98 protein-coding genes, 1 pseudogene and 2 riboswitches (1 of these 101 running past the window's edge) are annotated in these 115,343 nt (G+C 49.0%); of the genes and pseudogenes, 67 read left to right on the top strand and 32 right to left on the bottom strand.

What is annotated here, in order from left to right; all coding sequences use genetic code 11:
* A protein-coding gene (locus Q4E64_RS06425) for a type II toxin-antitoxin system VapC family toxin (RefSeq protein ID WP_303166926.1) crosses the window boundary here: on the top strand, window positions 1-44 show its end. Its footprint begins 361 nt before the window's first position; only the last 44 of its 405 coding nucleotides appear in the window; its start codon lies beyond the left edge, outside the window; it ends in the stop codon at window positions 42-44.
* A 258-nt stretch (window positions 45-302) separates the two neighbouring features.
* On the opposite strand, the gene Q4E64_RS06420 is transcribed toward Q4E64_RS06425, so the two are convergent.
* From Q4E64_RS06420 to Q4E64_RS06355, 14 genes and pseudogenes are all read right to left on the bottom strand, one after another.
* Window positions 303-977 carry an energy-coupling factor transporter transmembrane component T gene (locus Q4E64_RS06420; RefSeq protein ID WP_303166925.1) on the bottom strand — a complete coding sequence of 225 codons (675 nt, stop codon included), beginning with the start codon at window positions 975-977 and terminating at the stop codon, window positions 303-305.
* Window position 978: 1 nt separating this feature from the next.
* A complete protein-coding gene (locus Q4E64_RS06415) occupies window positions 979-1,779 on the bottom strand; it encodes an energy-coupling factor ABC transporter ATP-binding protein (protein ID WP_303166924.1) in 801 nt (266 codons plus the stop codon).
* Window positions 1,779-2,651 (bottom strand): energy-coupling factor ABC transporter ATP-binding protein, encoded by an 873-nt coding sequence (locus Q4E64_RS06410; RefSeq protein WP_303166923.1) that lies wholly within the window; start codon window positions 2,649-2,651, stop codon window positions 1,779-1,781. Before Q4E64_RS06410 ends, Q4E64_RS06415 begins: the two co-directional genes overlap by 1 nt.
* Window positions 2,652-3,224, bottom strand: coding sequence for a tryptophan transporter (locus Q4E64_RS06405; RefSeq protein ID WP_303166922.1), 573 nt, complete (start codon window positions 3,222-3,224; stop codon window positions 2,652-2,654).
* A 186-nt stretch (window positions 3,225-3,410) separates the two neighbouring features.
* A pseudogene (gene hisI, locus Q4E64_RS06400) lies at window positions 3,411-3,716 on the bottom strand (phosphoribosyl-AMP cyclohydrolase); the annotation flags it as partial.
* A gap of 33 nt (window positions 3,717-3,749) precedes the next feature.
* A complete protein-coding gene (gene hisF / locus Q4E64_RS06395) occupies window positions 3,750-4,508 on the bottom strand; it encodes an imidazole glycerol phosphate synthase subunit HisF (protein WP_303166920.1) in 759 nt (252 codons plus the stop codon).
* Between the two features lies 1 nt (window position 4,509).
* On the bottom strand, window positions 4,510-5,238 hold the full coding sequence (gene hisA, locus Q4E64_RS06390; RefSeq protein ID WP_303166919.1) for a 1-(5-phosphoribosyl)-5-[(5-phosphoribosylamino)methylideneamino]imidazole-4-carboxamide isomerase: 729 nt from the start codon (window positions 5,236-5,238) through the stop codon (window positions 4,510-4,512).
* The gene (gene hisH, locus Q4E64_RS06385) at window positions 5,235-5,846 is read right to left on the bottom strand and encodes an imidazole glycerol phosphate synthase subunit HisH (protein ID WP_303166918.1); all 612 of its coding nucleotides are present in this window, start codon (window positions 5,844-5,846) and stop codon (window positions 5,235-5,237) included. Before hisH ends, hisA begins: the two co-directional genes overlap by 4 nt.
* A 31-nt stretch (window positions 5,847-5,877) precedes the next feature.
* Window positions 5,878-6,462, bottom strand: a complete 585-nt coding sequence (gene hisB, locus Q4E64_RS06380; RefSeq protein WP_303166917.1) for an imidazoleglycerol-phosphate dehydratase HisB — start codon at window positions 6,460-6,462, stop codon at window positions 5,878-5,880.
* Complete coding sequence (locus Q4E64_RS06375; RefSeq protein ID WP_303166916.1) at window positions 6,459-7,664, bottom strand: histidinol-phosphate transaminase; 1,206 nt, start codon at window positions 7,662-7,664, stop codon at window positions 6,459-6,461. The genes hisB and Q4E64_RS06375 overlap by 4 nt, the downstream gene beginning before the upstream one ends.
* Window position 7,665: 1 nt before the next feature.
* On the bottom strand, window positions 7,666-9,015 hold the full coding sequence (hisD, locus tag Q4E64_RS06370) for a histidinol dehydrogenase (RefSeq protein ID WP_303166915.1): 1,350 nt from the start codon (window positions 9,013-9,015) through the stop codon (window positions 7,666-7,668).
* A 2-nt stretch (window positions 9,016-9,017) separates the two neighbouring features.
* The gene (gene hisG, locus Q4E64_RS06365) at window positions 9,018-9,668 is read right to left on the bottom strand and encodes an ATP phosphoribosyltransferase (RefSeq protein ID WP_303166914.1); all 651 of its coding nucleotides are present in this window, start codon (window positions 9,666-9,668) and stop codon (window positions 9,018-9,020) included.
* Between the two features lie 18 nt (window positions 9,669-9,686).
* Window positions 9,687-10,856 (bottom strand): ATP phosphoribosyltransferase regulatory subunit, encoded by a 1,170-nt coding sequence (gene hisZ, locus Q4E64_RS06360; RefSeq protein WP_303166913.1) that lies wholly within the window; start codon window positions 10,854-10,856, stop codon window positions 9,687-9,689.
* Entirely contained in the window at window positions 10,846-11,151 is a 306-nt protein-coding gene (locus Q4E64_RS06355; RefSeq protein ID WP_303166912.1) for a YerC/YecD family TrpR-related protein, read from the bottom strand. The genes hisZ and Q4E64_RS06355 overlap by 11 nt, the downstream gene beginning before the upstream one ends.
* A gap of 161 nt (window positions 11,152-11,312) precedes the next feature.
* Window positions 11,313-11,412, top strand: a riboswitch (SAM riboswitch).
* 88 nt (window positions 11,413-11,500) lie between these two features.
* On the opposite strand from Q4E64_RS06355, the gene Q4E64_RS06350 reads away from it, so the two are divergent.
* From Q4E64_RS06350 to Q4E64_RS06340, 3 genes are all read left to right on the top strand, one after another.
* A complete protein-coding gene (locus Q4E64_RS06350; RefSeq protein ID WP_303166911.1) occupies window positions 11,501-12,538 on the top strand; it encodes a methionine ABC transporter ATP-binding protein in 1,038 nt (345 codons plus the stop codon).
* Window positions 12,528-13,187, top strand: coding sequence for a methionine ABC transporter permease (locus tag Q4E64_RS06345; protein WP_303166910.1), 660 nt, complete (start codon window positions 12,528-12,530; stop codon window positions 13,185-13,187). The genes Q4E64_RS06350 and Q4E64_RS06345 overlap by 11 nt, the downstream gene beginning before the upstream one ends.
* A gap of 84 nt (window positions 13,188-13,271) precedes the next feature.
* Window positions 13,272-14,099: a MetQ/NlpA family ABC transporter substrate-binding protein gene (locus tag Q4E64_RS06340; RefSeq protein WP_303166909.1), complete on the top strand. Its 828-nt coding sequence runs from the start codon at window positions 13,272-13,274 to the stop codon at window positions 14,097-14,099.
* Window positions 14,100-14,240: 141 nt separating this feature from the next.
* Here the strand turns inward: Q4E64_RS06340 and Q4E64_RS06335 are convergent, their stop codons facing one another.
* From Q4E64_RS06335 to Q4E64_RS06315, 5 genes are all read right to left on the bottom strand, one after another.
* Complete coding sequence (locus tag Q4E64_RS06335; protein ID WP_303166908.1) at window positions 14,241-14,663, bottom strand: DUF2000 domain-containing protein; 423 nt, start codon at window positions 14,661-14,663, stop codon at window positions 14,241-14,243.
* Window positions 14,664-14,682: 19 nt separating this feature from the next.
* Entirely contained in the window at window positions 14,683-15,558 is an 876-nt protein-coding gene (locus Q4E64_RS06330; protein ID WP_303166907.1) for a DMT family transporter, read from the bottom strand.
* Window positions 15,551-16,381: an AraC family transcriptional regulator gene (locus Q4E64_RS06325; RefSeq protein ID WP_303166906.1), complete on the bottom strand. Its 831-nt coding sequence runs from the start codon at window positions 16,379-16,381 to the stop codon at window positions 15,551-15,553. Before Q4E64_RS06325 ends, Q4E64_RS06330 begins: the two co-directional genes overlap by 8 nt.
* Window positions 16,382-16,946: 565 nt before the next feature.
* Window positions 16,947-17,840, bottom strand: coding sequence for a LysR family transcriptional regulator (locus Q4E64_RS06320; protein ID WP_303166905.1), 894 nt, complete (start codon window positions 17,838-17,840; stop codon window positions 16,947-16,949).
* 135 nt (window positions 17,841-17,975) lie between these two features.
* The gene (locus Q4E64_RS06315) at window positions 17,976-19,037 is read right to left on the bottom strand and encodes an alpha/beta hydrolase (protein ID WP_303166904.1); all 1,062 of its coding nucleotides are present in this window, start codon (window positions 19,035-19,037) and stop codon (window positions 17,976-17,978) included.
* Window positions 19,038-19,465: 428 nt separating this feature from the next.
* On the opposite strand from Q4E64_RS06315, the gene thiS reads away from it, so the two are divergent.
* The 5 genes from thiS to Q4E64_RS06290 are packed head-to-tail and all read left to right on the top strand — an operon-like array spanning window position 19,466 to window position 22,850.
* Window positions 19,466-19,660: a sulfur carrier protein ThiS gene (thiS, locus tag Q4E64_RS06310; protein ID WP_303166903.1), complete on the top strand. Its 195-nt coding sequence runs from the start codon at window positions 19,466-19,468 to the stop codon at window positions 19,658-19,660.
* Between the two features lies 1 nt (window position 19,661).
* Window positions 19,662-20,291, top strand: coding sequence for a sulfur carrier protein ThiS adenylyltransferase ThiF (thiF, locus tag Q4E64_RS06305; RefSeq protein ID WP_303166902.1), 630 nt, complete (start codon window positions 19,662-19,664; stop codon window positions 20,289-20,291).
* Entirely contained in the window at window positions 20,292-21,056 is a 765-nt protein-coding gene (locus tag Q4E64_RS06300) for a thiazole synthase (protein ID WP_303166901.1), read from the top strand.
* An 8-nt stretch (window positions 21,057-21,064) separates the two neighbouring features.
* Window positions 21,065-22,288, top strand: a complete 1,224-nt coding sequence (gene thiH / locus Q4E64_RS06295) for a 2-iminoacetate synthase ThiH (protein WP_303166900.1) — start codon at window positions 21,065-21,067, stop codon at window positions 22,286-22,288.
* Window positions 22,281-22,850 (top strand): thiamine phosphate synthase, encoded by a 570-nt coding sequence (locus Q4E64_RS06290; RefSeq protein WP_303166899.1) that lies wholly within the window; start codon window positions 22,281-22,283, stop codon window positions 22,848-22,850. The genes thiH and Q4E64_RS06290 overlap by 8 nt, the downstream gene beginning before the upstream one ends.
* A 204-nt stretch (window positions 22,851-23,054) precedes the next feature.
* Here the strand turns inward: Q4E64_RS06290 and alr are convergent, their stop codons facing one another.
* The 6 genes from alr to terL form a co-directional block, all read right to left on the bottom strand.
* Window positions 23,055-24,173: an alanine racemase gene (gene alr / locus Q4E64_RS06285; protein ID WP_303166898.1), complete on the bottom strand. Its 1,119-nt coding sequence runs from the start codon at window positions 24,171-24,173 to the stop codon at window positions 23,055-23,057.
* 158 nt (window positions 24,174-24,331) lie between these two features.
* Complete coding sequence (locus Q4E64_RS06280; RefSeq protein WP_303166897.1) at window positions 24,332-24,481, bottom strand: hypothetical protein; 150 nt, start codon at window positions 24,479-24,481, stop codon at window positions 24,332-24,334.
* Window positions 24,482-24,499: 18 nt separating this feature from the next.
* Complete coding sequence (gene nifJ, locus Q4E64_RS06275; protein ID WP_303166896.1) at window positions 24,500-28,012, bottom strand: pyruvate:ferredoxin (flavodoxin) oxidoreductase; 3,513 nt, start codon at window positions 28,010-28,012, stop codon at window positions 24,500-24,502.
* 245 nt (window positions 28,013-28,257) lie between these two features.
* The gene (locus tag Q4E64_RS11460) at window positions 28,258-28,482 is read right to left on the bottom strand and encodes a helix-turn-helix domain-containing protein (RefSeq protein WP_368501529.1); all 225 of its coding nucleotides are present in this window, start codon (window positions 28,480-28,482) and stop codon (window positions 28,258-28,260) included.
* A 19-nt stretch (window positions 28,483-28,501) separates the two neighbouring features.
* Window positions 28,502-29,029: a hypothetical protein gene (locus Q4E64_RS06270; protein WP_303166895.1), complete on the bottom strand. Its 528-nt coding sequence runs from the start codon at window positions 29,027-29,029 to the stop codon at window positions 28,502-28,504.
* Window positions 29,030-29,346: 317 nt separating this feature from the next.
* The gene (gene terL / locus Q4E64_RS06265; RefSeq protein WP_303166894.1) at window positions 29,347-31,104 is read right to left on the bottom strand and encodes a phage terminase large subunit; all 1,758 of its coding nucleotides are present in this window, start codon (window positions 31,102-31,104) and stop codon (window positions 29,347-29,349) included.
* 209 nt (window positions 31,105-31,313) lie between these two features.
* On the opposite strand from terL, the gene Q4E64_RS06260 reads away from it, so the two are divergent.
* From Q4E64_RS06260 to Q4E64_RS06210, 11 genes are all read left to right on the top strand, one after another.
* Window positions 31,314-32,366 carry an IS30 family transposase gene (locus tag Q4E64_RS06260; protein ID WP_303166893.1) on the top strand — a complete coding sequence of 351 codons (1,053 nt, stop codon included), beginning with the start codon at window positions 31,314-31,316 and terminating at the stop codon, window positions 32,364-32,366.
* Between the two features lie 141 nt (window positions 32,367-32,507).
* Complete coding sequence (locus tag Q4E64_RS06255; RefSeq protein WP_303166892.1) at window positions 32,508-32,780, top strand: hypothetical protein; 273 nt, start codon at window positions 32,508-32,510, stop codon at window positions 32,778-32,780.
* Between the two features lie 121 nt (window positions 32,781-32,901).
* Complete coding sequence (locus Q4E64_RS06250; RefSeq protein WP_303166891.1) at window positions 32,902-34,005, top strand: glycosyltransferase; 1,104 nt, start codon at window positions 32,902-32,904, stop codon at window positions 34,003-34,005.
* A complete protein-coding gene (locus Q4E64_RS06245; RefSeq protein WP_303166890.1) occupies window positions 33,986-35,206 on the top strand; it encodes a glycosyltransferase in 1,221 nt (406 codons plus the stop codon). Before Q4E64_RS06250 ends, Q4E64_RS06245 begins: the two co-directional genes overlap by 20 nt.
* Window positions 35,207-35,830: an acyltransferase gene (locus Q4E64_RS06240; protein ID WP_303166889.1), complete on the top strand. Its 624-nt coding sequence runs from the start codon at window positions 35,207-35,209 to the stop codon at window positions 35,828-35,830.
* Between the two features lie 398 nt (window positions 35,831-36,228).
* Window positions 36,229-37,242 carry a polysaccharide biosynthesis protein gene (locus Q4E64_RS06235; protein WP_303166888.1) on the top strand — a complete coding sequence of 338 codons (1,014 nt, stop codon included), beginning with the start codon at window positions 36,229-36,231 and terminating at the stop codon, window positions 37,240-37,242.
* Between the two features lie 15 nt (window positions 37,243-37,257).
* Window positions 37,258-38,115, top strand: a complete 858-nt coding sequence (locus tag Q4E64_RS06230) for a sugar nucleotide-binding protein (RefSeq protein WP_303166887.1) — start codon at window positions 37,258-37,260, stop codon at window positions 38,113-38,115.
* Between the two features lie 9 nt (window positions 38,116-38,124).
* Window positions 38,125-39,249, top strand: a complete 1,125-nt coding sequence (gene wecB / locus Q4E64_RS06225) for a non-hydrolyzing UDP-N-acetylglucosamine 2-epimerase (RefSeq protein ID WP_368501528.1) — start codon at window positions 38,125-38,127, stop codon at window positions 39,247-39,249.
* A gap of 45 nt (window positions 39,250-39,294) precedes the next feature.
* Window positions 39,295-39,594: a hypothetical protein gene (locus Q4E64_RS06220; RefSeq protein WP_303166885.1), complete on the top strand. Its 300-nt coding sequence runs from the start codon at window positions 39,295-39,297 to the stop codon at window positions 39,592-39,594.
* A 17-nt stretch (window positions 39,595-39,611) separates the two neighbouring features.
* On the top strand, window positions 39,612-41,255 hold the full coding sequence (locus Q4E64_RS06215) for an HD domain-containing protein (RefSeq protein WP_303166884.1): 1,644 nt from the start codon (window positions 39,612-39,614) through the stop codon (window positions 41,253-41,255).
* A gap of 97 nt (window positions 41,256-41,352) precedes the next feature.
* Window positions 41,353-42,303, top strand: coding sequence for a bacteriophage abortive infection AbiH family protein (locus tag Q4E64_RS06210; protein WP_303166883.1), 951 nt, complete (start codon window positions 41,353-41,355; stop codon window positions 42,301-42,303).
* Window positions 42,304-42,426: 123 nt separating this feature from the next.
* Here Q4E64_RS06210 and Q4E64_RS06205 read toward each other — a convergent pair whose 3' ends face one another.
* From Q4E64_RS06205 to Q4E64_RS06195, 3 genes are all read right to left on the bottom strand, one after another.
* On the bottom strand, window positions 42,427-42,741 hold the full coding sequence (locus Q4E64_RS06205; RefSeq protein WP_303166882.1) for a type II toxin-antitoxin system RelE/ParE family toxin: 315 nt from the start codon (window positions 42,739-42,741) through the stop codon (window positions 42,427-42,429).
* Window positions 42,731-42,991 (bottom strand): type II toxin-antitoxin system prevent-host-death family antitoxin, encoded by a 261-nt coding sequence (locus tag Q4E64_RS06200; protein ID WP_303166881.1) that lies wholly within the window; start codon window positions 42,989-42,991, stop codon window positions 42,731-42,733. Before Q4E64_RS06200 ends, Q4E64_RS06205 begins: the two co-directional genes overlap by 11 nt.
* Before the next feature lie 151 nt (window positions 42,992-43,142).
* Window positions 43,143-44,462, bottom strand: a complete 1,320-nt coding sequence (locus Q4E64_RS06195) for an ATP-binding protein (protein ID WP_303166880.1) — start codon at window positions 44,460-44,462, stop codon at window positions 43,143-43,145.
* Between the two features lie 211 nt (window positions 44,463-44,673).
* Here Q4E64_RS06195 and Q4E64_RS06190 point away from each other — a divergent pair, with 211 nt between their 5' ends.
* The 9 genes from Q4E64_RS06190 to Q4E64_RS06150 all read left to right on the top strand — a co-directional run bounded on the left by Q4E64_RS06190 (window position 44,674) and on the right by Q4E64_RS06150 (window position 54,166).
* Window positions 44,674-45,831 (top strand): DUF4143 domain-containing protein, encoded by a 1,158-nt coding sequence (locus Q4E64_RS06190; protein WP_303166879.1) that lies wholly within the window; start codon window positions 44,674-44,676, stop codon window positions 45,829-45,831.
* A 186-nt stretch (window positions 45,832-46,017) separates the two neighbouring features.
* Complete coding sequence (locus Q4E64_RS06185) at window positions 46,018-47,244, top strand: NADP-dependent malic enzyme (RefSeq protein ID WP_368501531.1); 1,227 nt, start codon at window positions 46,018-46,020, stop codon at window positions 47,242-47,244.
* A gap of 10 nt (window positions 47,245-47,254) precedes the next feature.
* Window positions 47,255-48,100: a fumarate hydratase gene (locus tag Q4E64_RS06180; RefSeq protein ID WP_303166877.1), complete on the top strand. Its 846-nt coding sequence runs from the start codon at window positions 47,255-47,257 to the stop codon at window positions 48,098-48,100.
* Between the two features lie 13 nt (window positions 48,101-48,113).
* Window positions 48,114-48,680: a Fe-S-containing hydro-lyase gene (locus Q4E64_RS06175; RefSeq protein WP_303166876.1), complete on the top strand. Its 567-nt coding sequence runs from the start codon at window positions 48,114-48,116 to the stop codon at window positions 48,678-48,680.
* A gap of 123 nt (window positions 48,681-48,803) precedes the next feature.
* Window positions 48,804-49,625 (top strand): MetQ/NlpA family ABC transporter substrate-binding protein, encoded by an 822-nt coding sequence (locus tag Q4E64_RS06170; protein ID WP_303166875.1) that lies wholly within the window; start codon window positions 48,804-48,806, stop codon window positions 49,623-49,625.
* A gap of 145 nt (window positions 49,626-49,770) precedes the next feature.
* Window positions 49,771-50,325, top strand: a complete 555-nt coding sequence (locus Q4E64_RS06165; RefSeq protein WP_303166874.1) for an L-2-amino-thiazoline-4-carboxylic acid hydrolase — start codon at window positions 49,771-49,773, stop codon at window positions 50,323-50,325.
* A 24-nt stretch (window positions 50,326-50,349) separates the two neighbouring features.
* The gene (nhaC, locus tag Q4E64_RS06160) at window positions 50,350-51,753 is read left to right on the top strand and encodes a Na+/H+ antiporter NhaC (protein ID WP_303166873.1); all 1,404 of its coding nucleotides are present in this window, start codon (window positions 50,350-50,352) and stop codon (window positions 51,751-51,753) included.
* 34 nt (window positions 51,754-51,787) lie between these two features.
* Window positions 51,788-53,011, top strand: coding sequence for a class I SAM-dependent rRNA methyltransferase (locus tag Q4E64_RS06155; RefSeq protein WP_303166872.1), 1,224 nt, complete (start codon window positions 51,788-51,790; stop codon window positions 53,009-53,011).
* An 18-nt stretch (window positions 53,012-53,029) separates the two neighbouring features.
* A complete protein-coding gene (locus tag Q4E64_RS06150; RefSeq protein WP_303166871.1) occupies window positions 53,030-54,166 on the top strand; it encodes a CaiB/BaiF CoA-transferase family protein in 1,137 nt (378 codons plus the stop codon).
* 106 nt (window positions 54,167-54,272) lie between these two features.
* Here Q4E64_RS06150 and Q4E64_RS06145 read toward each other — a convergent pair whose 3' ends face one another.
* Window positions 54,273-54,770 (bottom strand): PepSY domain-containing protein, encoded by a 498-nt coding sequence (locus Q4E64_RS06145; protein WP_303166870.1) that lies wholly within the window; start codon window positions 54,768-54,770, stop codon window positions 54,273-54,275.
* Between the two features lie 368 nt (window positions 54,771-55,138).
* On the opposite strand from Q4E64_RS06145, the gene Q4E64_RS06140 reads away from it, so the two are divergent.
* The 11 genes from Q4E64_RS06140 (at window position 55,139) to Q4E64_RS06090 (ending at window position 73,194) form a co-directional block, all read left to right on the top strand.
* Window positions 55,139-56,788, top strand: coding sequence for a ShlB/FhaC/HecB family hemolysin secretion/activation protein (locus Q4E64_RS06140; protein ID WP_303166869.1), 1,650 nt, complete (start codon window positions 55,139-55,141; stop codon window positions 56,786-56,788).
* A gap of 12 nt (window positions 56,789-56,800) precedes the next feature.
* Entirely contained in the window at window positions 56,801-64,153 is a 7,353-nt protein-coding gene (locus Q4E64_RS06135; RefSeq protein ID WP_303166868.1) for a filamentous hemagglutinin N-terminal domain-containing protein, read from the top strand.
* 125 nt (window positions 64,154-64,278) lie between these two features.
* Window positions 64,279-64,394: riboswitch (FMN riboswitch) on the top strand.
* 86 nt (window positions 64,395-64,480) lie between these two features.
* Window positions 64,481-65,581, top strand: a complete 1,101-nt coding sequence (ribD, locus tag Q4E64_RS06130; protein ID WP_303166867.1) for a bifunctional diaminohydroxyphosphoribosylaminopyrimidine deaminase/5-amino-6-(5-phosphoribosylamino)uracil reductase RibD — start codon at window positions 64,481-64,483, stop codon at window positions 65,579-65,581.
* Window positions 65,581-66,231 carry a riboflavin synthase gene (locus tag Q4E64_RS06125; RefSeq protein ID WP_303166866.1) on the top strand — a complete coding sequence of 217 codons (651 nt, stop codon included), beginning with the start codon at window positions 65,581-65,583 and terminating at the stop codon, window positions 66,229-66,231. Before ribD ends, Q4E64_RS06125 begins: the two co-directional genes overlap by 1 nt.
* Before the next feature lie 10 nt (window positions 66,232-66,241).
* A complete protein-coding gene (locus Q4E64_RS06120) occupies window positions 66,242-67,471 on the top strand; it encodes a bifunctional 3,4-dihydroxy-2-butanone-4-phosphate synthase/GTP cyclohydrolase II (RefSeq protein WP_303166865.1) in 1,230 nt (409 codons plus the stop codon).
* A gap of 176 nt (window positions 67,472-67,647) precedes the next feature.
* Entirely contained in the window at window positions 67,648-68,109 is a 462-nt protein-coding gene (gene ribE, locus Q4E64_RS06115; protein ID WP_293728821.1) for a 6,7-dimethyl-8-ribityllumazine synthase, read from the top strand.
* Window positions 68,110-68,375: 266 nt separating this feature from the next.
* Window positions 68,376-69,236 carry an Hsp33 family molecular chaperone HslO gene (gene hslO, locus Q4E64_RS06110; protein WP_303166864.1) on the top strand — a complete coding sequence of 287 codons (861 nt, stop codon included), beginning with the start codon at window positions 68,376-68,378 and terminating at the stop codon, window positions 69,234-69,236.
* A 74-nt stretch (window positions 69,237-69,310) separates the two neighbouring features.
* On the top strand, window positions 69,311-70,378 hold the full coding sequence (gene recA / locus Q4E64_RS06105) for a recombinase RecA (RefSeq protein ID WP_303166863.1): 1,068 nt from the start codon (window positions 69,311-69,313) through the stop codon (window positions 70,376-70,378).
* Entirely contained in the window at window positions 70,368-70,874 is a 507-nt protein-coding gene (locus Q4E64_RS06100; RefSeq protein WP_303166862.1) for a regulatory protein RecX, read from the top strand. The genes recA and Q4E64_RS06100 overlap by 11 nt, the downstream gene beginning before the upstream one ends.
* A gap of 249 nt (window positions 70,875-71,123) precedes the next feature.
* Window positions 71,124-72,668, top strand: a complete 1,545-nt coding sequence (rny, locus tag Q4E64_RS06095) for a ribonuclease Y (protein WP_368501530.1) — start codon at window positions 71,124-71,126, stop codon at window positions 72,666-72,668.
* Between the two features lie 124 nt (window positions 72,669-72,792).
* Window positions 72,793-73,194 (top strand): hypothetical protein, encoded by a 402-nt coding sequence (locus Q4E64_RS06090; protein ID WP_303166860.1) that lies wholly within the window; start codon window positions 72,793-72,795, stop codon window positions 73,192-73,194.
* Between the two features lie 60 nt (window positions 73,195-73,254).
* Here the strand turns inward: Q4E64_RS06090 and rpmB are convergent, their stop codons facing one another.
* Window positions 73,255-73,446 carry a 50S ribosomal protein L28 gene (gene rpmB / locus Q4E64_RS06085; protein ID WP_293728811.1) on the bottom strand — a complete coding sequence of 64 codons (192 nt, stop codon included), beginning with the start codon at window positions 73,444-73,446 and terminating at the stop codon, window positions 73,255-73,257.
* 117 nt (window positions 73,447-73,563) lie between these two features.
* Here rpmB and recG point away from each other — a divergent pair, with 117 nt between their 5' ends.
* Together recG and Q4E64_RS06075 are read left to right on the top strand one after the other, a co-directional pair.
* A complete protein-coding gene (gene recG, locus Q4E64_RS06080) occupies window positions 73,564-75,624 on the top strand; it encodes an ATP-dependent DNA helicase RecG (protein WP_303166859.1) in 2,061 nt (686 codons plus the stop codon).
* Window positions 75,625-75,657: 33 nt separating this feature from the next.
* Entirely contained in the window at window positions 75,658-76,353 is a 696-nt protein-coding gene (locus tag Q4E64_RS06075; protein WP_303166858.1) for a TVP38/TMEM64 family protein, read from the top strand.
* Window positions 76,354-76,439: 86 nt separating this feature from the next.
* On the opposite strand, the gene Q4E64_RS06070 is transcribed toward Q4E64_RS06075, so the two are convergent.
* Together Q4E64_RS06070 and Q4E64_RS06065 are read right to left on the bottom strand one after the other, a co-directional pair.
* The gene (locus Q4E64_RS06070) at window positions 76,440-77,438 is read right to left on the bottom strand and encodes a bile acid:sodium symporter family protein (protein WP_303166857.1); all 999 of its coding nucleotides are present in this window, start codon (window positions 77,436-77,438) and stop codon (window positions 76,440-76,442) included.
* A 187-nt stretch (window positions 77,439-77,625) separates the two neighbouring features.
* Complete coding sequence (locus tag Q4E64_RS06065; RefSeq protein ID WP_303166856.1) at window positions 77,626-78,657, bottom strand: DUF2939 domain-containing protein; 1,032 nt, start codon at window positions 78,655-78,657, stop codon at window positions 77,626-77,628.
* Between the two features lie 187 nt (window positions 78,658-78,844).
* On the opposite strand from Q4E64_RS06065, the gene miaB reads away from it, so the two are divergent.
* From miaB to Q4E64_RS05940, 25 genes are all read left to right on the top strand, one after another.
* Entirely contained in the window at window positions 78,845-80,173 is a 1,329-nt protein-coding gene (miaB, locus tag Q4E64_RS06060; RefSeq protein ID WP_303166855.1) for a tRNA (N6-isopentenyl adenosine(37)-C2)-methylthiotransferase MiaB, read from the top strand.
* Complete coding sequence (mutS, locus tag Q4E64_RS06055; RefSeq protein ID WP_303166854.1) at window positions 80,173-82,746, top strand: DNA mismatch repair protein MutS; 2,574 nt, start codon at window positions 80,173-80,175, stop codon at window positions 82,744-82,746. Before miaB ends, mutS begins: the two co-directional genes overlap by 1 nt.
* Window positions 82,746-84,770 carry a DNA mismatch repair endonuclease MutL gene (mutL, locus tag Q4E64_RS06050; protein ID WP_303166853.1) on the top strand — a complete coding sequence of 675 codons (2,025 nt, stop codon included), beginning with the start codon at window positions 82,746-82,748 and terminating at the stop codon, window positions 84,768-84,770. The genes mutS and mutL overlap by 1 nt, the downstream gene beginning before the upstream one ends.
* Window positions 84,770-85,555, top strand: a complete 786-nt coding sequence (locus Q4E64_RS06045) for a class I SAM-dependent methyltransferase (RefSeq protein ID WP_303166852.1) — start codon at window positions 84,770-84,772, stop codon at window positions 85,553-85,555. The genes mutL and Q4E64_RS06045 overlap by 1 nt, the downstream gene beginning before the upstream one ends.
* 4 nt (window positions 85,556-85,559) lie before the next feature.
* The gene (gene miaA, locus Q4E64_RS06040; RefSeq protein WP_303166851.1) at window positions 85,560-86,504 is read left to right on the top strand and encodes a tRNA (adenosine(37)-N6)-dimethylallyltransferase MiaA; all 945 of its coding nucleotides are present in this window, start codon (window positions 85,560-85,562) and stop codon (window positions 86,502-86,504) included.
* A 23-nt stretch (window positions 86,505-86,527) separates the two neighbouring features.
* Complete coding sequence (gene hfq / locus Q4E64_RS06035; RefSeq protein ID WP_293729750.1) at window positions 86,528-86,776, top strand: RNA chaperone Hfq; 249 nt, start codon at window positions 86,528-86,530, stop codon at window positions 86,774-86,776.
* 101 nt (window positions 86,777-86,877) lie between these two features.
* The gene (xerD, locus tag Q4E64_RS06030; RefSeq protein WP_303166850.1) at window positions 86,878-87,771 is read left to right on the top strand and encodes a site-specific tyrosine recombinase XerD; all 894 of its coding nucleotides are present in this window, start codon (window positions 86,878-86,880) and stop codon (window positions 87,769-87,771) included.
* A 22-nt stretch (window positions 87,772-87,793) separates the two neighbouring features.
* A complete protein-coding gene (locus tag Q4E64_RS06025; RefSeq protein ID WP_303166849.1) occupies window positions 87,794-89,068 on the top strand; it encodes a divergent polysaccharide deacetylase family protein in 1,275 nt (424 codons plus the stop codon).
* A gap of 53 nt (window positions 89,069-89,121) precedes the next feature.
* Complete coding sequence (locus tag Q4E64_RS06020) at window positions 89,122-90,363, top strand: aspartate aminotransferase family protein (protein ID WP_303166848.1); 1,242 nt, start codon at window positions 89,122-89,124, stop codon at window positions 90,361-90,363.
* Window positions 90,364-90,597: 234 nt separating this feature from the next.
* Window positions 90,598-93,594, top strand: coding sequence for an Eco57I restriction-modification methylase domain-containing protein (locus Q4E64_RS06015; protein ID WP_303166847.1), 2,997 nt, complete (start codon window positions 90,598-90,600; stop codon window positions 93,592-93,594).
* 14 nt (window positions 93,595-93,608) lie between these two features.
* A complete protein-coding gene (locus Q4E64_RS06010) occupies window positions 93,609-95,255 on the top strand; it encodes a class I SAM-dependent methyltransferase (RefSeq protein WP_303166846.1) in 1,647 nt (548 codons plus the stop codon).
* Window positions 95,256-95,280: 25 nt separating this feature from the next.
* Window positions 95,281-96,279, top strand: coding sequence for an SIR2 family protein (locus Q4E64_RS06005; protein ID WP_303166845.1), 999 nt, complete (start codon window positions 95,281-95,283; stop codon window positions 96,277-96,279).
* 11 nt (window positions 96,280-96,290) lie between these two features.
* Complete coding sequence (locus Q4E64_RS06000) at window positions 96,291-97,994, top strand: ATP-binding protein (RefSeq protein WP_303166844.1); 1,704 nt, start codon at window positions 96,291-96,293, stop codon at window positions 97,992-97,994.
* 399 nt (window positions 97,995-98,393) lie between these two features.
* Window positions 98,394-99,806 carry a Wadjet anti-phage system protein JetA family protein gene (locus tag Q4E64_RS05995; protein WP_303166843.1) on the top strand — a complete coding sequence of 471 codons (1,413 nt, stop codon included), beginning with the start codon at window positions 98,394-98,396 and terminating at the stop codon, window positions 99,804-99,806.
* Complete coding sequence (locus tag Q4E64_RS05990) at window positions 99,803-100,423, top strand: DUF4194 domain-containing protein (RefSeq protein WP_303166842.1); 621 nt, start codon at window positions 99,803-99,805, stop codon at window positions 100,421-100,423. Before Q4E64_RS05995 ends, Q4E64_RS05990 begins: the two co-directional genes overlap by 4 nt.
* A complete protein-coding gene (locus Q4E64_RS05985; protein WP_303166841.1) occupies window positions 100,420-103,722 on the top strand; it encodes an SbcC/MukB-like Walker B domain-containing protein in 3,303 nt (1,100 codons plus the stop codon). Before Q4E64_RS05990 ends, Q4E64_RS05985 begins: the two co-directional genes overlap by 4 nt.
* Window positions 103,709-104,923 carry a Wadjet anti-phage system protein JetD domain-containing protein gene (locus Q4E64_RS05980; protein WP_303166840.1) on the top strand — a complete coding sequence of 405 codons (1,215 nt, stop codon included), beginning with the start codon at window positions 103,709-103,711 and terminating at the stop codon, window positions 104,921-104,923. Before Q4E64_RS05985 ends, Q4E64_RS05980 begins: the two co-directional genes overlap by 14 nt.
* Before the next feature lie 102 nt (window positions 104,924-105,025).
* Window positions 105,026-105,547: a hypothetical protein gene (locus Q4E64_RS05975; protein WP_303166839.1), complete on the top strand. Its 522-nt coding sequence runs from the start codon at window positions 105,026-105,028 to the stop codon at window positions 105,545-105,547.
* A gap of 422 nt (window positions 105,548-105,969) precedes the next feature.
* A complete protein-coding gene (locus tag Q4E64_RS05970) occupies window positions 105,970-108,456 on the top strand; it encodes a dynamin family protein (RefSeq protein ID WP_303166838.1) in 2,487 nt (828 codons plus the stop codon).
* Between the two features lie 27 nt (window positions 108,457-108,483).
* Window positions 108,484-109,041 carry a hypothetical protein gene (locus Q4E64_RS05965; protein WP_303166837.1) on the top strand — a complete coding sequence of 186 codons (558 nt, stop codon included), beginning with the start codon at window positions 108,484-108,486 and terminating at the stop codon, window positions 109,039-109,041.
* A 77-nt stretch (window positions 109,042-109,118) separates the two neighbouring features.
* A complete protein-coding gene (locus Q4E64_RS05960; protein ID WP_303166836.1) occupies window positions 109,119-110,936 on the top strand; it encodes a dynamin family protein in 1,818 nt (605 codons plus the stop codon).
* A complete protein-coding gene (locus Q4E64_RS05955; RefSeq protein ID WP_303166835.1) occupies window positions 110,933-112,735 on the top strand; it encodes a dynamin family protein in 1,803 nt (600 codons plus the stop codon). The genes Q4E64_RS05960 and Q4E64_RS05955 overlap by 4 nt, the downstream gene beginning before the upstream one ends.
* Window positions 112,735-113,133 carry a hypothetical protein gene (locus Q4E64_RS05950; protein ID WP_303166834.1) on the top strand — a complete coding sequence of 133 codons (399 nt, stop codon included), beginning with the start codon at window positions 112,735-112,737 and terminating at the stop codon, window positions 113,131-113,133. The genes Q4E64_RS05955 and Q4E64_RS05950 overlap by 1 nt, the downstream gene beginning before the upstream one ends.
* Window positions 113,134-113,153: 20 nt before the next feature.
* Window positions 113,154-113,567 carry a hypothetical protein gene (locus Q4E64_RS05945; protein WP_303166833.1) on the top strand — a complete coding sequence of 138 codons (414 nt, stop codon included), beginning with the start codon at window positions 113,154-113,156 and terminating at the stop codon, window positions 113,565-113,567.
* A 397-nt stretch (window positions 113,568-113,964) separates the two neighbouring features.
* Entirely contained in the window at window positions 113,965-114,783 is an 819-nt protein-coding gene (locus tag Q4E64_RS05940) for an Rpn family recombination-promoting nuclease/putative transposase (protein ID WP_303166832.1), read from the top strand.
* Window positions 114,784-115,343: the final 560 nt, after the last annotated feature.

Here is a 115,343-nt window from a genome sequence, read left to right as displayed (position 1 = left end):
ATCTTTTAAACGATTATGACGTAGCTAACGTAGTAAGCGTATAAGTATAGATTTTTATTACCCGTAAGCTACAAGTCTACCAACAAGCGATAAGCAAATTTTTCTTTATTTCCTAAGAAGGAAAACTCTCGACTAACAAAAAAACTGCCGTCTGCGAGCGCCGCGCACTTTACTGCGAAGCGTTCCAGACGACAGTTTTTTTATTTTTTCAGCAGCATTTATTCCACGAGAAAATATTTTGCTACTTTAAGAGTTATCCCGCTCTGGTGTAACAAAACATTATGCAAAGCGCGCTACCTTTTTTACGCCGCCAGCATCTGCTTCCAGAACGGATAGGCGCTCAAAACGATTACCAGCAGCAGCACGAGAAAATCGCCGAAACCGAGCGGCTCGCGCGGCATATTTTTATATGTATTGCTGCCGAAGCCCTTGAGTTCCATGGACAGCGCCAGCGTTTCCGACTTGGCGACCGCGCGCATAACGAGCGGTCGGATTACGACAAGATACGCTAAAAAGCGCTTCACGACGTTGCCACGGTTGGAATAGCCGCGGCAGCTCTGGGCGTCCAGCGTAATTTCGCTGTCCGTCAAAAAGTTGGGCACAAAGCGCAGCGCCGTCGTCAGCATAAAGGCGTACTCGCACGGCATATGGAAACGATCGACTAAAGATTTAGCGATATCCTGAATGCGCGTGCTGGCCAACAAACATAAAAAAGCGATGGTCATAACCAGCATACGCAGGCCGCCGGTCAGCGACACGTCCAACGGCGAACCGAAAAGCAGCTGCAGCAGCACCATCATGCCCGTGAACACCGCCAAACCGCCCAGCGCCGCCATGGTCATGCGGTCGTGCTTGATGTACAGCAGCAGCGCCAGCTCCAAAACCAAAATCGTCGCCACTGCTTCCACCGGCAGGATAAAAACCCAGGCGGTGATAGCCAGCGTCACAATAATTTTTGTAAAGGCAGTCAGCTTCATCTCATTCCGCCTCCTTCCCAACGGCGTCGATAAATTCTTCGGGCGCAGCGGCGTCCACGCCCAGGGCCGCCGCCAGCGACGCCACCGTCGGACGGCGCAGGCCCCAGCCTTCTACCGGCTGGCTGCCGTCGAAAAGTTTTTTCGGCGTGCCGTCGAACACCTTGCAGCCGTTGTGCAGCACAATGGCGCGCTTAGCGTAACGCCGTACAATATCCATATCGTGCGAAATCAAAACGATAGTAATGCCGCGTTTTTCATTGATGGCCTGCAAATAGCGCATCATGCCTTCTTTTTCCAGCGCGTCCTGACCGTTGGTAATCTCGTCTAAAATCAAAGTACGCGGGTTCAGCGCCAAGGCCGCGGCCACGCCCAAACGGCGCTTTTGCCCGAAGGAAAGCAGGCGTGGATATTCTTTTTGCAGCTCCGTCAGGCCCATAGCGTCCAGTGCCTCCAGTGTCTGCCGCTTAATGGTTTCTTCCGTCAGCTTTTTGGCGCGGGGTCCGTAAGCCACCTCGTCGAAAACCGTGTCCTCCAAAATCTGCAAATCGGGATTTTGGAATACATAGCCGATTTTATCGGCCAAATCGGCGGGCTCGCACTTCACAATATCCTCCCCGTCCACCAGCACCTGCCCGCTGCGCGGATGGCACAGCGCCATAAACAAACGGCTCAGCGTCGTTTTGCCGCTGCCGTTATGCCCCAGCAGCGCCACAAATTCGCCGTCGTTAATCAGGCAGTCCATATCGTTAATTACAGGCTGCCCACGCAGGTAAGCAAAATTCACGTCCTTAGCCTCCAGCATCAGTCAGCCCTCCCTTCTTTCGCAACAATGCCATAGGTTTTAAAATCTGCCAGCGCGTCCCGCTCGCTGCGCCAATCGCCCAAATCCAACGACAGCTTTTCCTCCAGCCCCAGCTTAATCTGCCACAAAGCCGGCAGCAGCGGGCGCAGCGCCTTATCCTCGTACATTTTGGGTGCGGCGGCCTCAAAAGCGTCGGCAGCCGCCACCTCGCCCTCCTTGAGCGCAATCATATCGGTAACGTAGGGCAGCAAATAATCCATGCGGTGCTCCACCGCTACGATAGTCGTGCCGTAGCGCTTATGAATATCGTAAACCAATTTATACAGCGACTGCGCGCCGTCCGGGTCCATGGCCGAAACAGGCTCGTCCAGCACGATAATTTCCGGATGCACGGCCAGCGTCGCCGCCAACAGCAAACGCTGCCGCTGCCCGCCGCTCAACTCGTCGAGCTGATAACTTTCGCGTCCCGGCAAACCCACGTCCTCCAAAGCGCGGCTGGTGCGCTCGGCAATTTCCTCCGGCGCAAAGCCGTGGTTCAGCAGCGCAAAGGCCACCTCCTCGCCCGCAGTCAGCGATACCAGCTGGCTTTCGTAATCTTCCATAATAAAGCCCACGCGCATAGCCAAATCGGATACGCGCTTGCCCTTCGTGCTTGCGCCCAGCACCTCTACCTCGCCGCTGTAGCGCCCGCCCATGTAATAGGGCACGATGCCAGTAATCGCCTTGCACAGCGTGGTCTTGCCCGCGCCGCTGGGCCCGGTAATTACGGTAAAGCTTCCCTTTTTGATTTCCAAATTTATATCCCGAAGCGCCAGGACGGCGGAGGATTTATAAGCGAAATAAAAATTTTGCAGCTTGATGACGCTTTCCATTTACTTGCCTCCCTCCTGCACATAAAACAGCTTACGCACCGGCGCGTACAGGAAAAAGGTTATCAGCCCGTTGAGCAGACCGACGACGGCGACAACTGGCAGCATAACGAAAATCCACACGTGCAGCGGCAGCCCCAGCACTAACTTCAAAATAAAAGTAAAAAGGCCGCCGCTTGTCATTGTCGCCAAAAAGCCCGTAACAAACGGGCGCAGCTTCCATTCGCCCAAGCCGGCGCTGAACATGGCCCGCACCAGCAGGCAGCAAACCGTCGCGCCCGCCAGCTCGCTGGCCACATTTCCCAGGGGAAAGGCAGATTTGGACGAGGGCACCAGCGTCAGCCCCGCAATAAAGCCGATGCCGATAGCCTGGGTCAGCTTGGGCCGCGTCAGATTGATAACGATGGAATACATAGCGATAGTCCAGTTAGGAGTCACGCCGCCCACATTGGGGCTCACCGTATGCAGAATAATGCCGATGGCCAGCAGCATAGCGGTAATCGCCACCCAGCGGTAGCCCTCCTGCATGGGCTCCACCTCGATAAGCTGCGGCACGGGCTTGTTTTTTTCATTCATAAATAACGCCTCTCTTTGCCAAAATGGATTGCATTTTATAATCGCGAAAAATTATAGACGTTTTAATTATACTATAAGACTGGCGTTTTGTATCGCAAAAAATAAAAATAGACGCCGCAGGCAACGGCAAGCGTCTATTTTTGTTACATAAATACAAATTTATTTGCTTTTCCACAATTCATTATGGAAGCAGGAATATGCCCCCGTGTGACAGGCTACGCCGCTTTGCTCCGCTTTCACCAAAATGGCGTCGCCGTCGCAATCGTAAAGCAGCTCCACCACCTTCTGTAAATTGCCGCTGGTCGCGCCCTTGTTCCACAGCTCCTGACGGCTGCGGCTCCAAAACCAGGTATACCCTGTCGCCATAGTTTTGCGCAGCGACTCCGCGTTCATATACGCCAGCATCACCACGGCGTTGGTTTTCACATCCTGCACCACGGCCGGCACCAAACCCTTAGCGTCAAACTTAATCTGTGAAATATCTATCTCCATCAGCATATCCTCCTTGCTAAACGGCAGCGCGTTTTATAACCGGACCTCGACGCCGCGGCTGCGCAAATATTCCTTAACCTGACGGATGGTAAAGGTTTTATAATGGAAGACCGAAGCTGCCAGCACGGCGTCCGCGCCCCCCTCGGCCAGCACGTCGTAAAAGTCCTCCAGCCGTCCCGCGCCGCCGCTGGCGATAACGGGCACGTTGACCGCGCTGCTCACGGCCTTCGTCAGCGGAATATCGTAGCCGTTTTTCGTACCGTCGGCGTCCATACTGGTCAGCAAAATTTCGCCTGCGCCCAGGGCTACGCCCCGCTTGGCCCACTCCACCGCGTCGATACCCGTAGGCTTGCGGCCGCCCTGCACGTAAACCTCCCATTTATTTTCGCCGCAGCGGCGGGCGTCGATAGCCAGCACAATGCACTGATTGCCAAAAATGCGCGCGCCCTCGGCAATCAGCTGGGGATTTTTTACCGCCGCCGAATTCAGCGAGGTCTTATCGGCCCCGGCCAGCAAAGCGTTGCGGATATCCTGCACGCTGCCGATGCCGCCGCCTACGGTCAGGGGCATGAACACCTGCCCCGCAGTTTTGCGGATCACGTCCAGCATGGCCTTGCGCTCCTCAAAGGTAGCCGTAATATCCAAAAACACCAGCTCGTCGGCTCCCTCCGCGTCGTAAGCCGCAGCCCGCTCCACCGGGTCGCCGGCGTCGCGCAGTCCCACAAAATTGGTGCCCTTCACCACGCGCCCTTCCTTCACGTCCAGGCAAGGAATAATTCTTTTCGTCAGCATGCTATTCCTCCTTCGCCAAAGCCAAAGCTTCCCGCAAATCCACAGCGCCGGTGTAAATGGCCTTGCCGATAATACAGCCCGTTACGCCGTCTGCTTCCACCGCCTTCACCCGGCGGATATCCTCCAGCGAGGCCACGCCGCCGCTGGCGATAATTTCTATGCCGCAGGCGCGGGCCAAAGCCGCCGTCGCCTCCGCATTAACGCCGCTCAACATGCCGTCGCGGCTGATATCCGTAAAAATAATCTTATCCACGCCGTAAGCCGCCATCTGCTTGGCCAGCTCCACAGCGGGCACGCCGCTGCCCCGGCCCCAGCCCTCGATGGCTACGTCGCCGTTTTTCGCGTCGATGCCCACGGCAATATGGCCGGGGTATTGGCGGCAGGCTTCGGCCACCAGCTCTGGGTTTTTCACCGCCGCGCTGCCTAAAATAACACGCTGCACGCCCAGTGTCAGCAGCTTGTCGATGGCCTGCATATTGCGGATGCCGCCGCCAAGCTGCACCGGCAGCTTAACGCTTTGCAGAATGCGCTCAATGACAGGCAAATTTTTGCCCTCGCCGGCCAAAGCGCCGTCCAAATCCACCAAATGCAGCCACTGCGCGCCGCAAGCGGCCCATTTAAGAGCCATCTCCGCCGGGTCGTCGGCAAAAACAGTTTCGGCGTCGAAGCGCCCTTCGGTCAAACGCACGCAGCGTCCGCCGCGAATATCGATAGCAGGATAAATAATCATAAATTCCACTCCTTAAAAGCCCGCAGCAGGCTCATGCCTGCCCGGCTGGATTTTTCCGGATGAAATTGAAAGGCCTGCACATTGCCCCGTCCAACGGAAGCCGTAACCTCCATGCCGTAATCGCAGACCGCCGTAACCAGCGACGCGTCCTCCGGCACGCAGTGAAAGCTGTGGACGAAATACACGTACTGCCCCTCCGCACCTGTCATTAACGGCGACGGGCTGCGCAAGGCCAGCCGGTTCCAGCCCATGTGCGGAATTTTATAAGCGGTACTCAAATATTTTACCTGACCTTTAAAAAAGCCTAACCCTGCCACTCCGGGAGCTTCGTCGCTGCCCTCGAACAGCACCTGCATCCCCAGGCAAATGCCTAAAAAGGGCTTGCCGCCGTGCAAAGCGTCCATAATAACGGGAATCAGCCCGGATTTTTGCAGATTGGCCATGCAGTCGCCAAAAGCGCCCACACCCGGCAGAATAATTTTTTCGGCAGCGGCGATAACGTCCCTGTCCTGGGTTACCACCGGCTCGCCGCCCACCGCGGCAACGGCGTTGCTGACGCTGTACAGATTGCCCATGCCGTAATCGATAATCGTAATTTTATTGCTCATTAAGCTGTTCTCCTTAAACAGTTTATTTCTCCTACAGGCTGCCCTTGCTGCTCATAACGCCGTGGACGCGGCTGTCCAGAGCCACGGCCTCGGCTAAAGCTCTAGCGAAGCCCTTAAAAATAGCTTCAATTATATGGTGGGTATTTTTGCCGTAAAGCACGCGGATGTGCAGCGTCAGCCCGGCGTTAACGGCCACGGCCCGGAAAAATTCCTCGGTCATTTCCGCGTCGTAAATGCCCAGCTGCACCTTGGGAATATCGGCGTCAAAAACTAAATAGGGGCGGCCGCTGAAATCAAGGCACACCTGCACCAGCGCCTCATCCATGGGCAGAAAGCAGTTGCCGTAGCGGTGGATGCCCGCCTTATCGCCCACGGCTTCCTTTAAGGCCTGCCCCAGCACGATGCCGCAGTCCTCCACCGTATGGTGGCTGTCCACGTCCAGATCGCCCGCGGCCTGCACCATTAAATCGCTGAAGCTGTGCTTGGCCAGCAGGGTCAGCATGTGGTCAAAAAAGCCGATGCCCGTATTGACGTCGCAGCTGCCGCTGCCGTCCAGGCACCATTCCGCGCTGACGCCGGTTTCCAAAGTTTTGCGTTCTACCGTACCGCTTCTCATAGCTTACCTCCCTCCGCGTCGATGCACAGTTCCGTCAGGCAGGCCAGAATCCGTTTATTTTCCTCCGGCAGGCCCACGGTAATGCGCAGGCAGCCCGTCAGCACTGGATGGCCGGTAAAATCGCGCACTAAAATACTGTTTTGCAGCAAATATTTAAAAAGCATTTTGCCGCTGGCAGCCTGCTCGCTTAGTCCGTCGCCGTATCTAGCGGCATACAGCTGCGCCAGCTGCTGCATCAGCCGACCTTCGGCCCGCAACAGCACGAAATTCGTCGCCGTGGGCCACACCCGCAGCCCCAGCTTTTGCATATAAGCCGCCATTTTGTCGCGCTCCTCGCGGATCAGCTTAATGCGCGATTTGTACAGCTCTTTATTTTCGTAAACGGTTTTCGCCGCCATCAGGCTGTAAGCGTTGACGTGGTAAGGCAGCAGCGCCTTGCCCAGCTGGCGCATCAAACCCGCCGCGCCCACGGCGTAGCCGCAGCGCAGCCCCGCCAGACCGTAAGCCTTGGAAAAGGTGCGAAAGACCATAAGATTACCGTAGCGCCCCACAAGGCTCATGGTGGAACCGGCCACCAGCCACAGCTTGTTCAGCGGCCGCATATCGTTGGGCGGCAGCTCCTTGCCGTCGGCAAATTCCATATAGGCCTCGTCCATAATTACGGGGCAGTCCACGTTGGCGATAATTTTTTCCATCGCGGCCAGGCTGTTGTAATTGCCCGTAGGGTTGTTGGGATTGCAGACGATGAGCAGCGACGGCTGCTGCTCCTTACACAAAGCGATGACCGCGTCCGCGTCCACATAGCCTTCCTCGGTCAGCGGATAGCGCAGCGTTTCGCTTTCGCTGAGGTCGGCGTATTCACCGTACATGGAAAAAGAGGGCCAGGGCACGGCGATTTTTTTGCCGGGCCCGCCGAAAACGTAGCAGGCTTTTTCCAGCAGCTCGCTGGAGCCGTTGCCGACTTTGACGCAATCGGCGTCCACTCCCAGCTCGTCGGCAATAGTCTGGCATAAATTTTCGCCCTTAATCGGCGGATAGCGGTTAAAGGGAAAGTGAGCCGTGCGCGCCGTTATGGCGGCGGCCACCTCCTCCGGCAGCGGGTAATTGCTTTCGTTGGCGTTGACGATGATGTCGGCGGCTACGCTTTCTACGGCGTATTCCTCCATTGACTCGATGCTTTTGCGTACAGAAAACTCTTGCATTTTATTTCTCCTTGCCTACGCGCTTGCGGATAGCGTTGGCGTGAGCCTCGAGGCCCTCGGCCTCCGCTAAAGTAATGATATCGTCGGCGGCGGCGAAAAGAGCCTCCGCCGTATAAGCGATAATGCTGGTTTTTTTCATAAAGGTTTCCACGTTGAGCACGGAATAGAATTTAGCCGTGCCGCCGGTGGGCAGCACATGGTTGGGTCCCGCGTAATAATCGCCCAAGGGCTCCGGCGAATAAGCGCCCATGAAGATAGCTCCGGCGTTGCGGATGTAAGGCATAACCTCGAAGGGAGCCTTGGTCATAATTTCCAAATGCTCCGGCGCGGATAAATTAGCCATTTCGATTACCGTGGCCAAATCCTTGGCCAAAATAATTTTTCCGGCCTGGGCCAGCGACGTTCCGGCGATTTCCTTACGGGGCAGCTTGTCCAGCTGCACTTCAATTTCCTCGGCTACGGCATTGGCCACCCGCTCGCTGTCCGTTACTAAAATAGCGCAAGCCAGCGGGTCGTGCTCCGCCTGGCTTAATAAATCGGCGGCCAGATAAACCGGGTCGGCGCTGTCGTCGGCCACGATTAAAATTTCGCTGGGTCCGGCCAACATATCGATATCCACATGGCCGATGACGGTTTTTTTCGCCAGCGTGACGAAAATATTGCCGGGGCCGGTGATTTTTTCCACCTTCGGTACGGTTTCCGTGCCGAAGGCCAGCGCAGCCACCGCCTGAGCGCCGCCCATTTTATAAATTTCGGTCACGCCGATAAGCTTGGCCGTAACCAGTACGTTAGCGTTGACCTTGCCATCCCTTCCGGGCGGTACGGCCATGACGATACGTGGCACGCCGGCCACCTTCGCCGGGCAGGCGTTCATCATCACGGACGAAGGGTAAGCGGCGGTGCCGCCGGGAACGTAAATGCCCACGGAATCCACCGGCGTCACCTTCTGCCCCAGCAACGAGCCGTAAGGACGGTTGGTCAGCCAGGTTTTGGGCATTTGCTCCTCGTGGAATTTCATGACGTTGGCGACGGCCCGCTGCAGCGCGGCCTTCACCTCCGGCTTCACAATGGCTTCGGCTTCGGCAAATTCCGCTTCGGTGACGCGGATATTTTCCGGCGTCAGCTCCGCCTTATCGATCAGCCGGGTGTAATAAAATAATTTAGCGTCGCCTTCGGCGCGCACATCGGCCACAATCTGCTCCACCACCTGGGCGGCGGTCATGTGCCGACCGAACATAGCGTCCGTGCCCGCCTGAATCCGCGGGGACAGCTCCACCTCGTCGAAAGATTTTTTCTTCATCAAAGCGGCGATTTCTGCCGCAGTCATTTTTCTGGCGTCGGTAACCTGCATTTTTATTTGTCCTCCTCATTTAAAACAGTGCGCAAATCTTCCACCAGCTTATGCAGTCTGGCAAATTTCAGCTTAAAGCTGGCGCGGTTGGCGATCAGCCGGGCCGTAGCGATAAAAATGGAATCCACCTCGGCCAATTTATTTTCTTTCAGGGTGCGCCCTGTTTCTACAATATCCACAATCATTTCGCTGAGTCCCACGATAGGCCCTAATTCGATGGAGCCGTTCAGCTTGACGATTTCCGTTTGAATGCCCAATTTATTAAAATAAGCCTTGGCGCAGTTGGGATACTTCGTCGCCACCCGCAGATGCGCGTAATCCTTCAGCGACGGGCGCAGCTTGGCCTCCGGCACGGCCATCATCAGGCGGCAGCGGCCGAAGCCCAAATCCAGCAGCTCCACTACGTCCTTATCCTGCTCCAGCAGTACGTCCTTGCCGATAATGCCGATATCGGCGGCGCCGTATTCCACATAGGTGGGTACGTCCACCGTTTTGGCGATGATGAAGCGCACCTTGGTTTCTTCGTTGCTGATGACCAGCTTGCGGGAATCCTCCGTAACATTTTCCGCGCTGTAGCCAACCTTGGCCAGCAGGCGCACAGCCTTATCAAACAGCTTGCCCTTGGGCAAGGCTATAGTAATATATTCGTCCATGGCAGTTCCTACCTTTCCTCAGGATACATAAACCAAACTGCTGCAGCAGTATTCTTTTACGGCGGCGGCAGCGGCGGCCAAATCCATGGCTTCGGTACACAGCTTCACGCTTCGCCCTTCGCCCCGCAAGGCCACGGCCTTGGCGATAGCCTCCGGCAGCTTGCCCTCGCTCCAGGCCACCAGAACGTCCCAGCTGCGCACGGCACTGACTAAACCGCTGCGCTCCAAAGCCAGCGCCACGCGGTCCACGCCCAGGGCGAAGCCCGTCGCCGGACAGCTCAGGCCAAAATCTTCCATCATTTTATCGTAACGGCCGCCGCCGGCGATGGGGTAGCCCATTTCCGGCAGATAAGCTTCAAACAACATTCCCGTATAATAATCCAGCGAACGGTACAGACCTAAATCGAAGCTCAGATAGCGAGCCGCGCCGTAGGCTTCCACCAATTCGTAAATGCGCTGCAAATCCTGCAAAGCGCTCAAACATTGAGGATTGGTAACGAGGCCGCGCACCCGCTCCAGCAGCTCCGCGCCGCCCTGCAAAAAAAGCAAATCGGCCAGCAGCCGCTTAATTTCCGGACGGATATTACCCATGGCCTCCGCCATCTGCTGCATCCCCACGGCGTCGTGACGGCGCAGGCAAGTTTTTAATCGATTGACTTGCCCCGCGTCAAAGCCGGCCTCCTGCGCCAAGCCGTTAATAAAATCCACGTGGCCCAGGCTGATGGCAAACTGCTGCACGCCGGCGGCCTGCAAGGCTTCCGCCGCCAGCACGATAATTTCCGCGTCGGCAGCGGGGCCGCTGGCTCCCAAAAGCTCCACGCCGGCCTGCTCGAATTCGCACTGCCGCCCGGCCTGGATTTCTTCGTAACGATACAAATTAGCCAAATAACACAAACGCTTAATAGGCTCGCCGCCCTGCAGGCGCGTGGCCGTCAGGCGGGCGATGGGCGCTGTCATATCGCTGCGCAGCGCCAGCAAATTATTATCGCGGTCGAAAAAGCGAAAATCGCCTTTCGTGCCCACTTTGCCCAAAGTGTCCGCATATTCAAAATCCGGAGTTTTCACCTCGTCGTAGCCCCACTTATCAAAAACGCGGATGATGGCATCCTCAATGCGCCGCCGCGCTTTCATTTCGCCCGGCAAAATATCCTTCGTACCGTAAGGCACCTGATAGACCTTATTCGTCATCCTTCTTCTCTCCTTCTAAAACCTTCATCACCGAATTATAACCGTCGGCGCCGTAGACCAGGCAGCGCTTGACCCGCGAAATAGTAGCCGTACTGGCGCCGGTCTTTTCCACAATAGCTTCGTAAATGCAGCCCTCGTTCAGCATGCGCGCTACCTCCAAACGCTGGGCCATCGCCTTCAGCTCGCTGATAGTGCAGATATCCTCAAAAAATTTATAGCATTGCTCTTCATCTTTTAAACTTAAAATCGCTTTGAATAATTGATCCGTCAAATGATCGTGAATATTAGCAGCCATATTCGTCCTCCTGTCCGCTTGCGCGCTTTGAACTTTAATATACAACTCGTAAAAATACTTTAATACTTTATCTTGTGAAAGTCAAGAAAAATTTTATTTTTGATATTTTTGTTGACAAACCTAGCAAATAGATGTATTATTAACTCACTAACTTCACAGAGATTTCATCAAGAGTAGCTGAGGGACTGGCCCGATGAAGCTACGGCAACCACACCCCGGTGAACGGTGCCAATTCCAACGGAGTTTTCCGGCAGATGAAGCTATACAAACGCAAGCTGTATCCTTCACCGTGCCGGTGAAGGATTTTTCTGTATCATACCCCAATTCTGCCCAAGAAAGGATCAGCAAGATGATAGAATTAGTTAACGTAGAAAAAACCTACTTTAGTAAAGCGGGCGATATCCACGCCCTGCACAAGACCAATCTCAGCATCAAGGCCGGCGAAATTTTCGGCATCATCGGCTTGTCCGGCGCAGGCAAATCCACGCTGGTACGCTGCATCAATATGTTGGAAAAGCCCACCGCAGGCAAGGTTTTCGTCGACGGCGCGGAGCTGACCGCCATGAACGACGCGCAGCTGCGCAAGGCTCGCCAAAGCATCGGCATGATCTTCCAGCATTTCAATTTGCTGACCAGCCGCACCGTTTACGATAATATCGCCTTCCCGCTGGAAATTCAGGGACTCGGCAAAGCGGAAATCGACAAACGCATCCGCCCGCTGCTGGAGCTGGTGCAGCTGGAAACCCGCGCCGATTATTATCCCAGCCAGCTTTCCGGCGGCCAAAAGCAGCGCGTCGGCATCGCCCGCGCTCTGGCCAGCAACCCCAAGGTGCTGCTCTGCGACGAAGCCACCTCCGCCCTGGACCCGCAGACCACCAAATCCATTTTGGAGCTGCTGCAGGATATCAATAAAAAATTAAATCTGACCATCGTGCTCATCACGCACCAGATGGAGGTTGTAAAAACTATCTGCGACCGCGTAGCCGTAATTGAAAACGGCGATATCATCGAGGAAGGCTCCATGGTCGACGTCTTTACCAATCCCCAGCATCCCACCACCAAGGAATTTACCAAAAGCGTTATCAACGCCGAAATTCCCGAAATGGTTAAGAATAAAAATCTCAGCGCTACTTATAAGGAAGGCAGCAAGCTGATCGTGCGCCTTTCCTTCATCGGCGATTCCGCAGGCGAGCCCATCGTTTCCGGTATGGTTAAGCGCTTCGACGTAGATGTCAGCATTTTGTACGGCAACATCGATCAGCTCAAGGACGTTCCCTTCGGCACTTTGATTATTGAAATTAACGGCACCGAGGGCGGCATCAAAAACGCTTTGGAATATCTGCACCAGCAAAATCTGAAAACGGAGGTAATCGGCTATGAGTCCTGATATGCTGAATCTTTTATTAAAATCCTTTTGGGAAACCTGCTACATGGTAATTTCTTCCACTATCTTATCCACGCTGATCGGCATTCCCTTAGGCGTAATTTTAACCGTCACCCGCAAGGAGCACATCCTGCCCAATCAGGCGGTCAATAGTATTTTAGGCGCAGTGGTCAACGCTACGCGCTCCACGCCCTTCATTATTTTAATGGTAGCCATCATTCCCCTGACCCGCATGATCGTGAGCTCCTCCATCGGCACCACCGCGGCCATCGTCCCGCTGACGATTTCGGCGGCTCCGTTTATTGCCCGTATCATCGAATCCTCGCTGTTGGAAATCAACCCCGGCATTATTGAAGCGGCGCAGGCTATGGGCGCCAGCCCCATGCAGATCATCACCAAAGTGCTGTTGCCAGAATCGCTGCATTCCATCGTTTTGGGCGTAACGCTGGCGATTATCAGCTTAATCGGCTATTCCGCCATGGCGGGTACGCTTGGCGGCGGCGGCTTGGGCGACCTTGCTATCCGCTACGGCTACCAGCGTTTCCAGATGGACGTTATGCTGGCCACAGTCGTAGTCCTGATCGTTATGGTACAGGCTATGCAATCCCTGGGCGATTACGCTTCCAAGAAGCTGAACAAAAACAAATTATAATTTTAATCCAACGATTGCCAGGTCGGGAAAGCGCGCTTCCCGCCCAGCTATAAATTTAACAACACATTACGAGGAGGCATAACAATGAATAAATTAAGCAAAATTTTAATCACCGTCGCTCTTTGCGCCCTGACTTTACTTGCTGCAGGCTGCGGCGACGACAGCAAAGAAGCCAAAAAAGCTGACCCCAGCGCGCCGGTAAAAATCGGCGTAACCGCAGGACCCCACGCGGAAATTATGGACAATGTTAAAAAGCTGGCCGAAAAGGACGGTCTGAAAATCGAAGTCGTGGAATTTTCCGATTTCGTTTCTCCCAACGTGGCTCTGAGCCAGAACGAGCTATTTGCCAACAGCATGCAGCACGCTCCCTATCTGGCCGCTACCTTAAAGAAGGAACCTAAATTTGAATTGGTTGAAGTTTTCAAAACCGTAAACTTCCCCATGGCTATTTATTCCAGCAAATACAAAAAGGTTGAGGATATCCCGGCCGGCGCTATTATCGGCATCCCCAACGACCCGTCCAACGGCGCGCGCGCTCTGCTGATGCTGGCCGATAAGAGCTTCATCGAGCTGAAGGATAAAAATTCCGTCACCGCCACCGTGGCCGATATTACGAAGAACGAAAAGAATTACCAAATCCGCGAGCTGGACGCGGCTTCCATTCCCAAGGCTATGCCCGATCTGGATATCGCCGTTATCAACGCCAACTACGCTTTGGTAGCGAACCTGAATCCCACGAAGGATTCGCTGCTCATCGAGCGCCCCGACAACCCGTTCCTGAATATTTTCGTTACGACTAAAGCCAACGCAGGCGACCCGCGCATCGCGCAGCTGAAAAAAATCTATCAATCCGCAGAAAACAAAAAATTTATCGAGGACCATTTCAAGGGAACTATCACCACCGGCTTTTAATTGAAGCGACAAAAATCCGCAGCTTATCCGGCTGCGGATTTTTTATTTCGCTTACGTTTTTAATTTACAACAGACGTTCCAAAAATTGCTGCAGCAGGCTGAAGCAGCAAAAGAAAATCACCGCGCTTTGCAAAATAACGCTTAGCGCAACAGCGGCAGATTGCCGGTCAGCCTGGCGATTTGCTTTTTGCCGCCGCATAACATCAAGCCAAAATAATTCAGCGCGTTGCCGTCGGCAGCGCGCATTTTGTTTATAAACTCGTCGTAGGTTTTGCAACCCTGCGCCAAATCCGAAAAATCCACTGCGATAACTCCGGCAAATTCTTCTTCGTTAAGCCTCCTGCGTAATTCCGCCAACAGCAGTTTATTTCCGGCCAGCACGGGCACGGGTATGGTCACAATGCCCAAATGCTTCTGCCCCTCGCCGTCGTAAACGTCCGACCCTACAATCTCCGGCAATTTGCTGCCCAAGGTTACGCCTAAAATAGCCGCCGTATTAGCTAATAAGCCCAACGGCAGCTCCGCGTCTAAAACTAAAACGCATTTCTCATTTTTATTATCCATCGACTTTTTACATCTCCTATCAGCTTTTCCAGCCCGATATAAACAAGCCCGTCATAGCCAGCGCCGTCCCCGCCGCTGTAGTCAAGGTAAAAGGCTCGCGCAAAATTACCGCCGCAGCCGTCACCGTAATAACCGGCACCAAATAAATATACACACTGGTCCGCAGCGGCCCTAAAATTTTTACCGCATAATTCCAGGTTACAAAGCACAGCGCCGAAGCCCCCAGCCCCAAAAAAAGCAGATTGCCCAGGTACAAAGGCTGCCGCAGCGCCGCCCAATTCCAGGCAGTATCTGACAAGGCCGCGCAGGGCAGCATAAACAGCAGGCCGTAAGCAAAAATTCGCCGCGTCGCCAAAATGGTGGGATAGCCATAGGCGGCGATTTTTTGCATCAGCAGGGAATAGCAGGCCCACACCAGCGCCGCCGCCAAGGCCAGACCGTCGCCCAAGGGATTGAACGCCAGCCGCGTCCCGTGAAAGCTCAGCAGGCAAACGCCAACCATAGCCGTAATAAAGCCGACGAAAAACCACCGCGTCAGACCGCGGCGGTTTTTGGCCGCCGCGCACTCCAGCAGCGCCGTTAAAAAGGGAGCCGCCGAAATAATCACGCCCACGTTGGAAGCCAGCGTATAGGTCAAGGCGATATTTTCCAAAAGATAGTACAGGCAAATGCCGCAGAGCCCTGCCACCGCCAACGTCAGCTCCTGCTTAGAGTTTTGCGTCCGCAAAAACTTCGGTCGCGCCAGCCACAACGCCGCAAAGCCTAAAACGAAACGCAAAAATAAAATTTCCACCGGCGTCAGCGTCGTCAACAAAATTTTGGTAGCGATAAAGGTTGTACCCCAAATCAAAATAGTGAACAGCGCGGCCAAATGCCCGCTCCCGCAATTATTCATATTCCCGCCCCGCTTTCAGAAACATTTCCCGGTAGCTGCCCGGCGTCAGCCCGATAAAATTGGTAAAGGTATTGGTAAAATGGCTTTGGTCGGCAAAGCCCGTCAGCAGCGCGGCCGTCGCAGGCGTTTCTCCGCTCTCCAAAAGCTTCTGCGCCCGGCTTACGCGCACGGTCTGCAAATAACGGTAGGGCGTAACGCCCTTGGCCCGCGTAAAGCTGCGCAGCAGCGAGGATTTGCTGAGCCCGGCCGCCCGGCAGATATTTTCCAGCGTCAGACGTTGGGCAAACTGCTCCTGCATATACGCGCAGGCCTTTTCCACCGCCGTATCGCTGGCCGCGGCCGCAGGGCAGGACGCCGCGCCGTAACGCTCCAGGAGCAGCGACGCCAACAGCAGCAGCGCCTCCTCTTTGGCAAAAGCCTGCGCTCCGTTCATAATCAAAGCGTGCAGCGAGCGCAGATAATAGGCGGCCTCCCTGTCGCTGACTACCGCAGGCGCAAAACGCGGCAGCTGTTCCGAGCCGGTAAGCTCCTGCGCCAGCCGCGCCATAGTTTCCGGCGGCACGTTCAGCGCCAAATAATGCAGTGCCGCCTCCGAGCTTTGCACGCAGCCGTGATCGTCCCCCGGATTAAATAAAACCGTCTCCCCCGCCGCCAGCGTCAGCTGCTTGCCGCAGCAGGTCAGCAGCCGCTCGCCCTGCGCCGCATAGCCCCACACATAGTAAGCGTGGAAATGCTGAGGAAAGCTCTGGGCCACGCCCTCAAAGCTGTAAGCCTCCAAATGCAGCTGTTCGTCGTAACGTATCGTGCGGCTGCCTTGCTTCACGGCCCCGCCTCCCTTCTTTAATAATCTAAATGCAGTCTGTAAAATCTTCGCCAGGCGATATCTGCATATTTTTTATTGTATACCTTACTACCCGCAGGCATCTTGTAAAATATCGTCAAAATTTGCGCGCAGCTTTATTTTTATAGCGAACTTTCTTTTCCCCTCGCGTTGCGCGATAGGAAAGCTAAAAAGAGCGCTTCTGCAAAATTTGACTTTTTTAAAGATTATAGCTATAATAATAAATGAAAGAGGTACTACCGATAGACGGTTGTCCCCAAAATTTTAGTTACAAAAAATAACCGCTAGTTTTGGTCGACGTGGCGGTTATTTTTTTGCATTTCTTCCAATCATATAACCCAAGCTAATGCAAGCGATTACTAAACTAAGTAACGCTAATATCTCAAGTATATTCATGGTATCACCCTCTTTCCGCATTGATTTCCCGTAGCAAAGGCTATGGGATTTCTTTGTTTAGAGGGCTGCACCCTCTTAATAAGAGGGACACCGCCTACCGTTCAGTAGTACCTGTACAATATTATAACATTCTCCACCCAAGCGCGCAATATTATACGGACACAAGTTCGCACAACGCGCGCGTTTCTTTTAAAAACGCAGCCGCCGCTTTGCTTAAAGGCTGGTAACGCCGCCAAGCCAAATCGATGTCCATTTCTACTTGCGGCGACAGCGGTACAAAACGCAGCTTGTCGCTGACGCCCACCAGTAATTTATCCAGGCATACGGCGCAGCCGAAGCCTTCCTCCACGAGCAGCGCCGCGTTAAATAATAAATTATATGTTCCTACTATGCGCAGTTTATCTGGCTGCAGCTGAAACCATTGCTGCAAATTGTGCAGCACAGTTTCCTGACTGCTGACTAAAAGCGGCAGGCCCTGCAAATCCTGCGCCGTCAAATTTTCCCGCTTCGCCAAAATGGAATCGCGGCGCACCAGCACCCCCCAGCGGTCGGTAACAGGAAGCCGCAGCGTTTCGTACTTCTGCAAATTGGTCGGCTGAATGAACAAGCCAAAATCCAGCAGTCCCTTGTCCAGGCGTTCTTTAACATTTTCCGCGTTACCGCTGTACAAATCTACTTTAATATCGGGATATTTTAAGCGCAGCCGTTGCGCTGCCTGCGCCAGCAAACGCATACCGTCGCTTTCGCCGCAGCCTATCTGCACCGTCCCGCTGATTTCGCTTTCGTCCTCTTGCAGCTCCTGCCAGGCTTTATCAGCCAAGGCCAGCAAATCCTCCGCCCGGTTGCGCAAAAGCTGTCCCTTATCCGTCAAGACTATCTTCTGCGTTTTATTGCCGCGAATAAAAAGCTGCGCGCCTACTTCCTCTTCTAATTCTTTCAGCTGGCGCGACAGGGTGGGCTGCGTCAGATGCAGCGTTTCCGCGGCAGCTACGATGCCCCCCTCCCGCACAACTGTTAAAAAATAGCGCAATACCCGTAATTCCATGGCTGCACCTCCAGTGCTTTTATTATAGCACATTGGCAGCATAGTTTAAAATCGCCCCGCTTTCTTCCAATAAAAATACCGCCGACAGCGCACGTCGGCGGCAGTGATTTTTTAGCGTTTGCTTATCCCTCGCCTTTAGTCCAGATATTTATGGAAGAAAGAACCCAGCTTGGCGAAGGGAATGAGGTTTACGCGGTCGTATAAATCGACGTGGCCCGCGCCCTTCACTAAATACAATTCCTTCGGTTCGGCCGCGCGGCGATAGGCGTCCTCGCTGAACTCCAAGGAATGCGCCTTGTCCCCGGCGATAAAGAGCAGCGGTCGCGGCGCAATAGTTTCAATATCGTTGAAGGGATAGAAATTCATAAAGCTTACGAAGCTGGTCAACGTCGGATGGGTAGTAGTTTGCGGATTTGCGCCCGGCGGCGTTACCTCTCCGCGCTCAGTACGGTAAAAATCAAAAAATTCCTTTTCAATAGCCGACGATTTATCGGTAATTTCGTGAACAGTACCGCTGGTATATTCCTTCTCGCCGCCCAAAAATTCCTTATAGCGCTGCTCCGCCGCCGCTGCCGCAAGCTGCTTGCGCTGCTCCAGGGTGGTGCTGTGACGCAGACCGTCGCGCACAGCCGCGCCCATATCGTACATGCTAACGGTAGCCAAAGCTTTAATGCGCGGGTCAATCTTAGCGGCGCTGATAGCAAAGCTGCCGCTGCCGCAAATACCGATAACGCCAATCTTCTCCCGGTCAATAAAACTGCGCGTGCCTAAATAATCCACGGCGGAGCTGAAAGCGTCGGCATAAGCCGCCGTATTCACAGAATTGCGCGGCGTCCCCTCGCTGCCGCCCCAATACGGCAGGTCGATGGACAGAGTGACAAAGCCGCGCTCCGCCAGCTTCTGCGCGTACAAATCGGCGCTTTGTTCTTTGACTGCGCCCATGGGGTGCCCTACGATAATCGCGCTGTATTTTTTGTCGGCCTGCATTTGCTTAGGCAGGTATAAATTCCCGGCGATTTTCAAATCGTACAGGCTCTTAAAGCTGACGCTGCGTTTTTCCAGCTCGGCGCTTTGATAAAAATTAGCGGCGTCCGCAGGCTTTTGCGGCTCATAAGCTGCTCCCGCAGCGCCGCACACAGCTAACGTCAACCCTAACGCCAGCAAGCCCGCCAGTTTTTTCATTCTGCTCATCTTCATAATCAATCTACCTCCTCAAAATATTTTTCATCTGCAAAATATATCTCTCGAACTATCTTCATTATAATGGCAGTCGCACTCTATATCAAATACTTATTCTTTACGCTATAATATGCTTTCAAGGCATATATTTTTTTGTTTTCCACCGCCGTTTTCCCAAAAAGAAAGCTTCGGCACACGGAAAGGGCAGTACGCCGAAGCTTTATTTTATAGCGAATATGTTTTTCCCCTCGCGTTTTGCGAGGGGAAGCTTAAAAACTATCTTTGCAACACAACGTCCCGCCGTCTTGACGCGCACGACAATATCGCCTATAATAAAAATATAATTGCATATTATTTTGAGAGTGAGCCAGAAGCTCATGAAGGGGTACACCACCGCGGGTGTAGCTGCTTCATGAGCTTTTTTGTTTTGCGAAAGGAGATGTGCCATGGTACTTAACGGACAAAATATTTTTTTGCCCCAGCCCGTAACGCTGCTGGAATTATTGCAGGAACAAGGCTACAGGCCCCAGCTGGTAGCGGTGGAACGCGGCGGCGTTATCGTCAAGCGCAGCGACTACGCCGGTACGATTATTACCGACGCCGACCGTTTGGAAATCGTCAGCTTTGTGGGAGGAGGTTAAAATGCTGACGCCAACAGAACTACAGGACGCGCTGCAAAAGGGCTTAACCGCATCCCAACGGCGCAGGCTGCAGCAGGCCGTGGTTGCCGTGGCCGGCTGCGGCGGCTTAGGCAGCAATGCGGCGGCGTGGCTGGCCCGCTTAGGCGTGGGCCATTTGCTGTTCATCGACTTTGACAAGGTGGAGCCAGGTAATTTAAACCGCCAGTATTATTTTTGGGAGGATATCGGCCGCTATAAGGCGGAAGCTTTGCGCGAGCGTCTGCTGCGCATCAACCCCTGGGGCGATTATCAGTCCTGCAACGTTAAGCTAACGGAGGAAAATATTCCCCGGCTGTTAGCCAAGGCCGATATCGTCTGCGAAGCGTTGGATAACGCGGCCAGCAAAGCCATGCTGGTCAACGGCGTTATCGATTCTCTGCCAGATACGAAAATCGTAGCCGCTTCCGGCATCGCCGGTTTTGGCAGCGGCAACGAAATTCGGACGCGGCGCATAACCCGGCGTTTGTATCTTTGCGGCGACGGCAGCAGCTCCATAGACGCTTTGCCCCTGTGCGGCGCTCGCGTGGGACTTGCCGCCGCGCACCAGGCGCTTACTGTCGCCCGTTTACTTTTAGATTTGGAGGATGAATAAATGGAAGACAAGCTGATTTTGGGAGGCCGCGCCTTTTCCTCCCGTTTTATTTTAGGCTCCGGCAAATATTCTTTGGAGCTCATCAAAGCCGCCGTGGAACAGGCCGACGCAGAACTGCTGACGCTGGCTCTGCGCCGAGCCAACGGCGGCGAGCTGGCCAATATTTTAGATTACGTGCCGCCCCACGTTACGCTGCTGCCCAACACTTCGGGCGCGCGCAACGCCGACGAAGCCGTGCGCATTGCCCGTTTGGCGCGAGAGCTGTGCCAAACGGATTTCGTGAAGGTCGAAGTCGTCAGCGACAGCAAATATCTGCTACCGGATAATTACGAAACAGTAAAGGCCACGGAAGCCTTGGCTAAGGAAGGCTTCATCGTCATGCCCTATATGTATCCCGATTTGACGACGGCTCGGCAGCTGCGCGACGCGGGCGCCGCCTGCATCATGCCCCTGGGCGCGCCCATCGGTTCCAACCAGGGACTTTGCACGAAGGATTTTCTTAAAATTTTGCTGGCCGAAATAGATTTGCCTTTAATCGTGGACGCAGGCATCGGCCGCCCCTCCCAGGCCTGCGAAGCCATGGAAATGGGAGCCGCCGCCATCATGGCCAACACGGCTATCGCCAGCGCGGGCGATATCGCGTTGATGGCCGCCGCCTTTAAGCAGGCCGTCGCAGCCGGACGGCAGGCCTATCTGGCAGGCTTGGGCGAGGTGCGCGGCAGCGCCAAAGCCTCCTCGCCCTTGACCGGCTTCTTGCGGGATTGAGGTGCGCTATGAAAAATATTACGGACGATAAATTTTTTAACGACAGTATTTACAGCGATGCTGCCGCCCGGTTCAGCGCTCGCGATCTGCCCGACCACATGGCGTATCAGGAGGGCATGGAGGTTTTAGAATCCGCTATGCTGGAGCAGGTCTGCCGCCAACGCAGGGAGTACGCTTATCAAAAATATACCGCCGCCGACGTGCGGCGAGCCTTAGCGCACGACCGGCGCACGCCGGAGGATTTCGCCGCGCTGCTGTCCCCCGCCGCCCTGCCGCTGCTGGAGGAAATAGCGCAGAAGGCTCAAGCCGAGCGCAGGCGTTACTTCGGCAACTCCGTGCATTTCTTTACGCCGCTGTACATCGCCAATTACTGCGAAAATTACTGCGTTTACTGCGGCTTTAACAGCCATAACGCTATTTGCCGCGCGCGGCTCGACGAGGAACAAATAAAGCGCGAAATGGCCGCCATCGCCGCCACCGGTATGCAGGAAATTTTAATTTTAACCGGCGAAAGCCGCAAAATGTCCGGCGTAGAATATATAGGCCGCGCCTGCCAGCTGGCCCGCAAATATTTCAAAGTCGTCGGCTTGGAAATTTATCCCGTCAACAGCGACGAGTACGCTTATCTGCACCAATGCGGCGCCGATTACGTCACGGTTTTTCAGGAAACGTATAATAGCGACAAATACGCGCAGCTGCATCTGGCGGGGCACAAGCGCGTTTTCCCCTACCGCTTTTACACACAGGAGCGCGCGCTGCACGGCGGTATGCGCGGCGTGGGCTTCGCCGCCCTGCTGGGGCTGGACGATTTCCGCCGCGACGCCTACGCCGCCGGGCTCCACGCTTATCTGGTGCAGAGGCAGTACCCTCACGCCGAAATCGCGCTGTCCTGTCCGCGCCTGCGTCCCATCGTCAACAACGAGCAGATTAAGCCGCTGGACGTCCACGAGCGCCAGCTTCTGCAAGTGGTCTGCGCCTACCGCCTGTTCCTGCCCTTCGCCTCCATCACCGTGTCCAGCAGGGAATGCGCCCGCGTCCGCGATAATTTAATGCTCATCGCCGCCAATAAAATTTCCGCCGGCGTCAATACGGGCATCGGCGGCCACAGCGTCGCGCAGGAATTAGGCGACGAACAATTCGCCATCGACGACGGGCGCAGCCTGGAGGAAATTTTCGCGGCCATGGAAAAGCTGGGCCTGCAGCCCGTGATGTCGGAGTACGTTTATGTTTAAGCTCGTCGCAGTTAGCGACGCCGCCTGCTGCCCGCGTCCGCTCCCGGAGCAGTTAACGCGCCTGCTAAGCTGCCAAAGTCCGCCCGACGCCGTAATACTGCGCGCCAAAAATTTATCCGCCGCCGAATATGAAACATTGGCGCAACAAGCCCTGCGCATTTTTCAGGATACGCCGGCGCAAATTTTTCTCCACGGGCATTGGCGGCTGGCGCAGCGGCTGGGCGTGACCCGTCTGCACCTGCCGCTGAAAAATTTACTTGCGCTGCCGCCATACGACCGCAGCTGTTTCAGCGATATCGGCGTTTCCGTCCACAGTTTGGAGGAAGCGCGGCAAGCCGTGCAATGCGGCGCGACCCGGCTGGTGGCCGGGCACGTTTACGCCACCGGCTGCAAGCCCGGCCTGCCGCCGCGGGGGCTGGACTTTCTGCGCCAAATCTGCCGCAGCAGCCCCGTGCCGGTTTACGCTATCGGCGGCGTAGGGCTTAACGCCGCGCAATGGCAGGATTTGCAGGCCTGCGGCGCGGCAGGAGCCTGCATTATGTCGGCTTATATGCAAATATAAAAAACGCAGAGAGCTTTGTAGCGGCCTCCCAGCGTCAGATTTTTAAGTCTGACTTTGCGGGGGCCGGTACATTTTTCTCTGCGTTTTGGCTTGCGTAAATTCATTTTAAAAAAAGAAAAAAGGACTGCCTTTGGAAAAATCCTCCGGCAGCCATAAAATAAGGGAAAGCGTAAGAAATAAAAACGCCGTCTGCGTGAAGCGTTTTTAATTGCCGCGCACATATTCCCGCGGCACTCGCGGACTTACATTGCAAACTATTTCATAGCAAATAGTATCCGCCCATTCAGCGACCAGCTCCATCGGCAGCTCGCGGCCGCCGAAAACGACTACCTCGCTGCCCAGCTGCACGCCGGGTATATCCGTAACGTCCAGCATGACCTGATCCATGCAGACCTTGCCCACAATGGGCGCCCGCATACCGTTAATCATCATATAGCCCTTATTGGACAAGCGGCGGCTCACGCCGTCGGCATAGCCGATGGGCACCGTGGCGATAACGCTCGTGCGGGGCGTAGTATAGGTGCGGCCATAACCGATGGTATTACCGGCAGGCAGCGTTTTTACAAAGCTGACCTGGGTTTTAACCGTCATGACCGGCTCAAAATTCTTATAGCAATCTATCATATGCGCAGGATGCAGACCGTACAGGGTAATGCCCTGCCGCACCATATCCAGCTGATATTCCTGCAGCTCCGTCAGCGCCGCGCTGTTGGCAATGTGGCGGATAGGAACATGCACGCCCTCGGCTTCGATTAAAGCCAAAGCCTCCTGAAAGCGGGCAAACTGATACGCGGCATACTGCTTATCGTCGGCGTCGGCCGTAGCGAAATGAGAAAAAACGCCTTCGATATAAATTCCCGGCAGCGAAGCGGCCAGCTTCGCAAAGCGTCCGGCGTCGCGCACATGCACGCCAATGCGGTGCATACCGGTATCCACGGCAATGTGAATTTTCGCCCTGCTATGCAGTCTGACAGCCGCCTCATTTAAAGCGTACAGCCTTTCCTCGTCAAAAACCGCATGACTGATATCGTAGCGCACGCAAATATCGGCTACCTCCGGCAGCAACGAGCCCAGCACCAGAATGGGCTGGTCAATCCCCGCGTCGCGCAGCTTAATAGCCTCCTGCAATAAAGCGACGGCAAAAAAATCTGCTCCGTTGCGCGCCGCCTCCTGAGCCACGCGCACCGCGCCATGACCGTAAGCGTCCGCCTTAACCACGGCGCAAAGCCTGGTGGTCGGCTTGAGATTGGCCTTGGCTGTCTGCACATTATGAGCTATAGCGTCAAGATTAATTTCTGCCCACGCGCCGCGCTGAATATGCATGTAATCGCCTCCCGCCTGAAGATTCTCAAAAAATAAGCCGCAGACAAAGCTTTTGCTGCGGCGTTGGTTCACACTACAGTTCTTGACTGGCGCCAGTAAACAAACTGTATTATAAGAATATATCTTATGGCTGATTTTGTCAATGATATAATGATATTTTATTTTTTATTGGAGGCACAGCCCTTGGCATAGGGACAGCCCTGACAGCCGCCGCAGCGCCGCGAACCGCCGTACTTTCTGCCAAAGTAACGGCGCGCCGCCAGCACCAGCAGCAGGACTACTGCAGCCCCTGCGATATAATATGCCATAGCCGTGCCTCCTTAATTTTATTCCTTACCCGCCAGCTTTTTATAGCCGTCCAGGCGTTCCTTAGCGTCCTTTTCCGTCTTTTCAAACAAAGCCTCGGCGGTGTCTGGGAACATCTTCTGCAAGGAGCTGAAGCGAACCTCGCCCATGAGGAACTCGCGGAAGTTTTGCGTCGGCTCTTTGGAATCCAGAATGAACGGATTCTTGCCTGCGTTCTTCAGCTCCGGATTGTAACGATAGGTTGCCCAATAGCCGCAGTCCACAGCGCGTTTTTCCTCCAGCTGGCTGCAGCCCATGCCTACCTTCAAGCCGTGGTTGATGCAGGGCGCGTAAGCGATAATCAGGGACGGGCCTTCATAAGCCTCGGCCTCGGCGATAGCCTTCAGCGTTTGGTTCTTATCCGCGCCCATCGCTACCTGCGCTACGTAAACGTAGCCGTAGCTCATAGCCATCATGCCCAAATCTTTTTTCTTAGTCTTTTTGCCGCTGGCAGCGAATTTGGCGATAGCGGCAGTCGGAGTGGATTTGGAGGATTGGCCGCCGGTATTGGAATAAACCTCGGTATCGAAGACCATGACGTTAACGTTCTCGCCGGAAGCCAAAACGTGGTCCAAACCGCCGTAGCCGATATCGTAGGCCCAGCCGTCGCCGCCGAAAATCCAGTGGCTGCGTTTTACGAAGAATTGCTTTTCAGCGTACAAAGCGGCGCATTTATCGCAGCCGTCCTTGTATTTTGCCAAAGCTGCGGTCAAAGCGTCGGCGCGCTCGCGAGTGCCTTCGCTCTCGTTCATATGCTCCAGCCAGGCGGTAGCGGCCTCGCGCAGGTCTGCGGGAGCCTGCTCCAGGGGCATAGTCTTAATCATTGCGGCTACGCGCTCGCGGGATTGCTTAACGCCCAGGAACATACCCAAGCCGTATTCGGCGTTATCCTCAAAGAGGGAGTTAGCCCAGCTGGGACCGTGCCCGTTGCAGTTTTTAGTATACGGCATGGAAGGAGCGGACGCGCCCCAAATAGAGGTGCAGCCCGTAGCGTTGGCAATCATCATCCGGTCGCCTACCAGCTGAGTTACCAGCTTAGCGTAAGGAGTTTCGCCGCAGCCTGCGCAGGCGCCGCTGAACTCCAGCAAGGGCTTTTCAAACTGAATGCCCTTCATGGTCTTTTTATTTAAAGGATTAGCCTTGGGCGCAACGGTGTGCTGGCTGTATTCCCAAGCCTCGGTCTTAGACAGCTGGCTTTCCAGCGGCTTCATAACCAAAGCCTTAGCCTTGGGAGCCGGGCAAACCTGAGCGCAGTTGCCGCAGCCGGTGCAGTCCAAAGGCGAAATAGTAATGGCAAAGTTCATGCCCTTAACGCCCATAGCAGGCTTGGACGGCAAAGTTGCCGGAGCCTTGGCAGCCTCTTCCTCGGTCATCAGTACGGGACGAATGGCTGCGTGGGGGCAAACAAAGGCGCACTGGTTGCATTGAATGCAGCTGTCGATCTGCCATTCGGGCACGTCGATAGCGATGCCGCGTTTTTCATAAGCGGAGGTGCCACTGGGGAAGGTGCCGTCGGCATAATCCTTAAAGGCGCTGACGGGCAGCTTGTCGCCCTCCAGGCGATTCATGGGAACCAGCAGCTTATCCACAAAGTCGTTGCCGGTAGCGGCGGCGACGGGAGTATCGGCAGCCTCGGCCCAGGAAGCGGGAACCTCCACGGGGACGATAGCGTTAATACCCTGATCAATAGCGGCGTTATTCATATCGACAACATTCTGGCCCTTCTTGCCATAGGAATGCTCTACGGCGTCCTTCAGGTACTTCACAGCGTCGTCCAAAGGAATGATATCGGCCAGCTTGAAGAAAGCGGATTGCATAATCATATTGATGCGGCCGCCCAGACCGATCTCCTGCGCAATCTTCACAGCGTCGATAATATAGAATTTAATGTCGTTCTCGGCAATATAGCGTTTCAGCTGACCGGGAAGCTGTTCATCCAGCTCTGCGGCAGTCCAGGTGCAGTTGAGCAGGAAGGTGCCGCCCTTTTTCAGGCCGGAGGTAACGTCATAGCCGTTAACGTAAGACTGATTATGCACGGCTACAAAATCGGCTCTGTCGATCAGATACGGAGCCATGATCGGCGTATGCCCGAAACGCAGATGGGAAACGGTTACGCCGCCGGACTTTTTGCTATCGTAGGAGAAATAGCCCTGAGCGTACATATCCGTATGGTCGCCGATGATTTTAATAGCGCTCTTATTAGCGCCGACAGTACCGTCGCTGCCCAAGCCCCAGAACTTGCAGGCTTTAGTGCCGGCAGCGGTTACGTCCACGCCCTCGACTCTGGGCAGGGAGGTATGGGACAAATCGTCGGTAATGGAAATGGTGAAGTTGTTTTTCGGCTCGGCAGCAGCCAGATTATCAAATACGGCCATGATGTCGCCGGGCAGCAGATCCTTGGAGCCTAAGCCGTAACGACCGCCGATAATCAACGGCTGGCGGTCGCTGGTGTAGAAGGCTGCGCGCACGTCCAAATACAGCGGTTCGCCAAAGGAGCCGGGCTCTTTAGTGCGGTCCAGAACGGCAATGCGCTTTACAGTCTGCGGAATAGCGTCCATAAAATGCTTTACGCTGAAAGGACGGTACAGATGCACGCACAGCACGCCGACCTTCTGGCCCTGCGCGTTGAGCGCTTCCACAACGGTGCGCGCGGTTTCCGTGCTGGAGCCCATGGTAATGATGATATTTTCAGCGTCGGCAGCGCCGTAATAATTAAACAGATGATATTCGCGGCCGGTCAGCTCTTTTATTTTGCCCATGTACTCTTCTACGATTTCCGGCAGCTTTTCATAATAGCTGTTGACAGCCTCGCGAGTTTGGAAATAAATATCCGGGTTCTGCGCCGTGCCGCGGATAACAGGATTATCCGGGTTCAGGCCGCGTTTACGGAACGCTGCGACGGCGTCCTTATCCAGCAGCTTAGCCAGATCGTCGTAATCCAGCACCTCGATTTTTTGAATCTCGTGGGAGGTGCGGAAGCCGTCAAAGAAATTGAGGAAGGGCACGCGGCCTTTAATAGCGGATAAGTGCGCTACGCCGGCCAAATCCATAACCTCCTGCACACTGCCTTCAGCCAACAGGGCAAAGCCCGTCTGACGGGCGGCCATAACGTCCTGATGGTCGCCGAAGATGGACAGAGAGCTGGTAGCCAGCGCACGGGCAGATACATGGAAGACTGCCGGCAACAGTTCGCCAGCCATTTTATACATATTAGGAATCATCAGCAGCAAGCCTTGGGAGGCAGTATAGGTAGTCGTCAGTGCGCCGGACTGCAGAGAACCGTGCACTGCGCCGGAGGCGCCGGCCTCGGACTGCATTTCCAACAGCTTAACCGATTGACCAAAAATATTCTTTTTGCCTTGAGCAGACCATTCGTCTACTACCTCCGCCATGGGAGAGGACGGCGTAATGGGATAAATTGCGGCAACATCGGTAAAAGCGTAAGAAATATACGCAGCGGCTGTGTTGCCATCCATAGTTTTCATTTTGACCATTAAATCCCCTTCTTTCCAAAATACTTCTAAAATAAAAAATTAACTGCTTGACCTTATTCAGAGCCGGTACTTATGTGACCGACACATTTAGTATACACTATTCGCCGTGTTTTGTAAAACCAAAAGCCGCAGTAAACGGCTTTGTATACATAATTTTTACAAGTATGGCTTGAATGTAGCATAAATTGGGCATCTCTAACATCTCGTGTCACAATCTTTGTCACAATGAAGGGATATTAACAGAGTTAAAAAGTAAACGAATATTTTGGAGATGAAGAAGCCACAAGCTGTTCATTCAGCCACTCATGGAATTGCTCTTTTGGTATCAACCAGTTCCTACCCAGCTGAAAGGAAGGTATTACCCTGCTGTGACACAGGGCGTATACTTGGTCTGCTTTCTTAAACCTAAGAATAGCAGCCACTTCCTTCGGTGTGTAGAAAGCTGGTGTCTTATCTAAAGACGTATCCATCTTTCACACCTGCCTTTCATTAGAATAACCACTTGTGCAAGACACTCCCACCTTTTACATTTCCGTGGGTGTCCGCATTGATTATCACTTCGACTGCCTTGTCGTGTTTGTAGTTCCGCTGTACAGACACACAGGGCAGTATTTTCTTATCACTAATATCGGTATCTCTGTTATAAGACACCCCTATCCCGACCTCCCATTTTGGTGTCATCTGTTTGACCAATGGGGTGAGGTCTACGGTGGTCTTGATGGTAGCCGTGGTGTCGTCCTTAGAGGTCTCTACGGGAGCTGCTATCTTTTCGCCATTAACAACAGCAACATAGCTATTCTCAACAACAACATCAGGGTCACTTTCAGAGGTCTTAGGTGTCACTGATAAGACGGTCTCTGTGTTGGCTTGGAGAGGACTACTTGTTTTCTGATTGTGGACATATGTGTCTCCAGTGCGACTGAGCGGGGCATACGAATATCCTATAAATCCGCCAATCAGAAGCCCTACGAGTGAACAGCATGATACCAGTACGAGGGTCTTTTTATCAATACTCATATATCTTTTATATCCTTTTCTTCAGCCATACATTTTCTGTACGTTCTTCTATTTATAATTATAGAAGAATAACCATAAGAGATAAGACCTTCGGACTGACCTTACAGTTATTCTTCTCTTATTAAATTATAATTAAATAAATTTAGAGAAACAGGGAAGCATATGTCGGCATATGTCATCACTGTGGAATCATTTAATTTTTTATCTAAATCGCCACACAGTGATACTATATATAACCTTTAGCCACCTTTCTTCGATAAGTGTGTCAGTTAGAGTTTTGTACATATATGTGTCAGTTAGGCTATCACGGCCAAAGGTTAGCCATGTCTAACCGCATAATATTTTCCGAGAACATTGTACTTTGAGAAGTCATTTTGCTTTTTCTTCTGCAATAGCTTATTATCCTGTATGCTATTTTCATCTTTATAGAATATACCATAGTCAGGGTCAAGCCACTTCTCAAGCTGTTCCTCGTTGAGTTCGTCTAAGCCCTGCTGCTCGGACATACTGACCATCTCCAAGAAATATGCAACTGCGCCCTCGACGGCATCAAGGCGGTCATCATGGGCAAGCGCACCACGGTCTCGTGAAAGCCTTGTCATCTGATAAATAAGGCTGTATTGTGGGTCGCGCTCATACACCTTATAGTCATTCTCAATGACCTGCTGGTTGACTATCAGCTTGTGCCGCATCATCACAGGTTCAAGGGTATCTATGATACGCGCTTCTTTCTGCACAGAAGCCGTCTTGCTATCCTCTACGGCGCACCCCGGATAAATCTTGTTCACAAAAGGTATTAACAGCTTTGCGAACATACCATTACCAAAGTTAGGCTCTACGAGAATGGTGTTGACGTTAAAAGCTTTCGCACGGGTAGCGATATTGCGCAGAACGTCATCAGAATAACCATCTTGGAAGCCATCGACATCAAGCAGGAATAGATAACCATTCAGGAAAGCAACAATAGCGTAAGCCGTCTCGTCTCGCCCACGACCGGACGGGTCTACGAACATGATAACCGTCTGATACTTCGCCGTTTCATTAGACCTGCTCAAAGGTGCATAGAAATAGTCGCCTTTCAGAGCGACGCAAGGTAGGTCTGTGTGCCGCTGTTGATTACCGCTTGCCCACGCCCATATCAATGAGCTTTCACGCATATCCAGCGCGGTGACAATAAGGTCAGCAACTTTGAGCGGATACTTCTCTGCGTCGGACAGGTTGGTATTCAGCAGGAATTGCAGGGCAAAACCAGCTTTACCATAAGACAACCGCCGCGCATCAATTTCTTCCTCATTGAAGCGTTGGGGGTCTGTCGGATACCCTGCATATGCCATAGGGTTACTGTCGTATTTATCCGCAATAATTTTAGCAAGACGTTCTCCATAAAATTCACGAATAGTGTTGTCTTCGGGATATACTACCGGATAGATGATACAATCATAACCACGGTTTTGCAGTTCGTTGTACAAAGACATCTCATTCTGCGGCGTACCAAGGTAAATGATACGGCCTTTAGGTTTGATGATACTATCAAATTCTTTAACAGCTTCGGACAGTTTGTCGCGCTGTACCTGCGTACCGCTGTTGTTAGGAATCTCCACATCATCGGCGATTAAGACATCAGCACGGGAACCAGTGATTTGTCCAGTGATACCCACAGACTTAACACTGGGAGAGATGTCGGGCACAGCAGGTGCTACGTCAAAGATGTTCTGTGTATCGCGCTGGTCTTTACGTGGTCTAAGGAACGTCAGAAATTCTAGCGCAAAAATAATCCTTTTGATAAATATTGCGTTAGCGTCTGCCCTGTCTTTAGAAGCAGATACAATCAGTACCTTCTTCTGTGGGTCATTCCACAACGTCCATACAGCAAAGGCGCACGTAATGAAGCTCTTAGCAACACCACGGAAGCCCTCCAAGATAAAGCGGTCATTCGGTGGGTATTGCAAGGTGTGCGCCATATCAATCTGAATAGGCGTAGGATTAGGAAGACCTATCTCTTTCCAAACGATAAAAAGGAAGACCCGGAAGTCTCCCTTTGCACGTTTAACCTGTTCGTCGTCCCAGTAAATCACTGTACGACAACCCCATCGACTTCCCTATCGAAGCACGGTATTTCCATCGTAGCCTTTTTTATGTTCGCAACACCGGGAGTTTCCGGGGTAGTCAACATTTTGTTGGTTGATTGTAAAATGAAGTTGAACATGTAGAAAAAAGAAAATCCATAGAGCATTTCTCTGGTAGAATATATGTGACCAAACATAATTCAAAGGAGATGAACTCTATGGATCAAGTATATTCTACCACAAATGAACATAAAAAGGGACAACATCTTTCAAAAGATGAACGCATTCTTATCGAAATCCGCCTCAAAGACGGCTGGACCCCTAACCGGATTGCTAAAGAAATAGGTTGTGCTCCAAATACCATTCGCAATGAAATCAAGCGCGGAACTGTCTCTTCGCCCAAGGGGAAGTCTCATCGTTACAAAGCCAATGCCGGGCAAGCTGCTTACGAACAAAACCGCCAAGCTTCTCGCCGTAATTATGATCGCCTTGAAAAAGATGCTTTTATCCAGTATGTTGAACAGCATTTTTTTGAGGATAAATGGTCTTTAGATTCCTGCGTAGGCCGTGCCTTACAAGATGGCTCTTTCTCTAGAGAACAGATCGTATGCGTCAAAACTTTGTATAATTACATTGGGCTTGGATTATTAGGCATAAAGAATATTGATCTCCCGGAAAAATTGAAGCGTAGCCCTAAGAAAGCCAGGGAGCGCGAAGCCAAGCGTGTCCTTGGGCGCAGCATTGAGGAACGGGACAAAGAAATCGAAGCTCGTAAAGAGTTTGGGCATTGGGAATGTGATCTAGTAATTGGTTCTAAGTCTGATGAAGATGATGCTTTGCTGACAATGCTAGAACGAATGAGCAGAGAGTTTTTGGTAATACGACTACCAGGGAAAGATGCTCAATCTGTAATGCAAGCACTGGAAGAAATCCGTTCCCAATACAGTGAACATTGGAACGAAATCTTTAAGACGATAACTACAGATAACGGCTCTGAGTTTGCTAAGCTTAGCGATCTAGAGGGGATAAGCAAGACGCTAGTTTACTTTGCACACCCATATACCTCATGCGAAAAAGGCTCTATTGAAAGACACAATGGGCTTCTGAGGAGATTTATTCCTAAAGGCAAGCGCATAGATAGCTATAGCAATGAACAGCTCTGCCAGATAGAAATCTGGTGTAACAGCCTGCCCAGAAGGATTCTAGGCTACAAGACATCGGATGAAGTTTTTGAAGCTGAGTTAGATAAAATTTATGGTTTTGCAGCATAAGCAAGTATCGCGTAACAGGTATATAGCGCATATAAGCTACCTTTTGACGTTATGGATTGTTCAGCAAAAATGTTCAACTTGTTATTGCAATTTACGATAAAAATTTTTACAATAAATTAACACCTGATGAAAGGCACTCTTATGAATGAAGTTGAGTTTACTAAGTTATTATATGATATAAGTTATGCATATGAACATAAAATAGCAGAATTAAACAGTGAAAACAAAAGACTAGAGCATTTGTTAAATGATAGTGTTCTTTATAAAACAGAAATAACACTAAAAAAAATCTTAAAAACTGTGATTAAATGTGCACTTAATATTATAAAGTATATCGTTATTCGAGTTGGTCTGAAAGAATACGTCAAAAATTTAAAATTATATAAGAAATATAAGAACAAAGGAAGTTTTTAAAATGCACATATTGTTACTAACAGATATACCCCCTTGTACCAACTATACTGCAGGCCTAGTACAAAAGCAATTATGTGAATTCTTATTTGAAGAGGGGCATCAGGTCAGTTGTGTAAGTATTGTGGATCCTTCTTTGACACCGTGTATTCCTGATAGTATTAGAGAAAAATTTTCTGTTTTTCTTTCGTTTGATAAACCTAATGAAGGTTATGGAAGACGAAAATTTGGTGCTTTAAATTCACTGATTTTTAATAATTATAATAGAAAAATTTTCTTACCATTTCTGGCCAATAAAATATCCAATGAAATAAGGAATAGTAACAATACTTTTGATTTAATATGGAGTGTCATACAGGGACAGACTATGATCTGTTTAGTACCAAAAGTAGCGAATAAGTTAAATTTAGAATATGTGGTTGAAATATGGGATCCTCCTGAATGGTGGTTGGATGAGAACCATTTTGATTCTTATTCTTATCATAAGGTAATGAAAGCTTTTAAAAGGCTTCTTTTGAATGCAAAGTGTTGTCTTGCTGCTTCTCATAATATGGCAAAAGAGTATAAAGAGAAATATAGTGCTGTATGTGTACCTGTAATACCGAGTTTGAAAGCCTATTCTCCTTTCATAAAAAAAAGTGATAATAGTGAGTTTCATATAGGGTATTCTGGACAAATATATTCTAAAAATGAATTCTCTGCTTTTATTGATTCATTAGATAGTATTAAGTGGACCTATCAAGGAAAAAGAATAATACTTTATGTATTCACCGACTATATTGATACTGTTATTCTAAAGCAACATCCTAACATTAAAAGTAGTGGTTGGATACCTCAGGAAGAACTGTTAAAAAGGTTGAGTTGTATGGACTTATGTTATTGTCCTTACAGATTTGATAAGAAATTTGAGGTTATAGCTAGATTATCATTTCCATCAAAATTAACAAGTTACTTAAAATCTGGGGTACCAGTTTTGGTACATGCACCTGTATATTCTTCCATAAGTAACTTTATTAAAGATGGTATTACGGGATACGTGTGCAATACCACAAATATTGATGATATAGCCGAGAAAGTAAAACTAATAATTAATGATGGAAATCGTGAAAGCATAGGTATGAATGGATATCAATTGTTTCTTAAATTTTTAACAAATGAAACTATGAAAAAATCATTTTATAAGTCATTAGGGATGCGTGATACTAATTATGAACATTGTACAGATTAATAATACAGATTTACCTGGTGCAAGGTTTAATGGGTATAATTTACAAAAGAATTTTAACTCAAGAGGAATTAGTACAAAGCAATTAGTATATGAAAAGCTTAGTAATGATGAAAATGTTATTACATTTTCGGATAGTGTCAATACATCTGTGATATATAGAGAATTTGAAAATGAACATTCTATTAAAAGTATAGTTTTTCCATATGCACATAAAATAATGAAAATGAAGGAGTTTGTTGATGCAGATATAGTGCACTATCATTTAATTCACAATTATATATTGTCAATATTAGATTTTCCTAAGCTAGTATCGTTGAAGAAATCTGTTTGGACAATTCATGATCCATGGGTTTTTACTGGACATTGTATTTATCCGATGGATTGTCGAAAATATCTTTCAGGATGTGAATGCTGCGAAAATTTAGATAGAAATTTTAGTATGTTAAGAGATAATGCTGCTTATATGTGGGATCTTAAGAAGAGAATATTTAATAGTTTGGATATTGACATTGTTGTAGCGTCTAAGTGGATGAAGAATTTAATCGATGAGAGTCCTATTACAAAATCCCTCAAAAGAATACATATTATTCCTTTTGGTATTAATTTAGAGAAGTATAAAGTAGATGATAATAGAAAAAATAGAATAAGGAAAAAACTAGGAATCACTCAAGATGAAATAGTGTTATTTTTTAGAGCTGATAGAAGTGTATATAAGGGATTAGATTTGATAAAGGATATGCTTGATAAACTTGATGTAAGGAATCATATTACTTTGCTCACAGTTGGCGAAGCAGGATTACTTAATAGGTTTAGGCTTAGATATAAGGTTAAAGATTTTGGTTGGCTTAATAATGAAGACGGTATTTCTGATTTATATGCTAGTGCCGATATTTTTTTGATGCCTTCAACAGCTGAGGCATTTGGTGTAATGGCTATAGAAGCTATGGCATCTAGCGTTCCTGTTATTGTTATGGAAGGAACTGCATTACCAGATGTCGTAGATGCCCCGCGGTGTGGAATGGCATTCCATAAAAATGATATTAATGATTTTGTTTATAAAGTGGAATTGTTGATAAATAATGAGAACGAGAGGATAAAGCGGGGAAAGTTATGCAGAGAGTTAGCTGAAAGCAAGTATGATGAGAACACTTATTTTGATACCATGTTAGACTTATATCAAAATATTATAAAGAGGAAATAAATGAGAGAAAAGTATATTGATTTTTTGAGAATTATAAGCGCATATGGTGTAGTGTTATTACATTCCACTGCTTATGCAATATATGATTATAATGGTAAATTCTTTAATGAATTTGTATTTTTAAATACATTTACAAGATTAGCTGTCCCAATTTTTTTTATGTGCAGTGGAGCTAGCGTATTGAAAGCTGATTTTAAAATTGACAGTTTGTATAAAAGAGTCAAAAGAATATTATATCCTCTGCTTTTTTGGTCTTTTTTTTATGAATTTTATTTAATACGCTGTGGAGTTAATAAAACATTTTTAAGTATTTTAAGCGATATTTTACATGATAAGGTAATGTATCATATGTGGTTCTTGTACGCATTGCTAGGAGTATATTTATTGATACCTTTTTTATGTAAAATGCTTTATGGTATGAGTTTTCAGGATTGGAAATGGTTTTGGACTTTGTCAACTTCAATAATATTGTGCAAAACGATATTTACATATCATTCTTCGTATTTACCTATTAGCTTCACTATTATACCTACTTGCGTAATATATGTGATTGCTGGATATTATTTGGCTAATTTTGAATTTATCAACAAGAGAACGTTTGTTCAAGCTGGGGGGGGTTATTAGTAGTGTTTTAATTATTGCTAAGTTGACTATTGATGCAAGTAAGGTGTCAGGGATGTATAATGAAAGTTTTATAACTATGGATAATTTTTTCGTTTTTTGTGGCAGTTGCTTATTTTTTGTACTAATTAAATCTTCTCATAGACTGCTCTCTAATAAGTATGTATCTTCTATCTTAGTATCTATGAGTAAAATAACATTTTTTTGCTATTTATCCCATGTATTGGTTTTGGATATTTTATACAGTAAACTTTATTCGCATAATTTTTATTCTGCTAATCATCCCATATTATCTTCTATATTTTTAAGTGTATTAACTTTTTTGTTTTGTGTAATTTTAGGGTTGATTATAAAAAGGTTTTCATTTATTAATAAGTTTATTTAATTGGAGGTTGTATGATATGTTTAAAGGCAAGACTTTATTAATTACTGGCGGTACTGGTTCTTTTGGCAATGCAGTATTGAAGAGATTTTTAAATACTGATATTGGCGAAATTCGCATTTTTTCTCGTGATGAAAAAAAGCAGGATGATATGCGTAAACTGTATCAAAATGATAAGATTAAATTTCATATTGGCGATGTTCGTGATATTCAGAGCGTTAAAAATGTGATGCATGGCGTTGATTATATTTTTCATGCAGCTGCATTGAAGCAAGTTCCGTCTTGTGAGTTTTTCCCGTTAGAAGCAGTTAAGACTAATGTTTTGGGAACCGAAAATGTATTAACAGCTGCTATTGAAGCAGGGGTAAAGAGAGTGGTTTGTTTGTCTACTGATAAAGCGGCCTATCCAATCAATGCTATGGGTATATCTAAAGCAATGATGGAAAAGGTAATTATAGCTAAATCTAGAACAGTAGATCCACAAAAAACAGTAATTTGCTGTACCAGATATGGCAATGTAATGGCGTCTAGAGGTTCTGTAATTCCGCTGTTTGTCGATCAAATTAAGGCAGGCAAGCAATTAACTGTTACCGACCCTAATATGACGCGCTTTTTAATGAGCTTAGATGAAGCCGTTGACCTTGTGCTGTACGCTTTCAAGCATGCAGAACCTGGCGATTTATTTATTCAAAAAGCTCCTGCTAGCACAATTAAGGATTTAGCAGAAGCCATCTCTGAATTATTTAACTACGAGAAACCTGTAAGAATTATTGGTACTCGTCATGGTGAAAAATTATACGAAACGCTTCTAACTAAAGAAGAGAAGCTGAAAAGTGAAGATCATGGTGAATATTTTAGAGTTTCTGCAGACAAAAGAGATTTGAATTATGATAAATATTTTGTTAAAGGAACGCCGGATTTTGAAAAAATTGAAGCGTATACATCGCATAACACTACTAGATTAGATGTTAATGGGGTAAAAGAAAAACTTTTATCTTTACCATTTATTCGGGAAGAATTGGGTTTGGAGTAAAGCGAGGTATTCCAAATGAAATTTTTAGTTTTAGGCGCTACCGGTATGTCTGGGCATACCATAAGTATTTATTTGCTAGAACAAGGATATGAAGTTGATACCTTGTCTAGGAAACCCTTTTCTTATGGGAATAATATTGTTTGTGATGTAACTGAATTGGGTATGCTGGAGAATGTAATTGCACAAGGTAATTACGATTACATTATTAATTGCATAGGTTCTTTAAATCAGTTTGCTGATAATGATAAAGCTAATGCAGTATTTTTAAACAGCTTTCTCCCACATTGGTTGGTGAAGGTTACGAGCGCCTTAAAAACAAGAATTATTCATATGAGTACGGATTGTGTTTTTTCAGGGCGGAAAGGCAATTATGCGGAGAATTCATTTCCTGATGGAAGTACCTTTTATGATAGAAGTAAAGCTTTAGGGGAGATAAACGATTTAAAGAATCTTACCTTTAGAAATTCCATCGTTGGACCAGATATTAGTGAAAATGGTATAGGCTTGTTTAATTGGTTTATGAAACAGAAAGGTCCAATTAACGGATATAAAAAATCTATCTGGTCAGGTGTTACTACATTAACGCTTGCAAAAGCGATGGAAAAGGCAGCAAAAGATGGGTTGGTTGGAGTATATCATTTAACTAATAATGAAAATATTTGCAAATACGATTTATTGTGCCTTTTTAATAAGTATTTTAAAAATAATAAATTAGAAATTAGCTGCGTGGATGGAGTTAATCTTAACAAATCTATTATCAATACACGAAATGATTTTGATTTTATTGTACCGGTGTATGAAGATATGATAAAAGAGATGGTTGAATGGGTAAAGACTCATAAAAAACTTTATCCACATTATTTTGCTGAATAGGGTGATATTATGCGAAAATTAAGAGTTATGACTATAGTTGGTACTCGACCAGAAATAATTAAGCTTTCAGAAGTAATAAAAAAATGCGATAAGTATTTTGAACATATTTTGGTTCATACTGGACAAAATTATGACTATACTTTGAATAAGATTTTTTTTGATGAACTTGGTTTACGTGAGCCTGATTATTATCTAGGTATTGTCGGTGATAATTTAGGGCAGACAATCGGTAATGCAATTGCCAAATCATATGAATTGATGGAAGAAGTGAAACCGGAGGCTTTATTAGTATTAGGCGATACCAATTCTTGTTTATCAGTCATTGCTGCCAAAAGGTTAAAGATACCGGTGTTTCATATGGAAGCGGGCAATAGGTGTTTTGATGAAAACCTACCAGAGGAAGTTAATCGCAGAATTGTAGATGTTACCAGCGATGTAAATTTGTGTTATACAGAGCATGCACGAAGATATTTGAATGCTTCTGGGGTTGCTAAAGAACGTACATATGTTGTTGGTTCGCCTATGGCAGAAGTATTGCAAAAAAATATAGAAAGTATAAACGCTAGTAAAGTTTTGGAGGAACTTGAATTGCAAGATGGTAGGTATATCTTGCTTTCTGCTCATAGAGAAGAAAATATTGATATTGAAGAGAACTTTTTTTCGTTAATGAATTCTGTAAATTATATGGCAGAAACATATCATATGCCTGTTATATATAGCACACATCCGCGTAGTAAAAAGTTTATTGAGAAGAGAAATTTTAAATTTCATCCATTAGTGAGAACTTTGCAACCGTTTGGTTTTTTTGATTATAACTGTTTACAGCAACATGCGTTTTGCGTAGTGAGTGATTCTGGAACACTACCTGAGGAAGCAAGTTATTTTAAGTTTCCGGCTGTATCTATAAGAACAAGCACAGAACGGCCTGAAGCTATTGATAAGGGAGTATTTATTATTGGTAGCATTGGGAAAGAGCAGGTTGTGCAAGCGGTTGAATTAGCTGTAGCTATGCATATGAATAATGATAATGGTATTACCGTACCAGATTATGCAGATGAAAATGTTTCCACTAAAGTTATTAAAATAATTCAAAGCTATACCAGCATTGTGAATAAGATGGTTTGGAGAAAATAGAGATTATATAAATAAATTTTGATGCATTATTGTTAGGAGGACAAAATGGTACTTTCAAATTTAATTGGTAGTCTTTTATTATTTCAGCGTACTGGTATAGGTGAAAATGAAATTAGAATAATAGCCAAAAATTTCAATAATATATTGAGTGTTTCGCTAGATAAAAATATTACACAAATCTATCGTGAATTAAATGATTTTAACGATTGCTTTGATTTTCAAGATAATAAAATAGTCAAAACAGAGTATTATTATAGTAATACTCAAATGTTAAAAAAACGTTTCTTTGACAGATTATCTGACGATGATAAAAATAAAATTTATACTATTGTTAATATGCTTTAGAAAGTGTAGTGATTAGAGTGGCTAAAATTTTCAAAAAGGTTTTCAAAGATCCTTTGTATGATTATATTAAAATTGACAATAATATATGTGAAAAAATCATTGATAGCAAATATTTTCAAAGATTACGCAGGATAGAACAAACCAGCATGAGGTGTTTGTATCCTTCTGCAAGGCATGATAGATTTATACATTCGATTGGTGTATACCATTTAGCAAGAGTGGCAATAAATGCTTTAAAGAAAAATGGCTTTGTTACAATTAGTGATAATAATGTTGATAATGAAGAAAAATATAATTTGCCAGAAGCACGAGAAATAGAAACTATATATTTTTCTTTTGAAATGGCTGCTCTTTTGCACGATGTGGGACATTCTCCTTTTTCTCATACTTTAGAAGGTTATTTTAAGGAAATTGCTAAACGTGACGAGAATGGCAAATTATATTCTCGAGATATATTAGAAGAATTTTATGAGGTGGCAGGCAAGATAAATTCTTCTGTCGAAGAAGAAAACTTTGAAGAATTTAAAGCTGATTGCAATGCTTCGGGGGCTGCACCACATGAAATAGCTAGTTGTATTTTGATATTTAAATGTTATAAGGATATATTAGCTAAAATTGCTGAAGAACGGAATGAAGATACTGGAAAAACTAGTGAAAATGGTATTAAAACTTTATATTTATTTTTAGCAAGATGTATTTTAGGGGCACTTTACAGTAATGACACCGATATCAATAGGTTTAAAAACTGTATCATCAAATTATTAAATTCGTCAATTGATGTTGATAAGTTAGATTACATTACTAGAGATTCTGCTGTTTCCGGATTTGCTAATACCATGGTTGATACCAAAAGATTGCTTGGTTCATTGGTATTTGCTATTTATAGTGATACAGATAAACGACAAAAGATTTGTTTAGCGTTTCAAAAGACAGCCGTGGGGGTTATACAAAATGTCGTAAATTCTAGAAATGCTTTACATACTTGGATATATGCACATCATAAAGTTGCGTATGAAGGATATTTGATAGAGACTGCTGTAAAGATGATAGCTGAAAAAGCTGAAAAAAAGGAAACGCCTCAAGAGTTTATAACGAAATATTTTTCTACTGATAGCATAGAAAAATGTTTAATTAGTGATGATGCAATATGGAATCTTTTTATGGATAATCGAAATATTCCTGAAGTAGAAGTCGTTATTAGTAGAAATAAACGAAAGAAAGCTATTTGGAAAAGTTTTGCAGAATTTCAAGCATATTTTAGCGCTTCTGATAATATTACACCAATAGGCAGTTTTTCTACAGAACAGATGGAAGCTTTTTTAAAAAGAGATGGCAACGATAATGACTTAGACGACTTTAAAAAATATATAAATGATTTTAGCCCGGAAGGTGAATATAAATTTAATTTTGATATTGTGGTGAATAAAACCAAGTTAACGCATATAGAACACAACTCAATCATGATTTATATCAACAATAAATTATATTCATTTGATACGATATTTAGCGATCTATATAAGAAAGCAGAAGTGCCTCCGTTTTTTTATTTGTATTGTAGTAAAGAAGATAAAATCAAGTTAAGTGAAAATAATTATAAATATAAAAATAAGTTAATTGAATATATCAAGCAGTATCCGCAATTTAGATTAACTCCATGTTGAGTAATTTTTTGAAAGAATCAATATAAAAATTCTAGCTAAAATATTTATCATATTTCGCCTGAGGATTGTGATATAAAAATAAACGAGGTGAGGTAATATGGGAAGATTGTTTATTATTGGTAATGGATTTGACATAGCCAATGGATTACCGACGAAGTATTGTGATTTTAAAAAATACATGTTTGAAGAATATGCTAGAGAATACGAACATTGTATGCTTCCGGATATTGGAATAGATAACCATGGAGAAATAAGAATTGACAAAGAACGAACTGGACGTTATTTGTATCAACTTTTAGATTTCAGCAATTATTGCTGCGATGATATAGAGTGGAATTATTTTGAAAGTAATCTTGGAAAACTACAATTTGATTATGCTTTTTCAGAATCGGATTTTAACGAAGTGTATGATAAAGAAGGAGACATTGATGAGTGGAGGACTGCATATAATCGTCAAAATATAGGGGAGAGAATTAACGTTACTTGCAGGCATCTATCGGATTATTTTTCGGATTGGATAAGTACTGTTGATGTTAATAAAGCAGTTGCTATAGATGGATTAAAGTTATTAATGACAGAAGAAACTCTTTTCTTAAATTTTAATTATACGAAGACGTTGGAAGAAGTATACAATATAAAAAGTGAAAACATTTGTTATTTACATGGAACTGTTGGGGAAGAATTGATTATTGGACATGGATTAAGTGACGAGGAAATTGAGTTAAAAACTGAATTATTTGAAGGAAAGTTTACTGGTGCAGAACAAGAACTGAAAGATACTATGGAAATACTTAAAAAAGATACAAATCAAGTACTAGACACTCATTCTGAGTTTTTTGATTTGCTTGAGGAAAATAATATAACCGAAATATATTCTTATGGATTTAGTTTTTCTAAAGTAGATTTGCCTTATATACAAGAAATATGTGAAAGAATTAATACTGAAAATGCAGTATGGTATATGAATGATTACGCTCATAACGATTATTCTGATGAAATAAGATCATGTGGTTTTGAGGGAACTATAGGCTGGTTTAGTTCAAAGTAAGAATTTATAATATGAAAGCATCATTTGATTATCAAAACAACATACATAAGGGAAACATCAAAACAGGACGGTCTGCGCCGTCCTGTTGAATACAATATTAAATTATGGCGAGAAATCTGATAACTAACGCTCCAATAAAATACTTAAATAATTTCTTTTGCTGTATAGTATACGGTCTATGAATATATTATTATTGCTTTCACGATAAAATACAATATGTTTGTTGCTTATTAGAAAACGATAGTCGCTTACTAGCTCAGTTATAGATGATAAGGGAGCGCCTAATTTGGGATTAACAGCTAATAAATCAATATCCTTGAGAATAGCAGTTAATATTTTCATGGCGGACTGCTGATTGCATAAATTAAGGGAAATATAATCGCCGATATCGTTTAGATCCTGTAGGGCTTCGGGAGAATAATTTATTTTATTTTTCATGGAAGCGTTCTCTAAGGCGGGACTTTACCTCGTCAGCAGAAAGCCAGCCGTTTTCCTCTCCCGATTTTTTCCCTTGGGCCAAGTCGTTTGCTAGGCGCAGAGTAGCTTTAGCTTTTTCGTAATCTATAATATCGACAATAGCGTATCTACCACGACCGTTTTTCGTTAAAAACACGGGGGAGCCAATGGTAACGTCACGCAGAACTTCGTTATAATTCCTTAAATCAGAAATAGGTTTAATGTTAGGCATAAAATCACTCCTTTGAATAATTTTATTATACATTAGCTTGCTGTAATATTCAACGTAAAATTTACATGAGTAATTTGCAGCAAGAAAACAGGACAGCCTGCGCCGTCCTGTCGGATGCAATATGGATACTTTTATCCTAAAAGCTTTACCATTATTCTGCAATTAACCAATCTATAAGATTAATAGATTTTATTCCATCATAGGATGTATCCATACTTGGATTAATGGAAAGAACAATCTTTTCATAATTATCGCTAATTTTTTGTAGAGGAGTTAGTTCCCTTTTGCGCACATCTTCACTGGTCATTGCTTCAGTTACTTGAATATATACTTTTTCATCCGCTTTTGTACCAATAAAATCCACTTCGGCATTATCAACTTTGCCGATGGATACGTCGTAGCCGCGGCGGAGCAGCTCAAAGTATACGACATTTTCCAAGGCATGCCCAGTGTCGCGGTTTCTGAAACCAAGAAGATAGTTCCTGATACCGATATCAACGATATAGTATTTTCCTAAAGTTCGCAGAAATTCTTTGCCTTTGATATCAAACCTTTTTATGTCGTAAAAGAAATATGCTTCCAGTAATGCGTTGACATAGGCTTGGACAGTATGGGCGCTTGGTATTCCTTTGCGCTTGCCGTCTTCAAGCAATCCTTCGTTTACAAGTGTGTTGCCAATAGAAGATATAGATATATTGCTGCCGATATTATCGGCAAGAAACATAATTATTTTTTTCAAGAGAATAGGGTCTGAAATTCGTTTTTGTCCTCTGCGGTTTTCTCGTTCAAGGATATCCCTCATAACTACAGTTGAGTAGATGCCTTCCAAAAGCATTAATGCTTTTTCCTGCTCCAATCCTACGTCGGCAATACCTGGCATACCGCCGAATCGCATGTAGGCATCAAAGACTTCGCGGATTTCATAATGCTCGCCGTTTTTATCAAAGGCTTGCTTTCGTATGCCTCCTAAGGCGCTTTTAGTCTCTCTAACTTCGAAACCATGAAATAATAAAAACTCAGAAAAGGACAGCGGCAGCATTTTTATCTCTACGCATCTTCCTGATAAATAAGTAGCATATTCTGAGGAGAGCATATAGGCATTTGAACCTGTTACATAGATATCGCAGTTAAAATCAACACGAAAAGAATTAATGGCATCCTCCCAATTGGGAACACGCTGAACCTCATCAAAGAAAAGATAAGCTCTTTTATTCGGCGATATGTGCTGTCTGACATATTCATATAAATCATCACTGTTCATATTTTTGAAAGCGTGAGATTCAAAATTCATCTCAAGAATTTGATCAGCTGTGATACCGTTTGTTTTCAGATGGTAAACCATTAATTTGAGTAAGCTGGATTTTCCGCATCTGCGAATACCTGTGACTACTTTTACAGGCTCTGTGGCCTTAAATGCTATAAGCTTATTTAAATATAAATCTCTTTTTTTGAGAGTATGTGTGTCAATCATCTTGGAACCCTCCTTTTTATGAAAATTATAGCATAAACTTCTAAAAAAATAAAGTTTGTGCACTTCAGTGCAGAAATTTTTAAAATTAGGATTTTTGTGCAGTTTAAAGGTGCCTTATTACATTGATAAAAACTTTGCGGATTATCAGCCTGATATCATCTTATAACGGGATATGCTCTTGATCAGCAGCATATTTTAAAGGAAGAAATTTATGACGCATTTGCAAGAAGCGATTCGCAAATTACAACTGAATAATAAATTGGTTATTCTGCATGCCTGTGCCGATAGTCAGCAGAAGGAGCTGCTGGATACTTTAACTAGAGGTTATAATTTGGTGGACTTGTCCCTAGCCGGCGTGCGTATGCAGGCTAAGCAGGATGCCGCGGCGTTCGTCCGCAGCTTGCCTCTGCCCGCGTATGTGGCTAATCTGCATTATATGCCGTCGCTGCTGCCGCATTTATTGGCTGGGGCGCTGCCCTGTACCGAACTTATTGCCGGCTGCTGTCAAAATTATTATTTGCAGGAGGCGGCTGCGCAGGCTGGCGGCAAGCTGGCTTTTGTGGAATTGCCTTGGTCGGCAGGCGCTGCTGTCAGAAGCTTTGTGCCGCCGGAGGAAGCGTTAGCGCGTTTGACTGCTGCTGATAAGCATACGGAGGTTTTAGCCGCTATTGTGCGCGGGGATTTGGCTGGCGGCAGCGCGGCTAAGGCTGCGTTTATCAGTCGCGTTTTGCAGCAGAATATTATGGAACAAACGACGGTCAGCGACGAGCTGCGCTTCTTTAATTTTTTATGCGCCGCTGCCGGAATGGTCGGCAGTGTGGTGAACTATACGACCTTGGCTAATGTGGTTGGCGTCAGCGCACCCACGGCTAAGCAATGGCTGCAATTTTTGGCCGGCGCCGGGTTGATATATTTTTTACATCCTGTGGAAGAATTGGCCGGCAAGCGCTTGCTGAAAGCGCCTAAGCTGTATTTTAAGGATACGGGCCTTGCGGCGCATTTGCTGCAGCTGCAGGATACAGGCAGCTTGATTGCCAGTTTATATTTTAAAGCGCTGTATGAAAATTATGTGGTGAATATCGTTCGCGAAGGCTATTTGCAGCAGGGAATACCGCCGGAAATTTTGTTTTACCGTGATTCCAATAATAAAGAAATAAGTATGCTGCTGTTTGGTGACGGCAAGCTCTATCCTGTGTTTATCAGTAAAGACGGCATAAGCGTGCGGAAGCTGGCGAAGCTTTTCGCTTTGCTGGCGCCTTATGCGGAAAAAGTCGGCGCGGTTTTAGGCCCCGGCTGTATGGTAACCTTGGGCGGTACGAGTCAGCGCTTGGGCGATAATTTATGGCAGATTAATGCGGAATTACTGTGAGGAAATATTAAGCTTATGGGACTTAGTATTTTCTCCTTTTTACTTAATTGACACATTAGTTACAATTATTTGAAAAATTATGGATATCGGGCTACTTCACAAGTATTTTTCTTGTATTATCAGAGTGCTTCATATATAATGTAGTGTATACTAAATAATTTTTTATTGGAGGAGCATGATATGACAATGACTTTACGCGAAGAAGCGCTGAAAATGCATTTGGAGAATAACGGTAAAATTTCTGTTGTGAGCAAGGTGCCGATTGCCAACCGCCACGACCTGTCCGTCGCCTACACCCCCGGCGTGGCAGAGCCCTGCAAGGATATCAAGGAAAATAAGGATTTGTCCTTTGAATATACCTGTCGCGGTAATATGGTAGCGGTTATCAGCGACGGCACTCGCGTGCTGGGACTGGGCGACATCGGTCCGGAGGCTGCTATACCCGTTATGGAGGGCAAGGCCGCGCTGTTTAAAACCTTCAGCGACGTGGACGCCGTGCCCATCTGCCTGGGCACTAAAGACCCGGAGGAGTTTATCCGCACTGTCAAGCTGCTGGAGCCCAATTATGCAGGCATCAATCTGGAGGATATTTCTTCTCCCAAGTGCTATGATATCGAATGCCGTCTGAAGGAGATCTGCGACATTCCCGTTTTCCACGACGATCAGCATGGTACGGCCATCGCCTGCCTGAGCGCGGTTATCGGCGCGCTGCGTTATGTGAAGAAGGATTTTCGCACCGCCCGTTTCGTAGTCAACGGCTGCGGCGCGGCAGGCAGCGCTATCGGTCGCCTGCTGGTAAGCATGGGCGCACAGAACGTCATTATGGTTGACCGTTTCGGCGCTTTGTATGAAGGCATCGACGCTAAGCTGGACCGTATTCAAAGCTATCTGGCTTCCGTAACCAATAAAGAACGCCGCCAGGGAAGCCTGGCCGACGTGGCTAAGGGCGCCGACGTTTTAATCGGCGTTTCCGCTCCCCACGTATTTACTAAAGAAATTATGCAGAGCATGGCGAAGGACAGCGTGGTTTTCGCGCTGGCTAACCCCGTGCCGGAAACAAGCTACGACGAAGCTAAGGCGGCGGGCGTTGCCGTTGCCGGTACCGGCCGCAGCGACCGTCCTAACCAGGTAAATAATGTCACCGTTTTCCCCGGAGTGTTCCGCGGCGCTATCGATGTGCGCGCCCGCGCTATTACCGAGGAAATGAAGGTGGCGGCAGTTTTCGCTATTTCCGAGCTGATCGACGAAAAGGATCTGCGCGAGGATTATGTTGTTCCCGACGCTTTCGATCCCCGCGTCGCTCCCGCTGTAGCCGCTGCCGTAGCCAAAACGGCTATTGAATTGGGGCTGGCGCGTAAAATCGTCGACCCGGAGATTGTAAAAGCCAATACCATGAAGCGCGTTGGACGCTAAGGAGGTCAAAATGAGAGAGATTAACGTCAGCGAAGTAACGGCTGCGATTGCGAAATTGTGCATGGATTCCTGCTATTATCTGCCGGAGGCCGTAAAGAATAAAATTAAGGCGGCCATCAAAACAGAGGAATCGCCTTTGGGCAGGGAGATTTTAACTACGCTGGTAGAAAATTTCGAGCTGGCGCAGCAAAAGGCTGTGCCGCTGTGCCAGGATACCGGCCTGACTGTAGTTTTCCTGGAAATTGGTCAGGAGGTGCATTTTGTGGGCGGCGATTTGTATACCGCCATTCACGCAGGCGTAGCCAAAGGCTATACCGACGGCTATCTGCGCAAATCCTCCGTGGGCGACCCGGTATTTGACCGCAAAAACAGCGGCGATAATACTCCCGCTATCATTCATACGAAAATTGTTCCCGGCGACAAGGTGAAGATGATTGTTTGCCCTAAAGGCTGCGGCAGCGAAAATATGGGCGCGTTGAAAATGCTCAAGCCAGCCGACGGCGTGGAGGGCATCAAAAAGTTCGTTGTGGATACGGTGCGCGCGGCGGGGCCTAACCCTTGCCCTCCCGTTACCGTAGGCGTAGGCATCGGCGGCAATATGGAGCAGGCGGCGCTGCTGGCTAAATACGCTCTGACCCGTACCGCAGGCGAGCATAATGCGGACGAGCGCTACGCACAGCTGGAAGACGAGCTGCTGGAGCTGGTGAACAAAACCGGCGTCGGCCCGTCAGGTTTGGGCGGCAGCACCACGGCTTTGGCTGTCAATGTGGAATTTACCCACACGCATATCGGCGGTCTGCCCTGCGCCGTAAACCTTAACTGCCATCAGGCGCGCCGTGCGGAAGCAGAGCTGTAAGGAGGGGTGGACGATGAGTGAACAGGCTGTAATCAAATACATTCAGGCGCCTTTGACCGCCGAAACTATTAAGGATCTGCATGCTGGCGACGTTGTGCGCATCAGCGGTTATATTTATACCGCCCGCGACGCCGCTCACAAGCGTTTATACGAGGCTTTGGGCCGCGGCGAGCAGCTGCCGCTGGATCTGACCAATAATATTATTTATTACGTTGGCCCCACTCCCGCCAAGCCGGGCGAGGTAGTGGGCAGCGCCGGGCCTACCACCAGCGGGCGCATGGATAAATACACGCCGACCATGATCGAGCAGGGTATGCGCGGTATGATTGGCAAGGGCCTGCGCAGCCAGGAGGTTATCGACGCCTGCGTAAAATACGGCGCGGTTTATTTCGTAGCCGTAGGCGGCGCTGCCGCCGTTATTGCTCAATCCATCAAGGGTGAGGAGATGATAGCTTACGAGGATTTAGGCCCCGAGGCTATCCGCCGTTACGAGGTGAAGGACTTCCCGGCCATCGTCTGCATCGACAGCGAGGGCAATGATTTTTATAAAGTAGGCATCGCTAAATACAGCAAAGAGTAACAAGGTTTACAAAGTCGAGGTGAGTAAAATCCGCCTCGGCTTTTTTTCGCTTAAATATTGACAAAAAGGGTAGGATAAGCTATCTTAATAATATTCTTGAAGTTGCATTAAGGAGTGAGAAAGATGAAAAAATTATTGATCGCGCTGCTGGCGTTGGTAAGCCTGGCTGTTGTAGCGGCAGGCTGCGGCGGCAGCGACAAAAAGGCCGACCCCGCCGCCGACAAAAAGGTTGTGCTGAAGGTGGGCGCTACGGCTGTGCCGCACGCAGAAATTCTTAACGATATCAAGCCCGCTTTGGCTAAAGAAGGCGTTGATCTGCAAATCATTGAATTCAGCGATTATGTAAAGCCCAATATGGCGCTGAACGACAAGGAGCTGGACGCTAATTTCTTCCAGCACGAGCCGTATTTGGATACTTTCGCTAAAGAGCGCAATATGCCGCTGATTTCCGCAGGCAAGGTGCATATCGAGCCCATGGGCATTTATTCCAAAAAGATTAAGGATTTGAAAGATATCCCTAACGGCGCGAAAATCGCTATCCCGAACGACCCGTCTAACGCAGGCCGCGCGCTGGCTTTGCTGGAAAGCGCCAAGCTGCTGAAGCTGAAGGACGGCGTAGGCGTTAAGGCTACCGTAGGCGATATTACCGGCAACGATAAAAAGCTGCAAATCATTGAAATCGAAGCCGCTTTGCTGCCGCGTTCCATGGACGATACCGATTTGTCCGTTATCAATTCCAACTTTGCTATGGAAGCCAAGCTGAACCCCGTAAAGGATTCTCTGTTCACCGAGCCCAAGGAATCTCCCTATGCTAATATCGTAGCAGTACGCAAGGGCGACGAAAGCCGTCCGGAAATTCAAAAGCTGATGAAGGCTCTGCAATCTCCTGAGGTAAAGAAATTTATCGAAGAAAAATATAAGGGTGCCGTAGTTCCGGCATTTTGATTTCCAGCTTAAAAGTCCGGCTGTGCGGCCGGACTTTTTTGCATATTTGAATTTGTTGGCTTAGCTTTATATTAGTTGCGCGTTTAGTATGTTATAATAAAGTTATAGCATCTGCCTGCGCGGCAGAATAATTTTGGAGGAAAATATGAGTCAGGAAGAAATTAAAAAATTTATAGCTGAAGCTAAGATTGATCAGCCTGCGACGGTGGAGGAATTTCATCAGGCTGTGAAGGACGCCTATAAGGACAGAACTAGGCAGGTTTATTTTATTTGGCGCAAGCTGAAGGAATTGTATCCGGAGGTAGACGCTAACCGCGTTATTCGTGAAGGCAGTTATGATTTCGGTTTATATCAGGGAGAAAAGATTGCCGCTAAGTATGGCGGCGGCGATAATGTGGGGCCTAAAGAAGCGCTGCTGGGGCAAACATCCCGCGGCGGCTTGCTGGTCTTTGAGCAGGAAATCAAGCAGCTGGACAACGATAAGGCGGTAAAAATATTTAATTGCTGTCCTCATGTGGAAGCATTAACGGAGCTGGGACTGAGCAAAGCGGAAATTAAAATGTTCTGCCGCGATATGCTGGGGCACTGCGATTATGCTATCTGTAAGCCGTTTAATAATGTGGATATCGATTTCCCGACGACAATTGCTGACGGCGAGGGCCATGGCTGCGCTATGACTATTACGCGCAAGCCAAAATAGGCAGGCAGTATTTTAAGGAGGAAAATGATGATTAGAAAACCTACTTTTACGGAAGCCTTGATACCTTTAGTGGGCATGGTATTATTATTGGGCATTGGGTATGGCAAATACGGGCTGCCCATTCAGTTTTTGCTGATTGTAGCCGCTTTTATTGCTTCAATTATCGCTTGGCGCTGCGGCTATAAATGGCCTGACATGATTAACGGCATTGCGGAAAAAATTCAAAGCAGCCTGCCGTCCCTGCTGGTTATGGTTTGCGTGGGCGCTATGATCGCCAGCTGGATGGTATCCGGCACGATTCCTATGATGATTTATTATGGCATTAAAATTATTGACCCGCAGTTTTTATTTGTGACCGCCTTCTTTGTAACGGCTGTTATTTCAACCTTTACCGGCACTTCTTTTGGTTCTGCCGGTACTGCCGGTGTGGCTATTATGGGCATTGCCATCGCTTTGGGCGTGCCGCTGGAAATTGCCGCGGGCGCAGTTATTTCCGGCGCTGTATTTGGCGATAAGCTGTCGCCTTTGTCCGACACGACGATGCTGGCGCCGATTGCCGCCGGCAGCGAGCTTTATGACCATATTAAGCATATGCTTTATACTACGGGCAGCGCTACTATTTTGTGCATTATCGTTTATACCGGTATCGGCTTGAGCATGGATACGGCGCAGATGACCAATCCTGAAACGGTAACGGCAATTTTAAATAATTTAGAGCAGCTGTATACCTTTAATCCGCTGCTGCTGCTGCCACCGGTGTTGATTTTCTGGGGCGCTTATACCAAAAAGCCTACGATTCCCATGCTGCTTTTGGCTTCCGTATTAGCCATCGTAATGGGTATGTGCTTCCAGGGCTTTGGGCTGAAAACTGCGCTGCAGGCTTTTGTCAACGGCTTCAAAGTAACGATGATTCCCGGCGCTGCCAATGTTCAGGTAGTGAAGCCGATTATTTCTTTGCTGAACCGCGGCGGCCTGATGGGCATGATGAGCACCGTGCTGCTGGTATTCTGCGCTTTCGCTTTTGCCGGTATTTTCAGCAAAGCGGGCTGCATCGAGGTAGTGCTGGAGCGCATTATCGAATCGATTAAATCCGTAGGGCAGCTGGTGACGGCGACGGTAGGCTCCACTTTGTTCATGAGCATTGTAACCGGCAGCTCCTATTTGGCCATTTTAATTCCCGGCGAAATGTTCCGCGATTTGTATAAAAAGTTTAATTTGGAGCCTAAAAATCTTTCCCGTACTCTGGAGGATGCCGGTACCTGCGCTGTGCCTTTAGTACCCTGGTCCGTAGCCGGTACTTACATGGCCACTACTCTGGGCGTACCTACCTTGAGTTATCTGCCTTGGACGGTTTTGTGCTACAGCAGTTTTGTGTTCGCGATCATTTTTGGCTTTACCGGCTTTGGCATTGCGAAGATGAAAAAATAATATGGCTCCATTTTGAAAAAGTGAGAGGTAGATCATGCGCAAATATGCGAAATTTTATCTTACGCCCAAGGGAGAGCGCGCAGCCCGCGGCGGCCATCCCTGGGTGTTCGGCGAGGAAGTAACCCATGTGGAGGGCGGCTATGCCAATGGTGATTTGGTAGACGTAGTTACGCCTAAGGGGAAGTATTTGGGAACGGGCTTTGTGAACGATACGTCGAAAATCAGAGTGCGTATCATTTCCACAAATACGAATGATAAATTTGACGAGGCTTTTTGGGAGCGGCGTTTGCGCTACGCTTTGGATTACCGCCGCACGGTGATGGGCGAGCAGGATTTTAAATGCTGCCGCTTGATTTTTGGCGAAGCGGATATGTTTCCCGGCTTGACCGTGGACCGCTTTAACGATTTGCTGGTGACGCAGACTTTGTCCCTGGGCATCGAGCTGCGCAAGCAAATGCTGTTTGAGCTGCTGCTGAAAATTTTGCGGGAAATGGGGCAGGAGATCCGCGGTATTTTTGAGCGCAACGATGTGAAGATTCGCCTGCTGGAAGGCATGGAAGAAAACAAGCAGTGGTTTGCCACGCCGTTGCTGCCGCAGCCGGGCTTGCCTGCAACCGAGATTATAGAAAACGGTATTCGCTATACGGTGGACGTGGAGAACGGGCAAAAGACGGGCTTCTTTTTGGACCAGAAGTACAACCGTCAGGCCATCGCTAAAATTGCCAGGGGCAAACACGTTTTGGATTGCTTTACGCACACCGGGTCTTTCGCTTTGAACGCGGCGCAGGGCGGCGCTGCTTCCGTTACGGCGGTGGATATCAGCGCGGAGGCCGTGCAGATGGCCGACCATAACGCCGCGATTAACGGCTACGGCCATGTGATGCGAGGCTTGCAGGCCAATGTTTTTGATCTGCTTAGCGAGCTGGTTAATAAGCATTCGCGGGAGTACGATTTTATTATTCTCGACCCGCCGGCCTTTACTAAATCCGGCAGCACGGTGAAAAATGCAATCCGCGGCTATAAAGAAATCAATTTGAAGGCTATGAAGCTGCTACCCCGCGGCGGTTATTTGGCAACCTGCTCCTGCTCGCATTTTATGAAGGAAGAATATTTTGTGGAAATGCTCAGGGAAGCTGCCAAGGACGCCAATGTGTCCCTGCGGCAGATTGAAGCGCGGCAGCAGGCTCCGGATCATCCTATTCTGTGGTCCGTGCCGGAAACAAATTATCTTAAATTTTATATTTTCCAGGTCGTTTAAGCGAAGGAGGGTATGCTTATGCTGGCGTTAGAGGGTATTCGGGTACTGGATATGTCGCGGCTGCTGCCGGGGCCGTACTGCACCATGCTGCTGGCCGATTTCGGCGCGGAGGTCATTAAGATTGAAGAGCCCGGCAAGGGCGATTATTCCCGCAGCTTTCCGCCGTTTTTAAAGGATTTCGGGTACTGGCATTTGCAGCTGAACCGCAATAAAAAAAGCGTAACGCTGGATTTGAAGAGCGAGACCGGCAAGCAAGCCTTTTTGGAGCTGGTAAAGACTGCCGACGTGGTGGTGGAAAGCTACCGTCCCGGAGTGCTGCAAAAGCTGGGCGTGGATTACGCCGCTGCCAGCAAGGTCAACCCTAAAATTATTTATTGCTCGCTGACCGGCTATGGCAAGAAAGGGCCGTTGGCTAAGCAGGCCGACCATGATATCGGCTATGTGAGCCTGGCCGGCATTACGGCTATGAGCGGCGAACCCGGCGGCAAGCCCGCTATTCCCGGCGTGCTGATGGCGGATATGAACGCCGCCCTTGCCGCGGGCATGAGTATTATGATTGCTTTGCGCCATGCGCAGGCCACGGGCGAGGGGCAGGAAATAGATATTTCGCTGTACAATGTGGCGATGACGCTGATGCCCGGCGCGGCCAGCCTGTATTTTGGCAGCGGCTTTGTGGCGCAGCGGGGCAATAACTGGCTGACAGGAGCTAACGCTAATTATAATATTTATGAAACGAAGGACCGTCGTTATCTTGCCGTAGGCTGTTTGGAAAAGAAATTCTGGCGCAATTTATGTTTGGCGCTGGAGCGGGAGGATATGGTCGATTTAGTGGACGATAACGCTAAGCATCCGTATTTGATGCAGCAGCTGCGGCAGGAATTTGCCAAGCGTACTTTGCGGGAATGGACGGAGCTTTTGGCCGGACGGGATACCTGCGTGACGCCGGTGCTGGATTTTGCCGAAGCCGTGGCGGCGGAGCAGACCAAAGCCAACGAAATGGTGCTGACGGTGCAGGATGAGGAGCTGGGCGAATACCGACAGCTGGGCTTCGCCATGAAGCTGAGCAAGACGCCTGCCAGCCTGCGCAAAAGAGCGCCGCGCTTAGGCGAAGATACGGAAGCGATATTAAATTTTTTGCCCAAAAATAAATCTTGAGCGCCAGCTTTTAGGACGCGCTTCAAGATTGGTTTGAAAATTGCAAAGCTGATGGACGCATAAAAAAATCCGCTGCGCGTTGCAGCGGATTTTTTGCGATATTAGTTTAGAATTGGTATTTCAGTTCTTTTTCCATCACTACGCCGGTTTCCGGATTGATTTTCATTTCGCCGCGTAGTTCGGGAGTTTGGAATTTTACTTCATATTCGTAAAGTCCGTCGTCGTTGTCCAGTTCTAAGTTATAGATTCTAGCGTTAGGATATTCTTTCGCAACGATGCTTTGCACGTCGTTGGCGGATAAAACAATTTTGGCGCTGCCAATCTGCGTTTTGTTATCCATGGAAAATTCTTTGATAGCGCCGTTCGCTTGCAGCACTTCAATCTCATATTCGGTATGGGTAGCGTTGTCGTAGAATTTCACTTCGTAATATGGTCTGAATTTTGCGTTTTCAGCTTTAGTTACGATATGGGTGCTGGTTGCAGGCACTTCTTTTTTGGCGATAGCAAGAGCTTCGTCCGCGCTAATCAAGGTAGCAGCCAATGCGGTAGCGGAAATAGCGAGAGTCGCCAAAGCGGCGGTAACTATAGCGGTTAATTTTTTCATAAGTGCATCCTCCTTTGGGGGTGTTGTGGTTTATTTACAAGGGCTAAGCCTTATTTTGCTTAATTAAATTTTACTAAAACAGTATGAATTCGTCAAGTGAAAAAACTGTGAAGCGCAGGCAGCAGTTAGCGCTGCTGTGACGCTGTCCCCCTAAATAAAAAGTAGGCTGTTTAATAACTAGCGCAGAGGCAAGCTACAGACATAATATTTATGCAAACAAAAAACTTGCCGGGGGGGACAAGTACTGTATAATATAAAATGAGAAAGAAATAATGCATACTAATAAAGGAAATACAGAGAGATAAGTAGACATTAGCAAAAAAATATTGTCTTAGGAATTGCTATAATGTTGGACATAAGGAGTTGAAATGATGAAAAAGTTTACTACTATGGCAACGGCGTTACTGTGTACCGCCATCAGTACGGCGGCTCTTGCCGCTTCGCCCATTCCCAGCTTTGACAAGGAGGCGGTCACTACTCATCCTTACAACCGTACTGGACAACAGCAGGCGGAGGTCAAGAACGAGCAGCCCGCATACCGGACGGGCAACACAGGTACGGAGGAGCGCCCGGCTTTTTACGTTCAAGAAATCATTCTTACCGGGTTTGAGCTTCCGGATGAATTAGGCGAGCTGCAAAATATTCTTGCAGGCTACAGCCGCCGCAGCGTAGGTATGGACGAATTACAAAATTTGACTTCCGCAGTTACTGACTACGCCCGCCGCCGCGGCTACACAGTGGCGCAGGCCGTCGTCCCGCCGCAGCAAATTGAGGACGGAAAATTAGAAGTCAAAGTCTATGTCGCCAGCTTTGACACGGTGAAGATTACGCGCAACGACAGCGCGGTGGTTGACAAAGTATTGCAGGGCTTTGCTGAACCTTTGCGCAGCGGCGAAGTAATTACAGATAAAAAGTTGGAAAGAGTTTTGAATAATTTGAACGACCTACCGGGAGTAACGGCTCGCGGCGTGCTGCGTCCCGGCAGCAAGCCTGTGACTACGGCTTTGGAGATAGAAGCCATCGAGCGCAGGGTGTGGAACAATTATCTGTTCGTAGATAATGGAGGCAGCCGGAGCAGCGGACGTTATCGCTACGGTTTCCACACGGAAATCAACAATCCCGGACGCAACGGCGATAAAATCGGCGTGACGGGATACATCAGCAATAAGCATACGAAAAATTACGGCGTGAACTATGAGCTGCCCATTGGCAGCAGGGGCACGCGTTGGGGCGTGGGCTACAGCCGCAGCAGCTACGATTTGGGAACCGTGGATTTTTGGAACCCGACGGGCGAATCCGAAGGCTTCAGCTTTTACGGCCTGACGACGGTGTACCGCGATATGAGCAAGCGGGCGACGGCGATTTACGGTTACGACCACCGCAAGATTACCGACGATTTGAAGTTGGACTTTGCGGGCCTGGGCTTGCGCTTGAGTACGGAAAAAACAGCTGACGTGCTGCACGTGGGCATTGCCGCCAGCGAATACCTGCCCAACCGTTTTACCAGCGGCAATATAATCTATTGGTACGGCGATATCGACACCAAGGACGGAGACGCGTATTACGACGGCGCGTACCATAAGCTGACGGCGGACTTTAACCATGTGCGCTATTGGAAACTGTGGAATTTGCGCTTTGAGGCGCATGCGCAGCTGGCTAACCGCGGGTTGGACGGCAGCGAACGCTTCTACTTAGGCGGGTTAAGCGGTGTGCGCGCCTACCCGGCCAGCGAGACCAGCGGCGATACCGGTTACACGGCGACGATGGAACTGCGGCGCGCGACCGACATCGAAGGGTTGGAAGTTGCGGCCTTTGTAGACGTGGGCGAGGTAAAACGCTTTAAGGATTACGGCGACCACCGCAAGCTGGCGGGCTGGGGCCTGGGCCTGCGCTACGCCAAACCTAACGACTGGTACGCGCAGTTCGATTACGCCTGGAAGATAGACGGCGAGGATTACACGAGCGAGGACCACAACCACGACGGGCGTATGTGGTTCCAAATTTATAAGATGTTTTAAGGGAGGCGCGGCATGAAAAGAAGTAAAAAGATAAATTACTTGATTCGCACCACTTGCCTGGTAGGCGCGTTATTCTGTTACAGCGCCGCAGGGTACGCGGCCGTTATGGCCAATACGGCGTTGCCTTCGGGTTGGGACGTCGTTGCTGGCAAAGGTACTATAAGTACATCTGGTAATACTATGGATATTACCAATTTGACCAATACCGTAATTAAATGGCAGGACTTCAATATCGGCAGCGTGGCGACGGTCAACTTTTCCGGCGATAAAAATTTTAACGTTTTGAACTATGTCAACGGCGGCAATATGTCGCAAATCCACGGCACGCTGAACGCGCAGGGCGGCAACGTCTACTTGGTGAACCCGGCGGGCGTGTTCATCGGCAAGTCGGCGCAAATCGACGTGGGCAGTTTGTACGTGTCCAATAAAAGGATAGACGGTTTAGAAGGCAATGGTGAGCTTGATTTTGACGCTGCTAAAGATGCTTTGACCAGCGCCGCTCCATCCGGCGCCGAGCTGATGAGCCTGGGGCATATCAACGCTATGCAGGTTACCTTCGACGGTAATCGCATTGTGTTGGATACGGAATATGTGACCAACGGTATCGATACGCCGATTGGCGAGGACAATATCAATATCATTGCGCCTGATAAAAACGACGTCGTTTTAGGTTATGAAGCGTATGACGAAACTGTAGATTCTACTACAGGCAAGGCGATTGGCTATAAAGAAGCAAATTCTGTTTCTGTAAAACTAGCTAACTATAAAGCTAATAGTTCAGATAGTTATGCAAGCTTCACCAAAGCCGACGGCTATATGTGGATTGAGGACGTCGAGCAGCTGCAGGCGATGAACACCAATTTAACGGGCAATTACGCTTTGCGTAACGGCATTGACGCCACCAATACGGCGGAAAAACCTTTTGCAGCGATTGCTGGTTTTGAAGGCAAGTTGGACGGTTTAGCGGGGCGCGTCGAGGGCGTGGACTTCGGCATTTTCGATTTGCACGTGGGCGACGAAGATAATTTGAGCGATAACGTCGGCTTATTTGCTTCGACCGAAGGCGCGACGCTGAAAAATTTGCTTTTCGTATCCGGCAGCGCGACGGGTAAGGACAACGTTGGCATACTGGTGGGCAGCGCTAATAATACGACGATTGAAAATATTACCACCAGCGCGGACGTCAGCGGTACGGATAATGTGGGCGGCGTTGTCGGCAGCATGACGGACGGTTCGATAACGGGCTTGTCGGCGGACGACCCGCTGCTGAACACCGGCGCGGTTACCGGGCATAAAAACGTGGGCGGCATCGTGGGCAGCTTGGACGGCGGCACGCTGGCGAACGCGCGCAATTTGGGACAAATCAGCGGCGTGTTTGTTAAAACGACAGCTAATACAAATACAGAAAATTCCTCCCATAATATTGGCGGTCTTGCAGGCTCTGCCAGCAATAATGCAACTTTGAGCGGGCTGCAAAATGATATGACGGTTACCGGCTCCTATAACGTAGGCGGTATTCTTGGCAGCGGCGCTAGTATTACGCTTAATGACGCCGTTAATACTGCGGATATTACGGCGGATGGTGTTGGTTATCGTGCGGAACACTATTATTATCTTAGATATACTTCTGATAACCCCAATAAAAAAATTGAAGGACAATGGACTCGCTTAGCGAATACGGGGGGCATCGCAGGTAGCATCACAGGAACGTCTGCTTTAACGAATGTAACTAACGACGGCGGCAATGTACAAAGTTCTAAGGCAGTATTTAATGATGAAATAAAAGATTATTACAATGCGGGTAATATCGGCGGCATCGTAGGCTATGTCAAAGGCGATGTTGGCGGCGTAAACGTCACTATTACCAACGCCGTTAATAAGGAAAATACGGTTTATGGTTCGCATAATGTGGGCGGTATTGCCGGTTATTTGGAAAACGGCAGCGTAAGCAACGCCTTGAATAACGGCGGCGAAATTATGGCGACCGGCGCATATGGCGTAATAGGTACAGAATATTTTGCTGATGAATGGTTAGGGGGGCGCAACACGTCGACTACCTATATCGGCAATATGGGTGGTATCGTGGGCTATATGTACGGCGAAAACGCCTACATCAGCCAGAGCGGCAATCGCGGCAGCGTTCATTCTATGTATATTGTAGACCACGGTAATATTCCGAAAGCAGCCCAAGCTGCCAATGTCGGCGGCATCGTTGGTAAGATTGCGCGCGCTACTACGGAAGATTTAAATGTTAGAATAGCTGCTATAAAAGAAGTCCCGACAAAAGCCGCCATAAGCGAGTGCTATAATACCGGCGATGTGCAAGGCTTTACCAGTGTGGGCGGTATTGCCGGGCAAATGTTTAACGGCGAAGTTACCGGTTCCTATAATTTGGGGCATATCCAAACGACTCGCAGAGACGCTAACGGTACTGTACCTGTAAATATGGGCGGTATCGTGGGCGAATCCTCGGAAAAGACCGACGCGAGAGTTATTGTCTACGACGTGTATAACAGCGGCGTTATCGGCTCGGAGAATTTCGATTATTATGCGCGCCACGTGGGCGGCGTAGTTGGCCGTCTTGCCGGTTATGTGGAAAAGGCGTACAATACCGGCGCAATTTACAACGGCAGCAACGTTGTCGGCGGCGTCGTGGGTTATGTGGATTATGGCAGTATTAAGGACTGCTTCAATACAGGTAATGTCACGGTACTTAATCATAACCATTATGCCAGCACGGTGGGAGGCGTCGTAGGCGGTTACGATGTGCGTGGCTTTGAATTGAGCATTGAAAATGTTTATAATTTGGGAACTGTAAGATCTTTTAAATACAATAGCAATTCCGGAGATAATTATGTGGGCGGTATTATCGGCAGAATTCTTGACCATGATCATGATCTCCATCCTGATGATACTTCATTCAAGCTGACTATCAAGAACGCATATACCTTGGGCAATATATATGCTGGAATTCCTGATGGCAATAATGGCTATAAGCTTGATGAAAACGCATATGTAGGAGCTATGTACGGCGGCTTTAATGAACTTAACAAAAGCCATGTGACTGTCAACCAAGCTTACTATATTACTCCGGAAGACGAAACTGTATTTGGCAATTTGAGCGACGCTAATAAGAATGAGTATAAAAATTCCAATTTAGATAGAACCACGGTTATTGAGTTCGCTGATAGAATGAATGCGAACAGCTACATTGATAGTAGCGAATCGACAAATAATTTTGTTTTTAGCGAAATTAAAAACAATGGTGCAGTTGTAGAGAATAAAGAAGCTCCTTGGCGCATTTACGAAGACTTTACTACACCCATCCTCAACGCGTTCCTGCCCGACGCGGAAGCATATTTTTCGGCGAATAAAGATAATCTTAGCAGCTTAGGTATCGACAGTTTGCAATACGGCACGGCCTACAACCCCACGCTGACCATCATCAACGCTAATAACAACGCTAATATTGAACTTGATTGGGGCGCCATGGGCGTAGCCAAGAACGCTTCCTTCGCTGTGTACAACGGTTCTTTGACTATCAGCAATTTCTACAACAACGGCAATTATTTCGGCGGCACGCTTTACGCCGACGATGCGTTGACGATAGAGAATGCTATAATTAAGGATGCTGACGGTAACATTACTAACAGCGGCGATATTCTGCTGGGCAGCGGCTCCCTGCTGTACGGCAGTAGCATCGATATTAAAAGCGCTGGGCAGCTGACAAGCTATGGTAGCATTGCTTCGACCGGACAAAGCGGCAGCGCCGATATTACCTTAGACGGCTACGAGGGCGTAGAAATTATCGGCACGGTTAAGTCTGCGGCTACGGGCGAAAAAGTTATTGTAGAGGGCGTCGACAGCACGCCGACGGTAGATGATGAAACAAAAGCCATATTAAAGAATCAGTTGCAAAATGTAAACGACATTTATGCCGCAATGCCGGATGTGGCGGATTACTATGGCAGAATAGTTGAAAGCGGCGCAAACGGCAATGTTGCTATTACTTCTACTGGCGACGTGGACGTGCTCTTCGGCGTGGCGCAAAACGGTTACGTGCAGAGCGCGGGCAGCATTACCTTGAACGGCGCCAGCGTTTACGTGGACAGCGATTTGAGCTTCGGCGATAAGTTGACTTTCAACGCCGACGAAGCCGTGCTGGATATCAGCAACATCGGCAAGGTGCAGACGGCGCAGGATAATAGCAAAACTAACGTCGAATATCTGCATGATTTCTTATCGCAAGCAACAGACGATAAGCTTAGTTTCGTAGGTCAAAGCACAGACGCAGATGGCAAGGCTATTACTCCGGACGCGATTATCGCTATCGATATGTCGAGCGCACAGGACGAAGGCAAGCTTGATTTACAGCAATATAATATTGTTGGCGAAACATTTAGTAAGGCGACTGAGAAATTAGGCGCTAACCAAAATAAAATCCATATTTGGCTGGAGAACGCCGAACAGCTGCAGGGCATCAACAATTATTACAAAAATAATAATAGCAGCAAAATTTTTAGCTATCAATTCGCTTTGAAAAACGACATCGACGCCAACAATTTGCAAAATTTCCATGGTATCGGTTACGGCGTTGCGGGAGGCAACGGCGGCGGTAATACCGACGATTTTAATATGGCCTTTACCGGTTCGCTGGACGGACGCGGCTACAGCATTATCGGACTGAGCGTTACGCCGGACGCAACTACGCATAGCAATTTTGATTACGCGGGCTTGTTCAGCCATATCGGCACGGCTGGCAGCGTGAAAGATTTGAACATCATCTCGTCCAATTTTACGGGCGGCAGCGTGGGCGCGGTCGCCGGTGTGAACGATGGCACAATCTCTAATGTTACGACCTTCGGCAACAGGGTGGAGAGCAATGGCAACGTCCATACGACTAACGTTTTTAGCGACGGTGAGCATCATCACGTCAGCGCGGCGGGTGGTATCGCGGGCATCAACGCGGGCGCGATTAGCAATGTTACGACCAGCGACGCGGTGATTGCTGGTGACGCTGGCATTCAAAATGACGGCGCGGGCGTTACGCGCTTAGATTCCACTGCGGGCGGTATTGCGGGCGTCAATATTAAGGAGATTAGCGGCAGCACAACTAATTCCGCTATTACCAGCAACAGCGGTGACGCGCAGGCCTTGGGCGGCGTGGTTGGTATTAACTACGGCGAGAACGCTGAACTCAATACCATTGAAAGCTGGGGCGTCCTCAACGGCAAGTACAAGGGCGTTGATGGTTCTGGTAATACAGAAATCCGCAGTACGGACAACGTCGGCGGCATCGCGGGCGTCAACTACAACGGCGCGAGCATCGTCAACGCTTACAACGAAGCGCATCTTATCGGCGGCAACGGAGTGGGCGGCGTAGTCGGCTACAGCGGCAGCGATAACAGCGCAAAAAATACGATAACCAACGCCGTCAACGCGGGCAATATTACCAGTAACTCCGACGGTTTGGACGTTGACAAAAAAGCGCAAAACGCCGGCGGCGTAGTCGGCAATAACCAGAATACGACGATTACCAACGCGCGCAACACCGGCTTTATTCACGGCGTCAACAATGTCGGCGGCATGGTCGGCACGAACGGAGAAAGCTCCGCGCTGAATCATGTGACGAACGACGGCAGCGCGACCATCGTGGGCACGACTAACGTCGGCGGCATCGCGGGCGTCAACCAGGGCAGCATCGACGCCGAGGGCAGCGACTTAATCAATAACGGCTCTATCCACGGCCATACTAATGTAGGCGGCGTAGCTGGCTTTAACGAAGAAAGCGGCACTATCAGGTATATGAACAGCAATCTTACCTTGTATGTAGATGGTAGTAACGCTCAGTATTTCGGCGGCGTGGCCGGTTATAACGATGGCCTGATTATTAACGCTACCAATACTGGTTCAGTTAATGTCGCAGGAGCAAAATATGTAGGCGGTATTACCGGCATCAATACCGAAAAGGGCAGAATTACCGGCGCAGGCAACGCCAACAGCGGCAAGGTTGTCGGCGATAATTACGTAGGCGGTATTGCCGGCTTGAATAAAGGTATGGTCAGCGGCACGACTGATGATCCTACGAAAGTGCGCAACGACGGCTATGTATATGCTATAAAGGGCGGCGCAGGCGGTATCTTTGGCGTTAATGAAAGCAATATGCAGCATGTAACGCTGATTAACGGCGGTATTGTCTATGGTCAAGGTACCAGCGGCACAGGCGGCTTGATTGGCGTAAACTACGGAGATATCAATCAATCCAATCTTATTGGCGAAGTTGACGGCGTGGTAATCGGCAGCGCTAACGTAGGCGGCTTACTTGGTATCAACTACGGTACGGTAGCAGGCGGACGCGACAGTCAGAATAACTATTATGCACATCAAGTTTACAACAATGGTACGGTAGTAGGCGGCGAGTATAGCGAAAGTGATAGCGCTGACGCTGTAGCAGTGAAGGACGCGGCTGGCAATGTAATTGGCTATTATACCGTAGATACTAGCAGCTCGAATATCGGAGGTGTGGTTGGCAATAATGCCGCAGATACTTTAAAAGGCACAGGCGCTTTAACTGCGGCGTACAACACCGGTAAAGTTTTAGGCGGCACGAGCGTAGGCGGCGTAGTTGGCAATAACGAAAGCGCTGTTGACCAGGTGTTTAACGCCGGAGCGGTAAATGACGGTACAAATCAACAAGTTATTGGCAATAAAGGTGCTAATAGCAGCGCTTTCGATTATTACGACCTCAATGGAGAAGATTATAGCGTTGATAACGATACCGTTTGGAAGTCCTACGATGGCGGTAATAAGTACGGTTATAATAAGCTGCTGAAAGTGTTCCTGACGAAAATTAAATTCGTGCAGACTGCCGACGTGCAACTTATTGCTGCTGGGCAGCAGAGCATCGTGGTAAGAGCGGTGGGCGATACTGTCAATGTTTATACGCAGAACGCTGCGGGCAAGGAAGTCCAGATAGGTTATATTCAGGCTGCCGATCCTAACGGCGCGCATAGCATGGCAGATTATCTAAGCAGCATGAATCAAGACGGCTTGAACGGCTTGCTGTCGGGCAAAGCGGTCGACTCCGTTGGCACGTATAACTTGTTTACAACGCAGCAAATCAATGTTGTAGACAAGAGCCATAATAATTTGGGTTACGATATCGAACCGTTGACGGTTAAAGTCGTGAAATACGACCCGTTCGAGCCGGTAGTACCGCCTGTTATCGATCCCGACGATCCTCGTAATTACGATATTTGGCAGGCCGAGGATAAATATCCCTGGTACCAATGGGATAAGCAGCGCAATAAACGCGAACGCAAGGCAGAGGTTCACTTTGTCGACGGCGGTATGGAGATTGATTAATAATCCCAATAATATCTTATAATGCTTTTGCAGACGGTCGCTTTAGGACGGCCGTCTGTTTTTGTCACAATTCCTTCGCTTGACTAATTTATAAGCAGCCGTTATAATAAAAACAACTTCATAAGGTAAACCTTTGGGGCAGGGTGCAATTCCCTACCGGCGGTTATAGTCCGCGAGCCGTAAGGCACGAACCGGCGCAATTCCGGTACCGACAGTAGAGTCTGGATGAGAAAAGGTGGCTGGAGCATTATGCGTCGCGCTGGGACCCCGAGGTCTTGGCGCGATTTTTGCTTTGACCCCTAATTTGAAGTTTGAAGGTGATAATGAATGACGGACGAACAGTATATGCAGCGGGCGTTGGCGCTGGCGCTGCAGGCTGAAGGCAATACCAGCCCTAACCCGATGGTGGGCTGCGTAATTGTCGACGACGACGGTAATATTGTGGGCGAGGGCTATCACCACAAGGCAGGCGAGGCTCACGCGGAGGTCAACGCTCTGGCTGAAGCCAAGCAGCTGGCTCGCGGCGCCACCGCCTACGTTACCCTGGAGCCCTGCGCTCATTACGGCCGCACCGGCCCCTGCTGCGTAGCTTTAGCGCGTGCGGCCATTAAAAAGGTTGTTGTGGCCTGTACGGACCCCAATCCCCAGGTAGCGGGGCAGGGCTTGCAGTACCTGCGCTTGCAGGGCATAGAAGTTGTGACGGGCGTGTGCGAAAAGCAGGCGCTGCGCTTAAACGAGCGCTTTTTTACCTGGATAACGAAGCGGCGGCCCTTTATCAGCTTGAAATATGCTATGACTTTGGACGGTAAGATTGCTGCCCGCACCGGGGACAGCAAATGGATTACCGGCGAGGAGGCGCGAACTTTTGCGCACAGGCTGCGCCGTGCGCACGACGCCGTTTTGGTAGGCGCAGGTACGGTGCTGGCCGACGACCCGGAGCTGACCACGCGCATGGTGGAGGGCAAAAATCCCGTGCGGGTAGTGCTGGACGGACGTCTGCGGCTGTCGCTGACGGCTGCGGTGCTGAACCCGGCGGCAGATACGTTGATTTTTACAGGCCTCGCGGCAGACGCAGTAAAGGCGGACGCTTTAAACGCGCTGCCCAATGTGGAGGTAGTGCGGCTGCCCTTGATTGAAGGCAAGCTGCCTGTTTCCCAGGTAATCGACGAGCTGGCCCGGCGCGGCATTACGAGCCTGTTGGTAGAAGGCGGCGGCGCGGTTCACGGCGCTTTTCGTGACGCAGGGCTGGCGGACAGGGTGTACGCTTTTATAGCGCCGAAAATTATCGGCGGCAGTAAGGCTTGTACTCCTGTCGGCGGCGCAGGCTGCGCGTTCATCGAGGACGGCTGGCTATTGGAGCAGGTGGAAGCGCGTCAGCTGGGGCCTGACTTCTTAGTAACGGGCCTCGTGCCAAAGGAGGCGGAATAATGTTCACGGGTTTGGTTGCCGAATTAGGCACGGTACAAAATTTGGCGCGGCAGGGCGAGTCGTACCATTTGACTGTCAGCGCCGCTAAGGTTATGCAAAATTTAAAGATAGGCGACAGCGTGGCGGTCAACGGCGCTTGCCTGACGGTGGTGCGTCTGGACGGCGGCGCTTTTACGGCGGACGTGATGCCGGAAACGGTACGCCTGACTAATATCGGGCAGCTGCGCACGGGCGATAAGGTGAATTTAGAGCGCACGCTGCGTTTATGCGACGGGCTCGACGGGCATATCGTCAGCGGCCACGTGGAGGGGCAGGGCGTAATCGCCGGCCGCCGCCCCGAAGGTATCGCTATGGTGGTAAATATTTCCGCGCCGCCGGAGCTGCTGAAATATATTATTAAGAAGGGCAGCGTTGCTATCGACGGCATCAGCCTGACGGTAACGCAGATCACGGACACGGATTTTTCCGTATCGCTGATTCCCCATACGGCGAAAGAAACGACGCTGGGCTTTAAGGATGTGGGCGATAAGGTGAATCTGGAAACGGATATTATCGGCAAATATGTGGAGCGCATGCTGAGCTGGGATAAAAAACAGGACGGCGCGGCGCTGCTGGATAAAAATACGCTGTTGGCGAACGGCTTTATGTGAGGGATAAATCATGCAGGAAAAATTTAAGTATAATACGATTGAGGAAGCTGTAGCTGCGATTAAGGCAGGCAAAATGGTGCTGGTCACCGACGACGAGGAGCGCGAGAACGAGGGCGATTTGATTATGGCCGCCGAGCTGTGCACGCCGGAGGCGATCAATTTTATGGCTAAGGAGGCCCGCGGCTTGATTTGTATGCCGGCGGACGGTTCCGTTATGGACAAGCTGCAATTCGGCGCTATGGTCAGCAAGAATACGGATAACCATGAAACGGCCTTTTCCGTATCCGTGGACCATGTGGATACGAGCACGGGAATTTCGGCTTACGAGCGGGCCTACACCATGAAAAAATGCGCTGAGGACGGCGCGCAGCCCGGCGATTTCCGCCGTCCCGGTCATGTGTTCCCGTTGCGCGCCCGTGAGGGCGGCGTACTGGTGCGCACCGGCCACACGGAAACCACGGTGGATTTGTGCAAGTTGGCCGGGTTGAAGCCCGTGGGCATTTGCTGCGAGATTATGAACGACGACGGGCATATGGCGCGCACTCCCGATTTAATTAAGTTCGCCCAAAAGCATGGCCTGGTATTTATTACCGTAGCCGATTTGGTGGCCTACCGCAAATCCCATGAAAAGATGGTGCATCGTGCGGCTGAAGCGGCGCTGCCGACCAAGTACGGCAAATTCCGCATTATCGCTTATGAAAACGATTTGGATAATTTGTGCCACGTGGCCATCGTCAAGGGCGACATTGCCGGGAAAAAGGACGTGCTGGTGCGCGTACACAGCGAATGCTTGACCGGCGACGCTTTCGGCAGCCTGCGCTGCGATTGCGGCGACCAGCTGGCCACGGCTTTGCGCATGATTGAGCGCGAGGGCTGCGGCGCTGTGGTGTATATGCGCCAGGAGGGACGCGGTATCGGCCTGGCCAATAAGATTCGCGCCTACGCTTTGCAGGACACGGGGCTGGATACGGTGGAGGCCAATGTGCGCCTGGGCTTTGCGCCCGACCTGCGGGATTACGGCCTGGGCGCGCAGATTCTGTCCGATTTGGGGCTGACCAGCATCCGCCTAATTACCAATAACCCGGCTAAGCGCATTGGCTTGAGCGGCTACGGCATCACGATTACGGAGCGCGTGCCCATTGTGATGGAGCCCAATCAGTACAACGAGCATTATCTCGATGTGAAAGAAGAAAAGATGGGGCATAAGCTGCACGAATGCGGCTGCGGCTGCCACAAATAATTTGTTGTAATTTGCAATTAGATATTGCGGCGGTCAGCGAAATTTTGGACGCGCATTGCGCGCAGCGCCGTAATTTTTGTTTCGCTTGGCGATATAGTAATTGCTTACTTCAGTTGTTGATAAGTGATTAAAGAAAATTTTTGTATCTGAAAATATTATACGAGGAGGATTTTATCATGAACGTATTAGAAGGTAAATTAACGGCGAAGGGTTTGAAATTTGCCATTGTGGTGGCTCGCTTTAATGAATTTATTACCAGTAAGCTGCTGAGCGGCTGCGTGGACTGCCTGGTGCGCCACGAGGCGGCCGACGAGGATTTGACCGTGGCCTGGGTGCCGGGCGCTTTTGAGATTCCTATGGCCGCTAAAAAGCTGGCGGAAAGCGGCAAGTACGACGCCGTTATTTGCCTGGGCGCAGTTATCCGCGGCGCTACGCCTCATTTTGATTATGTCTGCGCCGAAGCTTCCAAGGGCATCGCCCAGGTCAGCTTGCAAACCGGCGTGCCGGTGGCGTTCGGCGTGCTGACTACGGAAAATATTCAGCAGGCTGTGGAGCGCGCGGGCACTAAGGCCGGCAATAAGGGCGTGGACTGCGCTATGACGGCTATGGAAATGGTCAACCTGTTTAAGGAAATGTAAGCAGCGCTCTTTTCCATAACGAAACGCTATTCAAAAAATCTTTACATAAAGTATAGCGCCCCGGCGTTAGTTTTAGCGTTGCATTTTAATTTGATTTGCCGTATAATAAAAGACAGGATAGCCTGCGGCTGCAGGCGAGTTCCTGACGTGAGAAGTACAAGCCCGCTAGTAGTTAGTGGGCTTATTTTTGTAAAAAAGAACAAGCGAGGCTCACGCGCAGCCGGGTTGACATTTGCAGCAGAGCTTTGCGAGGACGAGGTAAGATTATGAAAGACATTTTAACTAAGGCTACGGCCGACGGCGTGCGCATTTACGCTTTGAACACCACTAACCTGGTGCGCGAGGCGGCGCGGAAGCACGGCTGTTCTCATTTGGCCAGCGCGGCCCTGGGACGCGCTATGAGCGGAGCGCTGCTGCTGGCGGCCATGATGAAGGACGGCGAACGCATCAGCCTGCGGTTGAAGGGCGACGGTCCCCTGGGCGAGGTAGTGGCGGACGCCGAGGGCGGTAATGTGCGCGGTTATGTGGAAAATCCCGACGCTTTTTTGCCGCTGAAGGAGGACGGCAAGCTGGATGTGGGCGGCGGTATCGGCCAGGGAAATATTATCGTTACCCGCTATTTGCAGAACGCCGAGCCTTTTACCGGTTACTGCGAGCTGGCCGACGGCGAAATTGCCAGCGATTTGACGAAGTATCTTTATGTGTCGGAGCAGACTCCCAGCAGCGTGGCCCTGGGCGTTTTGGTGGATAAGGACGGACTGGTCACGGCGGCGGGCGGCTTTTTTATTCAGGCTATGCCTGGCTGCGCCGACGAGGTGCTGGCCAAGCTGGAGGAAAACGTCGGCCTGACGCCCTACGTTACGCAGCTGCTGGAGCTTGGCTATACGCCGGCTAAGATGATTGAAATTTTGGGGCGCGGCCTTGACGTGGACATTAAGGAAAGTTTGCCGCTGCAGTTTAAATGCCGCTGCAGCCGCGACCGCATTCTGGCGGCCTTGGGCGCGCTGGATAAAAAATCGCTGACGGAGCTGGCTCAGGACGAGGTGACGGAGGCTCACTGCCAGTTCTGCAATACTACCTATGCCTTTACGCAGCAGGAAGTGCAGAAGCTGTTGGCGGCAAAATAGGCAAAACTATCCTTGACAAGAAAAACTTTTGTTTGTATAATTTATTTAGCGAGAAAATTTAATAGCAGGAGGACATGCTGATGGATGCAGATAAAAAGAAAGCCTTGGATATGGCTATGCACCAGATTGAAAAAGATTTTGGCAAGGGCAGCATTATGAAGCTCGGCGAGGCCAGCGCCAAAATGAATATAGAAGTTATTCCCACCGGCGCATTGTCGCTGGATATTGCTCTGGGCGTGGGCGGTATTCCCCGCGGCCGCGTTATTGAAATTTACGGGCCTGAATCTTCCGGTAAGACTACGGTAGCGCTGCACATGATTGCCGAAGCGCAGAAGGCGGGCGGGTATGCCGCTTTTATCGATGCGGAGCACGCACTGGACCCGGAATATGCCCGTCATTTGGGCGTTGATATCGACAATTTGCTGATTTCCCAGCCGGACAACGGCGAGCAGGCTTTGGAGATTGCCGACGCTTTGGTGCGCAGCGGCGCGATCGATATTATCGTTATCGACTCTGTTGCGGCCCTGGTTCCCCGCGCTGAAATTGAGGGCGAAATGGGCGATTCCCACGTAGGTTTGCAGGCGCGGTTGATGAGCCAGGCTTTGCGCAAGCTGACCGGTTTAATCGCTAAATCCAAATGCGCCACTATTTTTATCAACCAGATTCGTGAAAAGGTGGGCGTAATGTTCGGCAATCCGGAGACCACTACGGGCGGCCGTGCGCTGAAATTTTATTCCACCGTGCGTTTGGAGGTGCGCCGTGCCGATACGCTGAAAAACGGCAACGAGGTTATTGGCAGCCGTACGCGCGTGAAGGTTGTTAAAAATAAAGTTGCGCCTCCCTTTAAGCAGGCGGAGTTTGATATTATGTACGGCAAGGGCATTTCTCACGAGGGCTGTTTGGTGGATTTGGGCGCAGATCTGGATATTATCAATAAGAGCGGCGCCTGGTATTCATACGGCGATACCCGTTTGGGCCAAGGCAAGGAGAAGGTGAAGGATTTTCTGCGCGACAATCCGGAGATTGCCAAAGAAATCGAAGCTAAAATCCGTGCGGCTACCGTGGCTAAGCCGAGCGTTGCTGCCGATGCGGACGAAGAGCAGGAAGCAGATGTGGAAACAATCTTCAAAGATGAACTCTAAGGAAAAATTTACCAGCGCGCAGCAGGCTTACAGCTGTGCGCTGGATTTACTTTCTTATAAGGATTACAGCGAGCAGAAGCTGCGCGAACGCTTGCAGCAGAAGGGCGCGGATGAAGAGCAGGCCGACGCGGCCATCGCTAAGCTGCGGCATTACGGTCTGGTGGACGAGCGGCGCTATGCGGAGCGCGTTTACGAGGCCTGGCTCAATAAGCGCTGCTATGGCAGGCTGCATTTGCAGGCCGAGCTGCAAAAACGGGGCGTGGGGCAGGAGCTGGTAAGCGAAATTTTGCAGCGCTTTACGCCGGAGCGGGAGAGCGAGCTGGCGGAAAATGCGGCGGAGCTTTTTTTGCAGCGTAATCGCCGCAAGCTGGCGGGGGCGCGGCAGTACGACAAAAAAATATACGCGGCGGCGGGACGCTTTATGGCGGCGCGTGGTTTTTCTTCAAGATATATGACGATTTTGTTGGAAAAGCTGCGCTGCGATAACGATATGTAGTGTGCCCATCTTGACAATTTTGTTAAATTTAATTACAATGTAATTATACCGTCGTGATTATATCACTGGTTTTCACGAGGCGACGTCTTAATATGTTGCCTTTCTTTTTTGCCCTGTTTCAGAATTGATAATACGTTAATTTTTAAATTAATTGATTAATATTCAATGGAATAAGGACATTAATAGCAGACGCAGAGGCGCCTGCTGTTGCTATGCAAAAAAATTTTGAAAAAATTTTACAATCAGGAGGTGAGGACTATTTTAGAGATTATTGGAACCGCTGTCGTAGTTGGTTTGGCAGGCGGCGCCGTGGGCTATCTGGTTCGCAAAAACGTCGCTGAAAGCAAGATCGCTACTGCTGAAGAGCAGGCTGTGCATATTGTGCAGGAGGCCGAGCAGGCTTGCGAAGCGAAACGCAAGGAAATGATGATGGAGGCTAAAGAGGAGATCCATCGTCTGCGTTCCGAAATGGAGCGCGAAAATAAAGACAGACGCAATGACCTGCAGCGTCAGGAGCGTCGTCTGGTGCAAAAGGAAGAAAACCTGGATCGCAAAATGGAGTCCTTTGAACGCAAGGAGGAAAAGCTGGCCGCTAAGGAGCAGCGTCTGAACGCCGCCCAGGAGAAGGCCGAGCAGCTGTGCCAAAAGCAAATGGCGGAGCTGGAGCGTTTGTCCGGTTTGACCAGCGAGGAGGCGAAGCAGGAGCTTTTGCAATCCCTGGGCGACGAGGTTAAGCACGAATCCGCTATGCTGATCAAGGATTTGGAGCAGCAGGCTAAGGATGAGGCCGATAAGAAGGCGCGCGAGATTATTTCCCTGGCAATTCAGCGCTGCGCTGCCGACCATGTGGCCGAAACTACCGTTTCCGTAGTAGGTCTGCCCAACGACGAAATGAAAGGACGCATCATCGGCCGCGAGGGGCGTAATATCCGCACGCTGGAAACTCTGACCGGTATCGACCTGATTATTGACGATACGCCGGAGGCTGTTATTATTTCCGGCTTCGATCCGGTACGCCGCGAGGTAGCGCGTATCGCTTTGGAAAAGCTGATCAACGACGGTCGTATTCATCCGTCCCGTATCGAAGAAATGGTTGAAAAGGCTCAGAAAGAGGTTGAGCAGAAAATCAAGGAAGCCGGCGAGCAGGCAACCTTCGCCGTCGGCGTACACGGCCTGCATCCGGAGCTGATTAAGCTGCTGGGCCGCTTGAAATACCGCACCAGCTATGGCCAGAATGTGCTGAACCATTCTGTGGAGGTAGCTAACCTGGCCGGCGTTATGGCGTCCGAGCTGGGCGTGGACGTGGTTTTGGCCAAACGCGCAGGCTTGCTGCACGATATCGGCAAGGCTATCGACCACGAGATGGAGGGCTCCCATGTGGAAATCGGCGGCGAAATCGCCAAGAAATTCCGCGAGTCCGATTTAATTATTAACGCTATTTTGGCGCATCATGGCGATTGCGAGCCTAAGAGCGTGGAGGCCGTACTGGTATCCGCCGCTGACGCCGTATCCGCCGCCCGTCCTGGCGCTCGCCGCGAGACTTTGGAAAGCTATCTGAAGCGCTTGACCCGTCTGGAGGAGATTTCCGAATCCTTTGACGGCGTTGATAAATGCTATGCCGTACAGGCCGGCCGCGAGATACGCATTATGGTGAAGCCCGAGATGATCGACGATGCTTCCGCCGTACTGCTGGCGCGCGATATTTCCAAAAAGATCGAAGCGGAGATGGAATATCCCGGACAGATCAAGGTGGTTATTATTCGCGAGACCCGCGCGGTGGATTACGCAAAATAAAATATTACAGCTAGGGCGCGTTCCGCAAGGGGCGCGCCTTTTTACAAATTTGTTGCAGCCGTTTTGCTGTGCGGCGGGCAGTTTTGTGATATAATTAAAATATATTTCATTCGGGGAGGTTCTTATGAGAATAGACGGCGCGGGCGGCTGCTTCGACAACCGCATTTATGAAATCGATATCGACGTGGCGTGGAATATCGCGCTGCTGTGCATTAACGAAATGGGCGTGACGGTGGACGAGCTTAACGAAGCGCAGCGCATGATTCATTTTCATAATAAAAAGAAAGTGATGCAGGTGGCTTTGCAGGCGTTGGATGAGGAAACGGTGCAGGTCATCATGGATTCGACTAAAGAACGCTTGCAGATTTATAACTGGAAGCGCGAGGATAAAGAGGTAAATTTGTTTTACGATTTGTTTGACAATAAGCTGCGCGAGTTCCGCGCCTTTATCCTGTGTCCCGGCTGCTCCGCTAAAATCAGCTCGTCCGTCAAATTCTGCCCGGAGTGCGGCTGCAAGGTAAAATAAAGCAAAATAAAAAAGAAACCAAATACCGCAAGGTATTTGGCTTCTTTTTAAATCCGAAGATTAGATTGCGCGGTTAACTTTACCGGAACGCAGGCAGCGGGTGCAAACGTTTACACGCTTAACAGAACCATCAACAACTGCTCTTACTTGTTGGATGTTCGGGTTCCAAGCACGTTTGGTGTGTCTATTGGAGTGGCTGACATTGTTGCCAGCGAGTTTTCCTTTACCGCAGATTTCGCAGATAGATGCCATAATTTCCCACCTCCTTAAACGTGATAAGGCATAAGGCACATTCAAATTTAACAAAAGTATCATACCATAAAGAGCGCAGAAAAGCAAGCAGAATTTATTTTTAGGCAGGTATTTTATATGTGGTGGAAAGAACCGGTGACAAGTTTAAAGGGAATCGGCGTGAAAAAGGCTGCCGAGCTGGCAGAGCTTAATATTGCTACGGTGGGCGACCTGCTGGAATATTATCCCCGGCAGGGGGCTTATCTTGATTACGCCAATCTGAAACGAATCAAGGATTTGCTGACGGACGGCAGTAAGCAGATTTTTAAGGCGGAGGTCTGTCAGGTGCGCAATGGGTACGGCTCCAGCCGCAGGGCTTATACGCTGGTGACGGTACGCGACGAAACGGGCTATGCGGGCCTGTATTTTTTTGCCGGCCAGCGCTACAAGGCGCAGAAGCTGGCGCTGGGCACAAAACTGCTGATAACGGGCAGAGTGCGGCAGGGGCGCACGGCTAAGAGCGTGTCCGAGGTAGACGTGCAAGACATTGACGCGAAGGAGGCCAAGGCTCCGGGGATTCTGCCGGTGTACGCCTTGAGCGGCAATCTGTCGCAGAATAATTTGCGCAAGTGGATGGCGGAGGCGCTGAAGCTGGCGGCCAAAGATCTGCCGGAAAGCCTGCCGGAGGCTGTTATAAAAAAAGAGGCGCTGCCGGACCGTTTGACGGCGCTGCGGAATATTCATTTCCCTGCCAGCTGGGAGGCGCTGCGGTCGGCTAAGCGGCGCTTTGTTTTTGAAGAATTATTTTTGCTGCAATGCGGGCTTTTGTATTACCGCCAGCAAAACCGCGACCAAAGGGAGGGCGTGAAGCACGGCGCCGACGGGGCTTTGCTGCGGCAGGTGCGGGAGCATTTGCCATTTGAGCTTACCGAGCAGCAGCAGCGGGCGTGGCGGGAAATTTCGCTGGATATGCAGGATAAGCGGCCCATGCACCGTATTTTGCAGGGCGATGTGGGCAGCGGCAAGACTGTTATCAGCGCTCTGGCCTTGGCGAAGGCTGCGGAAAACGGTTATCAGGGCTGCATTATGGCTCCAACGGAAATTCTGGCGGCCCAGCATTACGATACGCTGCGGGAATTTTTGCAGCCTGCCGGGCTGCGCGTGGCGCTTTTGACCGGCGGTATGCGCGCCAGGGCGCGGCGGGAGCTGCTGCTGAATCTGGAGCTGGGGCTGATAGACGTTTTGGTAGGCACGCACGCGTTGCTGGAGGAGGATGTGCGCTTCGCGCATTTATCGCTGGCGGTGACGGACGAGCAGCACCGCTTTGGCGTGGAGCAGCGGGCGCGGCTGGCAAACAAATCGCAAATAGCTCCCGACGTTTTGGTCATGACGGCGACGCCCATCCCCCGCACTTTAGCGCTGACCGTTTACGGCGATTTGGATATTTCGCTGATGAAAGGACGGCCGCCGGGACGCAAGCCGGTACAAACGCTGTGCTATAACGAAAGCAGGCGGCGGGAGGTTTACGAGGGACTTGTGCGTCAGCTGCAGGCGGGGCGGCAGGCTTACGTGGTTTGCCCGCTGATCGAGCAGTCGGAAACGCTGCGGGTACGCAGCGCCGAGAATGTGTACGAGGAGCTGCGCGGCGGCGTGCTGAAAAATATTCCCTGCGCTTTGCTGCACGGGCGTTTAAAGGGCGCGGAAAAAGAAGCGATTATGGCTGATTTTGCAGCGGGAAAAATTAAAGCGCTGGTCAGTACGACGGTCATCGAGGTTGGCGTCAACGTGCCCAACGCTACGCTGATGATTGTGGAAAACGCCGAACGCTTTGGCCTGGCGCAGCTGCATCAGCTGCGCGGGCGCGTAGGCCGCGGCGACCAGCAGTCCTATTGCGTGCTGCTGGCCGGAACGGATTCGCCCGAGGCTTTGGCGCGCTTGCAGGTGCTGCACGACAGCGAGGACGGCTTTTATCTGGCGGAAAAGGATTTGGAGCAGCGCGGCGTAGGCCAGTTGTTCGGCTTGCGCCAGCACGGCTTGCCAGATTTACGGATTGCTGATATAATGCGAGATACCGATACTATTGCGCAGGTGCGGCGCCTGGCCGGGCAGGAACTGGCTAAGCCCAATGGGCGGCAGGAGCTGCGCCGCATGGTGGATATGCAGTTCGGCGAACGCTTCGGCATGATTTTTAATACTTAACGCTGAGCTATTACGATACAGAGGTAGTCTATTTTGAATAAGATAAAGAGCTGGCTGGAAAAACCGGATATTGTAACTAAGATAGCGGCGGCGCTGCTTCTGGCGCTGCTTCTGCTTTGCATTCATTGTTTTGCCGACGGCTTTTTTACCAACACCTTTAAGCTGGCGATCAGCGGCGATGTCAACGGGCTGGCGGCTTATTTGCGTTCCTTCGGCCCCTGGGCCATGGTTATCAGCTTTATTTTGGACGTTTTGATTAACGCGGGCAGCGTTTTTCCTTCTATTTTTTTATCCACGGCCAACGGCCTGCTGTTCGGCTTGCCCATGGGCATACTGATTTCCTGGCTGGCGGAAACTACGGGCGTGGTCATTAGCTTTTATCTGATGCGCTTTTTCTTCCGCAGTGCTGCGGAAAAGCTGATTGAAAAGAGCAATGCGCTGAAGCATATCGACGAGGCCAGCGGCAAGCACGGCTTGGAGTGGATGGCCTTCGCCAGGGCGCTGCCCTATTTCCCGTCAGGCATTTTGACGGCGGTGGGGGCGGTGAGCAGCATCAGCGCCAGAGATTATATCATCGCCAATCTTATCGGTAAATTTCCGTCGACGGCGCTGGAGGTTGTTATCGGCCATGATGTGGTCAACTACCAGCAGAACAGCGACCGTCTGGCTATTTTAGTAGTTATCGTGGCTTTGATTTTTTTCGCGTACAGCCGTTACCGGAGAAAATAAAAAATGGCAGTCAGAAAAGTTCTGGCTGCCATAAATTTTTTCTTATCGATGTTTGTTGCGAGCTTATTGAAACTGTTTTTAAAATTTTATTTTGCCGTCAGCGCGTTGTTGCTCAATGCGGCAGCGTCCCGGTTTTCCAGCTCTTTGATGCGATAGCTGGCGAACATGGAGCCCGATACGTTGTGCCATACGCTGAACACTGCTCCCGGAAGGCTGGCCAAAGGATTAGCGGCAAAGTTGACGGTTGCCAGCGCTACTGCCAGACCGCTGTTCTGCATAGCTACCTCGATGGCGATGGAGGTTTCCTTAGCGTAGTTCACTTTCATTACTTTAGCCATGAAGAGGCCCATGCCGAGGCCGATGCCGTTATGCAGCACAACCAGCGCAATAACGATCAGGCCGCAGCTCATCAGCTTGCCTGCGCTGACGGCGACGATGCCGTCGATGATGGTCACGATGGCGACAATGGAAACCAGCGGCAAAATTGCGCCCAGCTTTTCGATAGTATCATGGAACAGGCTGTTCAGAATAATACCGGTGATAACGGGCAGCAGCACGATATTGACTACGGACATTACCATAGCCCAAAAGCTTACCTCAACCCAGGCGCCCGCTAAAACGTATACCAGAAAAGGCGTTACCAGCGGAGCTATCAGCGTGGATGCGATGGTCATGCCGACGGACAGGGGCACGTCGCCTTTGGCAATATAGGCGATAACATTGCTGGCGGTGCCGCCGGGACAGCAGCCTACCAGAATAACGCCCAGCGCCAGGTCGGCGTCCAGGTTTAAAACTACAGCTAAAAGATAGGCGGCAAAGGGCATGATGGTGTACTGTAGCACACAGCCGGCAAAAATTTCTTTAGGTCGGGAAAAAACTATTTGGAAGTCCTGTTTTTTGATGGTCAGGCCCATGCCAAACATCGCCGTACCTAAGAAGAAGGCCGTGTACTTGGGAATCCACGTGAATCCCTCCGGACGCATAAAGGCGAAAGCGCTGGTCAGGACAATGACCAAAGCGAAATACTTCGACAGAAAGGCGCTCGCCTTGCCTAAGAGATAGAGTAGTCCGGTTTCTTTGTTCATGTTCAATTTTCCTCCTTACATACATGCTATCCTTAACGATAGTCACGTTGCTATTGCCAGAGCGGCAATACGGGGATTTTTCAAATCCCGCTCTATTGTAACACAGACGTATGTAAAATGCAAAACGAAAAAACAGCCTGACTGCGGCTTGCGCTTTGGTCGGGCTGTTTTGCTGTGCGTTATGATTTTATTCGATAAAGGTGTTGGGCGACAGGACGTTGCCGTCGTCGAAAGCGATGTAGGTAATTTGAATCTTACATTTTTCTTTGTTGACGTCGCTTCCAATTAACTTTTTGTCGTCGGGGAGCATTTTGTTTAAAAATTTTTTAGTATTAAGCTCTACGGACTGTCCCGGCGCTATGCTGCCGCGGAAATGCTCCGGGTAAGAATAGATTTGCTTGCCCTGCTCGTCAAAAATCAGCACGTCGTAATACATACGGTTGATGGGCACGTCGGTCATATTTTTCGCCGTTACTATGGCGCTGAGCGCGGTTTGCGGCTCCGGCGAAGCGCTGGCGTCGGTAAAAATACTGAGGCGCGTTTCGTAGGTTTGCACGGCTTTGCTCAACCGCTCCATGATGGGCTTGTTAGCGGCCGCCTGCTTGGCTTTTTTGGCGGCGTCGAATTGTACGATGAGCTGGGTCAGATTGCTGACCTTTTTAATCTGCCAATCGCCCTTGTCGTTGACGTTCATTTGCAGCTGGGCGATAAAATCCTTGTCGAGATAAGCGTTATGCAGCGCCAAAGAAGCGGTGGCTCCGTTAGCGTCGGTTTTGGTAAGCTGCAAATCCTTGATGGTCAGCTTGTCCAAAGGAATGTGGCGCTCCATATTGCGTTTCATAGCGTCAGGCACCGGGTCGGCGCTTTTTTGCGCGCTGTCCGCGGGCTTAGCGGCAATCCTGTCCAGAGCCTCCTGCTGCATCAGGTCCACGACGGCGGGCTTGAGCATATGCAGAATGCTGATGGCAAAGGGATTGGAAAACAGATTATCGTTATTGATTTGGCTTTCGGATTTGATAATATCCTCAAAGGCGTTGTCCATGACGGAATGCACGTCCACATAGCGCTCAAATTTGGCGGTATCGTGCTGCTGCAAAGCCTGGCGTGCGGCGTTTAAAGCGTAAAGCGGGGTACGGATAAAATATAGGAAATAAAAGGCCGCTCCGGCAAGGGCGGCAATAATTATGAATAAGAGAAAAATAGTTTTTTTGTTTTTCATTTTGCATACCTTCCTCATGTGCAGCAAATTGCTTGCTTGCCATATATTGTAATCATATTAGATGCAGATTTCAATACCTGCTACTAAATTTTTTTTATAACTTGCGGGAAAACAGATAAATTTAGTATAATATAATGATGATTAAATTGCCATGAACATTTAAGTATAGATGATGGAGGTTTCTTGCATGACGGAAAAAACGAAAACATACTGCCTAATCAATTACGGCTGTCAGATGAACGAATCCGACACGGAGCATTACGCCGGGCAGCTGGAGGAAATGGGCTACGCGCCCGTCGACGATTTTCATATAGCGGACGTTATCCTGGTCAACACCTGCTGCGTGCGCGAAAGCGCCGAAAAAAAGATTGCCGGCAAGATAGGCGAGCTGAAGGCGGTTAAGACTAAAAATTCCGACGTGGTAATCTGTGTGGCGGGCTGTATGGCGCAGAAGGACGGCGAAAAGCTGATTAAGAAGCATCCGCAGGTGGATTTGCTGCTGGGTACGGCGTACGTGAACGATTTTAAGCAGGTGCTGCAGGATTATCTGGCGGACCGCAAAGGCGGAGCCTATACCGATTTAACTATTCACCAGAGTGAATTTGAGGGGCGTATGGTGCGCCAGAGCCCCTTCGCCGCCTGGATACCGATTATGTACGGCTGCAATAATTTTTGCACGTATTGCATCGTGCCCTATGTGCGCGGCCGCGAGCGCAGCCGCAGCGTGGAAAATATTGTGGCGGAAATCGAGGCTGCCGTGCGCGACGGCTACAAGGAGTTTACGCTGCTGGGACAGAACGTAAATTCTTATGGAAAGGATTGGGGCGAGACGGACGCCTTTGCCAGGCTGCTGCGCCGCGTGGATAAAATTCCCGGCGTGGAGCGCATCCATTATATGACCAGCCACCCCCGCGATATGAGCGAGGAAGTAGTCAAAGCCGTGGCCGAATGCGAGCATATCTGCGAAAATTTCCACGTACCCTTTCAGGCCGGCAGCAGCGAAATCCTGCGCCGTATGAACCGCGGCTACAGCAAGGAAAAATATTTGGCGCTGATCGATTTGATTCGCCGCTATGTGCCGGACGCCGCTATTACTACGGATATTATCGTGGGCTTCCCCGGCGAAACGGAGGAGGATTTTGAGGAAACGCTGGACGTGGTGCGCCGCGTCGGCTTCGCGTCCGCCTTTACTTTTATTTATTCCAAGCGCAGCGGTACGCCCGCCGCGAAAATGGAAAACCAGGTGCCGCTGCCGGTTAAAAAAGAACGCTTGAACCGTTTGATGGCGCTGCAAAATGAAAACAGCCTGCGCTACCACCAGCAGCTGGTAGGGAAAACCGTCGAGGTGCTGGCGGAAGGCCCCAGCAGGCAGGCCGACGTGTGGGCGGGACGCACGCGCACCGGCGTACTGGTTTTGTGGCCTGTGGAAGATAAAAAGTATGAAGCGGGACAGAAGGTCAGGGTTTTGCTTGACGCAGCCCAGACCTGGTTAGTGAAAGGTAAGGCGGTAGACTGATGACTGCTGCAAATTATACGCCCATGGTTCAGCAATATCTGGCCGTGAAGGAACAGCATAAAAACGAGCTGCTGTTCTTCCGCCTGGGCGATTTTTACGAAATGTTTTTTGAGGACGCGATTACGGCGTCCCGCGAATTAAATATTACTTTAACGAAGCGCGCGGGCGGCATGGACAATATGCCCATGTGCGGCGTGCCCTATCATTCGGTGGACGGCTATATTGCCAAGCTGGTGCGCAAGGGCTACCGCATCGCTATCTGCGAGCAGATTGAAGATCCGAAATTAGCGAAAGGCATTGTGCAGCGTAAGGTAATTAAAATTATTACGCCGGGCACGGCTTTGAACGAGCAGCTTTTGGAGGATAAGCACAACCGTTATCTGGCGCTGCTGCTGGAGCGGGACGACGTAATCTGCTTAGCTGCGGCAGACGTTTCCACGGGCGAGTGCCAGTGGTTTACGGCCAGCGGCGGCGAACGTATGCTGGAAATTACGGAGCAGCTGTACCGTTTGCAGCCGGCGGAGCTGGTGCTGACGGAAGATTTCGCCAAAGCGGCGGAACTGCGCGACTGGCTGCACGCCAAGCTGCCGGAATGCGCCGTCAGCAAATATGTTGAAGAAGCGCCGGAGGCGGATTATTTTGCGCGGCATTTCCCAGATAAGCAGACTGCGGAACTTGTGCGCTGGGCTGTGGAGCTGTTGCTGCGCTATTTGCACGGCACGGTGATGGCCGACCTGAGCCATATCAATCGCTTGACGGAAATTGTGCGCGCAAGCTTTATGAGTCTGGACGTTACGGCTATCCGCAATTTGGAGCTGGTGCGCAGCATGGCCGACGGAAGCAAGCGCGGCACGCTGCTGGACGTGCTGGATTTTACCAAGACCAGTATGGGCGCGCGCCGTCTGCGCGGCTGGATTGAAAGCCCGCTGCTGGATTTGGGCCGCATTTACGAGCGGCAGGAGGCCGTCGCCGAGCTGCTGGAAAATTCCGGACTGCGGGATGCGGTGGTGGAACAGCTGAAGGGCGTGGCCGATTTGGAGCGCATCGTCAGCCGCATCGAGGTGGGCAGCGCCAACGCCCGCGATTTGGTCGCTTTGCGCAATTCCTTCTCCGCGCTGCCCGGCTTGCAGAATGTACTGGCCGGCTGCAAGGCGCGGCTGCTGCAAAGGCTGTACGGCGGACTGCATCTGCACGAGGAGCTGTATGCTAAATTACAGCAGGCTATTGTGGACGAGCCGCCGTTTTCCGTGCGCGAGGGCGGCATGATCCGCCGCGGCTATAACGCGGAGCTGGACGAGCTGCATTTAATCGCGGCTGACAATAAAACCTGGATGCAGAATTTTGAGCGGAAAATTAAAGAAGAAACCGGCATTAAGACCATGAAGGTGGGCTATAATAAAGTTTTCGGCTATTATATCGAAGTATCCAAGGGGCAGACGAACAGCGTGCCGGATTACTTCGTGCGCAAGCAGACGCTGGTCAACGCCGAGCGTTACATAGTGCCGGAGCTGAAAGAATTTGAAAATAAAATTTTAGGCGCGAAAGAAAAAATCCAAAGCCTGGAATATTATCTGTTCGACGAGCTGCGCGCTTTGATAAGAAGCAAAATAACCGAAATTCAGGAAACGGCGCGCACTATCGGCACGCTGGACGTGCTGAACGGTTTGGCTCTGGCGGCGTATAAATATAATTACGTGCGCCCGGAGCTGAACAACGCGGGCGAAATTAAAATTACCGACGGCCGCCATCCCGTGGTGGAGCGGCTGCTGGAAAAGGAAATTTTTGTGCCGAATAACGTCAACCTGAATAACGACGACGAGCGCATGATTATTCTGACCGGCCCCAATATGGCGGGCAAGTCGACTTATATGCGGCAGATTGCGCTTTTGGTGCTGATGACGCAGATGGGAAGCTTTATTCCGGCGCGTCAGGCCAGCGTGTGCCCGGTGGATAAAATTTTTACCCGCGTGGGCGCCAGCGACGACCTGGCGACGGGGCAGAGCACCTTTATGGTGGAAATGAACGAGGTGGCGCAGATTTTGCGCTATGCGACGAAAAACAGCCTGATAATCCTGGACGAGGTGGGACGCGGCACGTCGACCTTCGACGGCATGAGCATCGCCCGCGCCGTTATGGAATATATTCACGATAAGATTAAGGCCAAAACGCTTTTTGCCACCCATTACCATCAGCTGATTGCTATGGAGCAGGAGCTGAGCGGCGTAAAAAATTATTCCGTAGCCGTTAAGGAGCGGGGGAAGGATATTGTTTTTCTGCGCCGCATCGTGCCCGGCGGCACCGACCGCAGCTATGGCGTGCATGTGGCGCGTCTGGCAGGTTTGCCGAAGAAGGTGCTGGACCGGGCGGAGGAATGCCTGCAGGAATACGACAGCGACAATAGCCGTCCGGCGGCAGCGCCTGCAGAGCAGCAGCCGGATATGATGCGCTCGTTGTTCAGCAGCGGCCTGGCAGAGCAGCTGTTAAAGCTTGACGTGATGAGCATGACGCCCATCGAGGCGATGAATACCTTATATAAATTGCAGGACGAGGCCAGGAAGGAGTGCGGGCGCTGATGGCAGATACACATAAAGTACAGCTTTTGGATACCAATACGGCCAACCAGATTGCGGCGGGCGAGGTAGTGGAAAAGCCGGCCTCCGTAGTCAAGGAGCTGGTGGAAAACGCGCTGGACGCCGGAGCGACGCAAATCGAGGTAACGGTTTTTGCCGGCGGTACCGAATATATCCGCGTGACGGACAACGGCTGCGGCATGAGCGAGGAGAACGCCCGTCTGGCGGTGCTGCGCCACGCTACCAGCAAAATCGTCAAGGCGGAGGATTTGTTGAGCCTGCATACGCTTGGCTTTCGCGGTGAAGCGCTGCCCAGCATCGCCTCCGTCGCTAATTTTACGCTGCTGACGCGGCCTGCCGACGCCGAATTTGCTACGTCTGTGCGCATCGACGGCGGCGAAAATATGGAGGTCAGCAGTACGGGCGGCAGCGCGGGCACGACGGTAATTGTGGAAAATCTTTTCTTCAACGTGCCGGCGCGGCGCAAATTTTTGAAAACCGTCAGCACGGAGGGGCGTTATATCAGTGAGCTTTTGACAAAGCTGGCGCTGTCCCGCCCCGATGTGCGCTTTAAATTGATAAATAACGATAAAGAGGTGCTGCATACGCCGGGGGACGGCGATCTGGCGGGCGCTATCCGCGCGCTGTACGGCAAAAGCGTATCCCAGGAGCTGCTGACGGTGGATTTTGCCGACGAGAAAATAAAAATCAGCGGCTTTATCGGCAAGCCGACGCTGCTCAAGGGCACGCGCCAATGGCAGACGCTGTTCGTCAACGGCCGCAGCATCGGCAATAAAATGCTGGCCAAGGCCATCGACCACGCTTATCAGTCGCAGATTCCCAAGAGCGGCTTTCCCTTCGCCGTGCTGAATATTACGGTGGACACGGCGTCGGTGGACGTTAACGTGCATCCGCAGAAAAGCGAAATTAAATTCAGCGATGACAGCCGCGTTTACAAGGCTATGTACAAGGCGCTGACGGACGCTTTGACGCGGCCTATGAGCGCGCAGAAAACGGAAATCACGCTGTTGCCGGATTCGGAGCTGAACGCTTTTGTGGAAAAGAAGGCCGTATCAGAGCAGCCCGCCGCGGTGGCAACGCCGAAAGCTGCGCGTCCCGCCTTTGACGTTTTTGCCAGGACGGGCGCGGAACAAGTTTTTAAAACGCCGGAAAAAAACGATAAGGATAGTGCGCAGGGCGAGCCGCTTTTGCAAGCCCGGCCTGCTCCCGTCAGCGTCAGCAGGCCGCAGGCCGAGCAGCGGACGATGTGGCAGCCCTACGAGGATTTTGCTAAGAGTAAGGAAGCGCAATACGACGCGGGCAAGCGGGAAACCGTTTTCAGCGTTTATGAAGCGAGGGAGCGGTTCGCCAAGGACGAGCCTTTGGCTTCGTCGGCTTACGATACGCCGCAAGGGCGCGAAACCATTTCTTTTACGGATACGGACAGCGGCGTGGCGACCATCTGGCCCATCGGGCAGGTGGATAAAACCTTTATTATCGCCCAATCGGAGGACACGCTGTATTTAATCGACCAGCATGCGGCGCACGAGCGTATTTTGTACGACAAGCTGGTGGCGTCGCACGCCGATATCCCGGCGCAGCAGCTGCTGATGCCCCTGTATGTGGATATGAGTAACGACGATATCGCTCTTATCGAAGAGCGGCGCGAAGAATTTTTGCGGCTGGGCGTGGACGCGGAGGCCGGCGGCGACAAGCTGCTGCGCGTCAACAGCCTGCCCGCCGATATTAAGGCGGAGGACGCGCAGGACTTTATTAACGAAATCAGCAAAATGCTGGGCGAGCTGCGCAGCGTCAGCGGCAGCGATTTGCGCCAAAGCGTGCTGCATATGACGGCCTGCAAGGCGGCGATTAAGGCCGGGCAGCTGTTGAATATGCGCCAGATGCGCCAGCTGATTATCGATTTGTGCAATACGGAGCATCCCTTTACCTGTCCGCACGGACGCCCCTGCATGATCGCTATCGACAGCGACCAGCTGTATAAGATGTTCAAAAGGACGGGCTTTTAATGCTGACGGGAAGCGTGGGCGTAACCGTGTCCCGCAATAATGCGGGCGGCGCGGTGGCGCAGGCCAAAGAATGGGCGGTGGCGCTGCGGGGAGAGTATATCGAGCGGCCCCATAATTTATCCGTACCGGAATTACTGGCGCAGCGCAATTTGGCTGCTCTGGTGGTAGTGGAAAGCGGCGGGCCGCGAGTGCATTGCCGGGAGGGCAGCTTTGCCTATCATCCCAGCATGGCGGGCCTGCGCGTGCAGAATTTGCAGCGGGGCGGACAGGACCATTTAGTAAGCGCTTTGGGCCTGCATCCCGGTATGCGCGTTTTGGACTGCACCCTCGGCCTGGGCAGCGACGCCGCCGTCGCTTCCTATGCCGTGGGGGCGGCGGGCTGCGTTGTGGGACTGGAGGCGTCGCCCTTGCTGCATTTTGCCGTGAGCTGGGGCCTGGCGCATTACGAAACGAAGGACGCGGAGCTGAACGCGGCGCTGCGCCGGATTCAAACCGTTAATATTACGGCGGAAGCTTATTTAAGAGCCTGCGCGGCGGACAGCTTTGACGCGGTTTATTTTGACCCCATGTTCCGCCATCCGGTAACAGGCTCTAAAAATATGGAGGCTTTGCGCCCGCTGGCTTGGGAGCGGCCTTTGGAAAAAGCCGTCGTGGAGCTGGCGCTGCGAGCCGCTCCCGTAGTGGTTATTAAAGAGCGGAACGCGACTATTCTGCAAAGCTATGGCTGCCGTGAATTTGTCGGCGGTAAATACAGCCGCGTCGTTTACGGCGTCGTCAGGAGGTAAAGCGGTGAAGCAAAAGGTAGTGGTGATTTTAGGCGCGACGGCGACCGGTAAAAGCCATTGCGCTATCGAGCTTGCTAAAAAATTTCACGGAGAAATTATTTCCGGCGATTCCATGCTGGTGTACCGCGGTATGGATATCGGCACGGCCAAGCCGACGGCGGCGGAGCTGGCGGCCGCGCCGCACCATTTGGTGGATATTCTGCCGCCGGAGGCCGGCTTTAACGTGGCGGATTTTCAGCGGCAGGCCGCGCGATTGATAAAAATAATCAACGAGCGGGGGCGTCTGCCCATTATTGCCGGAGGTACGGGACTGTATATTAAGGCGCTGCTGGAGGGCTATGCTTTCAGCAGCGTGGAGGGCAACGGCGAAGTGCGGCGGCAGTTAGAAGAAGAAGCGCGCGTTTTAGGCGGCGACGCTTTGTACGAACGGCTGCGGCAATTGGACCCAGTTGCGGCGGAGCGCATTCATCCTAATAATGTGCGTCGCGTAGTGCGGGCCTTGGAGGCCGCTATGGGCGGCGACGGCGTCAGCGCGAGCGGCGCGGCGGAAATGCCCTACGACGCAGTGGTTATCGGCCTCGCTATGGAGCGCGGCGCGTTATACGAGCGCATCAATAGGCGCGTGGACGCGATGCTGGCGGCGGGGCTGGAGCAGGAGGTACGCGGTTTGCTCGCGCGGGGCGTGAGTCCCGCTTGCCAAAGCATGCAGAGCATCGGCTACCGTCAGATGGTTTGGTACATTAACGGCAGTATGAGTTATGCGGAGGCCGTGGAAAAATTAAAGCAGGCCACGCGCAATTTCGCCAAGCGGCAGATTACCTGGTATAAGAAAATGCCCTACATCGAGTGGCTGCACCTGGACGCAGAGCCGAATTACGACGAGGTTGTGGGGAGAATTTGTGAAATACTTGTGGAAAAGAAATTTTCGTTGTACAATGATAATATATAGATAGACGATTGGAGGGGTTATATATGATTAACTCTGCAAAACCAGCAATGAATTTACAAGATAGCTTTTTAAATCATGTGCGCAAGGAAAACCTGGGCGTAATTATTTATCTGATGAACGGCTTTCAAATCCGCGGCTTAGTGCGCGGCTTCGATAATTTTACGGTAATTATTGAAAACGAAGGTAAACAGCAGCTTGTTTACAAGCACGCTATTTCTACTATCGCGCCGGCGACGAATATTACCATTATGCAGCCGGAAAAAAGAGATTAAAACCATAAGGCGCCAGCTGCATTCGCATATCTGGCGCTTTCTCATTAGTACAATATAAAAACGGCGCTGCGGCGTTGTTTTTCTTTTTGGAGCGGGGTAAAATGTTTGATTATTTGGCTCTCTTTGAAGAATATTTACTAGTGGAGCTGGGCCTTGCGCCAAATACCCGCGCCGCTTACCTGCGCGATTTGCGCTTGCTGCAAAAAGCTTTGGGACTGCGGGAAGCGGAGGAGTTGCTAGAGGTCGGTCGTCGCCAGCTTTTGGCCTATCTGGTGCAGCTCAAGCAGGCGGGGCGCAGCGCTTCCACCATCGCCCGCAAGCTGGCGTCGATTAAAGCCTTTTACCGCTTTTTAACGGCGGAGCGCTATATCCGCCGCGACCCGGCGGCAGTGCTGGAGGCCGCGAACAAGGGCTTGCAGCTGCCCAAGGTGCTGAGCGTGGACGAGGTGGACAGGCTGCTGGACCAGCCCAATTTAGGGACGCTGGACGGCTACCGCGACAAAACCATGCTGGAGCTGCTGTACGCCACGGGTATGCGCGTGTCCGAGCTTATCAGCGTGCCGGTGCAAAACGTGGATTTAAAAATGCAATACCTTATCGTCATGGGCAAGGGCAGCAAGGAGCGCATGCTCCCCTTAGGCCGCACGGCGCTGCGTTATCTGGAGCGTTACCTGAACGTGGTGCGCCCGCAGCTGCTGCACGGCAAGCCGGACGCGGCGGCGGAGCTTTTCGTTACCGGTTGGGGCGGAGGCATGACCCGTCAGCGGGTAAACGAAATTATCGAAGAATACGGCGTCAGCGCGGGCATCGGCAAAAAAATAACGCCCCATATGCTGCGGCATTCCTTCGCCACCCATTTGCTGAACAACGGCACGGATTTGCGCGTAGTGCAGGAGCTTTTGGGTCACGCGAATATTTCGACGACGCAGATTTATACGCATCTCGACGTAGCGCGGCTGCGCGAGGTGTACGATAAAACTCATCCGCGGGCTTGACGCCCGCAAAAGGAGCGGAATAATGGCAACAAGAAGAAAGAAAAAATCATCGAGCGGCAAATATGTGATTTTGGCGCTCATAGCGGTAATCGCGTTATTGGCCGTAGCCTGCGGCTTCTTTTACGCCAACGACCGCAGCAAGAAGGACGTCGGCGACGCTAAAACCGACGGCGCGCCGAAGGAAGTGAGCCTGCTCGACGAATCCATCGAGGCGCAGCGTTTGGTGGATAATATTTTGCTGCAAAAGGATAACTGGCAGCTGATTGAAAACGACCACGGCAAGAAAAATGTGACGGTGGAAGAATCGGGCGCGAAGGTGCAGATAAACCAGCGCAATCTGGCGGTGGGTATTCCCAACAGCACCAGCCTGACGGGCGCGGGGGACTGGCTGCAGGAAAAAATTGAACAGGCCGGGCTCGTCTACATCTCCGGCGAGACGAGCAAATATAAAAAATGGGACGCCTTTAAGGCGGAAGTTGGTATTAAGGTGAAAGCTGGCGACGGCAGCAAAAGCTTCGTCACCGATACCATCGTCTTTTTCCATAATTCCAATTTGAAAAAAGAGGATAAGGACGTGAAAAACCTGCCGGAGAAACCTGCGAAAGAACAGCCCAAGGAAAGCGCCAGGCGTTATCAGGGAAAATTAGCCATCGTTGTCGACGATTGCGGCGCGGATATGGCGTCCGTGCGCTCGCTGCTGAATACGGGCCTGCCCTTCAGCTACGCGATTTTGCCGGACAAGGCTTACAGCAGCGACGTGCTGGAAATGGTCAGGAGCAAGGGGCGCGTCCCCATGCTGCACCTGCCCATGGAGCCGCTGAACCGCAGCGCTATGTCCGAGGGCAGCAGAACGGTTTTGGTCGACCAGAGCGCGGCGCAGAAGCAGGCGCAGGTGAAAAAAGCTTTGAGCGGTTTGAACGGCGTGGTGGGCGTCAACAACCATCAGGGATCGCGCGCTACCGGCGACAAGGCGACGATGAAAGCTGTTCTGCAGGTTTTGCAAAAACAAAATCTGTTCTTCCTGGACAGCAGGACGTCGTCCGCGTCCGTAGCGCGGGACATGGCGCAGAGCATGGGCGTGCCCACGGCGCGCAACGATATCTTTTTGGATAACAGCACCAACGTGGAAGAAATTCGCCGGCAAATTTATAAGGCGATGGCTATCGCCGAGAAAAACGGCAGCGCTATCGCTATTTGCCACGCGCGTACCAATACGGTAAAATGCTGGCAGCAATACGCCGACGAATTTAAAAAGACGGGCATTACCTTCGTTCCGGTAACGGAGCTGCTGTATTAAGGCGGCGCGGCTAAATCAGATTTGCTTTTGGAAAAATAAAAGAGGTAAGCGTTATGTATGTAGAAGAAACGATTGCAAAATATGAAAAATATATCAACCCGGCGCAAGCAAAATTATTTCGCTTTATGGGTTTGAACAGCGTGGAGGGCAGCGCCGAAGGCTGGACGATTACCGACAGCGAGGGCAAGCGGTTCATCGATTGCCTGGGCGGCTACGGTATGTTCGCCCTGGGCCACCGCCATCCCAAAGTAGTAGAGGCCGTGGAGCGCGAGCTGCACGCCATGCCCATGTGCGGCAAAGTTTTGTTTAACCGCCCCATGGCCGACCTGGCCGAAGCTTTGGCGGAAATCACGCCGGGCGCTTTGCAGTACAGCTTTTTTGTCAACAGCGGTACGGAAGCCGTCGAGGGCTGCTTAAAGGTGGCGCGGCTGGCTACCAAACGCCCCAAATTCGTCGCGGCTAAAGGCGCGTTCCACGGCAAAACCTTCGGCAGCTTGACGGCGACGGGCCGCGATTTGTACCGCGACCCCTTTAAGCCGCTGCTGAACGGCTTTACCCACGTGGACTACGGCGACGCCGACGCTTTGGCCGCCGCGGTGGACGAAGACACGGCGGCGGTAATTTTAGAGCCGATTCAGGGCGAGGGCGGCATCATCGTTCCTCCCGCAGGTTATCTGCGCCGCGCGAAAGAAATCTGCGAAGCCAAAGGAGCTTTGCTCATCGCCGACGAAGTGCAGACCGGTATCGGCCGCACGGGCGCGTGGTTCGGTGTGGACGCGGAGGGCGTGGAGCCCGACCTGATGGCCTGCGCCAAAGCTTTGGGCGGCGGCGTGATGCCCATCGGCGCGATTATCGGCACGCCCCGCGCCTGGCAGGGGCTTATCGAAGCTCCGTTCCTGCACACCTCCACCTTCGGCGGCAACCAGCTGGCCTGCGCCGCCGGCGTGGCCGCTATTCAGGCTATTAAAGAGGAAGATTTGCTGCGGCGCGGCCGCGAGGCGGGCGCTTACCTTAAAGCCGGGCTGGAAAAAATCGCGGCCGAATTTCCGTCGGTTATCGCCGAAGTGCGCGGCCGCGGCATGATGCTGGGCGTCGAACTGACGAAAGAGGGCGCGGGCGGTATGCTGATGAGCCTGATGATCGATAAAAAAATCATCGTCGCCTATACGCTGAACAATCCCAAAGTTATCCGCATGGAGCCGCCCTTGATTATGCCGTTGGCAGTCATCGACCACGTTTTGGAAGAGTTCCGCGACGCGGTAAGGCAGACGGCGGACGTTATCGAGGATTTGTAAAAAGTACTAACTATAATACAGTGAACTTTTGTATTTGCAAATTACAAAGTGGTTGATATAAATGATTTTATTATGTTTCGAGAAGCTACTGCTAAATGGAAAATCACATCTTGACAATGTCAAATTCTATGTAAGACAAATCGTATTGACGGTACTACTTGTATGAGTCGAATTTGCATCATTTCAGAAATGCAGAAAATGTGACAAACGATAAAAGAAAGGTAGCGTACAGTAATGACTAACCTGACCAAATTGCAGAATCTTGTAGATCGTTTTCATGCTAATATTGGGTTCTATAAGGACGCAAGAAGTCCATATAATGAGTATTCTTGTAGAATTGAATATATTGATCCTCTGTTAAAGCTTTTGGGGTGGGATGTTGCAAACGAAAAGGGATTGCCTCCTCAATATAGGGAAGTTATTGCGGAGAATTATTCTAGTCGAACTGATCGCCCTGACTATACCATTACGCTTAGAGGTGTACCTAAATTCTTTGTAGAGGCGAAGAAACCTGCGGTAGATATTACCAGAGATCCGGCTCCGGCAATCCAGACTAGAAAGTACGGTTGGAATGCAAAGCATCGTTTGGCTGTTCTCTCGAATTTTGAATATCTTGCAATCTATGACACCTGCCATATTGCCCACGAAGATGATAGATGTGCTGTGGCAAGATACAGATTGTACCATTATACCGAGTATGTAGAAAAGATTGAAGAAATTGTAGGATTGATTGCAAGAGACACTGTTTATTCTGGTGCTTTCGATGCTTATCTAGATGAAAACTTTCCTGTAACTGGAGGACAAACCCACCAGGTTGATGAACTGTTTCTTTCTCAAATTAACGAATGGCGTGTGGCTCTTAGTAATGAGCTGTATGCTAAAGGGGGTCGATATGCTTCGTTGGAAGTGCTGAACGATGTTGTGCAGGAGTTTATTAACCAAATTGTTTTCCTGAGAATTTGCGAAGATAAGAATTTGCCGTTGTATCACAAGTTGAAAGATACTATTACTGATGCTGATCAACTGCAGTCCAAGTTGGAGGAGTTATTCCGTTCTGCTGATCGGCGCTACAATTCTGGAATGTTTTCCGGTGAAGACATTGTTTTCGATCTTTCCTGTGAAGTTATTAAAAGGATTATTGAGAATTTGTATTACCCTCAGAGTCCTTATTTGTTTAATATTATCGAGCCTAATTTGCTTGGAAAGATTTACGAGATGTTTTTAACTGAGCAGTTAGTGTTGCTTGAAAACAAAACTATTGCTCTTGGCAAGAAAAAAGATTGCCAGAATAGATCTGTTGTTACTACACCAACAGAAATCGTTAAGTATATGGTAGATAAAACGCTTTCCAAAGTGTGTGAAGAAAAAGATCCTTCTGAGATTTTGGATATCAGTGTGGCTGATATTGCTTGTGGTTCTGGTATTTTTCTGGAAGAAGCATTTGCCTATTTGCAGAATTATTGCGTGCAGTGGTATATTTCCAATGGACAGAGGGATCACTTGATTGAAACGGGTATTGATTTATATAAACTGCCCCTTCAAGAGAAGAAAGATATACTTTGCTCATGTATTTATGGCATAGATATTGACATCCATGCAGTTGAAGTAGCTAAGTTTTCTTTGTTAATCAAACTGATTGAAGATGAAACTGTACTTTCGGTAGCAGATGTTGTTCCGATTCTTCCTGATCTGAGTAGCAATATCCAATTCGGCAACTCCCTCGTCAGTCAAGCTGAACTAAATGGTATAAGTGGGGTAAATCATCAGGTGATGGAAATAGTTCCGTTTGATTGGAACTCAATTAACAATGGATGTGGCTTTGACGTGATTATTGGCAATCCTCCGTATGTGAATACCGAGGGAATGCACACGCTGCTGCCGAGTGCAGAAGTAGAAATCTACAAAAAGAAATACATGACGTCGCACAAGCAGTTTGATAAATATTTTATTTTTATAGAGCAGGCAATTAACAAGATCAAGCGACATGGTTTGGTATGCTACATTGTTCCCAACAAATTCTTTAAGATTGGCGCTGGCGAGAAATTGCGTAGCCTGATTGCTAAAGAACGGCTGCTCGTCAGCCTGGATGACTTTGGCGATGCACAGCTGTTCGAGGATAAAACCATTTACAGTTCGATTATTCTGCTTTCCAAAGAAAAGCAGACAACATTTATTTACAGTAGCGTTGATTCTGCTAATAAACTGTGGGCAGGCGAGAAAGTAAATTCCGTCGAACTTAATTCTTCCGTGTTGAACAGACTACCATGGAGACTGACAACTGATTTTGAATTTTTGACAATGCTCCAAAGGTTGGATGAAGTGTCTGTCCCAATCACAAAACACGCAGAGATTTTTAATGGTATTCAAACAAGCGCAGAAAGGCCAACGCCCATATATTGGTTCTCGTCAGATGAAATTGTGGCTGAATATGCCGATACTGTCGAAATCAACAGGGATGGTAGTAATTACACCCTTGAGAAAGCCTTGCTTCGCCCTTATTTCAAACCAACCAAAAAAGCAGAAAAGGGCTTGAATTCGTATAGTATTCTTGCAACTGATAAGCAGATTATTTTCCCTTACGATAGCAACGGACATCTTATACGCATAGATGAAATGCAAAATAGTTATCCAGGGACATATGCTTATCTCTTAGCTTATTATGATCGCTTAGTTCCCAAGTGTGTTTCCACTGATGGAACTCGTGACGTTCCAAATGCCACCGCAGAAACATGGTATCAGTACGGAAGGACGCAAGCCTTGACTGCATTTATTAACACGCCCAAATTGATAGTTGGTGTGTTAAGCAAAGAACCCATGTATGTGATAGATACGAATGATATTCTGATTGCGTCAGGCGGTACTGCCGGATATTGTGCGGTTAGCAAAAAAGATGGTAGCCCATATGCGCTCGAATACATTCAGGCATGGTTATCAAACCCCATTACAGAGAAAATCTTGGAGATCGTAGGTAGCGATTTCGAGGGTGGATTTACAGCTCGTGGTACATTTGTTCTTTCGACACTACCCTTTGTAGAGTTGGATTTTGCCATAGAAGAACAAAAAGCCATCCATGACAGAGTGGTGGCAGCAAGTAGAGAGATATACGAAATCAATGGTGTACTGTCTGGACGTCCAGCAAAACGTATTGCAAATCTGTTGCAGAGACAGAAAGAAGCTCTTGTTTCTGAGATCCAAGGATTGATTGATCGAGTATATAGACTCGACTATTAAGTGAGGTATTAACAATGAGACTCAAGAAGGATAGTTCAGAGCAGAAGTTACGAGGAGCTTACTATACACCATTGCAATTTGCAAATGCTATGGTTAGGCTTGTTGCGCATGAAAATATTAAATCTGTTCTTGAGCCAAGTTGTGGTGATGGAGTCTTCCTCGATAGCCTTGCACAATTAGGTATAATGGATGACATCGACTCTATAGATGCTGTTGAGATTGAGTCTGATGAAGTAGAAAAAGTCAAAAAGACTTATTGCTGCAATAAGCATATTCAGGTTTTCAATGAAGATTTCTTCAAATTTTATACCAGCATACTTGGTCAAAAACTTTATGATTTGATTCTCGGAAACCCTCCCTATATCCGCTATCAGTATTTAACAGAGTCTCAGAGAGAACTACAATCGAAGATACTTACATCACATGGGATGAAGTCAAACAAGCTTATCAATGCTTGGGTGGCGTTCTTGGTAGCGTGCGTGCAGTTGCTTTCTAATAATGGAAGAATTGCTTTTATCATACCGGCAGAGATTCTCCAGGTTGCATATGCCGAAGACTTGCGCTTATTCCTTTCGGAGCAATTGGCAAAGATTACGCTGATAACCTTTGAACAACTTGTGTTTCCTGATATAGAGCAGGAAGTAGTCGTTTTTATTGGGGAAAAGGGAGCTGAAGAAAAGGGCATCCGTATTATTGAAATGAATGATCTAGACAGTTTTTCGCGGCTAGATCTGGAACAGAACGGCTTCCAGAAAATGCAACATGTCAAGGAGAAATGGACGAAATACTTTGTATCAGCTGATGAAATGGCTCTTATTCAGAAACTCCGTGCAGATGAGCGATTTGCAAAATTCTCTGATTATGGCATAATTAACGTTGGAATAACAACCGGAAATAATAGTTATTTTTCAATTACAGAAGGTACTTCTAAGCGCTATCATTTGGATGATGTGACTCTTCCACTGGTGGGCAGAAGTTCTCATACTCATGGAATATATTTCACAACAGAAGATTGGGAAAGAAATAAGACTACAGGTAAGCGTGCAAGACTGATTAACTTCCCGGATACTCCATACGAAGAATACCCTGCTGAACATAAAGAGTATATTTTGCTTGGTGAAAAGAGTGGAGAGCATGAGGGCTACAAATGCTCCATCAGGGATAGATGGTATATTATTCCTTCTGTATGGGTGCCAGATGCGTTTTTCTTGAGAAGAAACAACTTTTATCCAAAGTTTGTCTTGAATAAATGCGATGCGGTATCGACGGACACGATGCACAGAATGAAATTCAATGATGGTGTTGATCCACAGACTATTCTTCTTGCTTATTATAATAGCATTTCTTTTGCGTTCACCGAGATTTGTGGACGAAGCTATGGTGGTGGTGTACTTGAAATTCTTCCTAGTGAAATGGGGAATATTTTGCTGCCCAAGGTAGAAAAAATTGATTCTGCGCTTAGAGATGGGTTGTTGACATATATTGATTCTGTAGTTCGTTGCGATGGAGATATTGAAAATGCTCTGGATGCAGTTGATAATGAACTACTTGTAAATGTGTTAGGCATTGATTCTAAGATATGTCAAAAGTGTCGTGCTATTTGGAAGAAAATGCAGAAAAGAAGATTAGGGCGAGGATACAACGAAAAACATTTTAGCTAATGGCAAAGGAAGGAAGTGGAACTAAATGGAATGGAACGTATGTATGAGTATGCTACAGGAATATTTGGAGAATAGGCCATTGATTGTTTTAGGCTCTGGTGCATCTATGCCATACGGGCTTCCTTCTATGGGGATTCTTGCGGAAGAAATAAAGAAATCAGCCATTGTTATTTCCGATCCTAATTATGGTACACTCTGTACGGCGATAGATAGTTTAGGGCTTGAGAGTGCCATAGATTCAGTTGCGTTGTTACCTCAAACATTAAACGCCATAAGATGTGTTGTTTGGAAAACGGTCAACGAAAATGATCTTTCTTATTTTGATAGAAATTCCGTAAATCCGCCTCAGGCTTTGGCTGATCTAATTCGAAAGGTACTCGCACCTACTCCCAATAAAGCGGTAATTGTTACAACCAATTATGATCGCTTGGCTGAATATTCTGCGGATGGAGTTGGTGCAACTACAGTTACAGGTTTTGAAGGAACGTTGATAAAGAAATTAGAGCTACCTGTAGCACAGTTAAGAATGCGGCGTACACGTGCTCGGGAGCGGGTTGTCGATATTTGGAAAGTTCATGGCTCATTGGATTGGTTTATAGCTCCTGATGGAACTGTGGCAGCTTTTCCTCTGTCGCGAAAAATTCCAGATACTTTTCAACCGCTAATTATTCCTCCCGGGAAGGAAAAGTATAGTACTATACACGATGAGCCATACAGGACAATGATTGCGGAAGCAGACAACGCATTTGTGCAGGCAGGTGCATACTTATGTATTGGTTATGGGTTTAATGACGAACATATTCAACCAAAGCTTTTAACTCAAATTTCTAAAGGTAAGCCAATTGTTGTTCTTGCAAGAACAATGACAGCAGCTTGCCGAAAACATATTGTTGATGCAGGAATACAGAAATATCTCGTTTTTGAGAATGCGGATGATTTGCATACCAAGGTATATGGAAACGGATGGGAAGAAACCTACGAAGGGCAATATTGGCTGTTGGATAACTTCTTAAATATTTGGTAAGGAGGGGTAGAATGAGCATATTTGAATATACACCAGAGGAACTGCTGGGTACTGTTGAAAGTGTAGACACATCTACGGTTATTGTTAAAGTGGAGAATGATGATAAATTACGAGGTCTACAAGTGAATCATTTAATCTCCATCCAAAGTTCAAAAATAGGACAACACTTGATTGGCTTGGTGTCGAAAATTATTCGCAAGTCAGCATATAGTGATTCAACTGCAGATTTAACCCCAGAGCTTGGGTTTAATATTATCAAAGTCATTCTTATAGGAACACACTTTGATAGAGAGGCTGGAAAAGAAAATGTATTTCGTCGTTCCTTGGCGACTATACCAACGATAAATGCAGAATGCCACCTTATCCACGGAGATAGGTTAAAACGATTTATGCAAGCAATATCATCTATTCCCGAAGGAGAAGATGCAGTTAGTTTACAAATTGGAAACTATTCAATTGATGAAGATGCCACAGCTTGGCTAAACGGAAATAAATTATTTCAGCGCCATGCTGTAATTGTCGGTAGTACAGGTTCCGGAAAATCATGGTGTGTTGCCAAAATTCTTGAACAGGTTGCAGCTCTCAAATCAGCAGATGCAATACTGTTCGATATTCACGGGGAGTATTCTTCTCTACAAGGTGATAATTTTACACACCTTAAGGTGGCAGGACCAAATGATGCTATAGAGGAAGGAATGCTTTTCCTTCCGTATTGGCTTCTGACGTATGAAGAAATGCTCTCGCTCATGCTTGACCGAAGTGACAATAACGCTCCAAATCAGGCAATGATGTTTAGTAGCGCAGTTATTGATGGAAAGAAAGAATTTCTGAGGAATGCAAATAAAGCTGAAATGGAAGCAAACATCACGTTGGATAGTCCTGTTCCATATAGCCTTGACGATTTGCTTGCTTTCCTAAAGTCTAAAGATACAGAAATGGTTTCTGGTGCCAGAAGCGAAAAACAGGGGCCCTACTTCGGCAAATTGACTCGCTTTATTCAACGTCTGGAAACCAAACAAAAAGATAAGCGGTTGAATTTCATGTTTGCATCAGAAAAACGTTTGCTCAACTATGATTATATGAGTGAACTGTGTAGTAAATTGATGTTACCATCTATCGCTGGCAAAAAAGGAGTAAAGATTATTGATTTTTCGGAAGTACCGTCTGATATTCTTACGTTAATAGTGTCTCTTATCGCTCGTGTTATCTTTTCTGTGCAGCAATGGACAAACTCTGCTCATCGGCATCCAATTGCGCTTTTTTGCGATGAAGCACATTTGTATATTCCTGCCAATACTGAAAAAAGCATTGACGATGCCAGTTTGGTAACATTTGAACGAATCTCAAAGGAAGGTAGAAAATACGGGATTGGATTAGTTGTAATATCTCAGCGTCCTTCAGAAGTAAATCGCACTGTACTAAGTCAAAGTAATAATTTTATTGCAATGCGACTTACTAACGTTGATGACCAAGCAGTTGTAAAACGGCTATTGCCGGACAGTTTAGGCGATTATGCAGAAATGCTTCCAATATTAGATATAGGAGAGGCACTTGTTGTTGGAGATGCCAGTTTGTTGCCAAGTAGAATCCGAGTTACGCCACCTGATATGAAGCCACGAAGTGCAACTATTGATTTTTGGGATGAATGGTCTAAGGAATCTCCTTCTGTAGATATTGACAGTGCCGTAGAAGCATTGAGAAAACAGTCAAAATAACAAACCATCCTTAAATAAATAACATCAGAAAATCGAAGGCTTATTTTGATTGTTACCATAAATATGTTATAATGATGTTGGTTCCGGTGTATAATTACCCGTAACAATTTATATCAAATCATCTTCAAAGTTGATCATCATTGATAAAGTTTTGATAAGCTTCCATCATATAGCTAAGATAATATGGCTAAGTAAGCCAATTGGAAGAAACAAAATTGTTTAAGATATAAGTTCCTACAATGTCGAAGCTTTGGTGGTCGCCGTTGATGAAAATACAGCCGGCCGTTGGCAGTCATCGACCACGTTTTGGAAGAGTTCCGCGACGCGGTAAGGCAGACGGCGGACGTTATCGAGGATTTGTAAAAATAAGCGAGAAAAATTTTTGAAGGGGGTGAAGAAGTGTCGTTATTAAAAAATATCAACGATAATTTCTTCAACCCCTTTTGTTGTAAAAATAAAGAAATATATTGGGAATGCATTAAGCTGTTCGTCGAAGCGTCGAAAACCTTACCCGTGTTATACGAGCAGGACGCTAAGGACAGGATTTGCCTGTATTTAGAAAATTGCCAGTACGTTTTGGAAACGGAAAACATCGGCGACGAAATCAGCGGGCAATACTCGGCGCAGGATAACGCCGCCGCTATCATCCGCTATTTCCGGCGCTGCGGCTGGCTGTCCGAAAGAGAAATAGGACGCAGCGGCGACAATATAGCCGCCGTCAATATTTACTGCCGCCAGCTCATCGGCGCGATGGAAAAAATTTTTCAGCGCGACGCCAACGGCGCCATTACGAACCGCATTTTTTCTATTTACGAGGTGCTGCGTTCGGCGCTGGAAAAAGACAGCGCGCGCGCCGTCCGTCCTTATACCAACGTCTTGGAGCCGCTTTCGGAATACGCCGCCGATTTGAAAAACGAATTGCTGGCGCTCAAGGACAGCATCCGCACGATTATGCGCCTGGTGATGAAATTGAGCGACGCCAACAGCTTCGGGCAATTTTTGCTGAAGGACGAACTTTTAAAACGCTTTTTTAACGATTACTTTTTTATCAAGCGCAGCGGGTCGATTCCCGTTTATTTGCAGAATATCAACAGGCTGCTCAACAAATTGCGGCGCTCCGAGCTGGCGGCCAAAATGGAAACGGAATACAGAAGTTTGTATAACGCCGACGCCGGAGCCGCCAGAGAGCATATCAACGGTATGTTCGACCAGCTCGACGTGTTCCTGAATCTGGAATACGAAAACGAGATGAGCTATATCGACAAAAGAATCAATACGTACTACAATCTTTATTCCGTGCGCATGATGATGGTTTTGGGCGCCAGCAATAATTTGGAGCAGCAACTCAACCGCTTATTGCTGGCGCTGAAAGACTTGCCGCAGGCAGAGCGCGAAGAAGCTTTGCAAAAGCTGGCCGCCTGCAGCCGCCTCTTGAGCTATGGCTTCGTCGGCAGGAAGTCCATCAACAGGCGCAAGCGCGTCAAGCCCAACGCTAAAACCGCGGGCTTAGAAGCGGCGACGCTCAGCGAAGAAGAAAAGCGGCGGCTGACGGACGAATTGTTGAAGGAATATCCAGACAGATATAGTATGCGGAACGCCGCCGCGTATTTGGAAAATTTATTGGGCGACAAAGACGCAGTGCCTGTGGAGGACTGCCCTGCCGATACGCGCGGCGAAGTAATGATGCTGGCCGCGGCGATAATTTATTCCGGGGCTAGCGCCTTTCCCTTCCGGGTGCAATTCCGGGACGGGACGCTGCAGACGAAAATTGCGGCGATAAATAAATTCGATATTCAAAGGGTCGACAGATGAACGAAATAAATTTGCAATTAACGATTAGAGAAGAATACGCGCTGCTTTTTAAACGCTGCGTGCGTAAATTATTGGAAGGAACTTTTTTGCTGCGCGATAAGGACGCCAAGTTATACGCGTTCGCGTCGCGGGAAGCCAACAGGCAGGATTTGGCGGTTTATTTGCGCGCCATGGGTTTCGATCTGCACGTCGACGATAAAATCGGTCTGGCCATGCTTATAGCTAATGAAGAGGACGAAAACGAAGTCGGGCTCAAGCAGGCCAACGTAGTGCGCTTTTCTACTTTGCAATATCATCTGCTGTTGGTGTTGTGGAAAATTTATTTGGAAAACGTGGGCTACAGCGAAAGAATCACGGCCGCCAAGGGCGATATCATCGATAAAATAAAATTCTTCGGCGTGCCGGTGATTAGCACGGAACTGCGCGTAGCCTTTAAATTATTCAAAAAGTATAATCTTATCGATTACGACGAGGACGACGACAGCGAAGAACAGGAAATAACCTTGTACCCGTCCCTGCAATTCAGCTGGGACCTGGCGCAGTTTAAAACGACGGCGCAAGAATATATGAAGGAAGCTGACGGCGCGGAAACGGCGGAAGAGGAGGAGCGCGTATGATACTGCTCAAGAAAGTGCGGTTAATAAATTGGTACGGCTTTACGAATATTACCGCTCCCATAGGCTTTTTTACGCTCATCGCGGGTAAGAACGGCAACGGCAAATCCGTGCTGTTGGACGCCATCAAATACGCCGCTTACGGCGACACGGTCTTTAATAAATCTTCCGATATCAAGGGCGAGCGTAGCCGCACGATTTCTTCCTATACGCGCGGCTTGCTGGACGCTACCAACACTACCTATATGCGCCCGGCGGATAAAGCGCCCAATGTTTATACGCATATCGCTTTGGAATATTACGACGAGGTGGCGAAGAAAAATTTTATTCTGGGCACGATTATCGAAACCCCGCCCAGCAATAACTGCCAGGTTTTCAGGTACGCGCTGGATAACGCGGCTTTAGATAAGGTCGAGCATACTTATACGCAGGACGGTTTGCTGCTGCCGTACAGCGCGACGCAGTTCCGCCAGCGTTATAAAGTAGAGCTGCTGAACAGGGAGCAGGGCTTGCAAAAATTTTTGCGCATGACGGGCTTGAAGCTGGATTCGCATAATTTGCAGATTTATTTGCGCAAATTGCGCGGGCTGATGACTTATAAACCGGAAGCGAAAATCGACGAATTTATCCGCAATAGCGTTTTGGCGGAGCGCGCGGTGGATTTTGCCAAGCTTATCGAAGCCAAAGAAAATATCGCAAAATTGCAAAGCGGTTTTGAAGTTATCAGCCGGGAAATGGACGATTTGCAGGCGATTTTGCAGGCGTTCGACGCGCTGGATAACGAAGAAAAGCTGTTAAAGCGCGACGATATCAAAATCGTTTATAAAGGGCTGAAGGATTTAGCAAACGCTATCGCGCAGCGCGAGCAGGAAGCGGAGCTGACGCGGCGGGAAGCGGAGACCGTCGGGCAGGCGCTGCGCGAAGCGGAGGACAAAAGTAATTTTATCGCCGGTAAGCTGCGCGAAACGGAAGCCGGTCTGAGCCGCATGGATTGCGCGCAGCTTTTAGAAAAAGCGCGGGAGCGGCTGCAAATTTTGCAAAAGCAAAAGCGCGAGCTGGAAGAAAAGTCGGCGAAGCTGGAGCGTTTTCAGCGGCAGGTAGACGGCTTGCTGCAGGTTTTGCAAAGCCACGGGGCGAACGTCGAAGAAAAGGACGTTTTGGCAAATTTGCTCAGCGCGGATTATGCGGAAGCCGTTAAGCAAAAGGCCGCGGCCTCCTTGCGTAATTTCGTTTTTGAATTTTACGACGGGCAGGTAGGGGAGCTGCGCAAAATGCGCGACGACCTGGCGAGCTTAGAAAAAAATCTGGCCGCGCAATATAAAATTATCGAGGATTGCAGGAAACACCGCAACGCTTACCAAAACATCCCCGATTACGTGGGCCTGCGCGAGGAAATCAACAGAGAATTAGCGAAACGCAATTTACAGGCGCAGGCTAAATTTGCCTGTGAGTACGTCGTCGCCCTCAAGGACGAAGCGTGGCGCGACAGCGTCGAGGCTTTTTTAGGGGCGCGCCGTTACGCGATTTTGGTGGAGCCGCAGTATTACGATATCGCGGACGAGGTTTTGAACGGCTCTAAATTCAAATACGCGCATATCTTTAACACCAAGCTTTTAATGCGCAAGCAAATCAAAGTGGAAAACGATTCCGTGGTGCGCCAGTTGGAAATTAAAAACCGGGTCGCGCAGCGCTATTTCGATTTCCAGTTGGGCAGGATGCACGGCGTCAAGCTAGACGAGGCGCGTAATTTTGAAAACGCCATTTCCGTCGAAGGGCGCGTGTCCGTAGCGATGGATAGTTATTTTTTGCGCTTCGACCGTATCGGCTATTATTATTTGGGGCACAGGATCTTTGAATTAAACAGGAAGCGCGCGGAAAAAGAAGCCGCGCGTTTGCAGCAGGAAAAGAAAACGCTGCTGGCGCGCGTACAGGACACGGAAAATTTGCGCAAGCGCTTGCAGGAGTACCAGGAAGCTTTCGGCGAATACGATTACGGCGTCCGGCAAAAATTGCAGGCGCTGCGCGAGCAGATACGTGAAAGCGAAAAACAGTACCGCGATTTGGCAGAGGCGCAGAAGCAGAACAGCGAATTTATGGAACTGACCATCCTGCTCGGCGAACTGGAGGAGCAGAAAAAGGTTTGCGACGAGGAGCAACAGCGACTGCATTATCGGAAAACGTCTTTGAAAATCGAGCTGGAGCAGGGCGAAGCGTTTCTTAAAAAAGCCGCGACCGAGCTGCGGGAACAGCGCGAAGCGTTCGCCCAATGCGAAGTTGAAGATTACGCTTTGACGCGGCAGGCCAAAGAAGAGTACGACGCTTATCTGGGCGGGGCGAAGCGCGGCAACATTTTGCAGCCGCAAAGCCGCGAACGTTTGCAGCAGCGCATTAACCAGAGCCGGGAAATTTTATACAGCTTGAAGGGCGCTTACGATAATAGAAACCAAGCTTTGGACTTTGCCGACAGAGCCGACTATGCGGCGCGCTTCGAGCATATCAGGATGGACGATTTTGAGGAAGTCCGGCAAAACTTGCGGGAGCAGACGGCTAAGTACGAAAGCGTTTTTAAAAAAGAATTCGTGCTGCGCGTTTACGAATTGTGCGAAGCCGCTAAGGACGATTTGCGCCGCATCAATCTGGAGTTGAGCAAATTGAACTTCGCCGCCAAGTACCAGTTTGAAGTGCGCGGCAAAGCGGACGGCAGCGATTACGCTAAAATTTTGGAGTACGCAAAATATTTAGAAGAGCGGACGGAGCTGGGCGCGGGCGAAGGCGAACTTACGCTGGGAGGCTTCGCCGCAACGGACGACGAACGCGGCGAGGCTTTGGCAAAAGAATTGCGCCGGATTATCGACGGCATCATGTCCGGCAAGAGCGAAGATTTGATAAGCCGCTTTGCCGATTACCGCAATTATATGGAATATGAAATTCTCGTCAGCAACGCCGTGCTCAGCAAGGCGAAGCTGTCCAGGCAAACGGGCTACAATTCCGGCGCGGAGGTGCAGATACCGTACCTGTTGATTTTAATCGCCGCGCTTTTGATGTACTACAACCAAAAGGCCAATTCCACGCGCCTGGCGTTTATCGACGAGCCGTTTGCGAAAATGGACCCGCATAACGTGCAGATTATGCTGGATTTTATGAAGCGGCAGAAATTGCAGATGATTTTCTGTTCGCCTGATAAAACGGAAGCCATAGGCAACGAATGCGAAGTTATCCTGCCGGCCCTGCGCGTCGGCGCGGGCGATATGCAGCTGGGCGTCATCCAGTTCCACGAGGAGAAAGCTTATGCCGCAATATGAAGAGCAACTGCTAAAATCGCTGGTGGAAAAGTACCGCAGGAGCAAAAAGGACGACGGCTCCAATCTTATCCAAAGGCGCACGCAGCTCGCGCCCAACCGTTTGTATAAAAAATATAACGATAACGACGCCGATTTGGCCAAGGTGGCGGCGGTGAACGCAGTCGTCGAGTCGCTGGCGCAAAAAGGCTGGCTGACGTGCGAAAAAATTCCGTTCAGCAGCGAGATTCGCAAAATTTATTTAGTCGACGCCAGCGTCGGCGCGATAGAAAAATATCTCGCGGAAAAATACGGCTACGAGCCGCGCGATGAAGCTTTGGAAAATTTGCGGCGCTTAATAGACGCTTACGACGGCAAAACGCGGGCGCTTACCGCCGAATGCGCCAAGCTGAAAGAAGCGTTGGCCAGGCGCGCAGTTCCCAAGGATTTGTCCAGGCTGGAGGATATTTTCAGGGCGCTGCTTTTTGTGGAGCGCAACGAGCGCCAATTATATTTGCGCGAAGCATCCATGCTGATTTACGGTGGCAGCAAATATTTTGAAGAAAATACGCTGGAGGCGGTCGCGTCGATTTTGCGGCGGAGCTATGCCGCGCCTTGCGCCGAAGAAGAATTAAACGACGAAATTTTGCAGCGCTTTGCAATTTATAAGGAGCAGCCGCGTCTGTGCCTGAAGGGAGCAATCGTTTTGACGATTGCGGGGCGCGAAGTGGACGTCGGCTTGTTTGAGGGCGGCATAGAGTTCGCGGCGGCGGAGCTGGCGCGTATCGAAAAAATTTCTGTGCGCGCGGGCGCCTTCATGACGGTGGAAAATAAAACTTCCTACCAGCGTTTGCAAGCCGCGGACACGGCGTATTTTTATCTGGGCGGCTTTATGTCGCGCGGGCAGCGGGATTTTTTGAAGAAAGTTTACCGCGATAACCCGCGCGCGCGTTACTACCATTTCGGCGATATCGACGCCGGGGGCCTGTTTATTTACGAGCATCTGCGCCGTTCGACGGGCGCGCCCTTCGCCATGTACAAAATGTCGGCGCGGGAGCTGGCCGACGCGCGCCACCAAAGCTGCCTGCTGCCCTTGACGCAGCGCGACCGGGAACGGCTGGCGTCCTTGCGCGGGAACCCGGAACTGCGCGAGCTGGTCGATTATATGCTGGAGCATAACGTCAAGCTGGAGCAGGAGATTGTTAGTTTGGGAGAACAAAGATAAAATTAAAGCGTGCCGCAGATAAAAAAATATTTGAAAGCTTTTGAGATATACAAGGAGGATAACAGGCTGACGGTGGAATTAACAAAAGAAATAATAGAAGACTTGTTAAATGAGCTATTTCCCGGCTTATCTATTTATGTGCGCGATATAAATTTAACTACGGAAGAAATGGCTCCCTATAAAGCAGGGCAGATTATCAGAGTGCCGTTCTTTACTGATGCTTCATGGAGAGTGGGCGGCATGGTTACCACGCATCGCTACGCTATTTTAAGTAATCATTTTCGCGATCTTGGCAGCATTGACGATGAAAACTGGGGATGGGTCATAGCAGGGCGGGGAGCTCGCTTTAAAGTGATGGATATTTATGAATTTGCCGGTAAGACGCAGATTACTTTACTGCATTTGCCGGATGATGTGCGTTGGGAGATTTTTAAGGTTTTGCAGACTAACTATGACCAGAAGCTTGTGGATATGAGCCGGGATTGTATGAGACGAAAATGTTTATTAGACCCAATCCCGGAATTAGCTACAGAAGAATGGCTGGAAAGATGCTCGCTGCCGTTAGGCACATTTTCCGATAACAGTCTGGTTCCCATTGAGGATAACGAAGCAGAACTGAATTAAGATAAGCGTTACAAATAACAAAACGCCGCTGACACAACGTCGGCGGCGTTTTTGCTTGCGGTTTATTCAGCCGGGCTAGATTGGTTGTGCAAGTACAGACCATGCTTGATTTAAAGATTAACGTGCAGCGCCTTGAAATTTGTTTTGCGCTTCGCTGGCAACGCTTCGCGCGACAGCGCTTCAAGGCAAAAGTGCTCGATGCACTTTTGCTTGACCGGGGGGGACGGGGTGCTATACTAAAATTGAATATGTGTCATTTTTTTCAGTAGCAGCCGTCAGAAAAATTTGGCGCGTACAGGCGTCAATGTAAAAATATTTCCCGGCACTCTTATTGCGCCAGGCGGCTAAAGAAGCGCAGCGGGATTTTATTGTATGGGAAGAAACAGTAATTTATAAAGCAATATTACAGGGGGATTGTTTAAATGCTTATCGCAGAAGTCAAAGACGTTATCGCCGGTTTACAAACAGTTAGTCAGGAGCTGGGCAAGCAGCAGTTAGCTAAATATGCCGCAGGACTGGATGAAATTATTAAACATACGGAAGAACCTTTGATGCTGATGGTCATGGGTTCTTTTTCTACGGGAAAATCGTCGTTTATTAACGCTTTGGTAGGCGAAGAAATTGCTGCGGTGGAAGCTAAACCTACGACAGCCGTAGTAACCAAGCTGTGCTATGGTGCACAGGATAAATTGACAGTATATTTTCGCAACGGCGATAGCAAGGTTTATAGTCCGGCAGAGTTTTCCAGGTTGACGGCAGTAAACGACGACGCGCAGCAAAACGTGATCCACGCATCTATAGATTATGTGGAACGGCAAATGCCCATTGAAATTTTACGGCAAGTCAGCATTATCGATAGCCCGGGTTTGAACGACGTCAACGAACAGCATTCGGCGGCTACGGAAGCTTTTGTAAACAAGGCCGACACGGTTTTGTGGATGTTTTCCAGTATGCAGGCGGCTAGCAGGAAAGAAGTTGCCGCGATGGATCGCTTGACGCCGCGTTTAAAACCTATCGCCGTGGTTAATAAAATGGATCTTATCGACGAGGAAGAAGACGACCCGCAGGAATTTTTGGCTAAAATCGAAAAAACTTTGCAGGGCAAAGTGCAGGCGGTTATAGGTATTTCGGCTAAGTACGCTTGGGAGGGGCAAAAAGAAAATAATGCGCTGAAAAAGCAAATAGGAAATTTATCGGCGCTGAACGAGGCGATTATGACGTTGGTGGTGCCGCATCGCGACGTCTTCAAATTAAATACGCTCTTGGACGAATTGGGATATTATTTTAACGATTTCAATAAATATTTTGCCGCCTGGAAAGAAGAAAACGCGCGGAAGAAGGACGTTGATTACGCCGCTTATATTGCTAGCGAGCAGCAAATTCTACAAATAGAAGAAATTTTGGGGACTGCTATCGCTACCATTCAAGATTATTGCGAGCGCGAAGCGGGGCGGCGTAACGAGCAGGCGTTATTCCTGTTGGGCGTGCTTTACGACGGCGGCATCGGCGTATTGCAAAATACGGATAAAGCCTTGGATTTTTACCAAAAGGCAGCTCTGAAAAAGCATGAAGGCGCGCTTATCAATATGTACCGTTTTTATAAAGACGGCGGCAATGCGGACAAAGCCGAATATTGGCTCAAGGTTTTGGCGGAGCAAGGCAACCCGCGTGCGCAAAACGAATACGGAAGCGTCTTGGAAACAAGAGAAAAGACGGAGGAAGCCTGCTCGTGGTATGCTAAAGCGGCGGAACAGGGATTGGCGGCGGCGCAATATAATTTAGGGCGTTGCTATTACGACGCAGTGGGAACGGAGCGGGATATGGCCGCGGCGCTGCAATGGTTTGGCAAGAGCGCCGAGCAAAGATTTGCGGCGGCGCAGTACGCTATGGGACGATATTACGCTTCTAATGCGGAAGAAAAATTTGCCTGGTATCAAAAAGCGGCAGAGCAGGGCTATGCGGAAGCGCAAAATTGGGTAGGTAGATACTTAGAAAAAGGCTGGGGAGGCGTAATCGTTAATAAATCTGAAGCGGTAGAATGGTATAGGAAGGCGGCGGAGCAAGGATTAGCGATAGCGCAAATGAATTTAGCTGATTGCTTGTTTAATGGAATGGGAGTTGCCGTCAATAAAGGAGAAGCCTACAAATGGTATAGAAAAGCGGCGGAACAAGGTGATGCCAATGCCCAATATATGGTAGGTAGCTATTTGGAAGAAGGAGGGGGCGGCATAACTGTCGATGAAGAAGAAGCGGTAGAATGGTATAGAAAGGCGGCGGAACAGGGGCAGCTTTATGCGCAATGTAATTTGGCTGATTGCTTGTTTGATGGAATGGGAGTTGCCGTCAATAAAGGAGAAGCCTACAAATGGTATAGAAAAGCGGCGGAACAAGGTGATGCCAATGCCCAATATATGGTAGGTAGCTATTTGGAAGAAGGAGGGGGCGGCATAACTGTCGATGAAGAAGAAGCGGTAGAATGGTATAGAAAGGCGGCGGAACAGGGGCAGCTTTATGCGCAATATAATTTGGCAAGGTGTTTAAACTACGGAATTGGCGTTGAGGCAAATGGAAGCGAGGCTGTAAAATGGTATAAAAAATCTGCGGAACAAGGCTATGATGATGCTCAGTACATGCTTGCCAAGTATTATGAAGAAGGAGCAGGCGGAATTGCTGTAAATAAAGCAGAAGCATATAGATGGTATAAAAAAGCAGCTGAGCAAGGACATATTGCAGCGCAGGAAAAGGTAGCGGAATATTTGGAGCAGGGAACGGGTAATGTTCCTGTTAATAAAGAAGCTGCCGCGCAATGGCGCGGTAAAGCGCAGACTGCAAGAGCCTCGCAAAGCTCCGGTTGCTTGCTGCCAATTTTAGGAGCATTGGTTGTGTTGGCGTTATTAGCAATATTTTAATTTTTAAACTTACGGAGGTAGATAACAATGTGTATTCAATTAAGAAGAATTGATAGGTTTGAAGAAGCTATAGTGAATTTTATACACAATCATCCCGATGCGTATAATGGAGACGAAAATTTAACAGTAGGAGTTGATGTTCCGGATGATTCATATTTATATAATATTTGCGACGGAGAAAATAAAGTAGGTTTCTTTTTTATATCAATAAAGGACGATATAAAAGGATATGGTCATGAAATAGAAATAGGAATTTTTGATGAGTATCAACGTGGTAATTTTGCGAATGAATCGCAAAGCGCACCAAGATATGGGACAACATGCTTAAGAAATTTCCAAACATTGGTACCTGATTGGGAAGAGTTAACAAAGGATGATGATTGTATATATGCATGCGTAAGAGCTAATAATAGGCTAAGGGAACATATTGAGAGAATGTTATGTGAATGTAGATTTATTAGTATGAATGAAGAAATAGAGAAAATTGAAAAATTTAACATTGGAAACAACTGTCGAGAAGAAAGAAATAATAATGAAGAGAGTATTAATAACAGCTTCTTTTATAAAAATATAAGACATAACTAAATTGATTTATGGACTTCACACACTACAACCAACAAAAATCATTACTACAACAGCATATCGCAGAAACGCTTTCACTTTTGCAGGATTTAAAGCTGACCGCCGCGCAGCGCCGCCTGCAGGAAGACGCCGCGCGTTTGGCGGACGAGCGTTTTAATTTGGTAGTCATCGGCGAATTTTCCCGCGGTAAATCTACCTTCGTCAACGCCATGCTGGGCAAGGCTATCTTGCCTGCCAGCAAGGAGGCTACCACCAACGTCATCAGCAAAATCGTTTACGGCGATACGCCGCAATTTAAGCTTTTTTATAAGGACGGCAAGGAGCAGCAGATTACCAAGGACGAATTTGACCTTATCAAAGCGCAGACGGAAAACAAGCCCGACAAATTTGCCATGCTGCATAATATAGCCGCCAAGGTTTGGCAGGAAAAGCACAGCATCGATTTCGGCAATATTGCCTACGCGCAGATAGCCTATCCTTTGGACTTTTGCGCTAATCAGGTGGACGTGGTGGATACGCCCGGCACTAACGATTTGAACGTGGGGCGTATCGAGATTACCTACAGATATTTGCGACAGGCCGAAGCGGCTATTCTGGTTTTATCGGCGGCGCAGCTGCTGACGGAAACGGAAAAGGAATTTCTGGTAGAGCAGGTGGTCGGCAATAATATTAAGGATATCTTTATCGTCATTAACTATAAGGATGAAGTCGTCGGTCAAGAGGAACGGCTTATAAAATACGCGCTGGACAATTTGGTCGACGTGCAGGACTTTTCCCAACGCATTTTTATGGTCAGCAGCAAGCAGGCGCTGCTGTACCGCCGTAGGGAGAACGGTGAAACTTTAAAGCCTACGGCTTTATTAAATTGCCCCAATACGCTGGAAGAAACAGGGTTCCCGGAATTTGAGCGGGCGTTGGGCAAATTTTTGAGCGAAGAAAAGGGCGCGGCTAAATTGCGTAAATACGCGGCGCGTTGCCAATTGGCTTTGAAAGAAGCGGAACGCGATATCGGCGTCAAGCAGGAAGGGTTAAATCATTCTTTAGACGATTTAAAGCAAAAACTATTTGAAGAGCGTCCTAAATTTACTAAAACCAAACGCGAGGCAGAACGCATTGTGCAATATTTGCAAACTCAGCTTTTGAGCGGGCAGATGGAAGTAGAACAACTGGCAGACGCGGCGGTAAATAAAATTAAACAGGCGGCGATGGGAGCCGTCGACGGTTACCGGGGAGATATCAATGCGTTGGACAGCCAGGAAATCAAACAATTAGTGGAAGCTGCCGTTACGCCTGTGCAGAAGCAGTTTCTGACAGATATCAACGAACTTCAGCAAAAACTGCTGCAAGAAAATGTCAGCGAAGCGGCGGACACGTTGCGCAAGCTGTGGCAGGATATGGAATTTGATGCGGACGCTTTGCCCATTACCAACGCTTGGGCGTCTTTGGGAGAAATTCAGACGGACGGCGGCGGACACAAAAATAATACGAATAATAGCTTGGGTATAGCCATTGGTTCGTATTTAGTAGCGGGCGCTTTGTTCGGCGGGCCTGTGGGGATTGTGGCGGCTGCGGCGGGTTGGTTTTTGAGCGGCGGGGGTAATCCTTTTGCCGATGATAAGGTAAAAATCAAGGAGCAGGTGCGCCGTCAGTACGCAGCTAATTTGCAGGGCTTCAGCGAGAAAATAGGCGAACAATACAAGCGTAATGCGCAGCAGGTGTGCCGCGATTTGCAAAGCGAGGTGGAAGAGCGCTTATCCTTGATGAACGAGCAGCTGCAAGCGCTGATCGAACAAAAAGAATCGAAAGCGCAGAGCGTGGAAGAAATACGCGCGGGCTTGCAACGGCAACAGGAGCAGATCAACGCGCTATATGTTAAATTGGAGGCGGTGGTTAGATGATGAATATGGCGGAAGTTAAGAAAAGGTTTAGCCAAAATGTGGACGAGCTGCTGACGCTGCCTTTTGTACAGAAAGACGAAGCTTGCATGAAAGCTTTGCTCGACCTGCAGCGTGATTTGGCCAACGATTTTTTTACCGTGGTGGTGCTGGGCGAGTTCAAGCGCGGCAAGTCCACGTTTATTAACGCTTTGCTGGGCGAGGATTTGCTGCCCACCGACGTGCTGCCGGAAACGGCTACTATTAACGCCATCATGTACAACGAAAAGCCGGAGCTGCAGATTGTGATGCAGGACGGCACGGTACAGCAGGGGAGGGCAGAAAGAAGCTTTTTGGAGCGCTATTCGGCAAGAAATCTGGACAGCGACGTCAATCAGATAAAATATATTAAAATCGGTTATCCCTTTAAACTGCTGGAAAACCGCACGGTAATAGTCGATACTCCCGGCGTATCCGATTTAAACGAGCAGCGCTGCGAAGTAACTTATCGCTTTATTCCCAAGGCCAATACGGTATTGTTTTTGCTGGACGCTAATTCGCCGCTGAAAAAGACGGAAAAGGATTTTATCGATACAAAGCTTTTATCCCAGGGCATAGATAATATTATTTTCGTTGTCAATAAATACGACAGCGTGGACGAGGAGGAGGACGCGGATTTTTTGGAAAATTTGCAGCTGCATATGATGCGCGCTTTTTCTGAAAATGAGCATCAGCTGAAAACGCTGCAATTATATCCGCTGTCCGCTAAGATGGCGCTGCAGGGAATTTTGCAGAATAACGCCGCTTTAATCGAGGCTTCGGGTATTAACGAGGTTAAGGAAGCCTTGCGGCGTTGCGTGCAGGAAGGCCGCGTGGAGGAGCTGAAGTTGCAGCGTTATAAGGGGCGTATGCAGGAACTGCTTTTAAGTTTGAACGGCGGTCTGGAAAACCAGCGGGCGTTGAAGGCAGCGGACGTCGATAAGCTGCGCGAAGCAAAGCAGAATTTGCAGGAGATGCTGCGCGAGCAGCAGGAAAACAAAGACCATATCCGCAGCTATGCGGAAGTGGAAAAGAAAAATATTTACGCTATGGCGGATAAGTCATTACAGTATTTTTATAAAAAGTTCGAGGATAAAATTATCGACGACGTACAGTTTTACAAGGGACTGGATTTTAAGGATTATATAGAGCAGCGCATATCAAAAACTATTCAGCGAGAGCTGGAAAATTGGGTGGCTTGCTACGCGCCCAATGTGGACGTCTTGCTACGCGCTTTGGAAAAGGAAATCGCCCGCGGTATTTCCTATCGCTTTAATCAAAAGTTATTGCTTAACGCCAACTTCGGCGGGACGATGCAGGGCAATACGCGCGGGTTTAATATTACGGCGAGGGATGTTTCCAATTCTTCGGTGAAGGCTGGCGCTATCGCGGCCGGAGGCGCGGGGCTGATGATGCTTATCGGCGGGCCGGTGCTTATGCCTTTTATCAGTATGGCGGCTTTTCCGTTTTTACAGCGTAAATTTTTAGAAAACCAGCTGGCGTCGGCCAAGGAACAGGTTATCCCCGCTATTCAGGAGCAAATGGCAGAGTATATTTTGAATTTGCGAGAACACATTCATAAATATATTGATGAAAAGTGCGCGGTAATCATAAAAAATTCCGAGTACGCTTATGATGATATTTTGGCGTCGCTAGAGGAGCGCATCGACGCAGAAATCAGCGACAAGGAAACGGCGAGCAGCGACCTTGCGGCGGAGGTGCAGCGTTTAACGGTGCAGATAGGCGAGGTGCAAAAATATTTGCAGAAACTGCAGGAGGTGTGATGATGAGCATATTTTCTCAATTCGATAATAATATAATGGACAGCCCTTATAGTTACGACTATCAGGAACAATATGATTATGCGGACGATACGCCGGGGCATAGCGACCATCTGTTGACCGCGGATTATGGAAACGATGCCTATGGATATGAAGACTATCATCCTATGTTAGAACAGGATGGCGGGCTTGCGGATCATTGTAATATTAACTGCCTCTTATGTCAGAACGACCCGCTGGCTCATGCTCATTGTTATCATTGCCATCCGTTTTTGCTTGGAGACGACGGCAGGCCTTTAGTGCATGTGGACGGTTATTATCGCAGCGACGGTACATATGTGCAGGAGCATTATCGTACTGCGCCGGACGGCGACCTGACTAATAATTTTTCTTTTAGATAGTTTTTGGCGCAGGAGGTGTGATGATGAGCGTATTTACACAATTTGACGCCCAGTATGGCGACGGTTATTATAGCAGCGTTCCCCAGCATGACGGCAGCGCGGACGTAATGCATAACGGCTCTTTGCTGCATCACCATGAGCCGATGTTGCAAAATTTTGAAGACGGTAGGCAGGTGCTGCGCATTACCGACCCGGTAACAGGCGAGGAGCAGGTGCGCGTAAACGGACAGATTGTAGAAACGTCGCACGATAACATTTTCGGCGGGCAGGATATTTATCGCGGGCACGCTAAGGCGCTGACCACGCTGCCCAATGTTTTTGGCGGCGAAGATTATTTGTCGTTTAACGGTAACGCCAGCACGGTGTTAGGTTATCAGGATCCGTTAGCGCACGCCGGGGAATATCATGCTAATCCTTTCGATATAACGAAATAAAAAATCCGCTGTTAAGTAATAAGATAATTACAATATGCATTCATTTAAAAAAACTACCGTCGTAATTTTGCGGCGGTAGTTTTTGTGCGATTGGCGAATTAAAGCCGCTTGAACGCAAGCAAAATCTTTGCTATAATTATTTTATAGCGAACGCTTTTACAAATTCAAACAGGCAGTAAGCGGCGGCCTTCCCAAAGCGCGCCGCGATTACGATGAGGAATTTCTTTGAGAAATCCCAAGCGAAATTTAGCAGTACCAATCCGATGGCGAATTTAAACTCAATCGGCGGTACTGCTTTTTGTTTTTCAAGGCGGTGATTATCTTGCTGTAGTATAGCTCGCTAAATAATTTATCCGCGCGGCCCAGCCGCAAATATGTTATAATAAAGGAGAAGAACATGACGAACAGCAGCTTTGACACTCTGCCCATCAGTAACGATTTTATGTTTAAAAAGGTCATGGAGAATGAGCGCTTGTGTAAAAAACTTGTCGGCGCAATTATGCAAAAGAAAATCGCCGATATTATTTACACCGAAACGGAAAAAACCATCGAACTTTACTATGACAGCCGGGGCGTGCGCCTGGATGTTATTATTGCGGATGAGAAGCGCACGCGCTACAATCTGGAAATGCAGGTGAAAAATACTTTGGGCGACACGACGGGCGAGCCGGTACTGCCAAAACGCACGCGCTACTACCAATCCATCATGGACATGGATATGCTGCAAAAAGGGCAGGACTTCGACGAATTGAACCCGTTGGTTTTAGTTTTTATCTGCGCCTTTGACTTTTTCAACGAAGGGCGCTATGTCTATACTTTTAAAAGCAGGTGTTTGGAAAATTTAGCGTTGGAATTAAAAAACGACGTAACCGTGATGCTTTTAAATTCGCAGGGTACGCATGGAGACGTAACGCCGCAGGTCAAAAACTTTTTGCGTTACGTAAACGAGAATGTGCCTACGGATGAATTTACCCAGGAAGTGCAAGCGGAAGTAATACGATTGCGTCAGGATAAGAAAGCGAGGCGAGAATATATGGTTTTATCTACAAGATTAAAGGACGAACGCATGGAAGGGCGCAAGGAAGGGCGGATTGATATGGCTTTGAAAATGCTTAAATGCCAAGAGCCTGCGTCTAAAATTATTGCCTATTCCGATTTAAGTAAGGAAGAAGTTTATGCCTTGGCGCAGGCCAACGGCTTGGAAGTCGTAGAATAAATTTTATCGCGAAACTAAATCGTTTTTTCTAAAACCGCAAACGTCCGGCGTACTACCGCAGTACGCGCGGGCGTTGCTTTTATCACAAACATTCTTTTGGGGAACGATTCGTTCCAGGAAGCGCGCCGAAAATTTATAACGAACATTTTCCTCAGCGCGTTTGGCGAGGGGAAGGGAGAAAATTTGATTTTTAGATTAGGAAGAATATGCGCTTGCCTGTAAGCGAAATTGCTGTTATACTAAAATCAGTAATTCTTTGACAACTAAAAAAGCAGTAAGCGGCGGCCTTCCCAAAGCGCGCCGCGATTACGATGAGGAATTTCTTTGAGAAACTCTAAGCGAAATTTAGCAGTACCAATCCGATTGCGAATTTAAACGCAGTCGGCGGTACTGCTTTTTTATTTTCAAGGCGGTGATTATCTTGCTGTAATATAATTCGCTAAATAATTTATCCGCGCGGCCCAGCCGCAAATATGTTATAATTAAGGAGAAGAACATGACGAATAGCAGCTTTGACACTCTGCCCATCAGTAACGATTTTATGTTTAAAAAGGTCATGG

Source organism: Phascolarctobacterium sp. (assembly GCF_030531065.1).
Lineage (GTDB): Bacteria > Bacillota > Negativicutes > Acidaminococcales > Acidaminococcaceae > Phascolarctobacterium_A.
Note: the sequence above shows the minus strand (reverse complement) of the source record. Positions and strands in the feature narration are given on the sequence as shown.

Excerpts from the sequence above, each read along its gene's own strand:
- Q4E64_RS06000 (WP_303166844.1), top strand. The coding sequence starts at position 96,291 with ATGAGCATATTTGAATATACACCAGAGGAACTGCTGGGTACTGTTGAA.
- Q4E64_RS06260 (WP_303166893.1), top strand. The coding sequence starts at position 31,314 with ATGGATCAAGTATATTCTACCACAAATGAACATAAAAAGGGACAACAT.
- Q4E64_RS06120 (WP_303166865.1), top strand. The coding sequence starts at position 66,242 with ATGCAGGAAAAATTTAAGTATAATACGATTGAGGAAGCTGTAGCTGCG.
- hisA (WP_303166919.1), bottom strand. The coding sequence starts at position 5,238 with ATGATTATTTATCCTGCTATCGATATTCGCGGCGGACGCTGCGTGCGT.
- ribD (WP_303166867.1), top strand. The coding sequence starts at position 64,481 with ATGACGGACGAACAGTATATGCAGCGGGCGTTGGCGCTGGCGCTGCAG.
- Q4E64_RS06270 (WP_303166895.1), bottom strand. The coding sequence starts at position 29,029 with ATGAGTATTGATAAAAAGACCCTCGTACTGGTATCATGCTGTTCACTC.
- Q4E64_RS06200 (WP_303166881.1), bottom strand. The coding sequence starts at position 42,991 with ATGCCTAACATTAAACCTATTTCTGATTTAAGGAATTATAACGAAGTT.
- Q4E64_RS06240 (WP_303166889.1), top strand. The coding sequence starts at position 35,207 with ATGAGAGAAAAGTATATTGATTTTTTGAGAATTATAAGCGCATATGGT.
- Q4E64_RS06025 (WP_303166849.1), top strand. The coding sequence starts at position 87,794 with ATGGCAACAAGAAGAAAGAAAAAATCATCGAGCGGCAAATATGTGATT.
- Q4E64_RS06255 (WP_303166892.1), top strand. The coding sequence starts at position 32,508 with ATGAATGAAGTTGAGTTTACTAAGTTATTATATGATATAAGTTATGCA.
- xerD (WP_303166850.1), top strand. The coding sequence starts at position 86,878 with ATGTTTGATTATTTGGCTCTCTTTGAAGAATATTTACTAGTGGAGCTG.
- hisB (WP_303166917.1), bottom strand. The coding sequence starts at position 6,462 with ATGAGAAGCGGTACGGTAGAACGCAAAACTTTGGAAACCGGCGTCAGC.
- rpmB (WP_293728811.1), bottom strand. The coding sequence starts at position 73,446 with ATGGCATCTATCTGCGAAATCTGCGGTAAAGGAAAACTCGCTGGCAAC.
- recG (WP_303166859.1), top strand. The coding sequence starts at position 73,564 with ATGTGGTGGAAAGAACCGGTGACAAGTTTAAAGGGAATCGGCGTGAAA.
- Q4E64_RS06345 (WP_303166910.1), top strand. The coding sequence starts at position 12,528 with ATGAGTCCTGATATGCTGAATCTTTTATTAAAATCCTTTTGGGAAACC.
- Q4E64_RS06185 (WP_368501531.1), top strand. The coding sequence starts at position 46,018 with ATGACTTTACGCGAAGAAGCGCTGAAAATGCATTTGGAGAATAACGGT.
- mutS (WP_303166854.1), top strand. The coding sequence starts at position 80,173 with ATGACTGCTGCAAATTATACGCCCATGGTTCAGCAATATCTGGCCGTG.
- Q4E64_RS06410 (WP_303166923.1), bottom strand. The coding sequence starts at position 2,651 with ATGGAAAGCGTCATCAAGCTGCAAAATTTTTATTTCGCTTATAAATCC.
- Q4E64_RS06005 (WP_303166845.1), top strand. The coding sequence starts at position 95,281 with ATGGAATGGAACGTATGTATGAGTATGCTACAGGAATATTTGGAGAAT.
- Q4E64_RS06355 (WP_303166912.1), bottom strand. The coding sequence starts at position 11,151 with ATGGCTGCTAATATTCACGATCATTTGACGGATCAATTATTCAAAGCG.
- Q4E64_RS06090 (WP_303166860.1), top strand. The coding sequence starts at position 72,793 with ATGAGAATAGACGGCGCGGGCGGCTGCTTCGACAACCGCATTTATGAA.
- Q4E64_RS05945 (WP_303166833.1), top strand. The coding sequence starts at position 113,154 with ATGATGAGCGTATTTACACAATTTGACGCCCAGTATGGCGACGGTTAT.
- recA (WP_303166863.1), top strand. The coding sequence starts at position 69,311 with ATGCTGATGGATGCAGATAAAAAGAAAGCCTTGGATATGGCTATGCAC.
- Q4E64_RS05990 (WP_303166842.1), top strand. The coding sequence starts at position 99,803 with ATGAACGAAATAAATTTGCAATTAACGATTAGAGAAGAATACGCGCTG.
- hisD (WP_303166915.1), bottom strand. The coding sequence starts at position 9,015 with ATGCAGGTTACCGACGCCAGAAAAATGACTGCGGCAGAAATCGCCGCT.
- Q4E64_RS06175 (WP_303166876.1), top strand. The coding sequence starts at position 48,114 with ATGAGTGAACAGGCTGTAATCAAATACATTCAGGCGCCTTTGACCGCC.
- Q4E64_RS06170 (WP_303166875.1), top strand. The coding sequence starts at position 48,804 with ATGAAAAAATTATTGATCGCGCTGCTGGCGTTGGTAAGCCTGGCTGTT.
- Q4E64_RS06150 (WP_303166871.1), top strand. The coding sequence starts at position 53,030 with ATGCTGGCGTTAGAGGGTATTCGGGTACTGGATATGTCGCGGCTGCTG.
- Q4E64_RS06010 (WP_303166846.1), top strand. The coding sequence starts at position 93,609 with ATGAGACTCAAGAAGGATAGTTCAGAGCAGAAGTTACGAGGAGCTTAC.
- Q4E64_RS06375 (WP_303166916.1), bottom strand. The coding sequence starts at position 7,664 with ATGCAAGAGTTTTCTGTACGCAAAAGCATCGAGTCAATGGAGGAATAC.
- thiH (WP_303166900.1), top strand. The coding sequence starts at position 21,065 with ATGAAAAATATTACGGACGATAAATTTTTTAACGACAGTATTTACAGC.
- Q4E64_RS06205 (WP_303166882.1), bottom strand. The coding sequence starts at position 42,741 with ATGAAAAATAAAATAAATTATTCTCCCGAAGCCCTACAGGATCTAAAC.
- Q4E64_RS05970 (WP_303166838.1), top strand. The coding sequence starts at position 105,970 with ATGCTTATCGCAGAAGTCAAAGACGTTATCGCCGGTTTACAAACAGTT.
- Q4E64_RS06335 (WP_303166908.1), bottom strand. The coding sequence starts at position 14,663 with ATGGATAATAAAAATGAGAAATGCGTTTTAGTTTTAGACGCGGAGCTG.
- Q4E64_RS06020 (WP_303166848.1), top strand. The coding sequence starts at position 89,122 with ATGTATGTAGAAGAAACGATTGCAAAATATGAAAAATATATCAACCCG.
- Q4E64_RS06290 (WP_303166899.1), top strand. The coding sequence starts at position 22,281 with ATGTTTAAGCTCGTCGCAGTTAGCGACGCCGCCTGCTGCCCGCGTCCG.
- Q4E64_RS06230 (WP_303166887.1), top strand. The coding sequence starts at position 37,258 with ATGAAATTTTTAGTTTTAGGCGCTACCGGTATGTCTGGGCATACCATA.
- Q4E64_RS06415 (WP_303166924.1), bottom strand. The coding sequence starts at position 1,779 with ATGCTGGAGGCTAAGGACGTGAATTTTGCTTACCTGCGTGGGCAGCCT.
- Q4E64_RS06340 (WP_303166909.1), top strand. The coding sequence starts at position 13,272 with ATGAATAAATTAAGCAAAATTTTAATCACCGTCGCTCTTTGCGCCCTG.
- Q4E64_RS06155 (WP_303166872.1), top strand. The coding sequence starts at position 51,788 with ATGCGCAAATATGCGAAATTTTATCTTACGCCCAAGGGAGAGCGCGCA.
- wecB (WP_368501528.1), top strand. The coding sequence starts at position 38,125 with ATGCGAAAATTAAGAGTTATGACTATAGTTGGTACTCGACCAGAAATA.
- Q4E64_RS06190 (WP_303166879.1), top strand. The coding sequence starts at position 44,674 with ATGACGCATTTGCAAGAAGCGATTCGCAAATTACAACTGAATAATAAA.
- Q4E64_RS06045 (WP_303166852.1), top strand. The coding sequence starts at position 84,770 with ATGCTGACGGGAAGCGTGGGCGTAACCGTGTCCCGCAATAATGCGGGC.
- Q4E64_RS05985 (WP_303166841.1), top strand. The coding sequence starts at position 100,420 with ATGATACTGCTCAAGAAAGTGCGGTTAATAAATTGGTACGGCTTTACG.
- hisG (WP_303166914.1), bottom strand. The coding sequence starts at position 9,668 with ATGGACGAATATATTACTATAGCCTTGCCCAAGGGCAAGCTGTTTGAT.
- hslO (WP_303166864.1), top strand. The coding sequence starts at position 68,376 with ATGAAAGACATTTTAACTAAGGCTACGGCCGACGGCGTGCGCATTTAC.
- Q4E64_RS06015 (WP_303166847.1), top strand. The coding sequence starts at position 90,598 with ATGACTAACCTGACCAAATTGCAGAATCTTGTAGATCGTTTTCATGCT.
- Q4E64_RS05955 (WP_303166835.1), top strand. The coding sequence starts at position 110,933 with ATGATGAATATGGCGGAAGTTAAGAAAAGGTTTAGCCAAAATGTGGAC.
- miaB (WP_303166855.1), top strand. The coding sequence starts at position 78,845 with ATGACGGAAAAAACGAAAACATACTGCCTAATCAATTACGGCTGTCAG.
- mutL (WP_303166853.1), top strand. The coding sequence starts at position 82,746 with ATGGCAGATACACATAAAGTACAGCTTTTGGATACCAATACGGCCAAC.
- Q4E64_RS06180 (WP_303166877.1), top strand. The coding sequence starts at position 47,255 with ATGAGAGAGATTAACGTCAGCGAAGTAACGGCTGCGATTGCGAAATTG.
- Q4E64_RS06280 (WP_303166897.1), bottom strand. The coding sequence starts at position 24,481 with ATGGCATATTATATCGCAGGGGCTGCAGTAGTCCTGCTGCTGGTGCTG.
- Q4E64_RS11460 (WP_368501529.1), bottom strand. The coding sequence starts at position 28,482 with ATGGATACGTCTTTAGATAAGACACCAGCTTTCTACACACCGAAGGAA.
- Q4E64_RS05940 (WP_303166832.1), top strand. The coding sequence starts at position 113,965 with ATGACGAACAGCAGCTTTGACACTCTGCCCATCAGTAACGATTTTATG.
- Q4E64_RS06125 (WP_303166866.1), top strand. The coding sequence starts at position 65,581 with ATGTTCACGGGTTTGGTTGCCGAATTAGGCACGGTACAAAATTTGGCG.
- Q4E64_RS06330 (WP_303166907.1), bottom strand. The coding sequence starts at position 15,558 with ATGAATAATTGCGGGAGCGGGCATTTGGCCGCGCTGTTCACTATTTTG.
- Q4E64_RS05950 (WP_303166834.1), top strand. The coding sequence starts at position 112,735 with ATGATGAGCATATTTTCTCAATTCGATAATAATATAATGGACAGCCCT.
- Q4E64_RS06220 (WP_303166885.1), top strand. The coding sequence starts at position 39,295 with ATGGTACTTTCAAATTTAATTGGTAGTCTTTTATTATTTCAGCGTACT.
- Q4E64_RS06320 (WP_303166905.1), bottom strand. The coding sequence starts at position 17,840 with ATGGAATTACGGGTATTGCGCTATTTTTTAACAGTTGTGCGGGAGGGG.
- Q4E64_RS06070 (WP_303166857.1), bottom strand. The coding sequence starts at position 77,438 with ATGAACAAAGAAACCGGACTACTCTATCTCTTAGGCAAGGCGAGCGCC.
- Q4E64_RS05965 (WP_303166837.1), top strand. The coding sequence starts at position 108,484 with ATGTGTATTCAATTAAGAAGAATTGATAGGTTTGAAGAAGCTATAGTG.
- nhaC (WP_303166873.1), top strand. The coding sequence starts at position 50,350 with ATGATGATTAGAAAACCTACTTTTACGGAAGCCTTGATACCTTTAGTG.
- Q4E64_RS06145 (WP_303166870.1), bottom strand. The coding sequence starts at position 54,770 with ATGAAAAAATTAACCGCTATAGTTACCGCCGCTTTGGCGACTCTCGCT.
- Q4E64_RS06245 (WP_303166890.1), top strand. The coding sequence starts at position 33,986 with ATGAACATTGTACAGATTAATAATACAGATTTACCTGGTGCAAGGTTT.
- hisZ (WP_303166913.1), bottom strand. The coding sequence starts at position 10,856 with ATGACGAATAAGGTCTATCAGGTGCCTTACGGTACGAAGGATATTTTG.
- Q4E64_RS06405 (WP_303166922.1), bottom strand. The coding sequence starts at position 3,224 with ATGAATGAAAAAAACAAGCCCGTGCCGCAGCTTATCGAGGTGGAGCCC.
- thiS (WP_303166903.1), top strand. The coding sequence starts at position 19,466 with ATGGTACTTAACGGACAAAATATTTTTTTGCCCCAGCCCGTAACGCTG.
- hisF (WP_303166920.1), bottom strand. The coding sequence starts at position 4,508 with ATGCTGACGAAAAGAATTATTCCTTGCCTGGACGTGAAGGAAGGGCGC.
- Q4E64_RS05980 (WP_303166840.1), top strand. The coding sequence starts at position 103,709 with ATGCCGCAATATGAAGAGCAACTGCTAAAATCGCTGGTGGAAAAGTAC.
- Q4E64_RS06300 (WP_303166901.1), top strand. The coding sequence starts at position 20,292 with ATGGAAGACAAGCTGATTTTGGGAGGCCGCGCCTTTTCCTCCCGTTTT.
- Q4E64_RS06140 (WP_303166869.1), top strand. The coding sequence starts at position 55,139 with ATGATGAAAAAGTTTACTACTATGGCAACGGCGTTACTGTGTACCGCC.
- Q4E64_RS06235 (WP_303166888.1), top strand. The coding sequence starts at position 36,229 with ATGTTTAAAGGCAAGACTTTATTAATTACTGGCGGTACTGGTTCTTTT.
- Q4E64_RS06135 (WP_303166868.1), top strand. The coding sequence starts at position 56,801 with ATGAAAAGAAGTAAAAAGATAAATTACTTGATTCGCACCACTTGCCTG.
- Q4E64_RS06350 (WP_303166911.1), top strand. The coding sequence starts at position 11,501 with ATGATAGAATTAGTTAACGTAGAAAAAACCTACTTTAGTAAAGCGGGC.
- hisH (WP_303166918.1), bottom strand. The coding sequence starts at position 5,846 with ATGAGCAATAAAATTACGATTATCGATTACGGCATGGGCAATCTGTAC.
- Q4E64_RS06100 (WP_303166862.1), top strand. The coding sequence starts at position 70,368 with ATGAACTCTAAGGAAAAATTTACCAGCGCGCAGCAGGCTTACAGCTGT.
- ribE (WP_293728821.1), top strand. The coding sequence starts at position 67,648 with ATGAACGTATTAGAAGGTAAATTAACGGCGAAGGGTTTGAAATTTGCC.
- alr (WP_303166898.1), bottom strand. The coding sequence starts at position 24,173 with ATGCATATTCAGCGCGGCGCGTGGGCAGAAATTAATCTTGACGCTATA.
- hfq (WP_293729750.1), top strand. The coding sequence starts at position 86,528 with ATGATTAACTCTGCAAAACCAGCAATGAATTTACAAGATAGCTTTTTA.
- Q4E64_RS06210 (WP_303166883.1), top strand. The coding sequence starts at position 41,353 with ATGGGAAGATTGTTTATTATTGGTAATGGATTTGACATAGCCAATGGA.
- Q4E64_RS06315 (WP_303166904.1), bottom strand. The coding sequence starts at position 19,037 with ATGAAGATGAGCAGAATGAAAAAACTGGCGGGCTTGCTGGCGTTAGGG.
- Q4E64_RS06420 (WP_303166925.1), bottom strand. The coding sequence starts at position 977 with ATGAAGCTGACTGCCTTTACAAAAATTATTGTGACGCTGGCTATCACC.
- nifJ (WP_303166896.1), bottom strand. The coding sequence starts at position 28,012 with ATGGTCAAAATGAAAACTATGGATGGCAACACAGCCGCTGCGTATATT.
- Q4E64_RS06065 (WP_303166856.1), bottom strand. The coding sequence starts at position 78,657 with ATGAAAAACAAAAAAACTATTTTTCTCTTATTCATAATTATTGCCGCC.
- thiF (WP_303166902.1), top strand. The coding sequence starts at position 19,662 with ATGCTGACGCCAACAGAACTACAGGACGCGCTGCAAAAGGGCTTAACC.
- Q4E64_RS06165 (WP_303166874.1), top strand. The coding sequence starts at position 49,771 with ATGAGTCAGGAAGAAATTAAAAAATTTATAGCTGAAGCTAAGATTGAT.
- Q4E64_RS06195 (WP_303166880.1), bottom strand. The coding sequence starts at position 44,462 with ATGATTGACACACATACTCTCAAAAAAAGAGATTTATATTTAAATAAG.